At 34.2% G+C, this 115343-nt stretch carries 115 protein-coding genes and 5 pseudogenes (2 of these 120 cut by a window edge); 39 read left to right on the top strand and 81 right to left on the bottom strand.

What is annotated here, in order from left to right; genetic code table 11:
* On the bottom strand, positions 1 to 188 hold the 5' portion of the coding sequence (locus AAFN87_RS15625) for a YozE family protein (RefSeq protein ID WP_347791995.1). 37 nt of this gene lie to the left of the window's left edge; 188 of the gene's 225 nt are visible here — the first part of the coding sequence; it begins with the start codon at positions 186 to 188; its stop codon lies off the left edge, out of view.
* Between the two features lie 182 nt (positions 189 to 370).
* Here AAFN87_RS15625 and AAFN87_RS15620 point away from each other — a divergent pair, with 182 nt between their 5' ends.
* A complete protein-coding gene (locus AAFN87_RS15620) occupies positions 371 to 1489 on the top strand; it encodes a CHASE3 domain-containing protein (protein WP_347791994.1) in 1119 nt (372 codons plus the stop codon).
* A gap of 59 nt (positions 1490 to 1548) precedes the next feature.
* Here the strand turns inward: AAFN87_RS15620 and msrB are convergent, their stop codons facing one another.
* From msrB to AAFN87_RS15595, 5 genes are all read right to left on the bottom strand, one after another.
* Positions 1549 to 1977: a peptide-methionine (R)-S-oxide reductase MsrB gene (gene msrB / locus AAFN87_RS15615; RefSeq protein ID WP_347791993.1), complete on the bottom strand. Its 429-nt coding sequence runs from the start codon at positions 1975 to 1977 to the stop codon at positions 1549 to 1551.
* Positions 1977 to 2504 carry a peptide-methionine (S)-S-oxide reductase MsrA gene (msrA, locus tag AAFN87_RS15610; protein WP_347791992.1) on the bottom strand — a complete coding sequence of 176 codons (528 nt, stop codon included), beginning with the start codon at positions 2502 to 2504 and terminating at the stop codon, positions 1977 to 1979. The genes msrB and msrA overlap by 1 nt, the downstream gene beginning before the upstream one ends.
* 6 nt (positions 2505 to 2510) lie before the next feature.
* Positions 2511 to 3080: a YpmS family protein gene (locus AAFN87_RS15605; protein ID WP_347791991.1), complete on the bottom strand. Its 570-nt coding sequence runs from the start codon at positions 3078 to 3080 to the stop codon at positions 2511 to 2513.
* A 6-nt stretch (positions 3081 to 3086) separates the two neighbouring features.
* Positions 3087 to 3998, bottom strand: a complete 912-nt coding sequence (locus AAFN87_RS15600) for a GDSL-type esterase/lipase family protein (protein WP_347791990.1) — start codon at positions 3996 to 3998, stop codon at positions 3087 to 3089.
* Between the two features lie 142 nt (positions 3999 to 4140).
* Entirely contained in the window at positions 4141 to 4983 is an 843-nt protein-coding gene (locus tag AAFN87_RS15595) for a DegV family protein (RefSeq protein ID WP_347791989.1), read from the bottom strand.
* Positions 4984 to 5211: 228 nt separating this feature from the next.
* Here AAFN87_RS15595 and trhA point away from each other — a divergent pair, with 228 nt between their 5' ends.
* Together trhA and AAFN87_RS15585 are read left to right on the top strand one after the other, a co-directional pair.
* A complete protein-coding gene (gene trhA, locus AAFN87_RS15590) occupies positions 5212 to 5850 on the top strand; it encodes a PAQR family membrane homeostasis protein TrhA (RefSeq protein ID WP_347791988.1) in 639 nt (212 codons plus the stop codon).
* A 76-nt stretch (positions 5851 to 5926) separates the two neighbouring features.
* Complete coding sequence (locus AAFN87_RS15585; protein WP_347791987.1) at positions 5927 to 6775, top strand: DUF6612 family protein; 849 nt, start codon at positions 5927 to 5929, stop codon at positions 6773 to 6775.
* A gap of 550 nt (positions 6776 to 7325) precedes the next feature.
* Here the strand turns inward: AAFN87_RS15585 and AAFN87_RS15580 are convergent.
* Complete coding sequence (locus AAFN87_RS15580; RefSeq protein ID WP_347791986.1) at positions 7326 to 7535, bottom strand: hypothetical protein; 210 nt, start codon at positions 7533 to 7535, stop codon at positions 7326 to 7328.
* A gap of 997 nt (positions 7536 to 8532) precedes the next feature.
* Here AAFN87_RS15580 and AAFN87_RS15575 point away from each other — a divergent pair.
* From AAFN87_RS15575 to AAFN87_RS15565, 3 genes are all read left to right on the top strand, one after another.
* A complete protein-coding gene (locus AAFN87_RS15575; RefSeq protein ID WP_347791985.1) occupies positions 8533 to 9309 on the top strand; it encodes an amino acid ABC transporter substrate-binding protein in 777 nt (258 codons plus the stop codon).
* A gap of 157 nt (positions 9310 to 9466) precedes the next feature.
* Positions 9467 to 10123 carry an amino acid ABC transporter permease gene (locus tag AAFN87_RS15570; RefSeq protein ID WP_347791984.1) on the top strand — a complete coding sequence of 219 codons (657 nt, stop codon included), beginning with the start codon at positions 9467 to 9469 and terminating at the stop codon, positions 10121 to 10123.
* A gap of 14 nt (positions 10124 to 10137) precedes the next feature.
* Positions 10138 to 10884 (top strand): amino acid ABC transporter ATP-binding protein, encoded by a 747-nt coding sequence (locus AAFN87_RS15565; protein WP_347791983.1) that lies wholly within the window; start codon positions 10138 to 10140, stop codon positions 10882 to 10884.
* 114 nt (positions 10885 to 10998) lie between these two features.
* Here AAFN87_RS15565 and AAFN87_RS15560 read toward each other — a convergent pair whose 3' ends face one another.
* The 16 genes and pseudogenes from AAFN87_RS15560 to AAFN87_RS15485 all read right to left on the bottom strand — a co-directional run bounded on the left by AAFN87_RS15560 (position 10999) and on the right by AAFN87_RS15485 (position 27302).
* The gene (locus AAFN87_RS15560; RefSeq protein WP_347791982.1) at positions 10999 to 11469 is read right to left on the bottom strand and encodes a hypothetical protein; all 471 of its coding nucleotides are present in this window, start codon (positions 11467 to 11469) and stop codon (positions 10999 to 11001) included.
* Between the two features lie 176 nt (positions 11470 to 11645).
* Positions 11646 to 12695: an LCP family protein gene (locus AAFN87_RS15555; protein ID WP_347791981.1), complete on the bottom strand. Its 1050-nt coding sequence runs from the start codon at positions 12693 to 12695 to the stop codon at positions 11646 to 11648.
* Positions 12685 to 13212, bottom strand: a complete 528-nt coding sequence (locus AAFN87_RS15550; protein WP_347791980.1) for a sigma-70 family RNA polymerase sigma factor — start codon at positions 13210 to 13212, stop codon at positions 12685 to 12687. Before AAFN87_RS15550 ends, AAFN87_RS15555 begins: the two co-directional genes overlap by 11 nt.
* Before the next feature lie 371 nt (positions 13213 to 13583).
* Positions 13584 to 14561: an HD domain-containing protein gene (locus AAFN87_RS15545; protein WP_347791979.1), complete on the bottom strand. Its 978-nt coding sequence runs from the start codon at positions 14559 to 14561 to the stop codon at positions 13584 to 13586.
* Between the two features lie 534 nt (positions 14562 to 15095).
* Positions 15096 to 17069: a S9 family peptidase gene (locus AAFN87_RS15540; protein WP_347791978.1), complete on the bottom strand. Its 1974-nt coding sequence runs from the start codon at positions 17067 to 17069 to the stop codon at positions 15096 to 15098.
* A 79-nt stretch (positions 17070 to 17148) separates the two neighbouring features.
* Positions 17149 to 17757: a uridine kinase family protein gene (locus AAFN87_RS15535; protein ID WP_347791977.1), complete on the bottom strand. Its 609-nt coding sequence runs from the start codon at positions 17755 to 17757 to the stop codon at positions 17149 to 17151.
* 115 nt (positions 17758 to 17872) lie between these two features.
* Entirely contained in the window at positions 17873 to 18712 is an 840-nt protein-coding gene (locus tag AAFN87_RS15530) for a DUF4037 domain-containing protein (RefSeq protein WP_347791976.1), read from the bottom strand.
* Between the two features lie 127 nt (positions 18713 to 18839).
* The gene (gene pyrE, locus AAFN87_RS15525) at positions 18840 to 19367 is read right to left on the bottom strand and encodes an orotate phosphoribosyltransferase (protein ID WP_347791975.1); all 528 of its coding nucleotides are present in this window, start codon (positions 19365 to 19367) and stop codon (positions 18840 to 18842) included.
* Positions 19368 to 19444: 77 nt separating this feature from the next.
* Entirely contained in the window at positions 19445 to 20284 is an 840-nt protein-coding gene (locus AAFN87_RS15520) for a nucleotidyltransferase family protein (protein ID WP_347791974.1), read from the bottom strand.
* A 171-nt stretch (positions 20285 to 20455) separates the two neighbouring features.
* A complete protein-coding gene (locus tag AAFN87_RS15515; RefSeq protein WP_347791973.1) occupies positions 20456 to 20887 on the bottom strand; it encodes a VOC family protein in 432 nt (143 codons plus the stop codon).
* Between the two features lie 79 nt (positions 20888 to 20966).
* Positions 20967 to 21680, bottom strand: coding sequence for an MraY family glycosyltransferase (locus tag AAFN87_RS15510; RefSeq protein WP_347791972.1), 714 nt, complete (start codon positions 21678 to 21680; stop codon positions 20967 to 20969).
* A 139-nt stretch (positions 21681 to 21819) separates the two neighbouring features.
* Positions 21820 to 22134: a hypothetical protein gene (locus AAFN87_RS15505; RefSeq protein ID WP_347791971.1), complete on the bottom strand. Its 315-nt coding sequence runs from the start codon at positions 22132 to 22134 to the stop codon at positions 21820 to 21822.
* Between the two features lie 248 nt (positions 22135 to 22382).
* Entirely contained in the window at positions 22383 to 22835 is a 453-nt protein-coding gene (locus AAFN87_RS15500; RefSeq protein ID WP_347791970.1) for an SRPBCC family protein, read from the bottom strand.
* Between the two features lie 248 nt (positions 22836 to 23083).
* Positions 23084 to 24337, bottom strand: a pseudogene (locus tag AAFN87_RS15495) (flotillin family protein); the annotation flags it as partial.
* Between the two features lie 104 nt (positions 24338 to 24441).
* On the bottom strand, positions 24442 to 25512 hold the full coding sequence (locus AAFN87_RS15490) for a hypothetical protein (RefSeq protein ID WP_347791969.1): 1071 nt from the start codon (positions 25510 to 25512) through the stop codon (positions 24442 to 24444).
* A 2-nt stretch (positions 25513 to 25514) separates the two neighbouring features.
* A complete protein-coding gene (locus AAFN87_RS15485) occupies positions 25515 to 27302 on the bottom strand; it encodes an AAA family ATPase (RefSeq protein WP_347791968.1) in 1788 nt (595 codons plus the stop codon).
* A 519-nt stretch (positions 27303 to 27821) separates the two neighbouring features.
* On the opposite strand from AAFN87_RS15485, the gene AAFN87_RS15480 reads away from it, so the two are divergent.
* Positions 27822 to 30116 carry an nSTAND3 domain-containing NTPase gene (locus tag AAFN87_RS15480; RefSeq protein ID WP_347791967.1) on the top strand — a complete coding sequence of 765 codons (2295 nt, stop codon included), beginning with the start codon at positions 27822 to 27824 and terminating at the stop codon, positions 30114 to 30116.
* A 212-nt stretch (positions 30117 to 30328) separates the two neighbouring features.
* Here the strand turns inward: AAFN87_RS15480 and AAFN87_RS15475 are convergent, their stop codons facing one another.
* Positions 30329 to 31867, bottom strand: a complete 1539-nt coding sequence (locus tag AAFN87_RS15475; RefSeq protein WP_347791966.1) for a flotillin family protein — start codon at positions 31865 to 31867, stop codon at positions 30329 to 30331.
* A 203-nt stretch (positions 31868 to 32070) separates the two neighbouring features.
* Positions 32071 to 33453: a recombinase family protein gene (locus tag AAFN87_RS15470; protein WP_347791965.1), complete on the bottom strand. Its 1383-nt coding sequence runs from the start codon at positions 33451 to 33453 to the stop codon at positions 32071 to 32073.
* Between the two features lie 248 nt (positions 33454 to 33701).
* On the opposite strand from AAFN87_RS15470, the gene AAFN87_RS15465 reads away from it, so the two are divergent.
* A complete protein-coding gene (locus tag AAFN87_RS15465; RefSeq protein WP_347791964.1) occupies positions 33702 to 36533 on the top strand; it encodes a TrlF family AAA-like ATPase in 2832 nt (943 codons plus the stop codon).
* A gap of 254 nt (positions 36534 to 36787) precedes the next feature.
* Here AAFN87_RS15465 and AAFN87_RS15460 read toward each other — a convergent pair.
* Both AAFN87_RS15460 and AAFN87_RS15455 read right to left on the bottom strand, forming a co-directional pair.
* Positions 36788 to 37090: pseudogene (locus AAFN87_RS15460) on the bottom strand (flotillin family protein); the annotation flags it as partial.
* Between the two features lie 12 nt (positions 37091 to 37102).
* Positions 37103 to 37642, bottom strand: coding sequence for an NfeD family membrane protein (locus AAFN87_RS15455; protein ID WP_347791963.1), 540 nt, complete (start codon positions 37640 to 37642; stop codon positions 37103 to 37105).
* A gap of 297 nt (positions 37643 to 37939) precedes the next feature.
* Between AAFN87_RS15455 and AAFN87_RS15450 the strand changes: the two genes are divergently transcribed.
* Entirely contained in the window at positions 37940 to 38260 is a 321-nt protein-coding gene (locus tag AAFN87_RS15450; RefSeq protein WP_347791962.1) for a hypothetical protein, read from the top strand.
* Between the two features lie 84 nt (positions 38261 to 38344).
* Here AAFN87_RS15450 and abc-f read toward each other — a convergent pair whose 3' ends face one another.
* On the bottom strand, positions 38345 to 39970 hold the full coding sequence (abc-f, locus tag AAFN87_RS15445) for a ribosomal protection-like ABC-F family protein (protein ID WP_347791961.1): 1626 nt from the start codon (positions 39968 to 39970) through the stop codon (positions 38345 to 38347).
* A 298-nt stretch (positions 39971 to 40268) separates the two neighbouring features.
* Between abc-f and AAFN87_RS15440 the strand changes: the two genes are divergently transcribed.
* The 4 genes from AAFN87_RS15440 (at position 40269) to AAFN87_RS15425 (ending at position 43098) form a co-directional block, all read left to right on the top strand.
* Positions 40269 to 41051, top strand: a complete 783-nt coding sequence (locus tag AAFN87_RS15440; RefSeq protein WP_347791960.1) for an AAA family ATPase — start codon at positions 40269 to 40271, stop codon at positions 41049 to 41051.
* A gap of 115 nt (positions 41052 to 41166) precedes the next feature.
* Positions 41167 to 42420: a Y-family DNA polymerase gene (locus tag AAFN87_RS15435; RefSeq protein ID WP_347791959.1), complete on the top strand. Its 1254-nt coding sequence runs from the start codon at positions 41167 to 41169 to the stop codon at positions 42418 to 42420.
* A gap of 14 nt (positions 42421 to 42434) precedes the next feature.
* Complete coding sequence (locus AAFN87_RS15430) at positions 42435 to 42761, top strand: YolD-like family protein (protein WP_347791958.1); 327 nt, start codon at positions 42435 to 42437, stop codon at positions 42759 to 42761.
* Complete coding sequence (locus tag AAFN87_RS15425) at positions 42754 to 43098, top strand: YhjD family protein (protein ID WP_347791957.1); 345 nt, start codon at positions 42754 to 42756, stop codon at positions 43096 to 43098. The genes AAFN87_RS15430 and AAFN87_RS15425 overlap by 8 nt, the downstream gene beginning before the upstream one ends.
* A 571-nt stretch (positions 43099 to 43669) precedes the next feature.
* On the opposite strand, the gene AAFN87_RS15420 is transcribed toward AAFN87_RS15425, so the two are convergent.
* The 10 genes from AAFN87_RS15420 to AAFN87_RS15375 form a co-directional block, all read right to left on the bottom strand.
* Complete coding sequence (locus AAFN87_RS15420; RefSeq protein ID WP_347791956.1) at positions 43670 to 44095, bottom strand: GatB/YqeY domain-containing protein; 426 nt, start codon at positions 44093 to 44095, stop codon at positions 43670 to 43672.
* Positions 44096 to 44159: 64 nt separating this feature from the next.
* Positions 44160 to 45875, bottom strand: a complete 1716-nt coding sequence (locus tag AAFN87_RS15415; RefSeq protein ID WP_347792050.1) for an FTR1 family iron permease — start codon at positions 45873 to 45875, stop codon at positions 44160 to 44162.
* Positions 45850 to 47100, bottom strand: a complete 1251-nt coding sequence (efeB, locus tag AAFN87_RS15410) for an iron uptake transporter deferrochelatase/peroxidase subunit (RefSeq protein ID WP_481886488.1) — start codon at positions 47098 to 47100, stop codon at positions 45850 to 45852. Before efeB ends, AAFN87_RS15415 begins: the two co-directional genes overlap by 26 nt.
* Positions 47101 to 47106: 6 nt before the next feature.
* Positions 47107 to 47985 (bottom strand): iron uptake system protein EfeO, encoded by an 879-nt coding sequence (efeO, locus tag AAFN87_RS15405; RefSeq protein WP_347791954.1) that lies wholly within the window; start codon positions 47983 to 47985, stop codon positions 47107 to 47109.
* 213 nt (positions 47986 to 48198) lie between these two features.
* Entirely contained in the window at positions 48199 to 49827 is a 1629-nt protein-coding gene (locus AAFN87_RS15400; RefSeq protein WP_347791953.1) for a hypothetical protein, read from the bottom strand.
* Entirely contained in the window at positions 49827 to 50612 is a 786-nt protein-coding gene (locus tag AAFN87_RS15395) for an ABC transporter ATP-binding protein (protein WP_347791952.1), read from the bottom strand. The genes AAFN87_RS15400 and AAFN87_RS15395 overlap by 1 nt, the downstream gene beginning before the upstream one ends.
* Before the next feature lie 397 nt (positions 50613 to 51009).
* Positions 51010 to 51165: a hypothetical protein gene (locus AAFN87_RS15390; protein ID WP_347791951.1), complete on the bottom strand. Its 156-nt coding sequence runs from the start codon at positions 51163 to 51165 to the stop codon at positions 51010 to 51012.
* Between the two features lie 180 nt (positions 51166 to 51345).
* Positions 51346 to 51672: a YnfA family protein gene (locus AAFN87_RS15385; RefSeq protein ID WP_347792049.1), complete on the bottom strand. Its 327-nt coding sequence runs from the start codon at positions 51670 to 51672 to the stop codon at positions 51346 to 51348.
* Between the two features lie 392 nt (positions 51673 to 52064).
* On the bottom strand, positions 52065 to 52757 hold the full coding sequence (locus AAFN87_RS15380; RefSeq protein WP_347791950.1) for an AIM24 family protein: 693 nt from the start codon (positions 52755 to 52757) through the stop codon (positions 52065 to 52067).
* A gap of 269 nt (positions 52758 to 53026) precedes the next feature.
* Positions 53027 to 53542 (bottom strand): DinB family protein, encoded by a 516-nt coding sequence (locus AAFN87_RS15375; RefSeq protein ID WP_347791949.1) that lies wholly within the window; start codon positions 53540 to 53542, stop codon positions 53027 to 53029.
* Positions 53543 to 54089: 547 nt separating this feature from the next.
* Here AAFN87_RS15375 and AAFN87_RS15370 point away from each other — a divergent pair.
* Genes AAFN87_RS15370 through AAFN87_RS15360 form a run of 3 tightly spaced genes read left to right on the top strand, consistent with a single transcriptional unit; the run spans position 54090 to position 56433 of the window.
* Entirely contained in the window at positions 54090 to 54725 is a 636-nt protein-coding gene (locus AAFN87_RS15370) for a TetR/AcrR family transcriptional regulator (RefSeq protein ID WP_347791948.1), read from the top strand.
* A 26-nt stretch (positions 54726 to 54751) separates the two neighbouring features.
* Entirely contained in the window at positions 54752 to 55639 is an 888-nt protein-coding gene (locus AAFN87_RS15365) for an ABC transporter ATP-binding protein (RefSeq protein WP_347792048.1), read from the top strand.
* Positions 55636 to 56433: an ABC transporter permease subunit gene (locus AAFN87_RS15360; protein ID WP_347791947.1), complete on the top strand. Its 798-nt coding sequence runs from the start codon at positions 55636 to 55638 to the stop codon at positions 56431 to 56433. The genes AAFN87_RS15365 and AAFN87_RS15360 overlap by 4 nt, the downstream gene beginning before the upstream one ends.
* Before the next feature lie 466 nt (positions 56434 to 56899).
* Here the strand turns inward: AAFN87_RS15360 and AAFN87_RS15355 are convergent, their stop codons facing one another.
* The gene (locus AAFN87_RS15355; RefSeq protein WP_347791946.1) at positions 56900 to 57433 is read right to left on the bottom strand and encodes a GNAT family N-acetyltransferase; all 534 of its coding nucleotides are present in this window, start codon (positions 57431 to 57433) and stop codon (positions 56900 to 56902) included.
* A 213-nt stretch (positions 57434 to 57646) separates the two neighbouring features.
* Here AAFN87_RS15355 and AAFN87_RS15350 point away from each other — a divergent pair, with 213 nt between their 5' ends.
* The 4 genes from AAFN87_RS15350 (at position 57647) to AAFN87_RS15335 (ending at position 61448) form a co-directional block, all read left to right on the top strand.
* Entirely contained in the window at positions 57647 to 58336 is a 690-nt protein-coding gene (locus AAFN87_RS15350) for a GntR family transcriptional regulator (RefSeq protein WP_347791945.1), read from the top strand.
* Positions 58337 to 58515: 179 nt separating this feature from the next.
* Positions 58516 to 59715, top strand: a complete 1200-nt coding sequence (locus tag AAFN87_RS15345; protein WP_347791944.1) for a quaternary amine ABC transporter ATP-binding protein — start codon at positions 58516 to 58518, stop codon at positions 59713 to 59715.
* Positions 59708 to 60559 (top strand): ABC transporter permease, encoded by an 852-nt coding sequence (locus AAFN87_RS15340; protein WP_347791942.1) that lies wholly within the window; start codon positions 59708 to 59710, stop codon positions 60557 to 60559. The genes AAFN87_RS15345 and AAFN87_RS15340 overlap by 8 nt, the downstream gene beginning before the upstream one ends.
* 16 nt (positions 60560 to 60575) lie before the next feature.
* Positions 60576 to 61448, top strand: a complete 873-nt coding sequence (locus tag AAFN87_RS15335; RefSeq protein ID WP_347791940.1) for a glycine betaine ABC transporter substrate-binding protein — start codon at positions 60576 to 60578, stop codon at positions 61446 to 61448.
* 50 nt (positions 61449 to 61498) lie between these two features.
* On the opposite strand, the gene AAFN87_RS15330 is transcribed toward AAFN87_RS15335, so the two are convergent.
* Positions 61499 to 62581, bottom strand: a complete 1083-nt coding sequence (locus AAFN87_RS15330; RefSeq protein ID WP_347791939.1) for a mechanosensitive ion channel family protein — start codon at positions 62579 to 62581, stop codon at positions 61499 to 61501.
* 208 nt (positions 62582 to 62789) lie between these two features.
* Between AAFN87_RS15330 and AAFN87_RS15325 the strand changes: the two genes are divergently transcribed.
* Positions 62790 to 63293: a ferritin gene (locus AAFN87_RS15325; protein WP_347791938.1), complete on the top strand. Its 504-nt coding sequence runs from the start codon at positions 62790 to 62792 to the stop codon at positions 63291 to 63293.
* 115 nt (positions 63294 to 63408) lie between these two features.
* On the opposite strand, the gene AAFN87_RS15320 is transcribed toward AAFN87_RS15325, so the two are convergent.
* The 6 genes from AAFN87_RS15320 to AAFN87_RS15295 form a co-directional block, all read right to left on the bottom strand.
* Positions 63409 to 64467: a tartrate dehydrogenase gene (locus AAFN87_RS15320; RefSeq protein ID WP_347791937.1), complete on the bottom strand. Its 1059-nt coding sequence runs from the start codon at positions 64465 to 64467 to the stop codon at positions 63409 to 63411.
* Positions 64468 to 64553: 86 nt separating this feature from the next.
* Positions 64554 to 65849, bottom strand: a complete 1296-nt coding sequence (locus AAFN87_RS15315) for a DUF4179 domain-containing protein (RefSeq protein ID WP_347791936.1) — start codon at positions 65847 to 65849, stop codon at positions 64554 to 64556.
* Positions 65850 to 66314, bottom strand: coding sequence for a sigma-70 family RNA polymerase sigma factor (locus AAFN87_RS15310; protein ID WP_347791935.1), 465 nt, complete (start codon positions 66312 to 66314; stop codon positions 65850 to 65852).
* Between the two features lie 81 nt (positions 66315 to 66395).
* The gene (locus AAFN87_RS15305; RefSeq protein ID WP_347791934.1) at positions 66396 to 66545 is read right to left on the bottom strand and encodes a hypothetical protein; all 150 of its coding nucleotides are present in this window, start codon (positions 66543 to 66545) and stop codon (positions 66396 to 66398) included.
* A gap of 117 nt (positions 66546 to 66662) precedes the next feature.
* Positions 66663 to 66926, bottom strand: coding sequence for a hypothetical protein (locus tag AAFN87_RS15300; RefSeq protein WP_347791933.1), 264 nt, complete (start codon positions 66924 to 66926; stop codon positions 66663 to 66665).
* 244 nt (positions 66927 to 67170) lie between these two features.
* Positions 67171 to 67653: an NUDIX hydrolase gene (locus AAFN87_RS15295; RefSeq protein ID WP_347791932.1), complete on the bottom strand. Its 483-nt coding sequence runs from the start codon at positions 67651 to 67653 to the stop codon at positions 67171 to 67173.
* A gap of 78 nt (positions 67654 to 67731) precedes the next feature.
* On the opposite strand from AAFN87_RS15295, the gene AAFN87_RS15290 reads away from it, so the two are divergent.
* The 4 genes from AAFN87_RS15290 (at position 67732) to AAFN87_RS15275 (ending at position 70122) form a co-directional block, all read left to right on the top strand.
* Positions 67732 to 68025, top strand: coding sequence for a hypothetical protein (locus tag AAFN87_RS15290; protein ID WP_347791931.1), 294 nt, complete (start codon positions 67732 to 67734; stop codon positions 68023 to 68025).
* Between the two features lie 264 nt (positions 68026 to 68289).
* On the top strand, positions 68290 to 68805 hold the full coding sequence (locus tag AAFN87_RS15285; RefSeq protein ID WP_347791930.1) for an RNA polymerase sigma factor: 516 nt from the start codon (positions 68290 to 68292) through the stop codon (positions 68803 to 68805).
* Complete coding sequence (locus AAFN87_RS15280) at positions 68783 to 69751, top strand: anti sigma factor C-terminal domain-containing protein (RefSeq protein WP_347791929.1); 969 nt, start codon at positions 68783 to 68785, stop codon at positions 69749 to 69751. Before AAFN87_RS15285 ends, AAFN87_RS15280 begins: the two co-directional genes overlap by 23 nt.
* A gap of 11 nt (positions 69752 to 69762) precedes the next feature.
* Positions 69763 to 70122, top strand: coding sequence for a hypothetical protein (locus AAFN87_RS15275; protein WP_347791928.1), 360 nt, complete (start codon positions 69763 to 69765; stop codon positions 70120 to 70122).
* Positions 70123 to 70360: 238 nt separating this feature from the next.
* Here the strand turns inward: AAFN87_RS15275 and AAFN87_RS15270 are convergent, their stop codons facing one another.
* A complete protein-coding gene (locus AAFN87_RS15270) occupies positions 70361 to 70837 on the bottom strand; it encodes a hypothetical protein (RefSeq protein ID WP_347791927.1) in 477 nt (158 codons plus the stop codon).
* Between the two features lie 353 nt (positions 70838 to 71190).
* Positions 71191 to 72178 (bottom strand): annotated as a pseudogene (locus tag AAFN87_RS15265) (S66 family peptidase).
* Between the two features lie 160 nt (positions 72179 to 72338).
* Between AAFN87_RS15265 and AAFN87_RS15260 the strand changes: the two are divergent.
* The 3 genes from AAFN87_RS15260 (at position 72339) to AAFN87_RS15250 (ending at position 73844) form a co-directional block, all read left to right on the top strand.
* Positions 72339 to 72917: a hypothetical protein gene (locus tag AAFN87_RS15260; protein ID WP_347791926.1), complete on the top strand. Its 579-nt coding sequence runs from the start codon at positions 72339 to 72341 to the stop codon at positions 72915 to 72917.
* Between the two features lie 227 nt (positions 72918 to 73144).
* Complete coding sequence (locus tag AAFN87_RS15255; protein WP_347791925.1) at positions 73145 to 73573, top strand: hypothetical protein; 429 nt, start codon at positions 73145 to 73147, stop codon at positions 73571 to 73573.
* A gap of 121 nt (positions 73574 to 73694) precedes the next feature.
* Positions 73695 to 73844, top strand: a complete 150-nt coding sequence (locus AAFN87_RS15250; RefSeq protein ID WP_347791924.1) for a hypothetical protein — start codon at positions 73695 to 73697, stop codon at positions 73842 to 73844.
* 119 nt (positions 73845 to 73963) lie between these two features.
* Here the strand turns inward: AAFN87_RS15250 and AAFN87_RS15245 are convergent, their stop codons facing one another.
* The 3 genes from AAFN87_RS15245 to AAFN87_RS15235 form a co-directional block, all read right to left on the bottom strand.
* A complete protein-coding gene (locus AAFN87_RS15245) occupies positions 73964 to 74215 on the bottom strand; it encodes a hypothetical protein (protein ID WP_347791923.1) in 252 nt (83 codons plus the stop codon).
* Between the two features lie 118 nt (positions 74216 to 74333).
* A complete protein-coding gene (locus AAFN87_RS15240; RefSeq protein WP_347791922.1) occupies positions 74334 to 74882 on the bottom strand; it encodes a histidine phosphatase family protein in 549 nt (182 codons plus the stop codon).
* Between the two features lie 81 nt (positions 74883 to 74963).
* On the bottom strand, positions 74964 to 75740 hold the full coding sequence (locus tag AAFN87_RS15235) for a collagenase (RefSeq protein WP_347791921.1): 777 nt from the start codon (positions 75738 to 75740) through the stop codon (positions 74964 to 74966).
* A 291-nt stretch (positions 75741 to 76031) separates the two neighbouring features.
* Here AAFN87_RS15235 and AAFN87_RS15230 point away from each other — a divergent pair, with 291 nt between their 5' ends.
* Positions 76032 to 77048, top strand: coding sequence for a beta-carotene 15,15'-monooxygenase (locus tag AAFN87_RS15230; RefSeq protein ID WP_347791920.1), 1017 nt, complete (start codon positions 76032 to 76034; stop codon positions 77046 to 77048).
* A gap of 84 nt (positions 77049 to 77132) precedes the next feature.
* Here the strand turns inward: AAFN87_RS15230 and AAFN87_RS15225 are convergent, their stop codons facing one another.
* The gene (locus AAFN87_RS15225; RefSeq protein WP_347791919.1) at positions 77133 to 77564 is read right to left on the bottom strand and encodes a hypothetical protein; all 432 of its coding nucleotides are present in this window, start codon (positions 77562 to 77564) and stop codon (positions 77133 to 77135) included.
* A gap of 163 nt (positions 77565 to 77727) precedes the next feature.
* On the opposite strand from AAFN87_RS15225, the gene hmpA reads away from it, so the two are divergent.
* On the top strand, positions 77728 to 78936 hold the full coding sequence (gene hmpA / locus AAFN87_RS15220) for an NO-inducible flavohemoprotein (protein WP_347791918.1): 1209 nt from the start codon (positions 77728 to 77730) through the stop codon (positions 78934 to 78936).
* Between the two features lie 115 nt (positions 78937 to 79051).
* Here hmpA and AAFN87_RS15215 read toward each other — a convergent pair whose 3' ends face one another.
* From AAFN87_RS15215 to AAFN87_RS15200, 4 genes are all read right to left on the bottom strand, one after another.
* The gene (locus tag AAFN87_RS15215) at positions 79052 to 79609 is read right to left on the bottom strand and encodes a hypothetical protein (protein WP_347791917.1); all 558 of its coding nucleotides are present in this window, start codon (positions 79607 to 79609) and stop codon (positions 79052 to 79054) included.
* Between the two features lie 30 nt (positions 79610 to 79639).
* Positions 79640 to 79945, bottom strand: coding sequence for a hypothetical protein (locus AAFN87_RS15210; protein ID WP_347791916.1), 306 nt, complete (start codon positions 79943 to 79945; stop codon positions 79640 to 79642).
* A gap of 218 nt (positions 79946 to 80163) precedes the next feature.
* Positions 80164 to 80586, bottom strand: a complete 423-nt coding sequence (locus AAFN87_RS15205) for a DUF4362 domain-containing protein (protein WP_347791915.1) — start codon at positions 80584 to 80586, stop codon at positions 80164 to 80166.
* Positions 80587 to 80804: 218 nt separating this feature from the next.
* Positions 80805 to 80927, bottom strand: a complete 123-nt coding sequence (locus AAFN87_RS15200; RefSeq protein ID WP_347791914.1) for a hypothetical protein — start codon at positions 80925 to 80927, stop codon at positions 80805 to 80807.
* A 662-nt stretch (positions 80928 to 81589) separates the two neighbouring features.
* Between AAFN87_RS15200 and AAFN87_RS15195 the strand changes: the two genes are divergently transcribed.
* Together AAFN87_RS15195 and AAFN87_RS15190 are read left to right on the top strand one after the other, a co-directional pair.
* The gene (locus AAFN87_RS15195; protein WP_347791913.1) at positions 81590 to 82240 is read left to right on the top strand and encodes an SIMPL domain-containing protein; all 651 of its coding nucleotides are present in this window, start codon (positions 81590 to 81592) and stop codon (positions 82238 to 82240) included.
* Positions 82241 to 82345: 105 nt separating this feature from the next.
* A complete protein-coding gene (locus AAFN87_RS15190; protein ID WP_347791912.1) occupies positions 82346 to 82978 on the top strand; it encodes a DUF2238 domain-containing protein in 633 nt (210 codons plus the stop codon).
* A gap of 150 nt (positions 82979 to 83128) precedes the next feature.
* On the opposite strand, the pseudogene AAFN87_RS15185 reads toward AAFN87_RS15190, so the two are convergent.
* From AAFN87_RS15185 to AAFN87_RS20070, 4 genes and pseudogenes are all read right to left on the bottom strand, one after another.
* Positions 83129 to 83338, bottom strand: a pseudogene (locus AAFN87_RS15185) (alpha/beta hydrolase family protein); the annotation flags it as partial.
* An 8-nt stretch (positions 83339 to 83346) separates the two neighbouring features.
* The gene (locus tag AAFN87_RS15180) at positions 83347 to 83784 is read right to left on the bottom strand and encodes a replication initiation and membrane attachment family protein (RefSeq protein ID WP_347791911.1); all 438 of its coding nucleotides are present in this window, start codon (positions 83782 to 83784) and stop codon (positions 83347 to 83349) included.
* A gap of 296 nt (positions 83785 to 84080) precedes the next feature.
* Entirely contained in the window at positions 84081 to 85007 is a 927-nt protein-coding gene (locus AAFN87_RS15175) for a serine hydrolase domain-containing protein (RefSeq protein WP_347791910.1), read from the bottom strand.
* A 100-nt stretch (positions 85008 to 85107) separates the two neighbouring features.
* Positions 85108 to 85395, bottom strand: coding sequence for a TIGR04104 family putative zinc finger protein (locus AAFN87_RS20070; RefSeq protein ID WP_481886483.1), 288 nt, complete (start codon positions 85393 to 85395; stop codon positions 85108 to 85110).
* A gap of 331 nt (positions 85396 to 85726) precedes the next feature.
* Here AAFN87_RS20070 and AAFN87_RS15170 point away from each other — a divergent pair, with 331 nt between their 5' ends.
* Together AAFN87_RS15170 and AAFN87_RS15165 are read left to right on the top strand one after the other, a co-directional pair.
* Positions 85727 to 87112, top strand: a complete 1386-nt coding sequence (locus tag AAFN87_RS15170) for a UDP-N-acetylmuramoyl-tripeptide--D-alanyl-D-alanine ligase (RefSeq protein WP_347791909.1) — start codon at positions 85727 to 85729, stop codon at positions 87110 to 87112.
* Positions 87113 to 87857: 745 nt separating this feature from the next.
* Positions 87858 to 89093 (top strand): IS110 family RNA-guided transposase, encoded by a 1236-nt coding sequence (locus tag AAFN87_RS15165; RefSeq protein WP_347791908.1) that lies wholly within the window; start codon positions 87858 to 87860, stop codon positions 89091 to 89093.
* A gap of 184 nt (positions 89094 to 89277) precedes the next feature.
* Here the strand turns inward: AAFN87_RS15165 and fosM are convergent, their stop codons facing one another.
* Positions 89278 to 89712 (bottom strand): FosM family fosfomycin resistance protein, encoded by a 435-nt coding sequence (gene fosM / locus AAFN87_RS15160; RefSeq protein WP_481886487.1) that lies wholly within the window; start codon positions 89710 to 89712, stop codon positions 89278 to 89280.
* 385 nt (positions 89713 to 90097) lie between these two features.
* On the opposite strand from fosM, the gene AAFN87_RS15155 reads away from it, so the two are divergent.
* Positions 90098 to 90517, top strand: a complete 420-nt coding sequence (locus tag AAFN87_RS15155; RefSeq protein WP_347791906.1) for a hypothetical protein — start codon at positions 90098 to 90100, stop codon at positions 90515 to 90517.
* 425 nt (positions 90518 to 90942) lie between these two features.
* On the opposite strand, the gene AAFN87_RS15150 is transcribed toward AAFN87_RS15155, so the two are convergent.
* The 5 genes and pseudogenes from AAFN87_RS15150 to AAFN87_RS15130 all read right to left on the bottom strand — a co-directional run bounded on the left by AAFN87_RS15150 (position 90943) and on the right by AAFN87_RS15130 (position 95441).
* Complete coding sequence (locus AAFN87_RS15150) at positions 90943 to 92016, bottom strand: phosphotransferase enzyme family protein (RefSeq protein ID WP_347791905.1); 1074 nt, start codon at positions 92014 to 92016, stop codon at positions 90943 to 90945.
* A gap of 536 nt (positions 92017 to 92552) precedes the next feature.
* Positions 92553 to 93329, bottom strand: a complete 777-nt coding sequence (locus AAFN87_RS15145) for an SDR family oxidoreductase (RefSeq protein ID WP_347791904.1) — start codon at positions 93327 to 93329, stop codon at positions 92553 to 92555.
* Between the two features lie 411 nt (positions 93330 to 93740).
* Positions 93741 to 94111, bottom strand: a pseudogene (locus AAFN87_RS15140) (VOC family protein).
* A 337-nt stretch (positions 94112 to 94448) separates the two neighbouring features.
* Complete coding sequence (locus tag AAFN87_RS15135; protein WP_347791903.1) at positions 94449 to 94940, bottom strand: GNAT family N-acetyltransferase; 492 nt, start codon at positions 94938 to 94940, stop codon at positions 94449 to 94451.
* A 252-nt stretch (positions 94941 to 95192) separates the two neighbouring features.
* Complete coding sequence (locus tag AAFN87_RS15130; protein ID WP_347791902.1) at positions 95193 to 95441, bottom strand: hypothetical protein; 249 nt, start codon at positions 95439 to 95441, stop codon at positions 95193 to 95195.
* A 331-nt stretch (positions 95442 to 95772) separates the two neighbouring features.
* Here AAFN87_RS15130 and AAFN87_RS15125 point away from each other — a divergent pair, with 331 nt between their 5' ends.
* Together AAFN87_RS15125 and AAFN87_RS15120 are read left to right on the top strand one after the other, a co-directional pair.
* Positions 95773 to 96117, top strand: a complete 345-nt coding sequence (locus AAFN87_RS15125; RefSeq protein WP_347791901.1) for a PadR family transcriptional regulator — start codon at positions 95773 to 95775, stop codon at positions 96115 to 96117.
* Complete coding sequence (locus AAFN87_RS15120) at positions 96108 to 97376, top strand: FtsW/RodA/SpoVE family cell cycle protein (protein ID WP_347791900.1); 1269 nt, start codon at positions 96108 to 96110, stop codon at positions 97374 to 97376. The genes AAFN87_RS15125 and AAFN87_RS15120 overlap by 10 nt, the downstream gene beginning before the upstream one ends.
* Before the next feature lie 442 nt (positions 97377 to 97818).
* Here the strand turns inward: AAFN87_RS15120 and AAFN87_RS15115 are convergent, their stop codons facing one another.
* The 4 genes from AAFN87_RS15115 to AAFN87_RS15100 form a co-directional block, all read right to left on the bottom strand.
* Positions 97819 to 98355 (bottom strand): hypothetical protein, encoded by a 537-nt coding sequence (locus AAFN87_RS15115; protein ID WP_347791899.1) that lies wholly within the window; start codon positions 98353 to 98355, stop codon positions 97819 to 97821.
* 432 nt (positions 98356 to 98787) lie between these two features.
* Positions 98788 to 99129, bottom strand: coding sequence for a hypothetical protein (locus tag AAFN87_RS15110; protein WP_347791898.1), 342 nt, complete (start codon positions 99127 to 99129; stop codon positions 98788 to 98790).
* A 203-nt stretch (positions 99130 to 99332) separates the two neighbouring features.
* Positions 99333 to 100211, bottom strand: coding sequence for a M15 family metallopeptidase (locus AAFN87_RS15105; protein WP_347791897.1), 879 nt, complete (start codon positions 100209 to 100211; stop codon positions 99333 to 99335).
* Positions 100212 to 100356: 145 nt separating this feature from the next.
* Positions 100357 to 101043, bottom strand: a complete 687-nt coding sequence (locus tag AAFN87_RS15100) for a M15 family metallopeptidase (protein ID WP_347791896.1) — start codon at positions 101041 to 101043, stop codon at positions 100357 to 100359.
* A 729-nt stretch (positions 101044 to 101772) separates the two neighbouring features.
* Between AAFN87_RS15100 and AAFN87_RS15095 the strand changes: the two genes are divergently transcribed.
* Positions 101773 to 103620: a serine hydrolase domain-containing protein gene (locus AAFN87_RS15095; protein ID WP_347791895.1), complete on the top strand. Its 1848-nt coding sequence runs from the start codon at positions 101773 to 101775 to the stop codon at positions 103618 to 103620.
* 194 nt (positions 103621 to 103814) lie between these two features.
* On the opposite strand, the gene AAFN87_RS15090 is transcribed toward AAFN87_RS15095, so the two are convergent.
* The 8 genes from AAFN87_RS15090 to splB form a co-directional block, all read right to left on the bottom strand.
* Positions 103815 to 104918, bottom strand: a complete 1104-nt coding sequence (locus tag AAFN87_RS15090; protein ID WP_347791894.1) for a DUF4362 domain-containing protein — start codon at positions 104916 to 104918, stop codon at positions 103815 to 103817.
* A 276-nt stretch (positions 104919 to 105194) separates the two neighbouring features.
* Entirely contained in the window at positions 105195 to 106757 is a 1563-nt protein-coding gene (locus AAFN87_RS15085) for a YndJ family protein (RefSeq protein WP_347791893.1), read from the bottom strand.
* Positions 106729 to 107334, bottom strand: coding sequence for a DUF4166 domain-containing protein (locus tag AAFN87_RS15080; RefSeq protein ID WP_347791892.1), 606 nt, complete (start codon positions 107332 to 107334; stop codon positions 106729 to 106731). The genes AAFN87_RS15085 and AAFN87_RS15080 overlap by 29 nt, the downstream gene beginning before the upstream one ends.
* A complete protein-coding gene (locus AAFN87_RS15075) occupies positions 107335 to 108243 on the bottom strand; it encodes a DoxX-like family protein (RefSeq protein ID WP_347791891.1) in 909 nt (302 codons plus the stop codon). It lies immediately after the preceding gene.
* A 238-nt stretch (positions 108244 to 108481) separates the two neighbouring features.
* Entirely contained in the window at positions 108482 to 108868 is a 387-nt protein-coding gene (locus tag AAFN87_RS15070) for a DUF4440 domain-containing protein (protein ID WP_347791890.1), read from the bottom strand.
* Between the two features lie 87 nt (positions 108869 to 108955).
* A complete protein-coding gene (locus AAFN87_RS15065) occupies positions 108956 to 109345 on the bottom strand; it encodes an NUDIX hydrolase (RefSeq protein ID WP_347791889.1) in 390 nt (129 codons plus the stop codon).
* Between the two features lie 146 nt (positions 109346 to 109491).
* A complete protein-coding gene (locus AAFN87_RS15060) occupies positions 109492 to 109716 on the bottom strand; it encodes a hypothetical protein (RefSeq protein ID WP_347791888.1) in 225 nt (74 codons plus the stop codon).
* Positions 109717 to 109923: 207 nt separating this feature from the next.
* Complete coding sequence (splB, locus tag AAFN87_RS15055) at positions 109924 to 110952, bottom strand: spore photoproduct lyase (RefSeq protein ID WP_347791887.1); 1029 nt, start codon at positions 110950 to 110952, stop codon at positions 109924 to 109926.
* Between the two features lie 250 nt (positions 110953 to 111202).
* Between splB and AAFN87_RS15050 the strand changes: the two genes are divergently transcribed.
* On the top strand, positions 111203 to 111625 hold the full coding sequence (locus tag AAFN87_RS15050; protein WP_347791886.1) for a pyridoxamine 5'-phosphate oxidase family protein: 423 nt from the start codon (positions 111203 to 111205) through the stop codon (positions 111623 to 111625).
* A 104-nt stretch (positions 111626 to 111729) separates the two neighbouring features.
* Here AAFN87_RS15050 and AAFN87_RS15045 read toward each other — a convergent pair whose 3' ends face one another.
* The 3 genes from AAFN87_RS15045 to AAFN87_RS15035 form a co-directional block, all read right to left on the bottom strand.
* A complete protein-coding gene (locus AAFN87_RS15045; RefSeq protein WP_347791885.1) occupies positions 111730 to 112017 on the bottom strand; it encodes a hypothetical protein in 288 nt (95 codons plus the stop codon).
* Positions 112018 to 112259: 242 nt separating this feature from the next.
* On the bottom strand, positions 112260 to 113009 hold the full coding sequence (locus tag AAFN87_RS15040; protein WP_347791884.1) for a hypothetical protein: 750 nt from the start codon (positions 113007 to 113009) through the stop codon (positions 112260 to 112262).
* 142 nt (positions 113010 to 113151) lie between these two features.
* On the bottom strand, positions 113152 to 115343 hold the 3' portion of the coding sequence (locus AAFN87_RS15035) for an ABC transporter permease (protein ID WP_347791883.1). It continues 274 nt past the right edge of the window; the window shows 2192 of its 2466 coding nt (coding positions 275–2466); its start codon lies beyond the right edge, outside the window — the gene reads right to left on this strand; it ends in the stop codon at positions 113152 to 113154.

Here is a 115343-nt window from a genome sequence, read left to right as displayed (position 1 = left end):
TCATCAAATGTTGCAATCGTTAATAAATCATCTCCATGCATTTCTATATACAGTGATAATTCCTCAAAATTAGAGGAGTTTTTTGGAAAACTATGGTCTTCAAAACAGGCTTCAGCAAATCGGGCTTTCGGGTCACTCCATGCGCCTCCACGGTAAGTTAATACATACATATAAAACGTTTTCATCAAATTTATTACTCCTTTCACAAAATTAAACATCTTTAATTGTAGAAAATGATCAGAAAATACAGTAATACGGTAAAAACTGAGTATTCTGAGATATGGTGACAAATTTGTAAATACGAAGGAAAAAGCTACATAACAAAGAAAATCGCCCATCCTTTAATAAAACAAACAGTAACAAGCAACAAATGATGGATATAAAGAAAAAACCAAGATTCTATCATCTAATCCGCGGACGAATTTTGCTTATATTCTCCCTTTTTGTAGCTATTATTATTTTAATGCAATTGCTATCTTACACTAATATTACAAGATTACAAACGAGCTTGCGATCTTTTGCCGACGAAAACTTGCAACATCAAATTCAAATTAATAATTTGGCAAGTGATATTGCTAAATTATCAAGCTATGAGCAAACGTACATTATTAGGGGGAAAGAAGAAATCCTCACAGATTACGTTGCAACGAAAGAAAAAATCGATCTGAACATCGCTGAGCTGCAAACCATTTTAGCAGATCGAGAGGAAGAGCTTAAAACACTTGCTTATATTCAACAATTTTATTCAACATATTTAACATATTCGCAAAAAATGATTGATACACGCACTAAATATGGTTTTGAAAATGCGCAAAAGTTAATGGAGAATGGCAGTGGACAAGCACTAAAAGATTATATTGATAGCTATACAGCAACATTAATTGGTCTACTTGAAACAGATAATGGAGAAACCATTGATGATTTAGAGTCATTTGCGAATTTCTCAAAAATATCATTCTTCTTATTATCCGTTATTGCAATGGTTTTAACGGTATCATTTGGTTTCGTCCTATTTAAATCCATTCGTCGCAATACCTATTCCATTAACACTTCTATTTTAGATATCGCGAGTACAGGTGGCGATTTGACCCGTCGCGTTCGTGTGAAAACAAATGATGAGTTTGCACAAATTGCCGCGCCTACTAACGTCTTAATTGAATCCATTTCTTCACTCGTAAAGCGGGTATCCAGTTTGGCGGATAATGTATCTGGTAGCTCACAAGAATTAATGGCACTAGCGGATGAAATTGCTAGTTCAACACATGATATTGCAGCTGATAGTAATACAATTATTAATCGTATGGGGTTAGCTATTCAAATAATGCAGCAACTTGAACAATCAATGTTCAATTTACATGAAGAAGCTGCTGAAGTTCATCATGCAGCGAACGCAATGAAGCAAGCTGCTTATGAAGGTAGTAAATCAATCACACAGTCGTCTAGTATCCGAGCTTGCTCAGCAGGCAGATGGGTTGCGCAATGTCGTTAGTGAGTTTAAAGTTTAAAAAATGCTGGTTGGCCCATTATATGGAGCCAACCAGCATTTTTTTACTTAAAGAGTGATAAATATTCACTATAACCTTGCTGCTCAAGTTCACTTACTGGAACAAAACGCAGTGCTGCTGAGTTTATACAGTAACGTAATCCTCCAAGCTCTTTGGGCCCGTCAGGAAACACATGTCCAAGATGTGAGTCGGCTGTTTTACTACGTACTTCCACACGGCGCATACCATGAGTTGTATCGAAATGCTCTGTTACTTCTGGTGCGTCAATTGGCTTTGAAAAGCTTGGCCAACCGCAACCTGCATCAAATTTATCAAGTGAAGAGAATAACGGTTTGCCAGATACAATATCGACATATATCCCCTCTTCAAAGTGCTGATCATATTCATTGCGATATGGTGGTTCTGTCCCTTGCTGTTGTGTCACGTAGTATTGCATTTCAGTTAACTCTTTTAAACGCTCGTCTTTATTCATTATTTTTCTTTCCCCCAATGCTGTTTGATAAATCCAGCACGACCTGATCCAACCGAGTACCTGTTATAATGTGTTGGATTTTTTTTATAATAATATTGGTGATATTCTTCTGCTTCGTAAAATGGCTTAGCAGGTAAAATTTTCACAGCAATCGGTGCATTAAATTTCCCTGATGCTTGCAAAGCTTCCTTTGAACGCTCGGCTATTTCTTTTTGTTCATCCGTATGGTAGAAAATCGCTGTCGTATATGATTCACCGCGATCATAAAACTGACCACCTGCATCTGTTGGATCAATAAGCGTCCAATACAGTTCTACTAATTTTTCATACGGGTAAATATTAGGGTCGAATGTAATTTGAACAGCTTCTAAATGCCCTGTTGTTTCGGAACACACTTGTTCATATGTTGGATTTTCCACATGCCCTCCTGTATAACCAGACAATACTGATTCGATGCCTGGCTGTTCATCAAATGGCTTTACCATGCACCAAAAACAACCACCTGCAAATGTAGCTTTTTCAGTCATTTCACATCACCTCTTAGCTGGAATAATAATTTCTAATAGTATTTTATCATTCTTCAAATCGATTTCTTTTGCACGTACTCTTGAACCCGACGCAATGTTTATACGAGATAAATCGACGTAAATTTCTTCTTCATTTGGTCTCACCATCATCCAGCTTGGTAATTCAATCGAATCTTTCATTAATTTAAGAACCGTTGTCGGTGGGATATTTAATTTTCCTACATTTACTGCAGTTTGTTTTAATCGAATATTACCGTTGCTCACTATCGGCTCAAAATCCATCACGATCGGTACAGTTACATTAAATGCGATCAGCTCACTAGACAACTGTATTTGGTCATTTACTTTTATTTCGACTGGTAGCTTTGCCATGTTCAAAGCATCACTTAAATATTGTTTTGCGATCGACTCAAACTCTTTTGTTGTCGTTTCAACAACTAATACATTACCAGTAATTTTCTGCGGTTCTGGTATTGCAACGTCATCCGCTGGGGAAGTCGCCAAATATATAACAAGTATTACAGCAAAAACAATAGCCCCTGCAAGCGTAAAGAAGGCGACTTTCCATTTGTTCATCTATTCTCACTCCTCAAATCCAATCAAACCGTCTGACATTTCTTCAATCCCACATTGTTTCATTGTTATGGCAATACGTTCTGTCATTTTTTCATAACCAGCAGCATTTGGATGGAAAAAGTCTGTATGATATACCATATCCTCATTTGTCTCAAATAAATCACTTACTGGTACAAAACATGCATTTACATCTTCATTCGCTAGCATTTCTATATCTTCATTCCATTCAAAAATAATTGACTCAAATGGCGTTACTTCATCCGTTATGATTGAAAACGGATTATAAAATCCGATAAGAATAAGCGGTACTTCTGCATTTCTTTCCCTTATTGCGTTAATAATTTTTGCATACCTAACATTAAAATCATCACGTTCTGCATCAAACATTTCCTTACGTAGTGAAAAAATATCAGATTTCACGATTTTCATTACGTCATTACCGCCCATTGTTATTGTAATTAGGTCTGCCTGAGCTAATTCTTTGTCGTAATGTCCTTTCTCTAATAATTCGAGCAGTTGGTCACTACGTCTACCACGCTTGCCGCGATTATCTAGCTGAACCTTAGTTATTGCAGGCCACTGTTCTAGCTTTTCTGCTAATCTTACCGTGTAGCCGTACCGATTGTATTCATCACCAATACCTCTCGTTAAGGAGTCACCGAGTGCTAAATAGTGTATTTCACGTGCATCAAGCTCTTTTCGACTGAGCCAATCAAGCTGAAAAAATTCTTCTAGTTTTTCAACAATCTTTTCACGTTTCGTTTGTTCAACATAAATTGCATCATCTAAAGGTAAAGGTACATTGGTCGTGCCAAGCGATTTTTCATATTCTTCTCGCGATGTTTGAGGCTCGTCAACTGTCACCGCACATCCAGTTAAAAATAAACAACTCATTAAAGCAACAAAAAATAGCCTCATACGTACTTCTCCTTTAAATTTCTTTCTTTAAGTATAAGTTCATAGTAGCTGAAATAAAAGGTAGTTGCTCTTAAAATAACCATTTTCTACGAAAAAAACTGTACCAAAAGTAAAAATTATACTTTTGGCACAGCTTCTTATATTATTCCACGTAATACATAAAGCCAAGTGCACCTTCACCTGTATGTGTAGTGATGATTGGTGATGTAAAAGCGATTTCTATATTTGTAAAGCCAGTTTCTTCAACTAACGCTATTAGTTGGTTCCCTAATGTGTCCATACTATTCGCGTGTGAAATGCCCACTGCCTTGACTGTTTTGCCTTCTGTATCTTTTTGGAATTGTTCAAATAAATATTTCACCACTTGTTTATTGCTACGTGGTTTTGCCGCAATTGTCACTTCACCAATATCTAAATGCCCAATAGGTTTAATATTTAATAATGATCCGAACATTGCTTTCCCTTTTCCGATACGACCGCCTTTTACCATATTGTCAAGTGTATCGAGTGTGACGAATAAGCGCGTATTTTTGCGCACCTCATCAAGGCGTGCAACAATCTCTTCCACAGTAGCTCCAGCATCGCGTAATGCAACTGCCTCTCGTAATTGGAAAGCGAGTGCCCATGCAATATAACGCGAGTCAATGACTGTTACATCGGAGTCCGACATATCAGCTGCTTGGCGTGCAGATTGAACTGTTCCACTCATACCGCCTGTCATATGGATTGAAATGATTTGATCGCCGTCTTTACCTAGCTCGTCATATAACTCTTTAAATTTCCCTGGTGCCGGCTGTGAACTTTTTGGTAGCTCGCTTGCCGCTTTCATTTTTTCGATGAATGTATCAGGTGTTACATCTACACCATCCACATATGTATTGCCATCAATTTGAATTGTTAACGGTACAACATGAATATTATTCTTCTTAATCTCTTCTTTTGTTAAATCACATGTTGAATCAGTTACAATATGAATTTGTCCCACTATTGACACATCCTTTACTTTCTTCTTACTAATTATAAATAACTTTATTTATCACTGTAAAGGTGACAAATGTAATTTCTATGTACTTACACCTGTTTTCTTTTCCCGTATGACATATTGTAGTACAACAACGTGACAAATGATAATATCTGCTCCGTTAATATGCCAGTATAATAATAAAGCATATTACGAAAATTTCTAGACAATATTTTAAAAGGAGAGATTATTATGCATAACGAAGCATTTGACTATAAAAACTTGAAAGAGGAGTTATGGAATGCTATTACACACGGTATAGGCTTTCTACTAAGTATTCCCACATGTATATGTCTTATTTTACTAGCAGTTCATAATGGGAGCACTATACAAATTGTATCTTATTCTATTTTTGGTGCTTCACTCGTATTATTATTTTTAAATTCTACACTTTTACATAGTGTGCCAGTGCGCTTCAAAAAATTTTTTGCCATACTGGATCATTCGGCTATATACGTTTTAATAGCGGGTACATACACTCCCTTCTTACTTATTGCATTAGATGGTGCTCTAAGTATCGTTTTGCTTTGTATCGTTTGGACAATTGCCATTTTCGGAATTGTATTTAAATGCCTATTTATTCATCGCTTTGAAACATTTTCACTACTACTTTACATCGCAATGGGCTGGTTAATTGTTTTTGCGATTAAACCGATTTACGCCTTTTTACAGTTTGACGGCTTTACACTGCTTTTAGCTGGAGGCTTATTTTTCACAGTTGGGGCCATTTTTTACGCTTGGCATAAACTTCCCTTTAATCATGCAATTTGGCATCTGTTTGTCCTTGCTGGTTGTACTTGTATGGTCGGCTGCGTTGTAATTTATTTGTAAAAATTTTATATTTTCGAAACCTTTTATGAACTTAAACAGTATATATTAACAGTAAGTGAAAAGGAGATGTTTTTACATGAAGAAAAAGATGTTTATCGCACTTGCAGGGGTAGCCGTTTTAACAGCTGGCTGTGGATCAAGTGCAACTACTACAGAGGGCACAACAAAGGAAAGCAAACTAACACTAGAACAAGTTTTTGACAAAGCCGTAGAAAGACAACAAGAAATCAAAAGCTTAAAAGCTACAACAACGATGACACAAGCAATGGAAATGAACGATGGCACAGAAACGATTAAGATGAACTCGTCTGCCGATATGTCGATGGAAATAGTTATAGATCCTATGCAGTTTTTCATTGATGGCACAATGTCGATGACTGATGATGCAAGTGGCGAAACACTAGATATGCCATTAAAAATGTATATGACAGCTGAAGACGGTTTTTATATGTATGAATCAACTAGTCAAAGCTGGTTAAAGTTACCGAGTGATTTGTATGACACGATGCTTGAGCAAGCTGGTATGCAGGCAGATGCAACTGAACAGCTTAAAATGTTACAAAAGTATGTAACGGACTTTACATTTGAGCAATCAGATTCAGATTATATTTTGACACTTAATGCAGATGGCGAGCAGTTTACACAGCTGATTAAAGATCAACTTGCTTCAACAATGCCTAATTTGGAAGAAGATATATCTTCACAATTTGATCAAATGACTTTCGATGATTCAATGTATAAACTTATTATCGATAAAGAAACATTCGATACGAAAGAAATTGTCATGGATATGATTTTATCAATGGAAGTAGAAGGTGCTGCAGTCAAATTAGATCAAAAATCAACAACTACTTATAAAGAAATTAATACGATTTCTAATATTGAAATCCCACAAGACGTTCTTGATAACGCTATAGAAAACTGATTTTTAATAATTCCCCCTAAAGACATCGCTATATGCGGTGTCTTTGACTGTAGACAAACTCATAGAAATTTGAGTTTGTCTACAGTCTTTTTTCTTTTTAGAATATTAGTATGAAACCGTTGTTGATGGGGAGGAAAATGATAAAAACAATGCAAATGACACTCTAATTAGCATATATTTAAACAGTAAATTCTCTATATTAACGGCGATTAAAAACGTTCAGATTATTTCTGAGCGTTTTTTGATGAAATATTTTACTCTAATTGGGCTCCCTTCAGAAAAGGCAAATTTGAAACGATAAGAATAGGCACGATTTTACAGTAACATTGATGATGTAGCACTATTCCAAATTCACTCAAACCGTTACTACAACTGACTTATAAAAAAGGTATAAAGCACTGTATAAATAATGTTCATAAGAAAAGGTCACAAACACTGATTAAACAATGTTTGTGACCTTTTCTCCCGTTCCAAAACTTTGATTCGGGAACTTTTATTGAGTTTATTTGAATGTTTTATAAATCAGTGTGAACAAAGTAGGAGAGGAATATTACTTACGCTTTTTCTTTTTATACATAATCAAAAAAATCCCTATAAAAAATAATATTAGCACTGTTATTAAAAAGCGTAGGTCTATACTATATCCAAAGTCCCCTTGAAACAGAGGCGTTCTGTAAGATTCAGATTCAAAATTAGGGTTATTTAATCCTAACTTTTTTGCCAAATCAGCCAGTTCTTTTTCTGTAGGCTCATTTACCATATAACCCTCACCCCATTTTGTAAATTTCTTATAGAATATTTCAATAAATTCTCAAACGATAGTTACCGAAGCGTGGTTTGGGGACGTTTTGAAATGTTTGTTGCACTAAGCATCCATTTCTAAATTTCTGTTCCTTTTGAAAGTTTCTTTTTAATAACAAAGTAAGTTACTACACCTAAGCAAACGTATATAATCAACATATTACTTCCCAATAACATTGAGCCCTTAAATACAGTGGTTAGCGAATATATACTTAGTAATATATAGATTATTAAAAATACATATCCCTTCTTTCTACTTTTCACAAAGACGGAAGTAAAAATAGCCAATATTAAACTGACAAATATTAAATGACTTAAAATGAGCAATATATACATCAAAATATTAAACTCCATTAATTATCCCCCAATCATCTACAAATAAAAGTAATTCCCTATTTTCAGGAAACCTGCTACGTTAATTGAAGTATAACCTTCACAAAGCTTCGTTTGGTAAAATTAAGTGCTTAACATTGTAAATTCCATAAATATGATGAAATCTCTATATATTCATTTTAACATAAATTACCTATTATCCTTTAAAAAATAAGTTCGCTTCTATAAAGTGAACTACCTCAATATAAACCGTTACTTCCCGGTACAGGAGGACGTACTTCGCGGGCATGGCCTCAATCTTCGCGTTACTGCAGGATTTCAGCTCATGGGACTGTTGCTACGCTTTCACGCAGAAAAACATTGCAGTTCCCGCAGAATTCCCTCTCCACTCCCCAAACTTCATTATTCCAAAAACACTTTCTTGCTATATGGCGTTGAATAAAGTGCCACATTCAATGTTGATTCTACTAACTTAAAGCTTTTATTAAATAAAAAATATGTATACTAAAATACCATTTCTTGCATTGACAATAATAATCGACGGTGCTATTCTTTATTACATTAGTGATTTAGCATACTAAAGCGATTACTTTTAGTTGTTATATATAGGAGGATTTATGTCCATGAAACGTTTTTTATCATTTCTTCTTACCCTAACTGTAGTTGTAACAGTGTTAGGTGCATGTGGAACAACGGACGAAAAATCATCTGATTCGACAATCATTATCGGCATTGATGACAAATTTGCACCGATGGGATTCCGCGATGAAAAAAATGAAATCACTGGCTTTGATATTGAATTTGCCCGCGCTGCGGTAGAACATATGGGCATGGAAGCAAAATTCCAACCTATCGACTGGAAAATGAAAGAATCAGAGCTTAGTAGTGGTCGTATCGATTTAATTTGGAATGGCTATACAATTACTGATGAGCGTAAAGAAAAGGTATTATTCACAAAGCCTTACTTAGCAAATGCTCAAGTTGTCATGACATTAAAAGATTCTAGCATCACTTCTTTAAAGGATTTAGCTGGTAAAGAAGTTGGTATTCAAGCATTATCTTCTGCACTTGATGCGCTAAATGCACATCCAATTCATAAAGAAGTGAAAAAAACGACTGAGTTTCCTGATAACGTATTAGCCCTTACAGATTTAAAAACTGGCCGTTTAGATGCCGTTGTTATTGATAAAGTTGTTGGCGAATATTACATGAATCAAGATCCAAATACATTTAAAATTCTCGACGAGTCATTAGCACCTGAACAATATGCTGTTGGTGTTAAAAAAGGCAATGAAGAATTATTAGAAAAACTTCAAGCTGCTATCGATAAAATGAGTGAAGACGGTACAGCTGCTGCGATTTCTACTAAATGGTTTGGCGAAGATAAAGTTTTAAAGTAGTTTTCTAGAAAGAGGCCAAATAAACTCTTCTAGCGTGTAGACACATCTCTACTTCGTCTACACGCTTGTATTTATTTTACTAGAAAATCAGGTTGTTCTGACAACGTATACCTATTTAGTTTTACTCATGAAACACAGATTTTTTTAGGAGGAAACAATGATGTCCGATTTTATATCGATGGTTTTGCCAATGCTTGAAGGCGCAAAAATGACAGTTTTATTATTTATCATTGCTATTGTCGTATCAGTCCCGCTTGGCTTCTTACTTACATTAGCTGTAAAAAGTAGCTTCAAGCCGCTTTCTTGGTTTGCACAAACTTATATATATGTAATGCGTGGTACACCGCTCTTACTGCAATTATTATTAATCGTCTTCGGCTTACCGATGATTCCTGGTATTGGTGAATATTTAGTGCTAGACCGTTTTGTTGCTGCATGTTTAGGTTTTATTTTAAATTATGCTGCCTACTTTGCTGAAATTTTCCGTGGTGGATTACTTGCTATTGATAAAGGTCAATACGAAGCAGCACAGGTTTTAGGTTTATCGAAGTGGCAAACAACGACACGCATTATTTTGCCACAAATGTTCCGTGTAGCACTCCCTGCCCTTTCGAATGAGTCTGTCACGCTCATCAAGGACACTGCGCTACTGTACGCGGTTGCTGTTCCAGAGCTATTACACTTTGCGCAAACAGCCGTTAACCGTGACTTTACAATCGTACCGTATTTCATTGCCGGTGCTATTTACTTAATTATGACACTCATTTTAACAATATTGTTTAAATGGCTTGAAAAACGCTTTAAATTTGAATAGTAGAGGTGAACAACATGGCTTTTATTGAAGTAAATAATTTAAAAAAATCTTTCGGTCCGGTAGAAGTATTGAAAGATATAACATTTAACATTGAGAAAAATGATGTTGTCGCCGTAATAGGTCCATCTGGCTCTGGTAAAAGTACAATGCTACGTAGCTTAGTACATTTAGAAACTATTAATGGTGGTAGCATTCGAGTAGCAGATGATTATTTAGTGCAGAACGGTATATACGCGAAACCGCAAGACATTAAACATGTTACAGCGAAAATGGGGATGGTGTTCCAACATTTTAACTTATTTCCTCACTTAACGGTGAAGCAAAACTTAGAAATTTCACCTAGTTTATTAAAAACGGAGTCTGCTGAGGCAATTGCTAAACGCAGTAAAGATTTACTACAAAAAATCGGCTTAGCAAATAAAGCAAATGCCTACCCTGCTAATCTTTCAGGTGGTCAAAAGCAACGTGTGGCGATAGCACGTGCACTAATGATGAATCCACAAATTTTATTATTTGACGAACCAACATCTGCACTTGACCCTGAGCTAACAGGTGAAGTTTTAAAAGTAATGAAGGACTTGGCAGAAGAACATATGACAATGATTGTCGTTACACATGAAATGGGCTTTGCGCGCGAGGTGGCGAATAAAGTGATGTTTATGGATGGTGGCGAAATTATCGAAGCAAATGATCCAGAAAGTTTCTTCTCAAACCCTCAATCGGACCGATCAAAAGCGTTTTTACAAAAAAATTTGAAATAGCAACAAGAATTACCGTGCCCTTTCTGCGGAGTGGCACGGATTTTTCTTTTTCTAAAAAGGGGTATAAAAAATGGAATAAAAGCCTTGTGTAGGAGTCTCTATGTATTTGTTCTATCATTTGTAATCTTTTACTAAAGCCCCTATACTACCTGAAATTTCAAAGGGTATGCTTTCACCTATATAACCTCTTAATTTGAGAGAAGGATTTTTCATATCGACCTTTTGAATATCCAATGATGCTAAGTTTACTGCAAATGTATATGTAATGGATTTGTTTGCATTAAGTTCTACGCTAGTTTCTGAAGGTAAACCGATTACAAAAAAAGTATTTCCTTTGCTGCCGTTGTCTTCAAGAATAGGATAACTAAAATATAAATCTAAATATTTAAGTGGTAATTCATTGTTATTTGTTAATGTTACGGAATATGTTTTAAAATTCATTCCTGCAGTATCCTCTGTAAACTTGCTAAAAATTATTTTCGAGTCATCAAATTTTTCTAATACCTTATCTCTTTCATTTGTTGTACATCCACCTAATAGCACTAGATTTATCATTAAAAAACATACAACTAGCATCTGTTTCATGTTAATCCCCCCTTTATCATACTTCAAAACAAGTCTGCTTTCCGTCTACTGTTTTTACATCAAATGTTAAAAAGTGAGTTAATCTACATCCCATTAACACACCTTCATCTTCTCTTTGGTATAAAATTACATTCACAAGTATTTTAACAAATAACCTTAAATACTCCAATTTCTTTTTAGTTAAATGTAGTTAATTCTTCTGAAACAGAATTTAAAAAATCTTCCTCAAACCTATAGATAAATTTACCTGTTGTACTGCTTAATGGTATGTGGTCTGTTATCATTCCATCACTTAAAGATACCGATTTTATAGAATTAATTTTTATTTGATTCTCTAACAACGAATCAAGTGACACATTGGCTTCTACTTGAGAAAACAGTTCTTTTAATTCTGTTTGTGAGATTTCGTTTTTTGTTTTATTCATAACAGCATTCATTAGATTTAATAGGTCTTCTTCATCTAAGCCGATCCCCTCTTTCACTGTAGCAGCCATCATTAAGGCCACAACTTCCTCGCCATTCAAACGATGCTGCCCTTTTTCGAAGTCAAAGGCCACTTGTGATACCGCTCTTATTCGCATATCTTCCGGCAAATCATAATCGATCCCATTCACCGAATCAATTAGCGTTGAAAAAGTTTCTAAATCGATAACGGCATAATAATCAATAGGTAGATCTAAGAATTTCGAAACGGTTGTTCTTACATTTTCTGCACCGCCAAAATTATAAGCAAATAATAATTTATCGTATACAGTAGTCCCATCATCGTTATCCTCTACCGGCACATACGAGGCATTAGGGAGCGATGCAACTTTCATCATCTTTTTATTTTTACTATAAGTAAGTAAAAGATTTAAATAAATTCGATTATCCATCTCCTTCGACTTCACCGTAATTAAAGTGGTGTAGTATTCAGCTTCTTCAACTATTGGGTCACTTGCAACATTTGTGTTAGATTCTTTATTAATATCGCTCCTGTTAGATTCTTCATTAACGTTTCCAGGAAGTATCGATGGCAGAAACAAAAACATACACAAGCCTACTACCAATAAAGAAACTATAAGGGGAACCAATTTATTAGAAGAAACAAAAGATTTCTTTTTTATTTGAGGATTCTCATCTAGTTCACGAAGTTGTTCAAATACTTTATGACGATCTTCTTTCGTAAATTGTAGTTCTTGATCCGACGTATTTTTAAATTCACCTCTTAATCGTTTATCTTTCATTGAATTTTACCTCCTTTATCATAGGCTCTAACTTTTGTTTTGCTCTTCTTAATCGAGTTTTCACTGTATTAACTGGAATATCTAAAACCTTCGCAATTTCCTCTGTCACTAATGAATCATAGTAATATAGATAAACCACTTCCCGATACACTTTTGGAAGAGAAAAAATAGTATCTTTTATTTCTTCATTATTGTATTTATCGATAACTGTTTTTTCTGTTGATGGTAATATGGACTTTGCTGTTTCACTAATATAACTTTTTACTTGTACCATTTTGTAATTCCAACTTTTTAAATGGTCTTTACATTCGTTAATTGTTATACGATAAAGCCATGTTTTTATTTGTGAGTCATATCGAAACGAATCAAGGTTTTTGTAGCATTTGATAAACGTATTTTGCACCATATCCTTAGCAATCTCTGTATCTTTCACATAAGAAAATGCCAATCGTACTAACTCATTGCCATATTCAATCATCATTTGTTCTAATATGAAATCTTTTTCTTCTCTGTCCAATCTCCTACTCCCCCCTTTCAACCTACTTCAAATTCTGCTATTAGACGATTACCAAATCATAATAGGTTCAATTTTGAAAAAATATTTATTTTTACAAAAAGTTCTCTTGGAATCGACATTTAATATTTAATTTATTTTTATAAATATTCCACAAAAAGCATCTATACAATTATAACTGAAATACAAAACCTGTATCTTAGATTACTAAGTAATCCAAGATACAGGCTTATTGTCCGTTAGTATTATAATGAAGATTGAGTTTCCTTTTGTCTTTTCTACTCGCTCTGATAACTACTAAACAACTACTTAAAGTTAATATACATCATTTCCCCAAAATTAGTTTTATATCTTTTGGCGAATATCCTTGTAATTTAGTTAGAAATTATTTTTACATACATACCTCGTATAGATTTTTCATTAGCTATATTTCCCATATCCCTTACTTTTTCCGATAATAAAGAAGCTTTGATTAATTCATTACGCCAAAATATTGAAGGGTCAATTAGTCGGATTTTGTTTTTACGATGTAATTCGTAATGTGTTCTATCTTCTATTACGTGCACGTTCTGATGGAGTTGATTTAAAAGACCCTGCACTTCACTATCATTTGATGATTTTATCTTGTAGATTACTTCTTCGTCTTCACCAAGTAAATCATCCAAACTGATAAGTTTTTTTTCTAAAGATATTTTTAATGTTTTAGCTAAAATATCGTTTCCGTAAATATTTAGAGGAACCATAAAGAAATCGATAACCTCTTGGTAATAGGTTTTAACAAACCATTCAGCTATTTCAATGCTTTGAAGATACATTTTACCGTCAATTACTATTAAATTGCTTAGAAAATCCTGAACTTCTTCAATTGAAATCTGTCCATATTCAAACATATCCCTTAAAGTATAGTCTACTCTATCAGCACATAACTCAGGGGCTGATTGTTCAAGTAACGTCCATTTTGATTCATCTAACAAAATCTCTTTATAATCGTACCCAAATTTCATTAGGATACTTGGAATCTCAGAATCTTTGATTACACTACTATATATTTTCTCATGATAGTCCTCATCCACATTATCAAAAACAAAGTCAACTACATGAGAGAATGCTGTGTGTGAGACATCATGTAATAATCCTGCAATCTGTTCCTCTACTGAACCACCTAGCTTTTTGATTAAAAGCATTACTCCAATTGAGTGATCAAACCGAGTTACATTCCATTTCTCATTGACTAAGTAACTTGCTCCACCTTGATGTACACCCTTTAACCTTTGCAGGGGTTTACTTAATATTAATTCTTCTAATACTTTATCTATCTCGAACTCTCCGTAGATTTTATCTGATATAATCAATCTATATCCTCCATTCTGCCAGTTTACATACTTGCTGGGTATAAACATGAATGTACCTACACGATTTTTGTTTAACTAAACTGCTGTGTTAGTATAATAATACCTCACATCACACTCATCTGGATAAATTTTACTTTTAATTTTGTTTTTGGAGCAGAGAATTTCATTATTCATAGGTTTTGTGTAATTGGTGCTGTCACGCTATGTATGAAGTTACAGGAGTGATTGAGGAAGCATAACAAAAGGAATTGCATAGAAGATTAATCATACATGCAATTCCTATTTTTTCTTCCAGTCGTATGGTGTATTTACCCAATCTAAAAATTTAATAAAAATGAAACAAAAAATTGATATCCCTATAATTTGTCCCCATTGAATGTCATCATGAGATAACCATTTAAATGTAATAAATGATATGAAAAAAATTAGAGTAGATTGTGTATTTTTCTTTATAATTTTCACTACATTATTCCTCCTTGTGTTGTAAGTCAATGTAGTTGCTAGAGTATGATACAGTGGAAATTCACATACAAATCACAAAACCCCAAAATCCTCCATACTTTCTCCTAGAATATAGTGTGAAAACCACATCAAATTTTGCATCATAATAGCCACATTAATTCCTGGCTGGTCAGAACTATATGCCATACCTTTAAAAATAATTAATTCTGTATCCACTTCCATATCCCTTAATCCTTGATATAGCTCATATGCATTTGCAGTTGGAATTCTTGCATCTTTTTCGCCATGTTGAATTAGAGTAGGTGTACAGGCTGATTTAATATATGTCATAGGTGATGTTTTAGCATATATCTCTGGATCATTCCATGGATCATTTCCTAAATACATCTTTATAAAGTAAGGGATATCTGTATTTGCATAATGGGTACTCCAATTAGTAATTCCACCTCCAACTGAAATAGCTTTAAATCTACTACTAAATGTAGAACAGAAAGCTGAAATATATCCCCCGTTGCTCCATCCCATAACCCCTACTCTATCTTTATCTGCAATCCCTTTATCAACTAGTTTATCCACTCCAGATATAACATCATCGTAGTCAGAAATTCCCAGTTTTCTATAGTTTGCTTTTAAAAATTCATTACCATAACCAGAACTTCCCCTGTAGTTTGGTTCTAAAACTATAAAGCCTTTTTCGATAAACTGTTCAATAGGATATTTTTCATTAAAACAGTCTGAGAATATTGGGAATGAAGCCCAATTCGGTCCACCATGGATAACTACTAATAAGGGATATTTTTTATTTGCGTCAAACTCAACCGGGGTTGATAAAACTCCCTCTATTTCAAGGCCATCACTACTTTGCCATGAGATTATTTCCCTGTGACTTTTAAGCTTTCCTTTGAAAAAGCTATTTTCATTCGTTATTTTTTTATCGTTTAAATAGATTTCAAAGATTTCGTTTGTAATAGCCTTGCTATAGGATAGATGATTTCCATCCATTGTTATAGAAGCATCCATTATAAAGCTATCTACTTTTTCGCTTAACATTTCCAAAGTGCCATTCTCGGATAGCAACCCAATAAGATAATTAGTTTTATGCTGCCATCTAATTAAAATCCCTTTAGCTGTCCACCGTAATGGAATAACTGTACTATCAAAATCTGTTAAAGGATGAATTAGCTCTCCATTATTAATATTATATATCTCTAGTGTACTGTCTTGTATATGGGTCTTATAGTAATCCTTCTCCATTATGCTTGCTGAGTAACATATTTTGCTGCCATCAGGAGAAAAGCAAAGGCTTCCCCCCAACAACTTATCTATATTCAACTTTTGTAGCTCTCCAGCTTTAATATCTAATATGTATAGATTTCCATTAATTGCATCTTCCATATTTGGACTTGGTGTAGCCATAAATACAACCTTTTTCCCATCATTTGAAATATCAAATTCATGGATATGAAAATCCTTACCATCAGTTAGTTGATAAATAACGCTGTTTTCTTGGTCATATTTATCATTTTTTATCACTTTTTCTATTTCAATGTAATATAAACAATTATTCTGGTATTCCTTACCTATATGATGGAAATCTCCATATTGTTCCTTACGTTTCTTTATCGCCTCAGATTCTTTTGACTGTGTAACATAATAAAAACCTTTGCCATTAGGGTCCCATTTGAATTTACTGACCCCTTCTTTCTCATCAGTAATTTGAACCCCACTATTACCATCTATGGACTTAACAAAGATCTGATTTTTCTTATTATCCTCTTCACCAACTGGGCTAATGTATGCGATATGTCTAGAATCTGGAGACCATAATGGATATGTACTATCAATGTCATTAGTTGTTACTGGGTTACACTGCCCCTTATCTTTTTCATATATCCATACATGATTCCTATATTCATTTTCTTTCCAGTTAGCTGTCTTTTTGACAAATGCTACTTTTTTGCCATCATCACTAATGTTTGTACTTGATAAGGTTGGTAATGAAATAATCTCTTCTATACTTAGATATGTTTTTTCATTCATGTTCAAATAAAACCCCCTCGTTAACTTAATAAGAAAGAGGCTCTACTCACTACTGAAGCATAGCCCCCATTGAAAAACTTCTCTTTTACTTAGTTCCATCAGCAACAATATCAGCACTTTCATAAGGCTTATGCTTTTCCACATAAATATCTTCTGAAATCATCCAATTATTTTCCCACATTTCACGGGCTTCCTCTCCGTCTCTATCAAGACCTCTTGAAAGACGTGTTTCTCTTGGACAATCAACCCATATTTTGAAATCATATTTATCTACTAATTCTTTTCGAATAGAATATACGCCTTCGATTATTACAATGCCACCAACAGGAACAGTATGCCATTCTGCTAAGCTATCCGTTTCCCAATCGTACCGTTGATAATATCCCTCTTTTTCTTGGCTTATTGGTTCCAGCACCTGATTTAAAAGACGTTTCCAATCATAATCAGCACCAATAGGTTTATTTGTTGGATGAGTATTTATAATTTGAGAGGAAGGAAGGTAAAAATCATCCTTATGAACAATCGTTACATTAGAAATTTCTTCTTTTATTTTACCAGCAAATGTACTTTTTCCAGATCCTCCACAACCGTCTATCCCGATCAAGAGTGTAGATTGCTTTTTAGAAACTTCATGTATACTATCTACTAATTGTTTGAAAGAACTAAATTGGCCTTTTATTATTTTAAAATCCATCTTAATTCACCACCTTCTGTTATTCACTAATTTTGTTAGTTCTCTATCCGTCATTTAAAAACCTTTACTTATCCAACAATACTGCTGCTTAGTACAGTTAGCTTAACAAGGTTTACTATAATATTTCATTTTTCGGTCTCAAAAATAACGACTTATCAACAACAAAAGATAAATCTATTTGCGGAATTTCGCGTTGCACTAGTTCGTACATCTCCTCAATTATTACTTCTAATTCTCTTATAGAAGCTTTTGGGTCAGCAAGGAAAATAGACTCTAAGCGATTTGATATATTTTCAGGAGTGATTTTCATTGAACTAAGTGTATGTTTTTGCCACTTAAAGGCTGGATGATGTACGAATTTCCGGTTTAAACCGAATAATACGCCCATTAAATTGGTTTGAACGGATACCATCACTCTATAAAGCATTAACCAATCTTTACGCTCAAGTAAAGCCTCACGATTAGTCCATCTGTTCCCTAAAAAAATATTCTCCTTTACCATAGCCACACTTAATTCATAAGGGTATGTACTAACTTTCTCTTTCAGATTATTAATAACTAAATCACCTATAAGGGTAACTCCGTAATAAACTGTAGCTACAATGCATTGCTTATCTAAATCTGTATCATAAGAATTAATGACATCACTTATAACTTTGTTGATTGTGTCTGTTAGAAAATTGCTTATTTCTAATTTTACACCTTGAGTTATGTAAGTTTCTGACCATTCCTCATCTTCATATGGGTGAAAGTCAATAATACTACCATTAAATTTTCCGATTGGAGCCATTCGATCCTCGTCAGTAGGAGCTTTTTTCCAAAAAACAAATAGTTCAATATCCGAATATTCATCGTACCAATTTCGTGATACCGATCCTCCTAATAAAACGGCTTCAACCTTTGGATTTTGTTCATAGATATTTGCTATTGCTGATGCTAATACTTTTAAATCCATATAACCTCTCCCTTTCGGTAACCTTCTTTACTTCTTCCACTAACCTGGCCCTGTATAAAAATAGCGTTAATCCCTTCTTGGATCAACGCCTCTATTACCTACATAAGAAAAACTATTTTATACTTTTTTATTTTGTAACTGCGAGTAAATCTTCCATTGTAAGCAGCGAGTGTAATAGCAATTCTGCTTCGAATAAGTTTTCTTTACCTGACTGATTTCTGTCGATTACACATAACACATTTTTTACCTTTGCACCAACGTTTTTTAAATCTTTGGCACTTAGCAGAATTTGTCCACCAGTAGTTACAACATCCTCGATAATACAAACATTTTTATTTTGAATATCAATACCTTCAGCCAGTTTACATGTACCATAGGATTTTGCTTCTTTTCTAACAAATACAACTGGAATTCCTGTTTTTAATGATAATGCTGTCGCAATTGGAATGCCCCCCATTTCTAAACCAGCCAAAACTTCAGTACCCTCTGGTATTAATTTAGAAAGTTGGTTTGCTATCTCTTTCAAAAGTGTTGGATGCGATTCAAATAAATATTTATCAAAATACTCGTTTGATATTAGTCCTGATCTTAACTTAAATTCACCATTTAGATGTGATACATTATAAATTTCTTGAGCTAATTGGTTTTTGTCCACTATTAATCCCCCTTAAATTTCAAATCTAATATATTTTACCATAATTGTTAATTATTTTAATATTTATCCTTCTTCAACTACTCTGCCCTGTTCGTTTTATAAGGAATTTTTGCTTCATTTGAAAAGTTTGCACTTGCCCATTCACCCTCACTCTTAAACAACTCAAACACTACTTCTCGGTCCGTTGGCGGTTCATCTATCCAATTTTGCAAAGTACGAATAATTGATTCTTTTTCTGGGAAGTGGTGAATAAATATTTCAGACTGTTCATGAAGTCGTGTCGTCCAAATCTGAGAACGTACCATTACCATTGAATAGTATGTTCGGATGAGTTTTCGAGCGAAGCCTTGAGTAAATGTTTTAAAATCTTCCTTAGATGCTGTTTCTAACTTTTTTAACGTCCGATTAAGAGCTTCATAAATATCACCATTAAAACCGATTGCTATGTCTGATGTAAGTTTATACGGACCAAATCGTTCTCTTAAATCCTCTCCATACACACAAACACAGAGTTCCTTAAGAAATGCATTTTCGTAATAATTTGAAGGGTCAACTGTATAGTCATAATATGCTACTGCTATACCAACATCCCGAACTAGGGAACGATAATTTTGTGACAGTTCTCCAGCAAGTTTCTTTAATTCAGACAACTTAACGGAACTTAGTTTGGTATCAAACATAGCCATAAGATCTAAATCTGATTTTTTTCCAATCGCTTCTCCTCTTGCTACACTGCCGTACACATAAACACTATGTAATTGTTGATGAAATAAACTTTTAAGACTCTCGACAGATTCTCGAATGCAAGTCATATAGACATCATCAATTTTTTCTTTGCTCACATCACTTACAATAATTCCATTATGATCTAGACCAAATCCTGTAGCTAATTTCCCTATTTTAATTTCAATCAACACCTTTTTATCAGCATTCTCCTAATTATCTCACCAAGAAAACGTGGCAAACCATTTCTCTACAGGGTACAAGGCAAAATCTTATGTTCTTTGTACCAAGTGTTATAATATTTAATCTACTCAACTTATTCCTCTTAATTGTGAAATTATTTTGCTTGCATTTATTATTTTTATCTAAATGGTAAGCATAGCTCCTCTTTCATCAAAAGTAGAATCTGGGTTATATGCAACTTCCCAAATATTATTTTCAGGGTCAGCAAAAGACGCAGAAAGAAAACCACTACTAGCATCATTTGGTTCACTTAATATTTTTCCCCCAAGGCTCCTAACCACTTCAATTGTTTCACCAACCTGACTTGGGTTATCAACATTTATTGCAAATGTAACACCTTTAAAATAAGTGTTTGAGTTCTGAATTTTTAACCCTGTACCCTGTGCCAATTTTTCCACAGAATAAAGAGATAATAAAACACCTGCTGTTTTGAATACCGCATAATCTACATATCCATGGTCTGTTTCTTCCCAACCTAAATTATTATAAAATTTACGAAGAAGAGGTAAATCAAAACAACCAATAGTTACCAAACTTAATCGTTGAAGTACCACACAATCACCCTTTTTTATTATTTTTTCATTAGTTATTTGTTCAATTAATCCACCATTCGTATTACAAGAACTGTAGTTTCTAAATAAAGCGATATTTACGTGAAAATTGCGTGATAACCAAAATAATTGTTAATCCAACAACGAGATACCACAATGTATTTAAAGGAACTATGAACATTAATACACTAAATAATATAGCTGTTAAAGTGCTAACTATAATTGATTGTACACTCGTAAATTTATCTTTAATAAAATAATAAATAGTGAACGGTAGTGCTAAAGTAAATATCGGAATATAAATTGTTACAATAGATGCTTTAATGAGGGATATTGAAATTACTGCTATTATGAAACCTATTGAAGTAGTAAGCGCTCTTCCTACAAATACTTTACCTGAAATATAGCCGTATAGCAGAATAAACATAATCGTTAAACTGGCACAAATTCCCGTTATTAAAACAAATGAATTGCCTATGAAGAAAGCTACCATTGAGAAACAAACTAAAGAAACGAATGGCAACAGCAATATTGAAGGATTTTGATCTTTTTCTATATTCATTACATTTGCAAAACCTACAAGAACTAATAAAGTAAATGGAATCGTCAAATATCCTAATTCGAAGTAATTACCTAGATTAATATGACTAACTTCAAGTTTGCCGATCATTATTATTACAAGTGATGCACAAATTTGAACAATCAAACCCCAAATGCTTGATAATCTAAAAGCTTGAGTCAGCTTTTCCATAATTACAATTGAAACGATGCCAATTAATAAAGCTAAATATATCAAATTTGCCCCTCCCAAAATAATTCATTAGAATTTCTAAAAGTTAAATATTACCACATAAAATTATACAGTATATATGAAAACTAAGCGATATTTCTTATTCTTAGATACATTTCCTCCATACAAACTGGAATTTAGCATCCTATTTTGCTGTTCTATCACGATATACAATCAGAGTAATTGCATTTAGTACGATGGTGACAATGAGCAGTGCTGCTGAGGCAAACGCCACGGCATACATTGTGTCCATAAGACCACTCCAATCCTCAACTGTCACCTTGTGATAGATATATAAAATCTGGAAACATAATGAAAGAGAACAAACACTGATGCTCATAACAGAAAGAGTAATCCAATTTTTATTGTTATGTGTTTCATATCTCATTAAATTTACAACAGGAAGTATCCAAGCAATTAGCCCAAGCACAAGGCTGCCAAGATTAAGTAAACCGAACATCTCAAATCCCCCTTTGTATGGCTCATTCTTCATTCTTGTCTAATAACACATAACGATCAATCATGGTATAAGTTCCATATTAACCCACGATCTTCTCGTTAGTCATAAATGAAAATAGCCCCGCTGGATACGGAGCTATTTGAGTATATGATGTCTTATATATAAGTAATTCAAACGGAATAGCTTAACGAAAGCAGTCTTCTTTTTGAAAATTTCACCTAAAGCCCACGTTACTTTAAGTGTACATGCTAACTATTATTTTGTTTTTCAGCGCACTGTTTCAATGCCTTCATTTGTTTCTCTAAACCTTTTTTCATAAATACACGAAAAAGGATAATTAATACCTTTCCTGATACAGTCTTAGCTGCCACTTCTTCTGTAATATATAGAATACTTGAATTAGGACCGTTTTCTTGAAGGTTATATGAAACATTGATTAAGAAAGAAGGATGATTCATTTGTATACTTATACTATTATTTTTATTGAATTCAGTAACTTGTCCTTCATACTCTTGAATACGGTTTCCTTCTCTTAACCTTTGTTTAAACTTAACACCAACCGGATTACTAATATCAAACTTCGTTAAATACTCAGTTTCTTCTATTCCTGTCATCCATTCTTTTTGTTTTTCATTATCTTCTAAGTAAGAGAATACTACCTCAATAGGGGCTTTAATCTCCGTTTGACTTGTTATTAACAATATTTTGTACCTCCAATTATCAACAATTGTCATTATAATTTCTTAACTTTTATCGCAGGTTAACGGGAAGTAAGGTCCCCACTTCTGATAAATCAATATTTTTTAATAGCTATTTTAAGCTCTTTCCTTCATTAATTTAAAGTGTTAGGGAGAATTTAATTTTTTATAAGCTATAATCTCACTTTCAATAATAAATTAAACCTCCAATAGCGCCGCTTTTACGCGCACTATTGGAGGTTCAGTTTTAATTACTTATTTACTTCTTCTAATTCACGGGAAACGTTTACTTCTTCTAACTCACGAGATACAATTTTTCGTTGCGGAGCTTGTGTTGTCACATCTTTCCCAACATACGTTTCGATTAATTCCTTTATATCAATACCTGATGACGCTTTTAACGTTTCTTGTAATGAACTCATTAAGTTCGTCGCATAAGACGTTACTTTATTGGCGCCGCCGCCTTCACCACCGCCTGTATCAACAACAGTAATTTTATCGATATTTGATAGCGGGCTCGCTACTTGTTTCGCATATTCTGGCATCATTTTCACGACCATATCTAGAATTGCTGCTTGACCATATTGCTCGAATGCTTCTGCGATTTTTTGCTTCGCTTCCGCTAAACCGCGCAGACGAATAATTTCTGCTTCAGTCGTACCTTGTGCACGCTCAGCATCCGCTTTTGCTAAACCGTCTAAACGAATACGCTCCGCCTCTGCTTGTGCTTGTGTTTCAATACGATATTTTTCAGCATCTGCCTGCGCAAGCTGCCTCATTTTATCAGCAGCTGCTTGTTGCTCAATTGCATAACGTTCTGCATCCGCCTTTTTCTTTACTTCAGAATCATATTGCTTTTCACGACGTAAAATTTCACGTTCTTCTAGCTCAATTTGCTTTTGACGTTCAATAATTTGAATTTGCATTTCTTGCTCTGTTACTTCTTGCTTTGCACGCGCTGTTTCTAACTCATAGGCTTGGTCAGCACGGGCTTTTGCAATATCTTGCTCGCGGCGATATTCAGCTACTTTTAATTGATTATCTTTTTCTGCTTCTGCGATTTCTGTTGCTCTTGCTAGCTCAGCTTTTTGTGCTTCTTGGTCGGCTTGAGCACGTTTAATACGTGTTTCTTTGTCAGCTTCAGCTGTCGCAATATCTGCATCCCGCTTTACTTGTGCGATTCTCGGTTTACCTAGTGACTCTAAATAGCCGTTTTTATCGCGCACATCTTTAATCGTGAACGATACAATAATAAGCCCCATTTTCGCTAAATCTTGTGAAGCAACACGTTGTACTTCTTGTGAGAATTTATCACGGTTTTTGTAAATTTCTTCAACTGTCATTGATCCTAAAATGGAGCGTAAATGTCCTTCTAATACTTCTCGTGCTTCCATTTCACGATCAAGCTTATCTTTACCTAAAAATTGCTCAGCAGCTGTGGCAATTTCTGAAATGGAACTGCCGATTTTAATTATCGCTGTGCCGTCAGCCATTACTGGAACACCTTACATATCAGTGTAGAAAATTTGTCATTATAAGGATAAAAAAACTATTCTAAATTGGACAGTTATAATACGATACCTATTAGCTTAAATAAGCAGCAGCTATTCTACATTTTTCCATATGTAAGACCTAGTTCATTCTCAACGTCCTTCATCAACTTCGACAATATTCTTTCATCAGATACAATTGATTTTCCAGTATGTATATTTACTTTACCTGTTAAAATCATTCTAATTTCTTCTTCACCACTGAAAATTGATAATCCCGCTAATTGTTCGATATATTTTTCATTGTAAATAAAGTGTTGATTTATTAATTCATCTATATGAGTTTTGACCTCTTTGTATAGTTCTCTTATATGAAATATAGTAAGGCTGTTCTCAACTCTTTTATCAATAACATCTCCAACTCCTTTGAACTCAAAACTATATTCACAGGTTAATAATTTTGCTATATCAAATTTTCCATTGTCAGAATTCACCAGTGTAAATTTCCCCTTTCCCTCTATATCATCCAAATAAGGGTGTAAATGCGTCTCAATGGAAAAGTCTCTTGATCCTTTAAATGAAGAATTACATGTATAGCAAGATGGAATTAAATTAAATAATGAGACAGCAAAGTATGGGTGTTTAGCTTTGTCGTAAAAATGATCTAAAGTAGGTCTAGTTTTTCCATTCTCATCTTTATATAGCAATATATAATTTATTTCACAGTATGGACAAACCTTCATTCCTATTTCATCAATTAAAGCATATGCATTCCATCCCGATTTATTATGTCTATCTAGACGACTTCTATTTCTATATAAATCTATTTTGTTTATGTTTTTACAAAAACCATCATAGTTGAAAACTTTAAGTAGTTTGTTTCGTAAATCTTTATCTATAATTTCAGAGTTTTCTTTCTCTGATAAGCCCTCTATTCCAAATAGTTTTATAAATATTTCTGGAAATTTTATTTTTATTTTATCTCTAAATCTATGAAGATCATTAGGTGATCCTATCGCAATCAATTTATAATGACTTTTAAGATAGGATAGAAAATTTTTAAACTCCTGATTATCTTTTTCTTTTGTATATATATCTACCAACAAAGGATATATATAAGTTTCAAAGTAAATTAAATGTCGTTTTTTTAAATTATCTTCTTGAATTTCACTTAAAGTGATTCTCTTCAATTTTATTCACCTTTTTCCAAGATAGCAATGCGTTTTTTTAACTCTTCTATTTCATCATAAACATTTAATTTCATTTTAGAACTCCAAACAGATAGTATCTTATTTCGTATAAGTGGTTCACTTATTATATATATTAATTTTTCAATATCTTCTTTATATTTTTTTAAAGTAGAAATATCTTCATTTAATATAAAATTATATAATCCGTTAATTTTACCTCTCGCAAACTCACCTAAAACACCATCTTTCAAGAAAAAGTTATGTGCAAGTATTGTATGGATGTTTGCTGCAAAAGTTAGTTCTAAATCCTCTATATGATTTTGAATTACACTTTTACTATTCATTTTTTCTAATAAAACTACATTATTATGTGGCAATTCAGAAATAACAAAAGGTGAATGTGAAGTAATAATAAGATGAACACTTTTACTTGAGAATCCTTCTTCTATTAAACTTAACAAGGCCTTTAATATATGTTTTTGCCAGAATGGGTGGAGATTACTTTCTAGCTCATCTATAATCAAAACTATACTATCCCCCCACATCCTTGATTTTACCTTTTTACTTATTTGATAAATTCTGGAGAAAATATCGATAATTGTTTCTTCTCCTGTACTTAATCTTCGCCAACTAAAATTAAAATATTCTCCATTTATTATTGATCTGTTATATTTATTCAAAAATTCAAATATTTCATTCGATTTTTTTAACACTATTGATTCCTCAGTTAAAAGGTTGTCCTCTGTCACATGATTAAATAAAAATTCAAGTACATTTTTTATGTCTTTAAGCTTGCGAACAAAATTCTTGTATCCCTTAAATGATTTTATTATATCTGAAAATGCCTCGTTTATTTCTTGAATATCATCCACACTTTTAATTCTTCTTAAAGGATTAATAATATTTATGTACTCCTGCATTTGAAAAGCACGCGCATTCTTTGGACCTCTGAGCTCTTTCCAATTCTTTGCATTTTCTAAAATGTACATACTAATATCCATTAATAAATTTTTTTTAAATAAAGTTAATTCATTAGAAGCAACTATTTTTCTTAATTGATCTTCAAACGGTGTTACATCAGGATTTAGATGCGTTCGGTTTTCGATTTCCTCATTGTTATATATCCAAGAAGTATCTCTTAAATTGATTTCTAACCCTTCACTTCCTAATGCTACTTCGTTATTTATGAATACACTATTTTTATCGTTAACAAATTTAAGATTTTTTGCAATTAAAAAGGTTAAATTCCTTCTAATTTTGTCTGTTTCATATGAGCCTCTATTTAAATTATTTAGTAAATAATTTGTACTTAAATTTAATTCTCTGTGATTTCCATGTTCTATCTTACGATCAAAAATTGTGGAAACAAAGGCACTTTTCATTTTTATAAGAAAATAGTAATAAGGTAATAATTTATAGTCAAATTTATCAATTATTATTTCTTCTGATTTATTATGTACTAATGTGTATTCATCATTTTCTAAAAAAACTAAGATAAATTCTATACCTTGTACATCTCCTTTTAAGATGCCCCTTATACAATCCAATAATGTCGTCTTCCCTGAACCATTTTCTCCAACTATAGCAGTCACATTTATTTTACAATTGCTTTGAGTTGGTTGATTTTTAAACGCCTCACTTAATAAGAAAAAGTTTTCTATGTAATTTTTATTTAATCTTGGGTACAATACTTTCTCAGTTTCATTATATTCAAAAAAATATTTCCCTCCAAAATTAACATTCTGCTTATTAAACATTGAATTATCATTTATCCAACAATATTCAAGCATAATTTCCCCTCACTTCAAATTCTTTATATATTTTTATTTACTAATAAAATATTTAATTTCTAATTATATTAGTTAATCCATTCTAACAATGTTCGCATCGTAATGTATATTTTTGCTTATGTAAGCATGTACGACTTTTGCTCAGATTTCACTTTTCTATACGTGTGAATGAATAATTACAACTTGACATGGAGAACTCTACTTTCATGATTCGGCAGCCAAAAGCCAGTTATTACAAGGGCTGGCTAACCGAATCTATCATGCTCGCCCCTCCAAGTAAAGTGGTAATATACAGTTGGGATCAAAATTGAACCTGGTTAAATGAGCGTTTTTTATACGTACTCTTTTATATTCCATAATAACTCTCTATTTTAACATATTTTATAATATAAAATTAATTGAATACGCTATAATAGTTGTAACGTAAAATTTCCATATAATTATTTACTTATTTATTTTTTATACCTAAAAATTAGTTTGTTTATCAAAGAGATATTAACAGAAAGAGAGCTGGAAATAATGTACGACTATTCAAATCTTAGCGATCATGAATTTGAAAAACTATGTAGCGATATTTTAAGCCGAGAACTTAATACTCATTTACGGTATTTTGGACCGGGAAGGGATGGCGGGATTGACTTAGTAGATAATATTAAAACAAAAAATATTGTAATACAAATTAAACATTACTCAAAGAGTAGTTTTAGTTCTTTAAAAACTTCATTAAAAAAAGAGATAGAAAAGATTAAGAATATGACCCCAATACCAAAAAATTACTATATTTGTACTTCTCAAGAACTTACGGCTGCAAATATTCTTGAAATTTATGAGATGTTTTCAGAGTATATGGAAAGTGATAAAAATATTTTCACTAAACTTGAAATTGACCAATTTTTAAATAAACCTAACAATCAGGATATATTAAGGAAAAACTTTAAATTATGGTTAGTTGCTGATCAACTATTAACGCAAGTAATAAACAGAAGTGTTTTTATTGATGGCGAAGTTCTATTAGAAGATTTAACCCAAGATTTTAAATTCTTTGTTCAAACGAAATTATTTAATGAGTGTATAGATATACTTGAAAAAACTAGAAGAGTAATGCTTATAGGGGAACCAGGGGTTGGAAAAACTATAACTTCAAAAATGTTAACATTTTATTTTGTTAAAAAGGGATACCAAATTAGATACACAACAAATGGTGATATTTCTAACTTAAAGTCATCTTTTAATGAAAATAAGAACGTAAAAGAAATTATTTTAATTGATGATTGTTTTGGACAATATTACTTTAAATTGAAAGCATGGCAAGATTCCGAACTAATAAGTTTGATGAAATATATCAGCATGAACGAAAATAAAATACTAATTTTAAATTCGAGGATAACTGTTTTAAACGAAGCTCAAGGAATTTCTAGACAACTTAGAGATTATTTCGAAAATGGTAAACTTAATTTAAAAGTAATTAATATGAACGAAATAAATAAGGAAGAAAAATCAGAGATTTTTTACAATCATTTAGTAAAGAATGAAATACCAAAAGAATATTATTTATCTATAAAAAACAATCGAAACTACAAGAAAATAATTTTTCATAATAATTACAATCCTCGAATTATAGAATATGTAACTCATAAACAACGATATTTTAAAGTAAAACCGGAAGAGTTTTTTTCTTATATAAATCAAACTTTAGACAGACCTGAAGAAGTATGGGCAGAAGAATTTAAATATGGCCTATCAGTAGAAGACAGAATTTTCATGTATACTCTTTTTTCTCTAACTGACACTTATATAGATATTAATATTCTAGAAGAATGTTTTTTAAATACTATTAAAAAACAGCCTAATATAGATTATACAGTAAACCACTTTGTGGAGTGTAAAAGGAGACTATCAAACTCTTTAATTAAAATTATTGATGATTATAGTAATGAGGTAATTGGCGTGCTAAATCCTTCTATAAATGATTATATTAAGCATGTTTTTACAACTACTCCTGTGTTAAAAGATATGATTATTAAACATGCTCTCTATATTGAGCAGATAGAAAATTTGGTTGAAAATTCAAAAAGTTACATCCAGAATTTAGTGCGACAAGGAGAGATTATTAATTATAAAAGCATAGATTACAAAATTTCTGTTTACATTGCTTGGATTGTAACCCAAGAAGATTTACTAATAGAAAATTATAAAAATATATTAGTTCCGGCTATAAATTTTATGGAATCGACTGAAGAATTCTTTAATACAAGAATTAAAAAGATAACTATTCTTACAAATGCACTTGAAAATAAACAAATTCTTGATTTTTATGGAATTAAAAAAGCATTAAGCGATGATGATTTTATACATTTATTTATCTCCAGTTTAAAATTAGATGATGTTGTAAAATTTATGTCCGAATTAAAAAACTATGGAAAAGAATATGAATATTTATATGAAGAACTTAAGGATATTTTACTAGATAAAATCAATGATTATTTAGAGGATTATAATTTTTTTCAGTGTATTGCCGATAAATCATATCTCATTGATAATTATTATTTAGAAGATTTTCCCTCAATGATAATTGAAAGTATATATGAAGATGTTTGGGATGAATTATCTCTAATAAATGTTGAAGATATTGAATATGAAATAAACGATGCAATAAATTATAATCTAGAATTTCATGATATAGATTCCTTAGTAAGCGATTATTTCAAACAAGGTCATCTTGACTATGAAAGTGAATATTTTAATAAAGGAGGGTATGATTCTGCATCTATAGATATGGTTGATATTATCTTTGACAGAGAAATTAAAATTTAAACTAGTCGAATAGCTACTTAATACATTCTTTTATATTTCGTTACAATTCATTTTCCCACAAAAAGGAGACCCGTTCTAAGGTCTCCTTTTTATAAATCATGAAAATTCCATTCTTTTTTTAATGACTCTTGCAATGTATTAACAACTTAACATGATTTGCTACCTCATCCCCCACCGCCATGTGACACCGAAGCATCAGGTAGCTATTTTGATTATTGTTCAACTGTTTCTTTTTCTTTTTCAATCTCGTGCTTTTTCTCTAGCCTAGTAGCAATTTGCTCTAGTTCCGGGCGTAGTGTATGTTTGCCTGCATAACTTTCAATCAGCTCTTTCACATCAATCCCAGATGTCTCTTTCAGCGTTTCTTGTAATGTTGACATCAGGTTTGTCGCATAAGACGTCACTTTGTTAGCTCCGCCGCCTTCCCCGCCACCTGTATCGATAACAGTAATTTTATCGATATTGCCAAGTGGACTTGCAAGTTCTTTAGCGTATTCAGGTAACATACGAATAACCATATCTAAGATTGCTGCTTGACCAAATTGTTCGAATGCTTCTGCGATTTTTTCTTTCGCTTCCGCTTCAGCCAAACCTTTTAGACGGATAATTTCTGCTTCTGCTTCTCCTTTTGCTCGATCTGAATCGGCTTTTGCTAATCCATCTAAACGAACTTTTTCTGCTTCTGCTTTAGCAAGCGCTTCAATACGATATTTTTCCGCATCTGCATGAGCAAGTTCTTTACGTTTTTGAGCTTCTGCATTTTGCTCAATTGCATACCGATCTGCATCTGCCTTTTTCTTAACTTCAGAGTCATATTGTTTCTCACGACGTAATATTTCTTTTTCTTCTAATTCAATTTGTTTTTGTCGTTCAATAATTTTTACTTGCATTTCTTGTTCTGTTACTTCTTGTTTTGCTTTCGCAGCTTCCAATTCATATGCTTGGTCGGCTCGAGCTTTAGCCATTTCTTGTTCTCGACGATATTCCGCTACTTTTAATTGATTATCTTTTTCTGCCTCCGCAATTTCTGTTGCACGCGCTAACTCTGCTTTTTGTGCCTCTTGATCTGCTTGAGCACGTCTAATGCGGGTTTCCTTTTCAGCTTCTGCCGTCGCAATATCTGCATCACGCCTAACTTGTGCAATACGCGGTTTACCTAAAGAATCTAAATAACCATTTTTGTCTTGTACATCTTTTATCGTGAATGACACAATCACAAGTCCCATTTTCGCTAAATCTTGTGAAGCAACACGTTGTACTTCCTGTGAGAATTTATCTCTGTTTTTGTAAATTTCTTCAACTGTCATCGACCCTAAAATAGAACGTAAATGACCTTCCAAAACTTCTCGAGCTTCACCTTCACGTTCATGTTTTTCTTTTCCTAAGTATTGTTCTGCAGCTGTCGCAATTTCAGTTATAGAACCACCAATTTTAATAATCGCAGTTCCACTGGCAATAACTGGAACACCCTGTTCGGTATACACTTCTGGTGTTGTTACTTCTAATTTACTTGATAACAAACTAAGCGGTTCAGATTGTTGAAAGACAGGATATACGAATGCACCGCCGCCACGTATAATTTTTATACGGTTTCCAGATTCATCTGTATGCACATTTTTAGTACCTAGGTAACTACCAGTTACAATTAACGCCTCATCTGGACCCGCTGTACGATATTTTGTTACATATACAACTACTAACGCTAATAAAATAAATACTGCAATACCAATTGGAATTAAAATCTCCAACATTTTTTCTCCCCCTTTTATCGTGATAGTAAATATACGATTAACACTTGTTAAAGTTTCAAAAATATTCATAAAAATAAAATTATGTATTATATTTACTTACTTAGTTCATTCAGTAAATACTTCTTAACTTTTCAGATTAAGTAAAATACCAACTTGCAACTCTTTTAAAAAAGGAAAAAACGTGTGAATAAGTTATTTCTAGTTCACACGTTCGTTTCTAATTTGAATTTTATCTTTATATCATTATTAGTAATTAATATGATATCAATGAGTGAATTCAAATGATCATCTTCTAAGTTTGATAAGTTAGTTAACTTATCATAATTAATTCGACTAACTACATTCTTAAGATAACGATACTTTATAATTTTCGTTTCAAATTCATCTCTTACCTTTGTCAGCTCATCAATCTGATAAGCTACTGGTTTAATAATTTCTCGATATCTATCATCAGATAATTTCCCCTCAATGTATTTATCAGTAAAAACAAATGATTTGGAATTAAGTTGATCAATTTTCTTCTTTAATGCTGAAAATTCCGATTGCATTTCTCCAAACTTATCAAAGGATTTAAGATACTTCTTAATCATTAAAAAAACCTTTCTTTCTAATACATCAGCCTTAATCTTATGTGAAGAACAAAATGATTTACCATTCTTTATATAGCCGGAACAATAATAATAGTATTCACCTGTATAATGATATTTTCTTAATGTCATTGACGAATTACAGGATTCACACTTTATTAACCCCATTAATCGTGATCTTTTGTTCTTACTTCCCCTTGCTTTAGAATCTAATAAAACTTGAATCTTGTTAAATATGTCTTTATCAATTATTGGTTCGTGGGCATTTTCAATAATACTGCCACTGTAAAGAATATTGCCCACATACGTTTGATTTCTTAAAATATATCTTATAGTATCTTCACGCCACTTTTTACTTCTTGGGGGTTTTAAATTAAATTTTTCTAAATAAGCGATTATATCCGATACAGAATTACCTTCTTCATACATTTTGAATATGATTTCTACTGTCCTTGCAGCATTAGAATCAATTTCTAATTTTTTTGTTTTATTATTATACTTGTATCCATATGGAACTCTATTAGGATTATTCCACATTCCCCTTTTTGCTTTTTCAACCTGGGTCCATTTTACTCTTTCACTAATCTTATTCGATTCCATTTCAGCCATAATTAAATACATAGTTAATTTTGATGTATCTAATATTCCGTTACTTGCAGTATTTTGAGAAGTATCAAAAGATTCTTCAATTGAAATTACTCTAATACCATTCATGTGCAATTTTTTGATAAGTTTAAGTCCTTCTTCTACATTTCTATATATTCTGGAAATCCCTTTTATGATTACACATTGGTATTTACCTTTAACTCCATCTTGAATTAAGCTCTTTACTTCTGGACGATTAAAATCATTTCTCCCTGTACCAACATCAATTTTAGTATCTACTACCTCTAATTCCATTTGCTTAGCATATCGTTGACAGATTTTTATCTGATTTTCTATGGTGTTACTTTGATTTATTTTATTTGTTGATTTTCTTGCATATATACAAACTCGCATTAATATCACCTATTTAAATATTAATAGATAATAATTAATTAATCATCGGTAATTAATAGAAAAAAAGTGGTGGAATTGTTTACATTAAGAAACTCAATAAGGAATTTGGTGGAATACGTGATTTGGGAATACATCATCCACTTACCTTTTCATTGTTATTTTTAGGTATATTTACCGATTATGCACTTTTATAACTAGTATTATGTTATTATAATCTATGATTAAATATTTTATTAAGAGGTGGAGTTATGCAATTAGAAACAGGTTCATATTGGCGAAAATGGGATTTACATATTCATACCCGTTCTTCCTACGATTATCAAATAAGCGTCGGTGAATATTCTGATGAATTGCTTGTTCAAAAATGGGTAGAATTAGAATTTGCTGCTGTTGCTATCACAGATCACTTTGTAATTGATAAAGAGCGAATTAAAAAACTACAAGCTCTCTGTAAACAACATGATATTACATTATTCCCAGGCGTAGAACTTAGAACTCACCAGGGAGCTAATAATATACATATAATTGGAATATTCCCTGAAGACTCAAATATAGATGATTTATGTGGGGTTTTTGAATACGATTTCATGAAAAAAGCACATAATAAAGAATCTAACGAAACCATTTATTGGAATACCGATGATATCGAAGAATTTATTAAAACAAATAATGGTATAATTACTGTTCATGCAGGTAATAAAGCAAGTGGAATTGACAAGAATATGAACAATGATGAGTTCTATACAGGAATAAAAAAAGAATATGCAAAATTTATAGATATATTTGAAGTTAATAATGAAAACAGTTATAAAAAATATAAGTCAACAGTTATTAAATTCTTAAAAAAAGAGTCTGACAAAAGTTATCCTGTTATTATTAGCTCTGATAATCACAATTATACTGATTATGAATTATCATCTTATCTTTGGATTAAAGCGGACCCTAATTTTAAAGGTCTTATGCAAGCTCTTTTGCACCCTGAAGAACGCATCTTTGTTGGTAACAAACCGCCTAAATTGATTTCATTGGAGAGTAATCCAAAAGTTATTATTGAATCAATAGAAATTAATATGAAAAGTTCATCCACTGACATTCCCGATTGGTTTAATCAAAAAATCCCTTTAAACCCTTCTTTAGTCGCGATAATAGGTAACAAAGGTAGCGGAAAAAGTGCGATGACAGATATTATTGGTACTCTAACAAACTCAATTCAAATCGAGAATCTATCATTTCTAACAAAAGATAGATTTAATAAATCTCCACATCAATATGGAAAAGATTTCGAAGCAAAATTAAAATGGCATGATGGAAAAGAAGAATATGTAGAGAGTTTACTGTTAGATAATCATTCTTATAGTAGTCATTTATCTAATGCTCAATATCTTCCCCAAACATATATTGAAAATACATGTAGTGATTTAGAAAATAAATTTTTCCAAAATGAAATTAATAAAGTTATTTTCTCCTATATACCAACAGAAGAAAGATTAGGGTCCCAATCTTTTGAGAAATTTATTTCTAAAAAAACTAAACCCATCCAGTTAGATATAGAGAAACTAATTGCTGATTTGAAAGAAATCAATTTAAAGATTATAAATTTAGAACAAAAGAAATGTAAAACTTATTATCAAGAAGTTATTGATAAATTAGCTCAAAAAAATTCTGAACACGAAAGACATCTAAATTTAAAACCTTCTGAAATTCTAAAGCCTACAGATCAAGATAGTTTAGTACATGATGCTGAAATTGAAGAATTTAGAAATCAATTAACTCAAATAAAAGTAGCAATCGACAAACATAAAGAAGAGTTATCAGAGAAATCTGTTTACCATCAAAATTTACTAAATATTCAAAGTAAAATTAACAAAATAGGACAAGATATTTCACATGTTAACCAAGAAGCAACCCAATTGCTTAAATTAGACAGCGAAAAGGGGTTAATTAAATATAGTATTCCAAATGAATTCTATTTAGAAAGAATTTCAACTATGGCAGAAGAAATGAGTTTGAATACTGTAAATATTGCGAAATTACAAGAAAAATCCCAAGAAATAAATAATAAAATTAATGATTTGACAGAAACAACCTCATTAAAAAATAGACAGTATCAAGAATACTTAAATCAATTAAACAATTGGGAGAATAATCTTAAGATTATAGTAGGTAATGACGATATTATTGATTCTTTAACTAATCTAAAAAAAGAAAAAAACTATCTTGATGTAAATTTAGATACAGAATATAACTTATCATTAAACACAAGAAAAGAGATTTTAAAATCAATTATCAATAAAAAAGAACAAATATCAGCAATCTATGACGAAATTTATTATCCAATTGATCAGCAATTATCATTATTATTAGGTGATATAAAAAACGACATTAAATTCCAAACAAAATTTGTTCCTGATTCTAAAACCTTACTAATGTCTCTACAATCCATTAATAAGAGGCCACAAAGCCTTTTCCAAGGGGTTACTGAATCTGAAAAAGCTTTATTAACAATAATTGAAGATACTGAATGGAATGATTTTGAAAATATCTATAGTTCCTTAATAAAAATAATAAAATGTGGTATCGAAAATGATTTTGATAAATTAGATAAAGTTATCAATGATAAAGTAAGTTTTTATCATAGTATTTTGAGCATGGAGTATCTAAATATTGATTTCCAATTAACATATCAGAATAATGATTTATCAGAATTATCACCAGGCGAACGAGGTCTTGTTTTACTAACATTTTATTTAGCATTAAGTAAAGATAATGTTCCAATTATTATAGACCAGCCTGAAGACAATTTGGATAATCAATCAGTCTATAGTAAACTCGTTCCTTGTATCTTAAAAGCTAAGCAAAATAGACAAGTTATAATAGTAACACATAACCCTAACATAGCCATTGCTTGTGACGCGGAACAAATTATTGTAGCTAACATGGATAAATCTTCAAAAGAAATTAGGTATTCTTCGGGTAGTATTGAAAATGCAAAAATAAACTCAAAAATAGTCGAAATTCTTGAAGGAACGCGACCAGCGTTTACTTTAAGAGAATCAAAATATCTAAGTACTATACAATAATCTTTTTTGGAACAGTTAATAATATCAATTGTTAACTGTTCCTTTTTGTTAAGTCTTTTAAAAAATGCTCTGTATCTCGAACCAATAGGCTAAGACTTTCAGTTTGTTGTCTTATTAAAAAACGTAAAGTTGGGAAATTCTTTATGCTATAGGAGATCGATCGGTGCTTTAGTTTCATATGGATTAATAGGGAATAGTTTAAGGAATTTTATATAATGAAAAGTACAGTGCAATTTATTTTTTTAACTCGGGTTAGGAACGCCTTGCTCTGTGTATACTTCTGGTGTCGTTACATCTAATTTACTTGATAATAAACTAAGTGGTCGTGCTTGTTGGAATACTGGGAAGATGAAAGCACCTCCACCGCGAATAATTTTAATACGGTTGCCAGTTTCATCGGTATGCACATTTTTAGAACCAAGGTAACTACCTGTTACAATTAACGCCTCATCTGGACCTGCCGTGCGATATTTCGTTATATATACTAAAACAATAGCAATGATTAAAAACAATACAACTCCAATTGCAATCAAAACTCCTAAATCTATCCCAAACATAATATTTCCCCCTTAATTTGTTTGTTCAGAAAAACCTTTGTTATAGGCGCTAACAAATGCTGTTCCTTCTTTTACTTCGATAATTAATACTGGTGTGTTATAAGGAATTTCTTCGCCTTGATAACTTGTTGCTCGCTTTGCAATGATGCCGTTTACCGATTCGATTACAATTTCACCAAAGCCGTCAAGTGGAATCGGTACAATCACCTTACCAACTTGCCCTTCAAGCGATGCATCCGTATAAACGAGTGATACTTCTGCTGATCGTAGAGGAATAAGTAAGAAAAAATAAAGAAGCCCTGTGAAAATAGCAGATAAAATAAGGGCTAGTACAAAAATGAGAACGCTAGACAAATTCGTGAATTGCTCCAAAATATAACCACTCGCTGCTGTTATCGAAATAAACGCAAGAATAACGGCTGGATCTACAAACGGAATTCCTTCTGCGGCACCATCTACCATATCCCCAAATAACAAAAATAGTACAGTAATACTTCCAATAACGATGAGCACTGTTAAATAAATCGTGGTGAGCGGAAATCCGAATAACATATGAAACACCCCCTTGTTATGTACTACCTTTATTTACGAGTGAAATTTCAAAAAGTTTCAAAAGATTGTATTTTTTTAAACAATGAAGTTGAAGCCTTTGCAATCTTTTCTCGTAAGTGTAAACAAACATAATTGCTGTTTTGTACAATTTTTAAAAAAGCTTTTAATATTAACGTTAATGATACGCTAGAATTTCCGGAAGATTTAATATAAAATATTCTTATATAAGAATACAGCAATTTTAAAAAATAGTAAAAAATAGTATTACGAATTTTATTTGAGGTGATGATCTTGGTCTTGAGAAAAAGTAAGTTGTTTGTAATTTGTTTAGGCATTCTTTTGGTAGGTTTATTTGCAACAGGTTTTTATTCAATTAATAATGTACATACACAAGGTACCTATATAATTAGTGAACAAAATATTGTAGAAAAAAACGGCGAGCACTTTCTTTTAATTGATGAACGTGAGTTATCTTTATCAGAGGATTTTTATGAAAATATTGAATTAGAAAAATACACTGAATACAAAATCAACTATTCTTATAATCAGTTAACAAAAAATGATGGTGAAGTCGTAATGCTTAAAAGATATGGTGAACAGCCGTGGGGTAATAAATAAGCGTACGTTAAAACTTATTGCCTTCAAAAAATATATGAGGGGCTAGAAAGTAACTACTTTTCGGCCCCTCATACTAATTGTCCCCTACTTATTTTTCATAGTATTAATTTTTTTCGTTAGTTCATTAAACTGTTGATCAAGTGTAGCATACTCCAGGGAACTTGCATTTACCGTACTGAGCTTTCCTAGTACTGCTTGACGTTCTGTTTCAAGTGCCAGTAATAGATACTTATCCTGTGCTGGCTCTTCTTTTAACTCGAAATGCTTTTGTAATTTACCATTTTTAAATACGAGCTGCTCCTTCGTTACTTGCTGTAAAAAGTACTCATCATGCGACACAACAATAAGTGTTCCTTTGTATTCCGCTAATGTTGCTTCTAGCTGTTCACGCGATTCAATATCTAAATGATTGGTCGGCTCATCAAGTAGTAATACGTCCCTTTCTTGTAATATGAAGTGCATTAATTTACATTTCACTCGCTCCCCCATACTCATTGTCTGAATCGCCTTTTGCCAATGGAATGACGTAAATCCGAGCTGCTTCATTAAATGCTGAACTTTACTCCGCGCTTCAAAGCTTTCACGATAAAACAACTGTGCCGGTGTTTGCTCTAACGGTAAATCAAACACATCCTGCGACAAATAGCCAATTGTTGCAGTCGGTGATAGCCAGAGCTTCCCTTCATAATCCATTTCACCTACGATCATTTTTAGGAAGGTCGTTTTCCCACAACCGTTAGGGCCGATGAGTGCTATTTTTTCACCGTGTTGAATTGTAAAATGACTTTTTTCAAACAGCCTTTTGTTCCCGATTTGTTTCGTTAAATTAGTCGCTTCTAAAAATCGTTTTCCTCGTTTTTGTGTTGGTGCAATGTCAAATTGAACCGTATAGTCTTTCTCTACTTGCTCTACCTTTGTAGTCGCAAGTTCTTGTTCTAATCTTTTTCTTTTGGACTTTACTTGTGCGTCCATTCGCTTCGCCTTCACACGGTAATATTCTTTAACCCCTTCTTTTTTTGTTGATTGCGCATGCGCTTTATTTGACCAGCTTGTTAATTCTTTTATTTGACCTTCGATACGTTCAATTTTCTTTTGCTGCTGCTCGTATGCATGTTGCTGTGCCTTTCTTTTTTCCGCACGCACTGTTTTATAATGGCTATAGTTCCCTTTGTACTCAGTTATTTGTCCATTTTCAATCGCCCAAATTTTTGTAGCCACTTGATCTAAAAACGCTCGGTCATGTGAAGCTACAATAATAGTGCCATCGTATGCCCGTATTTGTTCAAGTAACAAAGCAATGCTTTCCGTATCTAAATGGTTCGTCGGTTCATCTAACAGGAGTACTTCACTTGCTTGCGTGAAGCCACGTGCTAACCGCAGCTTTAACTTTTCCCCACCACTTAATGTATTGTAATTTCCTTGTGGCACACGCCATTTTGCGAGTAGTTCGTCATTTACCGCTAAATGGGCATCATATGCTTGCTCCTCTTGTACAATATAAAGTGCTTTGACAGGACGCTGCCATTTTATCTCCCCACTACTTAACTTCTGTGTTCCATTAATTGCATGCAACAAGGTGGATTTACCGGCACCATTTTTACCGATGACACCAATTACCTCCCCTTCTATTACAGAAAGATTTACGTTTTCAAATAATGTTTGTTCACCAAACTCGATTGTTAATTGATTCATTTTTAATAATTCTCTCATTTTGCTCACCCTTTAAAGACGGGAGAATAAAAAAATCCTCCCCAAATTGGAAGGATTAGTCGTCGCTAAAAAAGCCATGTTTAATAAGCATGGTGTTTTTATCACGTTTGGAAAATGGGCAGACTAATCCTGTTTTTTTGTTTGATTGATTTTATAATCAATGTGTAAAAAACCAGGTTAGTTAATCATCGGCCACCCATCGTCCCTTCATTGTATAATAGGTTTATCATATCATATTTGACATTTTTGTACACCGCTTATTGTGTTTTGTTATACTGAAAACTAAGAGGTGAACGCCATGATTTTAAAACAATTACAAATGAAGCAGCAAAGGCAGCGTGACACGTATCCTTTTAATTTACCACTTTTCCAAACACTCGAGACGATTGATTTCAAATCTCCTGTCACGATTTTCGTCGGTGAAAATGGTAGTGGCAAAACGACATTACTTGAAGCAATTGCAGCTGCACAAGAAAGCATTTTAATTAGTGGTGAGCAAATGAATGAACGCCACTTCCCCGCCAGCTATGCACTGAGTGAGGCAATGAAATTTACGTGGACGACCCGAACGAACAAAGGATTTTTCTTTCGCGCATCGGATTTTATTACATTTATTCAACAAGTGACAGCAACTCGGCTGGAAGCACAGTTTAATATTGCTGAAATTACAAAGAAGGACCCACATAGCTATGCGATTATGCCACATGCACGTACTTTATACGATTTGCAAAATTTATATGGGGAAGGACTTGAATTCCGTTCACATGGGGAAAGCTTTTTAGAATTGTTTGAAGCACGCTTTCGTCCTGATGGCTTATATTTATTGGATGAGCCTGAAGCGCCTTTATCACCGAATAAGCAGTTAACACTTATTGCTATGATGGGCGACATGGTGAAGCAAGGTGCACAATTCATTATTTCCACACATTCGCCTATATTAATGGCATTCCCAGGCGCTACATTGCTTGAAATAAAGGAGGATCGCTTGAGTGAAACGGCTTTTAATGAGTTAGAACATGTGCAATTAACACGTGATTTTTTAAATGATCCAGCCCGGTATTTACGCTATTTACTTGATTAATGAAAGGTGTTTCTCATTTTTTTGAGAGAACGCCTTTTTTTTATTTGTTTTCGCTTGAAAATAAGAACACTTGTTTGTATAATGGGAACAAACGTTCTTAAGAGGGGTCATTATTATGTACGAAAACATGCCAAATCGCAACATTATATGTATTGATATGAAAAGTTTTTACGCAAGTTGCATTGCTATGATTGAAGGGTTAGATATCGAACAAGTACCTCTTGCAATAATCGCTAACTTTAACCAACCAGGCAGTGTTGTACTTGCAGCAAGCCCCGCAATGAAAAGACGCTTTCGTATTAAAACAGGTAATCGTCGTTTTGAAATTCCTAATCATCCAGACATTCGCCTATTTGAGCCAAAAATGAGCTTCTTTTTAAAGATGTCGATGGCTATTACACAACTCATAGCAAAGTATGTGCCACCTGAAGCCATTCATGTGTACAGCGTTGATGAAAGTTTTATCGATTTAACAGGAACTGAAAAATTATTAGGGAGTCCTGAAGAAGCAGCAAAGAAGATTCAATATTATATTTTGCAGCAATTTAATATTGCCAGCTCTGTTGGATTGGGACCTAATATGCTGATGGCTAAACTAGCGCTTGATTTAGAAGCAAAGAAAACAGGCTTTGCAAGGTGGACATATGAAGATATCCCGAAAAAACTATGGCCAATTAAAAACTTATCTGACGTATGGGGAATCGGTCGACGGACAGAGGCAAATTTAAATGATAGTGGTATTTTCTCAATGTACGATTTGGCACATACAAATTTAGCAACGCTTGAAAAACGCTTTGGTATTCTTGGCAATCAGCTATATTATCACGCCTGGGGAATTGATTTATCGACACTTGGAGAACCTATGGTAAGTGGTCAGATTAGTTTCGGCAAAGGTCAAATGTTAATGCGTGATTATAAAACACGAACTGAAATTGCGGTCGTTATACTAGAGATGTGTGAAGATGTGATGCGACGTACACGTGAGGCAGGCTTTATAGGACGTACAGTTTCTCTAGGTCTGTCTTATAGTGAAAAAGCTGATACAAAAGGCTTTCTCCGCTCACTGACACTTAACGAACCAACAAACGAAACGATGACAATGTATAAAGCATGTTTGCAACTATTCGATATGCACTTTGCTGAACGTCCGGCTCGTCAAGTGACGGTACGTATTAGCAATTTAGAGCCAACGACTAGTGTTCAACTTGATTTATTCGATTCGAAAAAAGAACAACGCCATATGCTAGGACATACGATGGACGCCATTCGACATAAGTTTGGCTCTACATCTTTATTACGTGCGGTCTCTTATACAGCGAGCGGTACTGCAAGATCAAGGGAACAATTAGTTGGTGGGCATTTAAGATAAGGAAGTGATGACAAATGTTAAAAGATCGCGGCACTATAAAATGGAATGCGCTTATGCTACCCGAGCATGTTAAGCTACTACGTGATTGGAAGAATAATGATGAATTTTCTCCTGCACCCGATTTATCTGAGTGGGAGTTAGAGCATATAGAACGAATGATTTCACATGCCTTTTGGCAAAAATGTTCGGTACAAATTTTCACGCATGAAGGAAGTGATCGGCACTGTTATGAAGGAGTTATTACAAAGCTCGATACTAATCACCGTTCCCTTGTATTAAATGGTGAGCAGCGTATTTCCTTTTCACATATTTATTGTGTAGAAGCTGAGGCCTGTGATTGATCTTGAAAATCGGAAAATACTACATCAATTTATACTACTTGACTTAGCATTACGCTCCGTGCAACATGATTATCCACTAATTGAAGCATTACCATTAAAAATGCATAAAATATATTTTATAAAACTTGATGCGCTATTAAAAAGCTTGCAGCAAGAACATTTCACATTAAAAAAGATATTACAAAAACAACACATCCGCATTATACGCTGGCAACGAATTGACGATTATTTTAGTGATTTATATGTAACAACGGTAGGCAATGATGAGGTAATCCGCTATGCGAATCACCATTTAAAACAAAGCGTTGAGGAGCTATTAGTTTCACGAATACAGTAAGGTTGCTAGAAAATCTAGCAGCCTCCTCCCCCTGTTCCCCCAAGCGAGCGAAAATACGTGTATCACTGGCTAAAAACGAGAAGCCCTGAGAAAAAAGTGGTCCCCCAGCGAAAAACGATCCAGAAAAAAGCGGTACCCCGATGCAATCGATGTCCCACGGGCGAAATGCGTGTTCCCACGGGCGAAAAACGGCTTCCCACGAGCGAAAACAAGTGTCCCACGGGCGAAAATTAACCTCCCACGGGCGAATTATTACTTTTGTCAGAGTACATAATAAGTATTTGCGCAGAAATTCCATCATAATGTGTATCGCGCGTGTTTAAAAATAACCAATTTAGATAGATAGTAATCTTTTTGCTGCATCGCGTAATGAAATATTGCATAGTATGCGAAATTGCTCGTTTGAGATCTTAGAGTCAACTAAATAAATGATCATCTTCTAGTGCATAGAAGTGTTTGATTAGTAGTGCAAAGTAAGGCCTGATTGTTCTCTAACCCGTGGTAAAATATGCCACAGAAAATCCACCTCAAATAAAAAAGGAGAGCAACAAATAGTCACTCCCCTCAAAAATTAAATTAAGCTTTTAACGACTTTTGACATAACAGCGCCATCTGCTTTACCAGCAAGTAATGGCTTCGCGATTTTCATAGCGTCTCCCATATTCATGCCTTTTACAACGCCTGCAGCCGTCAGCATTTCAACAATTTTCTCTTCTGATAATTGTTCAGGTAAAAATTGCTTTAAAAGTGCTAGCTTTGCTTGTTCTTTTTCGATTAAATCTGCACGTCCAGCATTTTGTGCACCTTCTAATGCTTGATTTGTTTGTTTAATTTCACGATTGACAATCGCAATTTCTTCTTCGCTAGTAAGGGCTGTACCTTTTTCCTTTTCTGCATTATCAAGTGCAGATTTCAATAATGTTAAGACGCCCTTTGCTAGTACATCTTTTTCTTTCATTGCGGTTTTTAATTGTTCAAATACAGCTGTTTTTAACACTGCAAGTCACTCCTTTGTATTCAAATATCTCATATTGTACCACGGATTGAATAAATACAGTGGGTTAGCGCTGTTGAAGGCGTTTATAGACAATTGTTATTATAACAACGACAACTAAAACCGCCTGTCCAATAATTGTTTCTACAGTTGGATAGAAGCCGATACTGTTAATCACCGGCAACCCATCAACAATAGTCGTGGACAGCTTATTCGTTAATTGTAATGTATGAATACTCACACCAATAATTTTAAAGGCAAGTACATAAATCATCACCGTTGCAACTGCAAATAATTTATGAATCGGTAGCTTGCCACTTAATTTAAATAAAACAACTCCAATAACAACTAAAATAGCAAGTGCTACAGCAATCCCGAAGACAAATTGAGATGTTTCCATTTTGGGAGCAATCCCAGCATAAAATACAAGTGTTTCCGCCCCTTCACGAAATACGGATAAAAAGCTAACAGATGCCATAGCAAATATAGAGCCGCTTGAAATCGCATTATTCATTTGTTTTGAAATATAACGGTTCCAGCTCGCAACACTCGATTTATTATGTAGCCATATACCTACACCAATCATCAGTGCGGCAGCGGCAAGACCGACATAGCCTTCCATTACTTCACGATTCGTATCAATTGTTGCGGTATTCCAAAGAGTTGACATTAATATGGCTACTAAAGCCGATACCGCCATTCCAGCAATTGCACCAACAAAAATCCATTTACGTAAATGAGCATAACCAGATTTATTTAAAGCCGATACGAGCGCTAAAATAATAAGAAGCGCCTCAAGCCCTTCACGTAATAAAATTAGTGCAGAATCCCAGAATGAATACCCTGTTTGACCTTGAATAAGTTCAATTTCTGTTCGGTATTTAGTCAGTTTGTCGTTAATTGTAGCAGTATCAACATCTGATTTTAATAAAGAACTTACTAAAATAGGTATATCACTTTCAAGTTTTTTATAAAGACTACCGTTGTGTGTTGAAATTTCCATTTCCACACTTGGCCACACAACGATAAATTCTCGAAGTGCATCCGATGCAACTTGGAATTCACCTGCATCAATGGCGGCTTGTGCTTCATCTATTAATGTAATTAATGTCGATAATGAATAGTCACCTACCACAGTAGACGTTTCTTCACCTGCAATAAAGCTTTCTATAGATGTTTTAAATTCATTGTACTGGCTTTCAATAAGTGCTAAATCGACTTCTTCAGCAGCTAATGAAATCCGAATAAATGCTAACTGAGTTTCAATTTGACCGTACATTGCGATGTTTTGTTCACGAATAGGTCTTTCGTATTTATTCCAGCGACTGTTCATTGATTTATAAGCTAAATCAATTGTTTCAATATTTGCTGTAGCAAGCGCTGCTTCAAAATCTTTCATCACTGGACGAAATTTTTCAGCAAAATTGGCACGCTCTCCCTCTTCATCGACAGGATTTTCAAGCTTCTCAAGTGCAACAAGTGCATGGGATAGCGACGTTAAAGCAGATAGACGCTCTTCTTTTGACGCTGCTTGTACAACCCCATTAATGGCGGCATCTACTTTCTCCTTAGCTGCTGTTTCGGTAGAAGTAACCATTGCCCATTGTGCCTGTAAATCCGCAATTGCTTGCTGAGCCTCAGTTTCTTTATCCTGTTTCGTACTCATCATAATATCGCTAATCGTAATATAAACCGAGCTATAAGAATTCGCTGCTTGTACAGGATGAATAAATAAACAGCAAATCAAAAAAATCAAACTACAACGCGTTAAAAAATGCTTCACCAATATAACTCCCCTTTTGTACACCAGGGAAGCAGGCAAATAACGCACTGCCTCGGTGGGTAACATACTCATTCAATTTATCCATACGACCTAAGCTATTTTGTACTTTAATGAATTGCGACGGATGTTTTTGGAACGAAATAAATAATAATCCTGCATCGTGAGCACCTGTCTTAGTCATGACGCCAGACGCATAAGAATAGGAACGTCTAAGCATTTGTGCACCAGACTTTCGTGCAAGATGCACATGTGATGTATCAGGAATTATATAATTGCTATTTACATCTTTTTCTTCAACATCAAAATCATCAAACTCGCCTTTTTTTCCAAACACAGCACCACTATCACGATAACGACCAAATGTTGCTTCTTGATCTTTTAATGAGGTACGATCCCAAGTTTCAAGATGCATTTGAATTTTTCGAGCAACTAAATAAGTACCTCCAGTGAGCCAGCTTTTCGATTCACCTGGCTGTATCCAAATAACATCATTTTCTTCTTTCTTTGATGGATTAACAGAGCCGTCTTTAAAGGCAAATAAATTACGCGGTGTACTCCCATCTGCTGGAAACGATGTAAATCCGGCTTGTGACCATTTAATCTCAACTTTCCCAGAACCAGCACGTACTAAATTGCGGACCGCATGAAAAGCTACTTGCGGATCATCGGCACATGCTTGAATACACAAGTCGCCACCTGTCCATTCTTCAACTAACTGATCTTTCGGAAAATGCGGTAAATCAACAAGCTCTGAAGGCTTTAAATGACTAATATGGAACTTGTCAAAAAGTGAAGGTCCCACGCCGAACGTAATCGTTAAATTCGACGCATCAAGTCCTACTGATTCACCTGTATCCGATGTTGGTATACGTGTATTTGTTGATGGATCTGCCATTAATTCACCGTTCGTTAAACGCACAACAAGTGGTGTCCATTTTTTAAACAACTCTCGTAAATCTTCTTTTGACGACACAACTGTTAATGCCGCAAAGAAAACGTGTTTTTGAACGGGTGTCGTAATGCCCGCCTGATGTTTACCATAGAACTCTACTTTATTCGATGCATCCCCTACGACAGACTCGAAAACATCGTAGCCCATCGCGTTCATGACACCGCCAAAACCTGATGCGCCAATGGCAACACCGGCTGCACCGGCGCCAGTTAGTTTCAACATATCTCGTCTTGAGATCTTCTTATTCCACCATTTTCCGTCTTGGTTAGACATCATTCATCACTCCAAAATAATCCCCATTTGACTTAATGGTTCACCAAGTTGGTTCACTGCTGTTGCGAGTGCTTTCGTATCTTCTGCAGTTAATTCCTCATAAGATTTATAGCCACCATCAGTTGTTGCGTGAAGAGCTAATAAATCATCGACAGCTTTGAATTTTTCATCTAGTGTTGCTACTAAATTAGCATCTTTTGCTGCAATCTTTTCTCGTAAAATAGCGAAGATTTTTTCTGCGCCTTCGATATTTGCTTTAAAGTCATAAAGGTCTGTATGCGAGTAGATTTCCTCTTCACCAGTAATTTTTGAAGTCGATACTTCGTTTAATAAATCCACTGCACCTGTAATCATTAAATCAGGTGTAACTTCAACAGTTGTCACAAGTGCATGAAGTTCTTTAACATCTGCAAGTAGTTGGTCAGCAACTGCTTCGTAGCCTTCTGTCGTACCTTCAACCCAAAGTGCATATTCAAGCTTATGGTAGCCAGTCCATTCTTCTTTGCCATGCCCTTCTTCCTCAATATCAGCTAAGCGTCCATCGATACGAGGGTCAAGATCGCCAAAGCTTTCTGCTATTGGCTCAGATCGTTCAAAGTACATGCGCGCAGGTGCATATGCAGCTTTTGCGCCTTCTACATCGCCCACTTTAAATAAATTCACAAAGTTTTCTGTCTCAATTAAAAATTGGTCCATTTGCTCTAAAGCAAAGGCTTTGTATTGTTCTAATTGTATTGATAAATCTACACTAGTTGTTTCTATCTGTTGTTGCTCACCTTGCGTTTGTTGCTGTTTAGCATCGTCGCTACTGCAAGCACCTAATAATAAGCTTCCTGTTAAAATAATCGCTGATAACGATTTAAACTTTAATGAATTAAATTTCAAAATAACCCCTACTTTCTAATTAACATTCTCAATGATAATCATTGTCGTTTAAAATTGCAATTACATTTTTTTAGAAACTATATTAATTTAGAAATATTTTTATAAAATGAGTTTTAATCAAGTATTTTCGAGTAATTTTCAAAAAAAGAGCTTTAAAAAGGCAAATAGCATCCTTTTTAAAGCTCTCCTTAATAATAAACTATTATTAAAATGTTATTTAGCACGTTGAAAGACAAGTTTCCAAACTATCAAATTCACGAATACAAGCGTGGCTAAATAAATGATTGTGCCATAGGAAATATTTGTTGCCATGAAATAATGTATACCAGCAAGTAAAGCTAAAGGTATAAAAAGCACAAAAGATTTCCAGCCCTGCGCATTGACTGTTTCATTATTAGGCTTCGTAAAAGGAATGGTGCTTCCGTAGCCGATGTAACAAATTACGGTGTACAAACAGCTTGCTACTAAAACAGCCAATAAATCTGGGATAATTCTTGTTCCATAAATAAAGCAAAAGACAATGCTTAAAACAACATATAATGGAATATACAACTTAATCAGAAATGCTTTTAAGCTTCCTTTTTTTAATTCGGTGTAGTTTTTAATTGGAAGTACTTTATATATCCAAGCCGCTTTATACTTTTCTGAATGACCTAGCATAAGCACCGCAGCAGGAATAATGAGCATGCTGAAATAGATATTTAAATAGCTCATGCTAACAGAATAATTAACGTTTTCTGCTCTGACGACGTTTAACATAAAAATGAATGGAATAACAAAAGAAAAGCCTAAAGATGGGTATATTTTCAATTTGAATTCTCGCTCTTGTTTCATCATGAGCGAGGCAAAACGATAAATAGCTCTTTCCTCACTTGTTCGGCAAATGAACTTGATTGAAAATTCCTTCAGTCTATTTGTCTTTTCCTTTTTCGACTTGCTAATGCTTAATAGTTTTTGCAAGTTGCGTTCAAAGGCAGGAATTAGCTTTATGTAAAGCCATATGGATACGATTGGGATGACGATGGAGAATATGCTGAATACTACTGTTAATAAAGACTGATCTCCATTCAGCAGTAACTCATATGGAGCAGCGAACCACATCGGGATAAGGAAAATACTCCACCAATGAATATCCACTGCAATATTAATATTAACAAGTTCAAAAGACCTCACGAGGAATTGATAGCCAATCATCATTACTAATGACAAGCCAATTTGTACATAATTGATCATATCCTTCAGTCTTTCGCCATCGAAGAATCTCAAAATTGCAATATATAACATCGCAGTAAGAACAACGATAAAAATGTTGATTAACACGAGTTCAAATACAGTTAAGAGGAAGAACAAAATCCCTTGTTTAAAAAGTCCGACTAAAAGCGGTATCGCTGTCAAAGCTATTGTTAAATACGTTAAATAGATCAAGATATGCATAAATTTAGCTGCATTTACTGTTTTGGCACTAATCGGCTTCGTTGTGAGAATAGTTCTGTCTCGTACGTCCAATAGTACGGAAGAAAAATCAGAAATCATCGAAGTCATAATCATAAAAATAAGGATTGCATACGTAATAGTCATCTGGAATAGAAAATTCTCTCCAAATCCGATAAAAGGAATAAGCACAAGACTGATTAACACATAAATCCATAAAGACTTGATGTACCCATATTTTTGATCTTCGCTTTTTTTATTTGCTGATTGGTTAAATAATGTCGGAACTCTACGCTCATCCATTGTCAGCTTTATATGGAGGATTTGTCTCATAACCGCATAATCAATACCTAAGTTAATAAATATAAACCGTACCTTATCAAGCAGCTGTAATGATTTAAAATCTTTCATCACTTCACCTCTTGCACAACAGAAACAAATTGTTCGCCAATTTCTTTATAGTTATGGAAGCCAGTTAATTGGTTGAAAATCCCCTCTAGCGTTCCTGCGGTATTGTCTGCTTGTAGTTGCGCAAATGTCCCATCGGCAGCCACTTTGCCATCATACAACAGTATAATGCGGCTACTGATTTTTTCGACAACATCCATGAGATGGGAAGAATAAAATATTGTCTTTCCTTGGGCAGCCAGTTGAGACAAAATTTCTTTAAAAATCATCACACTATTAGCATCCAATCCATTTATCGGTTCATCCAAAAACAGTAAATCAGGATTATGTAAGAGGCTCGAAATAATTAACAGCTTTTGCCGCATCCCTTTCGAATAAGAAGAAATTCTTGCATGATACGCCTCTCCAACCCCAAATAGTTCCATTAATGTTTTAGATTTATTAGCAGCCATAAGTAAATCTAGTCCATAAAGCTGGCCGATGAAGGTCAAATATTCATAACCTGTTAAATTATCATAAACATCAGCTATTTCCGGTACATAGCCAATTCTTCGTTTGTATTGAATAGGATTTTGCTCGATATTCTCACCAAAAAGTTTAATTTCTCCGGTATATTCACCTTCAATCCCCATAATGATTTTTATCGTTGTACTTTTTCCAGCGCCGTTCGGACCGATGTAGCCAATTATTTCACCACCAGAGATATGCAAATCAATTCCTTTTAATATTTCCTTGTTACCGTAGCTCTTTGACAAATTCGTAATCGTCAAAATGTCCTGTTGAGTCATTTTGTATCTCCTTTTTATATAAAGACCTATTTTGTTTTAGTTCCCTAAATACAAATAATTTGTAGTATCAAACAGATAAGCATCAAAAAAGAATTTTAGTTAATTTTACCATATATTACAATTGTTTAGCGGGACTAACCTAATAAATTAGTGCGAAAAAGGAAAAAATCACATTCATCCTTCTTTCTATAACTTGAATGGCTAATCAAAAACGCCCAAAACCCCTATTCATTAAGGGTTTTAGGCGTTTCAGATAATGGTTGCTTTAATTATGATATTATGCGAGCGCTTGGGGGTAAGCAGTTAAATGCTACCGAAAAAAAGACAATAGCAAGTATCGCTCATAGCTGAACCTCAGAATTATTTGCCACGCTTAAGGGAACAACATTGATCATTACTAACGTTTATTATGATTTTGATTTTGATTACGATCGAAGTCTACTTCCGTAGCGAACTCTTCTCTGTTTGCACGCTCTCTGTTAGCATTTTGATTTTGATTTTGTTGTTTTTTGTTATCTTGTGTTTTGTTGTTTTTATGTTTATTGTTACCCATTTTCCTATCACCTCCACTATTAATGTGAGCGATAAATGATATTTTATCCGCATATCTTACTACCAGCAAAATTTAACTGACTTAATAAAATGCGCGGTTATGGACATGAGCTAGAATAATAAAAATGTATCTTTGTATTGCACTAAATCACCAATACTTGAATAAGTGACGTGTTCCCTATTATTGACGTGGCGCTAATAACATAACTGCAACACCTACTAAGCATATTCCTGCACCTACCCAATCGTATAAATCAGGTGTTTTTTTATCAATTCCCCATCCCCATAGTACTGAAAGAACGATAAATACTCCTCCGTAGGCAGCATAAACTCTTCCGAACGATGGAAATGATTGAAATGTAGCAATAACACCATATAAGGCTAAGGCTATTCCTCCACCTATTCCCCAATAATAGGGTTTACCTTCTCGTAACCACAGCCAAATCAAATAACCTCCGCCAATCTCAGCTAATCCCGCAAGTATAAACAAAACAATTGCGTAAATAATTTAGACCACTTCCTAAAACAGTATAGTATAAAAAAATTATACCTTATTCTTATTGAATTAATCTGCAAAGTTTGCGAATTAGAAAAGGCTCTACTCCTTTCTGAAGTAGAGCACCTCGTTTATTTTAGTTGGTCTCACAATAGGCGGTTAATCAAAAACATCACAAACTATTAGAGGTCTAATAAAATAGCAAAATACTTTTGATTTCCAAAACAATAAAAAAACGTTAACCCTTCTTGGATTAACGCTTCCATTATCTGAAAATCAATTTATGAAAATATTATAACTTGAGGTATTCATTCAGAAAAACACCTCATATAGAGCATTTTCATATAACCAAATGAATGCCTCTTAAAGTACATTTATCCATCATGTAGTTGCACTAATAGAAATTAGTCCTGTGCTTGCATATACACTTCTTCATACGGCTGCACAATGACAAAACCGTCTCCTTCAAATCTCATTTGAATTGATTCTCCACTGCCTCTTCCAATGAAAGTTTTTAGTGAAATATCCGTTTGAAATTCAGGTTGAAGATTTCCTGACCAAGCTACCGTTGCATTTGGATCAGTAATAATTGGTTTTCCTGGTGTTACACGTAATGTCAGTGGTTCATAATGTGCTGTAATAGCAATCATACCAGTCCCTTCGCACCGAACATTAAACAAACCACCTGCTACCATACTTGATACTTTCCTCATAAGTTTAATATTGTGTTTAATAGATGGTTCGAATGCAAGTAGGTCATTTCCATTTACATAAATCGCTTCATTCTGTAAATGGAGAATAATAATTTTTTTCCCGCTGTCAGCAAGATACAATTTCCCTTGCCCATTTGCTTTCATCAGGGCCGACCCTTCACCTGTCAAAGCCTTTTTGAACAAAGCCCCAATTCCATGCTCTAAAACACCTTCTCGTTCAAACTTAATCCTTCCATTATAGGAGATCATTGATCCAGCCTTGGCCCAAACGAGACCATTAAGATTCACCTCCAGCAAACGCGGTGTCTCTAATTCAAAAAATCCTTCCCCTTTATCAACTTGCTCTGTATTTTTAATAAATTCAGCAATCGAATATTTACTCATGCAACACACCTCCACTTTTTAACATATACGTACAAGTTCGCAACAATGTTTCAAAATAATCCAATTTAGTTGAATGAAAGGAAAATTCAATTAAATACTTCAAAAATCCACAGAATTCTATAATACGTTCACAACCGTGTAAAATACCCTTCATAATTGTCTAATCTCAACAAAAAAGCGTTAATAGTTCTTCCTCTATTAACGCCACAGTTACTTTAAGTATTAAATTTCTATTTCAGCTTTACGTTTAAGTCCGTATAAAACCCTTATTAAGGCATTGCCACTAAAAGTAATTTTATTTCTTTTATTTGTTCAATGTGTCGTTGTTCATGTAAATATAATTGTTCAATCCATTGACCAAGAAATAGTTCACCTAAAGCAGGATGTTCCACTGATTTTTCTGCCAGTATAGATTTATCTTCTATAGTACTAAGAAAAGTCATCAATTTTTTTCTCGAATCGTTTAACAAATCAATTATTTGATGAATTTCAAATGGTTTTTCATCAGGCTCAACAATTTTTGGCGCGTTAAGCTTTTTCGTTCTATCTAATAATATAATGTCAATTTGTATACGTTCTTGTTGAGTACTATTATTCCCTTTTAATCCCCATGCAATAGCCTTTAAAGTTGCCTCTTCCACTAAAACTAAGTGATGGCAAACTTGTGCTATACTCCACATATTCAGACCCGGCTTACTATTAAATTGGGCATCACTTAATACAGTAATCTCCTTTAATAGTGTATTTCTCGTTTCAGACAGATAGTCATTTACTAATTGGTTCATGAAATTTATCCCCCCACATGCAAATACGTACGTTGATTCCTATCTTGTATATATTCTCTACGATGAAAATGTATTCTCCTAAACTTTCCTTTCCATCGAACAAATAAGGAAATAGTGGAATAGCAATCACCGTGTGCTAAATTATACCCCACTTTGCGCATTACAAAACAACGCGATATGTGTGCTAAAAAAGTAAACACCGCTTATCCTTTCACATTATTCTAGCCTGAAAATGCATAATAATATTATTAAAACAATGTTTTAAACAACTAGAATAATTTTACATATACACATTGACCACAGTGGTCAATGTGTATATAATTACCATAAATAATAAACAAAGGGTTTATCGCCGAAAGTTAGGGTGGCATTTTAATAAAGCATTTATTGATTGTAGTGGAGCCAGCGTGACTCCTTGGGGATTAGCGTCACAGATTAGACCCCGCAACGTAGTGAGGAGGCTCATCGGACGCCCCCAGGAAAGCACGCTGGCGCAACGGAAATCACCCCAAAATTATGGTGAAGAGCAAAAGAAAGGAGAATTATTTTGTACTCTTTATTTTTAAATTTAGAAGAAGAAAAACGTCGAACTATTATCAATGCAGCATTAAAAGAATTTTCTACGAATACTTACGACCTCGCTTCAACAAATAAGATTGTTAAGCAAGCGGTAATTTCAAAAGGTATTTTGTTTCATTACTTTGGAAGTAAAAAAAATCTCTACCTATTTTTAAATGAATATGTAACTGAAATATTTGCCGATGCCCTAAATACACGGCTGAATTGGCAGGAACCTGATATTTTTAAACGTTATGAACAAATAGTAGAAATCAAATTTCAGCTTATGAAGCAATATCACAATTTATTTGATTTCTTAAAAATGGTTTATGCCGAAACGAGCACGGATGTAAGGCAAGAGCTCAATGAATACAATTTAACATTACAAAAAAAATCATATGAGACTGTTTTTGAAGGCATTGATTTCACCCTCTTTAAAGAACATATAGACGTAAAAAAAGCGATAGACACTATTCAGTGGGTAACCGATGGGATTAATCAACGGTATGATCAACAGTTAAAAGCACATGTAAATGATGAAAATGCTTTTAATAACCTACTAGAACAATGTGCAGCAGAGGCCAATTCTTATTTTCTCTTTTTAAAGCAACTACTATATAAATAAAACAAAGGGGTAGATTGTTCATGAAAATGATTGAGGTTCATAGTTTAACTAAAAAATTCGGGGATTTTTATAGTATTCAGAATGTAAATTTAGAAATAGAAAAAGGAGAGGTATTTGGTTTTTTAGGTCCTAATGGCGCTGGAAAATCAACAACTATTCGACATTTAATGGGCTTTTTACAAGCGACAGAAGGTCATTGCTCTATTAAAGGTCTTGACTGTCGTCAATCAACGGCAACCATCCAAAAATTCGTAGGCTATTTACCTGGTGAAATTGCATTTATAGATAAAATGACAGGAAAGCAGTTTATCCGTTTTATTGCTCAGTTGCGAGGATTGAATGATTTGAAAAGAGCTGATGAATTAATAGAATACTTCGAATTAAATGCAACAGGCCTCATTAAAAAAATGTCAAAAGGAATGAAGCAAAAGATTGGCTTAGTTTGTGCCTTTATGCACGACCCTGAGATTGTCATTCTTGATGAGCCGACAAGTGGGTTAGACCCGCTCATGCAAACAAAATTTATTGAATTTATATTAGCTGAAAAACAAAAAGGAACGACAATATTAATGTCCTCTCATATGATTGAAGAAGTTGAAAAGACTTGCGACCGAGTGGCGATTATTAATGCTGGAAAAATTGTAGCGACAGAAAAGGTAGCAGACTTAAAAAAACGTAAATCCAAAAAATATATGATTGAATTTCAGAATGAGAGTGAACTATCCCGTTTCATGGATGAATCGTATGTCGCTGAACAATTAAGTCCTACAAAAGCAATAATTATAGTACAAGGTGAAATTCAAGTAATGCTTCAAACATTAGCACACTATCATATTGTTGACCTAGATATTATTTCTCAATCACTCGAAGATATATTTATGCATTATTACGAAACTGGAGGCCAAGAATCATGAACATTACTTTACTGAAACATGAATTTCTAGCATCTATAAAATTATTTAGTATTATTATAGCTGTGTTAATGCTTTATATTATTAGTATTGTATATATGTATAATCCAGAAATGAGCAATACGCTTAATCAACTTACCGAATCAATGCCTGAATTGATGGCGGCATTTGGAATGAGTAATTTTGGTGACACCATAATTGAATTTTTATCTACTTATTTGTATGGATTTTTATTACTCATTTTGCCATTAGTGTTCGTCATTATGTTATCTAATAAACTAATAATTGGTTATATTGATAATGGTTCCATGGGATATATCATTACAACTCCCAATACGCGTTTAAAAATTGTCGTGACACAAGCATTCTTCTTAATTATTAGTCTCTTTGCCCTGCTTTCCATCACTACTACAGTAACCGTTATTTTTTGTGAACTGCTTTTTCCAAATGAATTGAATATAGCTGCTTTTATCACATTAAATTTCGGTCTTTTCCTTCTACACTTTGCAATAAGTGGCTTTTGTTTTCTTATTTCTTGCAGTAGCAAGGATTTAAAAACGTCTTATGCATATTGTGTAGGTATTCCTATTATGTTTTATTTAATTGAAGCACTTAGTAACCTAGGTGGTGCACTAGAAAAGCTTCAATATGTAACTATTTTTTCTTTATTTGATCCCCAAAAATTAATTGCGCAAGATACTTTAGCATTGTGGATGTTACTTTCTCTATTTATAATAGGAGCGGTTTGTTATACTTTGGCGGTTCGTATATTTGTTAAACGTGATTTGTATTTATAATACTTGTGGATCTATTGTTAATACCCGTAACTTGGGGTTGATTTCCGTTCCAGTTGGGGCGCTTTCCGGGGGGCGTCCGATGAGCCGCTTCCCTCGCAAGCTCAGTCCAGGGTCTCATCTTGGACGCTAATCCCCCAGGAAGCTTTGCTCTGTAGCGAAAGGTTTACCGACAGCTACACTCGCCCAACCTCCACTCTAATCAACACGCACTTTAAATATTTTGTTGTTATCCCCCGCCTTTTGATGATGAACCTCTATTGTGCATCTTCTGAAAATTCTTCACAGTCAAACGAATAATAGTGCGCTCTTCTAATGTAATGGGAAACAATTAGAAGAGCGCCCGTACTCGCTTAGTTTTCTTCATTTTAGCCAATTGGATTATAATGTATGCCATAAGAACCGCTGGATCAGGATAGATTCCTTCAGCAATAGCCGCGTCACCATTCATTTCAATTATTACATAGGACTAAAAAAACACACTTGGATATTCCACAACGCCATAAACATCATCTAGCGCATGCGGTACTAGCTCCAATGCCATAAATGCTTCATCAGGTACTTCGAAAGGTGCTTTTATCCCCCATAAACTTGCCTTCTTAAATCCAAATTTCGGATAATACTCCGGATGCCCTAAGACAACAACAGATTGATAATTAAGCTCTGTTGCTTTTTTTAATGCAGTAGTAATTAGTAGCTTCCCTATCCCCTGATTTTGATACGCTGGTAAAACCGAGATAGGTGCCAAAGCTAGCGAAGGTGAAATTTTATTATCATTCACAATATTTATTTTCGATAATAAAATATGGCCAACAATTTTATCGTGCTCTGCATCCACTGCAATTAAAGATAATTCGGGTACAAAAAAATCCGATCTTCTAATTCGCGCTACTAATTCATGCTCCGTTTGATCGCTCATCTCCATATTTGCAAATGCTTCTTGAACTACATTTTCAGTAGTTACATAATCTTCAAATCGCTCTTGTCTAATTGTTATTTTCATAATAAATACTCCATTCCTATTCCAAATTATTCATGCTGTTATGTTGTATCATTGCATTAATTTGATTTTTTGCACGTTTACAATATACCCCTATTGAACACTATTAATAGCAAACAGTATAAAGAAACAATAACTATTCTGTCCATTGCGAGAAGGTCCGAGTGTAAATTCCTCCAAAAATATTATAGATTCTAAAATCAAAGTATGTTTCTTATGAAATATATTGTACGATATGAAGGAACATTAGAAGAAAGAGGTTCAGGAACAATGGAGTCAAAAAAACTAGAAATTAAACAGCCGAAATATCAAACAATCGCAGAAGATATTGCGTCAAAAATTGTGGAAAAGAAATATATTGTTGGGGAAAAAATTTATGCTCGTTCGTCACTAGCCTCACAATATGGCGTATCAGCGGAAACTGCTCGTCGTGCTATTGCAGTATTGCAAGATTTAGAAATTGTAGAAGCAACTAAAGGTAGTGGCGTCATTATTACCTCTTATGAGAACGCAGCAAAGTTTGTACACCGACTAGAGGGTGTACAATCGATAAAATCATTACAAACAACACTTCAACAAAGTATTAAAAAGCAAATGATCGAATTAACAACTTTACAAGAAACAACAGAAGAACTAATTAATCGAACAAATCGATTTCGTTCTATTAACCCATTTGTTCCTTTTCAGTTAGAAATCACATTAAATTGTCCTTACTTATCAAAAAGTATAAGTGAAATGAATTTTTGGCAAAACACAAGAGCAACAATTGTCGGTATACGCAAAAATGATCACTTAATACTATCCCCCGGTCCGTATGCAACACTTGATATTGGTGATGTTATTTACTTTATAGGTGATGAACAATCTTTAGTAAATGCACAACAGTTTTTACAAGTACAATTATAATAAACAGTCAAAACAAAGGAAATTCCCTACTTTGTTTTGGCTTTTTTATTTTTGTAAAAAATCTGAAAACGTGCCTATTCATTTGACAAAAGTAACAACTTACATTTAACATTAAGTTGTTACTTTATTATTTACACTAGTAACAAAATCATATTTTACAAGAAAGTAGAAGTGATCCAATGGAGAAATTAAGAGTAGAGCATGTCACCAAAGTCTTCGGGAAGCAATCTGCAAATGCATTGAAGCTTGTCGAACAACAAAAAAGCAAGACAGAAATATTACAGAAAACAGGCGCAACAGTCGGTGTTTATGACGCAAACTTCACTGTTCAAGAAGGTGAAATTTTTGTCATTATGGGGTTATCTGGTAGTGGGAAGTCAACACTTATTCGCCTTTTGAATCGGCTGATAGACCCCACCAGTGGCGAGATTTTCATTGATGGCGAAAAAATTACAAGTCTAAAGAAAAACCAATTACAACATATGCGTCGCGAAAAAATGAGTATGGTTTTTCAAAATTTCGGTTTATTCCCTCACCGAACAATTCTAGAAAATACAGAGTACGGCTTAGAAATTAGAGGAATTGCCAAGGAAGATAGAAGATTGAAAGCAGAAAAGGCTTTACAAAATGCAGGCTTACTTGCATATAAAGATCAGTACCCACATCAGTTATCAGGTGGGATGCAGCAACGTGTTGGCTTAGCTAGAGCACTTGCGAATGATCCAGAAATATTGCTAATGGATGAAGCTTTTTCTGCACTCGATCCGTTAATTCGAAAAGATATGCAAGACGAATTATTAGAACTTCAAGCAAACGTACAAAAAACAATCATTTTTATTACGCACGATTTAAATGAAGCACTACGAATAGGTGATCGTATCGCCATCATGAAAGACGGAAAAATTATTCAAATAGGTACAGGCGAAGAAATCTTAACAAATCCAGCCAATGGTTATGTCCGGTCATTTTTAGAGGACGTTGATCGCTCAAAAGTGTTAACTGCTGAAAATGTAATGGTCCGTCCGATGACTGTAAACATCGAAAATGACGGTCCTAAAGTTGCACTACAACGGATGCGCGAGGAAGAAATAAGTGTACTCATTGCGGTAAATAAACAACGTCAGTTTAAAGGCTATATCACAGCAAATGACGCACTTGAAGCAATAAGAAAAGGTGAAAAAACAGTACAATCATTTATTAAAACAGATATGCCTACTGTCGTACCAACAACACTTATCCAAGATGTGTTGCCGATTATTTCCGATAGCCCAACTCCTGTTGCCGTAGTCGATGAAGGAAAACTGCGTGGCATATTAATACGCGGTGTAATTATTGAGTCGCTTGCCTCTTCTACTCAGGAGGTGGCTAACCATGAGTAATTTACTAAACCAAATACCTAAAATACCAGTGAGTAATACAGTTGAATTAGCAATGGATTGGTTCACAGATACATTTGCCGGAGTATTTAAGTTCATTCAAACAGGCGGCTCATCCTTAATGGATAGCGTGACCAATTTACTAATAGCTATCCCCCCTATCCTTTTCATTTTGCTAGTTGTTATACTCGCCTTTTTCGCTACAGGAAAAAAATTCGGATTGCCACTATTTTCATTATTAGGATTACTCTTTATTTACAATCAAGATTTATGGAACGAATTAATGAACACTTTTACACTCGTCTTGTTTGCTAGTGTTATTGCTATCATTTTAGGGGTTCCTATCGGGATTTTAATGTCCAAAAGTAAAGTTGCAGAAAATATTATTCAACCAATACTTGACTTTATGCAAACGATGCCTGGCTTTGTTTATTTAATACCTGCAGTTGCATTTTTCGGAATAGGTGTCGTACCGGGTGTTTTCGCATCCGTAATATTCGCCTTACCCCCTACCGTTCGTTTTACGAATTTAGGGATTCGCCAAGTACCAAAAGAATTAGTAGAAGCTGCAGATTCTTTTGGTAGTACAAGTACACAAAAGCTATTTAAAGTGGAGCTTCCATTAGCAAAACCAACAATCATGGCAGGAATCAATCAAACTGTACTATTATCTTTATCTATGGTCGTTATTGCTTCTATGATTGGTGCCCCTGGCTTAGGAAGAGAAGTATTATCGGCATTACAAAGAGCGCAAGTTGGGAACGGCTTTGTTGCTGGCTTAAGCCTAGTTATTTTTGCGATTATCGTCGACCGATTAACGCAAAGTTTAAATAAAAAAACGAATTGATAAAGGAGTTTTTATTATGAGAAAAAGTAAATTAACATTAGGTCTTGTTGCTATTGGTGCTAGCTTATTACTAGCAGCTTGTGGTGGAGATTCTTCCACAAAAGATGCAGATTCACTAGGGAAAATAAATTTAGCATATGTTGAGTGGGATACAGAAGTTGCCTCTACACATGTTGTCGGTCAAGTGTTAGAAGACATTGGCTATGACGTAACTTTAACACCGCTCGATAATGCCATTATGTGGGAAGCTGTTTCAAAAAAAGAAGCTGATGCGATGGTCGCTGGATGGCTACCTGCTACCCATGCTGCACAGCTTGAAAAATACGGAGATAAATTAGTTAACTTAGGCGAAAATTTAACAGGCGCGAAAGTAGGCTTAGTTGTACCAAGTTATATGGATGTCAACTCCATTGCAGATTTAAAAGCGGAGGCTGGTGCAACAATTACAGGAATTGAACCAGGGGCAGGTATTATGAGTGCTACGGAAAATGCGATTAAAACATATCCTAACTTAAAATCATGGACGTTGCTCCCTTCTTCTTCAGGTGCTATGACTGTCGCTCTAGATCAAGCTATTTCTAATAATGAAGAAATTATTGTAACAGGCTGGTCGCCTCACTGGAAATTCGCATCGTACGATTTAAAATATTTAGATGATCCTGAAGGCATTTATGGTGGCGAAGAAACAATTAATACGTTTGTACGTCAAGGGCTAGAAAAAGATAAGCCTGAAGCGTATAAAGTATTAGATGCATTTAATTGGACTGCGGAAGATATCGAAGAAGTTATGCTAGCGATTAACGGTGGTAAAAATCCAAAAGATGCCGCTGCAGATTGGATTAAAGCCAATGCAGATGTAGTAGAAAAATGGACTGCGGATGTGAAATAAAAATTATAAAGCTTGTGAAAATCACTTTGATTTTTCACAAGCTTTTTCGTTTACTTAACAATTTCTTGATGTACCCAGGAATCATCCTGTGCGTACTCGATTTGTGCCTTCTCAAAAATATGCTTCAGCGCAAACAATATGTCCTGGCGCACAGCCATCATTTCTCCACTATCATTCGTTGTCACAAAAAAGCGAATTAAAATGCGATACGCAGTAGGTCTAAAATCATCGATATAAACAAAAATGATGTCCTTCTCAGTTTTAGCGTGCAAATAAATTTGTTCGCGTACATTATCACACGCATCACGCAGCGTCTGTTCATCATTATTCGTTGACACATAGACATAGTGTTCGCATTTGCGCTTTTCCCGCTTCGTTAAATTATAAATCGGACGGTTCACAAAATAAGCATTTGGGACATATACTAAACCTTTATCCCCTGTTTGAATAAGCGTACTACGCAGATTAATATCTTCAATTATACCTTCTATTTTATTGTCCTCCGTGGCCACCCAGTCCCCGATTTGGAAAGGATTATCAAGCGCAACCGCCATCCCGCCAAACACATGACCGAGCGTATCTCGAATTCCAAATGCAATAGCCACACCAGTAAGACCAATTCCGGTTAAAAAGCCATTTAAATTAAAATCCCAAAGCGACGCTATTGTGAAAAGCGCAAAAATCATAACTAGAACTTTTCCAATTCGCAGAAAAAATGGGGCGAGTAAATTATGATCTTGATTTTTACTTAGTAAATCAAAGGATTTTGGATTATCGATATAGTAAGTGAAAACGTCAGCTACCCCTTTAAATATGAAGAAAAGCATCAACGACCAAAATAGGTTTTTAGTAGAAGGATGTACGACAAGCCATACTTCAAATAAATAAGAAACGGATAAAAAAATGACAAATGTCAAGAACGCAAAACGAATAGAGCGGCTAAATTGCTCCAATACTCTTGCTTCAAAAGGTTTATTACGTTTATCAAAAAAAGCGACTAACCTTTTGATAAATACTTTTATAATGAATTGCTGTAACAGCCAACCGACCGCAAGAATAATTAAGGAAATACAAACATCTTGTATCGTTGGCTCTACAGCAGATGGCAGAAGCCAGCGAATGGAATCCAACATATTAAATCGTCCTTTCTATGTATAGCGTTTGAATAATAGCATTAATTATTATAGTATTGCAAACAATTTCGCATACAGTAGCTTTTTAATATAAAGCATTTGCATCCATTTGGATAGGAAGAGTATAGTGGATTTAATTCAGTTTATATAATTTAAACCGATAAAGTACATAATGGAGTGAACTAATCACTTTTTAGGAGGTAATAGGATGTTATCAGAAAAACTACACAAAGCATTAAATGATCAAATGAACTTTGAATTTTATTCAGCACATGCCTACTTAGCAATGGCGGCTTACTGCACAAATGAAGCATACGACGGCTTTGCAAACTTCTTTTTAGTACAAGCTGAAGAAGAGCGATTCCATGCAATGAAGTTTTATACTTTTTTAAGTGATATGGGCTATCGCGCTACAATCGACGGCTTTCCAAACCCTGGAAATGAGTTTTCATCTATATTAGAAGCATTTAAAACAGCGCTAGAGCATGAAAAAGAAGTAACACGCCGCATATACAACTTATCTGATATCGCACTAGATGAGCGCGAGCATGCAACAATGGGATTCCTTAAATGGTTCATCGACGAGCAAGTGGAGGAAGAAGCTACTTTCGATACTTTAATCGCTAAAATTAGCCGCATCGAAAAGGACTCAAACGCTATCTTCATGCTAGATGCAGAGCTTGCAGGGCGTACATTTACTCCTGAGGGTTAAGGATTTGTAGTTTTACAGATGAAAATTTATTGTTATCGGCGACTTTAGCATATTTACCGGCGACTTTCTAAAAATTACAAAGAGCTACTGAATAATTTCAGTAGCTCTTCCCTTTTCAAGCTTCCTCTATATAAGTCAAAATACTATTCTTCACATCTTCTAAATTCGATGAGCCACCAATATCTCGTGTTTTCACACCCGCTTCTAATGTCGATTCAATAGCATCCAACACAAGCTGCCCTGCATCCGTGTAACCTAAGAAATCAAGCATCATTTTGCCTGTCCAAATTTGTCCAATCGGATTTGCTACGCCAAGTCCTGCAATATCTGGTGCAGAACCGTGTACTGGCTCAAACATTGAAGGAAATTCACGTTCAATATTCAAATTAGCTGCTGGTGCAATACCGATACTTCCCATAATGGCGCCACCTAAGTCCGTTAAGATATCCCCAAATAAATTGGATGCTACAATCACATCAAATGCTTCTGGTTTCATGACAAAAAAGGCAGCAAGTGCATCAATATGATTAACAGCAGTAGCAATTTCAGGATAATCTTGTTTCACTTCAGCAAATACTTCATCCCAAAATGGCATGGAATATGTAAGGCCATTTGATTTTGTAGCACTTGTAACATGTCCGCGCGACTTTTTTGCGAGTTCAAATGCATAACGCATCGCACGTTCTGTCGCTTTACGTGTAAAGACCGCATTTTGAATCGCAATTTCATCATCTCCATGGTGCATGCGCCCACCGCTTTCAGAATATTCCCCTTCTGAATTTTCCCGAACAACTGTTATGTCAAAGTTATTTGGATGCTTTAACGGTGACTCAAGTCCTTTTAATAATTTAGCAGGACGCACGTTAATGGATTGCTTCATTTCCCGGCGAATTTTTATGAGTAGCCCCCATAACGAAACGTGATCAGGGACTAAATCTGGCATGCCCACTGCCCCTAAAAAAATGTGATCAAACTGCTTTAAAGTTTCAATACCGTCCTTAGGCATCATTTCACCGTGTTCTAAATAATAATCGCAGCCCCACGGAAAATACGTCCAATCAAATTGGAATGTACCATATTTTTCCGCCACTGCATTAAGTACCTCAATCGCAGCAGGTACAACTTCTTTTCCAATACCATCTCCAGGAATAACAGCAATTTTATATGTATGCATTATCTATACCCCCCTAAAAAATAGCGAGAAAATTCCCGCTATTTTAACTATAACTTACTATTTCGGAAATGGAACAATAATTTCCATTAATTAAGAGGTATCTTCACTTCAATATGACCATCTAAAAATTGTGGATAGTTTGCAATATACAATTTTACTGGGTTTACAAAGCCTTTTTCAAATGTATAGCTTCCGCTCACTTGATAACTTTCCTCGCTGGATTTATTTGTAGAAGTCGATCTCGATACCTCTTCCCCATTAGCATCAATTAAATAGGTGAATAAATCTTTAACGTGGTTCTCTTGGGCTACATTATAAGTCGCACTTATTGTATAATCTGTCCAAATTTCTAACTGGACATCAAGCTCTTTCGGTACAGACAGCACTTTCCTTTTTTCAAAATCTACTTCAATAAAATCCTTCCCTTTTTCAAGTGCTTCAATTTTATCAATAATTAGAGTTAGAGACTTTGGTTCTCGGAAATAATTGCTTTCAATAAACATTGTATAATGATTATCACGTAATGATCCTAAAGCACTTATGCCACTTCTACCTCTACCCCATTCCTCTCCTTTTTCATCGATTAATTTCACCGTATTAAAATCTAAAATACGCATTGAATTTGTTTCAGGTATAGTAAATTCAATTTCAGCTCTTAAAGGAGAAATCGTTACTTGATTAACAATTATTAGCTGTCCATCAACTTCCACTTGTTCATTCAACGTATAATGTTTACTTTTTGCTAATGGTTTTGATAACTTAAATGGTATTGTAAATTCTGTTTGATCTGCGTCATTTAGCTGTATAAACAACTCAAATTCATCACCATTTAAAGTAGCATCCTCTAAAAAAATAAAATCAAAATTTCCTTCTATTACATTTTCATTACTAGGAGAATCCGAATAGGCAATAGATGCAGGTAAAGTTTCCCCTAGTTGTTGTAACTGAATCTCCTCGAAACGAATTGTTGATACATCAAAAGGTGCTTCTAAACGATAAGTAAGCAATAACCCACTTTCATCTGCTACTGCACTTAATATAGTAATAGTTAGATTATTTACATTTTGCGTAATTCCTATTTCCTCTGCATAGTCATTCTGAATAATGTCTTCCATTCCTTTGTCGAACGCAATCATTTCAACGAGTGGTGCAAACCCCGGAATTTTTGCGATCGTTTGTGCAAAGGCTGGAGACAACCGCACGCTTACTGTAAATATGAGTGAAAATAATGCAGCAATCATTACGACTTGAACGACTTTTTTTCTTCGACGTCGCTGTATACGATATTTTTGAACAGCATGCGAATGTGCTTGTTCAAGCTGCTCTTTTGGCACAGCTATTTTCGAAAGCTCTTGCTCTAACTGCTGTAGTTTCTCATCCATTTACATATCCCCCTTTAATAAAATACGAAGCCTCTTCAAAGTCGCATGGAGCCTAGATTTCACAGTACCTTCTGGAATATTTTGACGTAGCGCAATATCTTTATTTTTAAGATCCTGAAAATATTTTAAGTAAATGAGCTCTTGTTCTTCAATTGGAAGCTGCGCAATCACATCACTCATTTCAAATGTGTGGTTATCAACTGTCGCTTGCTCGGTTAAGTTGTCAGACACAACTATATTTCTTTGCTTCTTTTTCATATCTAAGCAAATATTAATCAATACCCTCACAAGCCATGTACCGATATAATCAGGCTCCCTTAATTTATGTAGATTTTTTAAGACACGGTACGTTAGCTCTTGGTAAGCATCTAGTGCATCTTGTTCATTGCGCAAATACGAATAGGCAATTCTATACAAACGTTCTTCATTCTGTTTAAGTAGTTGCAATATTTCCTGTTCATCCATAAAAAGCACCTCCTCATTTATTAGACTGTGTATAACAGGAAATCGTTCAATTAAAATAAAAAAAGTCCGCAGCTGCGAACTTTATTTGGAAAACTTAGCTACTACTAAATGAACAAGCTCAAAATCGGAAAAATCCTCGATAAAATCTGCACGGCGTTCACCTATACTTGTCGACATACTATGCGTATTGCCGTACACAAATGAAGCAATAACCATTTCTTCTTCTGTCATTGTCATTTCCCCAGAAAATTGAGGGCCCCACATAGAAAGTTGAGCACCATTTAATAATTCGCCACTACCTGTAACAGAACCAGATTCAGAAGTAATAATTCCTTTGATGTGCTTATTTTAATGTGTATCATCATTACTAAACATTGTAATTGCTATATATCCTTCACCAGCTGCCACGCCACCAATGCTAAAAACAGGATTTTCAGCACGTTGACCGTAGCGATATTCTTTTGTTTCGTATTTAATAAAAATAGATTCCTCAGTTAATGCACTAATTAATTTATATTCTGGCGATGATGGTTCTACTGGAAAAATAATATTCGCTCGCTCTGAACAACCCGAAATTAACAGTAAAATCAATAAACCTACTAATTTTTTCACTACACCACCTCACTTATATTTTATATCAAATTGGATATTAACACCCATTTTATAGTATAACAGTTCAAATTAACCACCATTATAAACCTACCCTTTACTTAAATATGTATTTAATATTCTAATTAGCAAAAAAGTGATAATAGCAAAAATCACATAGATTCCAGTAAACATTTTTAAATTTATATAAATCAATAAGAGACAAGCTAAGAACAGTTCATCAGTACTTAGCTCGCTTTACAAAACCTTAAAATAGTACCATCTCTCTCTTCTCATATCGCACTAATTCACCTTTTTCATAAGTATAAACATGTTCAACTGGTGATGTTTCATGTAGCGCTATAGGTAAAAATTGTTGCAGCATTTCACTCACTCCGCGGTTCCGAGGGTGCATTAGCCAATCGATTTTTTTCCAGTCTAATATACCTTCAGCCGTTTTTTGTGGTGTTTCATATGTAAAGTTTTGTGCTACTTCTATTAAAAACAAATCCATCCCTGTAGTTTGATGCTCTTCTATCCATGTGACTGCACCTTTGTTTTGCGTGTTTGAAGTAAGAACTTGAATACCCGTTTCTTCCATAATTTCACGGATAGCGCATTGAATAGCCGTCTCCCCATGTTCCGTCTTCCCTCCGACACCATTCCACATACCTAAGTTCGGGGTTTTTTCACGATTTAACATAAGTAGTTCTTCTGAGCGTTTTATAAAACATAGTGTTTGATTGTACATTATACGATTCCCTCCACCTATAAATTTACTATAAATTCGGAAAAAATGTTGATATAATTTTAAAGGGGGTGTAAATAAATGTCATATTTCAAATTTGAAGTAGATGGAGAAAGTAAAAACACATTAACTGAGCGTGAAGAAAAAATTATCCAAAATGCGATTTTAAATTTAGCGGCGATGACCAATGCCTTACTCATAGGCAAAGGCGTTATGCTAAACCCGCCAGATGAAGGGAAACTTGGCATTACTTTTGCTTATCCTGAAGCGATTTCTGCGGAGCAAGAACTGGAAATTCAAGAAGCTCTCATAAAAAAATTAGATACATTTTTCCAAATGAGTGAGCTTACTTTAGCAACTACATTGAAAAACTAAGGTTTCTAACAGTGGTAATATTATTATTGCCACTGTTAGTTAGTGAAGTAGTAACTATATTCATCAGCGCTCCCCCTACCCTTCCTGTAACCTCAATTTCTACATAATTTCACCTCACTCAATTCCTCTACTTCTTGTCCATTAACTTGTAAAACGGATCTCCTAAGGTCATTTGGAAATTTCATCGTCGATTACCGAAAACAAAAATTGTAAAATCTGTTTACCTTTTCAGCAGTCAATCGTTATACATGTAGGAGGGTTGGTATGAATGAACAAATTAGCAAGCAATTACAAGTAAAGCTACTCGCTGTTTATAAAACGTTGTTGAAAATGGGTGCTCGAAAAGAAGATGCGGAAGATATAGTACAAGAAACTGCGATCCAGTTTATTCAATATATCGACGGCATTACTCCTAACGATGCGAGCGCTTGGCTATATAAAGTAGCAATACATAAATACTATGACTCGTTAAAAAAAGAAAAATCTCAGCAAGCCTATTTAATTACGTTTCGCTTAGACGATTTACTTGATTGCGATACACCCGAGAAAATTATGCTGCAGCAAGAGCTACAGCATGACATTGTGAAGCAACTTAGGCGCATGTCTGAAAAAGAAGCGAGGCTACTTATACTGAAATATAGCGCCGATTTGTCTTTAAAGGACATCGCAAAGTTAACGGGCACAACGGATAAAACAGTGAAAACGCAGCTAGCACGTGCAAAAGAGAAATTAAAACAATTATTAAAGGAGGCGCAAAATGGAGGAAAAATCGATTTTTGAACAGGATGAGCAGTTTTCAAGCTTAGTAAAATCTGCAAAACGAAAATCATTAAAACGAACAATTGTCGTTTCAGTAATCGTAACGGCTATCACCCTTTTTCTTTTATGGGCTTTACTCTATATTAGTATCTATTTTATGTATGAAAGAATGGAAGCACAAATTGAAGAGTCCTATGAATCTAACTACTTTTTAGGAGCAAATGTTGAAACACTTGGAACGAGCTATGACCATTTTTTCGTAGCTGGCACAACAACGACATCATTTTATAAGCAAGTCGGACCCCACCTAATTGATTGGAATACATCGAAACACTTTTATACGATTTTAGGAACGAAAACAATAATGCAAACGGGCAATGCATTCGGTGTAAATAATCAAATGTATCAAAATAATCAACAATTAATGTCTTTCCATATTCCGGAAGAAGAAACGAGTAAAAATGATTTAGATTATATTAAAGCGTTACCGGATTATTATAATATTGAAGTGGCCGTATCGTTTAAGGAAGAATTATCTTTGGAAGAAATGTGGGAACACTTCCCTACCGCGCAATGGGCTTGGATCATTCAAAACGGCTTGCGTAACAATATAGCCGAAGAAAAAAAACGCGATGAAGAAATGAAAAAAGAGTCTGGTAATAATTTCCCACCCTTTTTAGAAACAGATTACAGCGAGATTTATGAGTTTAACGCGTATGGGCTCCCTATTATCCGTAATGATTTTATTACTAATAATCCATACGAATCCGCGCAAATTTACAAAGATCAAGCAAATTTCATAAAAGGCTATGAAGCAGAGATTATGCGACAAACTATTGGCGACATTTCTGTTGAAGATTGGAAGGTTGCTGGAGTTGTATTAACAGGGAAACAAGCAGATATTCTACCTTATTTACAGCAAAACGATGTACGCACAGTACGAATCGGCGTTGTCGTACCATACTAAGGGGCGTTATTATGCGAATCATGGTTTCTTTTTTGCTTACCGGGCTAGCTATTTTCGGAACTTTCGGCTTACGATTTAATGAATTCCCAAACAAATTCTTAATTATTGCGGCGCTTGTTTTAGGGCTACATCTTGCAGGGGTGGTGTTGATTCAATTGACACAAAAGCAAGCTGCCACGCAAATTATTAGCTATTTAACACTATTTTTATTAATACTGTTGGTCCCATGTTTTGCCACGTTGATTGAGTTTACAAAACCAATGTCTGTGACAAAATGGACTCGCTATTTGATTACATTTCCAGCCGCATATATTATTCTATTTATTACTGTAGTTGCGTCATATCGGTATTACTTTATAGAAAAAGCATAGGGAATAGACACATTTGCTACGTGTGAATGTGTCTTATTTTTTGTTGAGATAAATACTTTTTCGGATTAGATAAATAATGGCCTAGAAATAATAAATAACTTACGAAATTGGAAAAATAACTTCAAGCATTCGATAAATCCCTTGGAAAAGAAAATAAAAATTCTTCCCTTTCATCCGTTATGTAATGACGTTTGCGCCTTACACTCATAAAAGGGAATAATCGAATAAAAATAACAACCTACTTATTAATTTTTTTATATATTTTTTCTATTAATTCTGAAAATATTTTATTATTTTCTGCTGAATCATCAGAGAAACATTCTTCTTTATCATTAAAATGTATTTCCGTAAAATCATGTTCTACATCATCGACTGTAACAGCGCCTGTAACGCTTGTCGGGATTTCTTCTTCTGCTATTTTTGTACCTTCACTATTGTAATAATTATAAGTTTTAATTCCAGCCGATTCTTTTGATTCCCATCCAAAATCAAGCGGAGAACTTGTTGTGATGATGTTTTGGTCGTCGAAACGGAAATTCAGATTACGGTCTTCTAGCTCTAGTGCTGGCGCTCCCTCTACTTCATAGAAAACATATGCACAGGCTTTAGGTTCTGCTGAAAAATGGTAGTTAACCTGTTTTGCAACATCGTCTGACTCCCTATCGCTGCAACCAAACAAACAAAGTGCTGATAATAAAATAAGTGATTTTTTCATATGTATTTTCTCCATTCTTAGATGTACTATTATTTTACCACGTTTTACTTACTGCTAATAATAAAATTGGGAACAAAGGAATCCTTCTTAATTAATTTTAATATGCTTAAAGAAGTCTGTTGTGAATGGATATTCAGTCATTATGTTGGCGCTAGTTTCTTGTATTGTATCAGAGGCACTTATGTTTATTGGAGGATAAAAAGGACCTACTTTGTTAAGTCGGTCCTTTTTTCTGTGATTATGAATTTAATAGTGATTACTTTTGCGTTTTAGTAAAAAATATTATATGAGATTTCACTGTTTGCACCTCACAAGTAAACCCGAGCAGTATTATCGCTGCTCGGGTTTTTTCACTATAGTTTAAAATATTGCGTAATAGTCCCCTTACAATCCTTAACGACAACTTCAGCAAATGCACCATTAATAAAAGTCAATTGTGGTGGCATATGTCCACAGTCAATATCGTAAATAATGGGTATGTTTAATGCCTGTGCTAACTCGCCATAAACATCCTCAGCCGTATAGCCATCTACTGCCTGATTTGCAGCACTCCTGCCAAACATAATAGCACTACAATTTGTGAACCATCCCGCATATTGCATTTGCACTAAGCTTCTGCGTAATTCCGTCACTGATAGCTCACAATTTTCAAAGTACCAAAGGATTGGCTCATTCTTAATGATTTCCTGCTGAAATTGCGCCACATTTCCATAAGGTGTTCCAATTAAATGCCTTATGACATCAACACACCCACCTAGTAATCGGCCAGATACGTTTTCAGCTTGACCGGATACTGTTTTCCAAATCGTCGGCTCTATTAAATGAAAAACACATGGAGATGGTGTATCATGCTTCCATTGACTTTGAAATTTCTCTGACGATTTCTGAACAATTTGCTCTCCTTTTTTTACGCGAATCAGAATAGTCGCCACGTAAATCAATTAAATTCGTACCATGAGCAGTTGCTATTCCAGTTGTTAATGTTGTAGCTAGAAGCATTGTACTCATATCTGAATAGCCAAGTATCCATTTTTCTCGCATAGCATCGAAATTAACAAACTGCAACATTTCAATTAATAGCTCTCCGCCCCACGGAGGAATAATGCAATCAATTTCATCACTTGCAATCATGTCATTCCATTCTTTAGCGCGGACTTGTGCTGGAGCAGACTTCGCTTTATGTTGCATCCAAGACGATTCACCGATAACTGTTACATACCCTTTCTCTGACATTCTCGTACATGCAGTATTAAGCAGTGGATGGAATACTTCTTCAACGCCTGAAGAAGGTGCAGTTACGCCAATAACCGCTTTCTGTTTTAAATAAGGATAACGGATCAACTTCAACACTCCCTTTACATGTAAAAATATTGTAATTAAGTTATAATAGCACAAATACAAAGTGCTCACTACGGGTATTCAAAATTTCGTGAATATACTTGTATTAGTCATATTAATTACAAGATGCAAACATCATTTTTAGAAGGAGTGATTTTGAAATATGAATAATATTTTGAAGAGATTTGGGTTATTGCTACTATTAAGCGTTATTTTTCTTGCGGGCTGCCAAGAAGATGATAAAAGCAATACCGATAGTGACATTATGAGTTTTGATTCAGATTCATTCACAGTTGAAAACGAAAAGTTTTATCTATACGGTATAACATTAGATGACTCGAAGGCCAAAGTTATCGAACACTTAGGAAGTAATTATGAGGACGTTATGAATCTCGAGTTATCAACATCTGAAGCTACAGATTCAGCAATTCAATATAATAATGGGAGTGTAATAATCTTATTTAATAAAGACGAAGTAGTTAGAGGCATTTATATAGATAATATCCAACAATCTGATTTTGACAAAATATATAATTCTTATGATGGATTTAAATACGAAGAATTTACTAAACAAGAGGATAAATACGATCCAAACAACATAGGTTTTATTTACTCAGAAAAAGCCGATCATTTATTGACAGCTAAATATGATAATAAACGAATTTTGATGGTGCGATTAAAATCTCCTGACCCAAATTTCAATGAATTGTTGGAATATATAAATAATCAGCAAAAACAATAATTCAATTTCAATGAACACCCTATTACTCATTTTGGGGAACAACTAAAATTTTTTATAGTGGCAATGTGACATTATCTAAAAATCCCAAAACAACAACAAAAACCATATTATGGTATAATTTTAATTAGTTTACATCTAATTATGTTCTGCGTTAACGTGTTGGGAATGACCATTCATTCCCCTGCTGACGACTGTCGAAATCGAGTTTTTTTTGGAGGGATGTTCTTATGAAAAAGATAATTGGATTAAGTTTTATTCTATTTTCGGGTATCACGTTATACGGATGTTCCGATATAATAGAAAATTCTTTAGATTCAAGTGATAAAGCTTATTATGAAATTGCTACTCAACAAGAAACTGGAAACGGAAGTATTGAATTATTAACACCAACAATTACAACAAAAGATAATCAATTAGAATTTATAACTGAGGGAATTGATGAAAATAAAATGACCTTTATTTTTATTGCCAATAAAAAAGTATTTGAACAAAAAATAAAAAATGATAAATCCTACAAACTTAACATTAAGGGTATCAAAGATGCTCATTTGACTGACTACAAGCCAAAAGTTCAACTTATACAAACTAAAGATGATACTGAAAATGGAGACATAGTAACCTTTAAACAAGTTAGATATACAGTTAAAAAAGATTAGTTTTATAGTTATTTAATTCCCACCACTTCTATCAATCGCTTGTAACTATGGTTTCACAACATTAGCTTGGGCATAGGGCACTTCAACTTTAAATAAAATTATAAAATGAGGGGGCTATAATTTGGTAGATAAATATTTAGCAAGGTATATAAGCTTTGGTGGAATTGTAGGCTTATTTTTCGGTGGTATGTGGGAAGGAATTAGTGCAATGGTTTTAATTTATATCGCTCAAAAGCTAGAGTATCTTACACGACATTCTAAAGTCAGTTAATGATATAAAGTACATCGGCTTAGAATTAAGAAATTATTAAGAAGATACTTCAATAACTGAAGTATCTTCACATTCCATTCCTCAAATGGGTTCGTCCTTAAAGACTTACATAAATCGGTTTAATATTCTTCATCAATAAAATTGCATTTAATATTTAGGTCATCCATATCATCTTCACTTGCTACCATCGCAAAAATTTTACAGTTACCACAAGTTTTACATTCAAATAAATACCTTACTTGCTCTTGAATTGGATAATCTTCTATTTCAATTTTCATTGTTTGAAAATACCATTGTCCGTTTTCACAAACATCACACTTTAATTGTTTATCCCAAATTTTCACTTCACAAAGTTTAAAAACGATAATCACTCTCCCATGTTAATTATAGATTTAATAAACACGCCATAGAACTTTTTTATCGCTAAATAATATTTAAAATTTACAAAGATACACAACATTTAACTTTTCAAAAAGTGTTCTAGTTATTTCACCAAAGCCTTTCAACTTGTACGAGCTGATTTTCTTCAAAAGTACATTTATAAATATCCGGCATTTTTAGTTGCTGCCAAAAAGCAATGTTATATTTTGTATCATAATAATTCATCATTAATACAAAAATATTGCCATGTGTACCGATGACGATATTTTCATCTTTATGGTCAGAAAGTATTTGTTGAAGTACTTGGACCGCTCTTTTTTGAGCAGTAACATTCGACTCCCCGCCTTCAAAAGAGAAATTGGGATTTTCCCAAACTTTTAATATTGCATCATTGAAATTCTCAACTGGTACAGCACTTAAAATACGCTCTTTTAAATTATCATGTAGAAAAATTTTCTTATTAAAGTGCGTTGCTATTCCTTCTACCGTTTGGATTGCTCGCTTATAAGGACTCGAAAATACGATATCCACTTCCTCAGATTTCATTAATTCTGTCACTCTTTTCGTATCTTGCCAGCCTTGCTCTGATAACGGCCGATTTAATTCATCTGGGGAGTATGTAGAATGCGCATGTCTTATAAAATATACAATCGTCAACAGAACCCACCTCTTTCCAAAGTATCGAAATATCGTTTTTTTACTTGATTCAATCTCTTTTATAAATGATCAGACTTTGTTTTAAAACCACATTTTGTTATGTAACTCACTTAATTCAATATTAGTATTTTTATAAAACGAATCTGGAAATCCTATTTGGTTACTTTCATCTATAATTTTTTTCACTACAGTCTGGCCGCTTTGCTGAATTATATAATTAATAGCGAAATGTGATTGGATATATAATTGTGAAGATTTTTTTCTATACTTTGCCCATTCTCTTCTTGTATTTAAAACAGTAAAATCTATTATTTTCTCTGTCGGGACTATTGGTGATCCCCCCTCCATAGTAATTGCTACATAATCCGCTATCCCCTCATCAAACCATTTAGGAACTGATGATAAACTATTATATTTTATATAACTTGTTAAGTAATAATGGGTATATTCATGCCGTAAATATCTAATGAAATTTCCCTTATTAAATTCAGGAAAAAAATCTTCTGTTAAGGATAATGCAATTGTATTTGATTTAGGATCGAAGAATGCACCGATATTTTCTAGATTTGTGTGTTTTCTTAAATCTTTTATATCCTTAAATATGATTATATTTAATTCAGCTTTTGTTACAGAACCGAGTAAATTATATAATTGGGTATCTAATGTATTTATCTCTTCCAGAAGAAATTCATATAAATCTGTATTTGTTAAATTAAATATTTTAGTATGATCAACAATCGTATACGCATTATTTGCTAAAATCTTCTCTATTGAAGCGGAGTTTTTCAACATGAAAACACTACCAATAAGAAAAGTAATACTAACACTTGCGAGAAAAACTCTTCTGTTAATTTTCATTTGTAAACTCCTTCTAGTAAGTTAATCAATTTAATAATTAACTCTCACACAAATATTTTCGTTCTGCTTGGGGAGACACTCCTTTTTGTGCCTCAAAACCCTTGTGGAAGTATATTGATGAAATTGACTCGAATATAATAATTCGGACAACTAGTTATAGCATAACCCTTTTACTTTTCATAAAAAGACCACCCAAATTTGACACATTATCCCAACAATTATACAGTAAAAAATTGTATTACGAGGAGTATAATAAAAGAAATAGAAAAAACAGATTGTGAGGAGATTTCTATGACTATAAGTAAACGTAAGGAAACTTTGTGGCTGTTATTATTCACGTTAATACTTTCAAGCAATTTTGCCATTTATAATACAACGTTTGGACGCAGCATTCTACCTGCAGAAACTAATGGAGTTGTACTCGGCTCGTTAATTGATTTAATCATTGTTGCACCAATCGTTTTCATAATTGCGAAAAAGAAATATAACATTAAATGGTTGATAGGGCTAAGTGCAATTGGTTGTATACTTGCCCGATTCATAATTCCACAACAACTTTTAGAACCTTATATTGCTTTTACATGGATTGGTATTGCAGTTGAACTATGTATTGTTGGTTTTGAATTAATCCTTATTTTTTCATTTATTCGGTATATGCCAAAAATCATTCAAGCTGTTCGTGTCAGTAATGCACCGCTGCTCTTTGCATTCCCACAAGCTGTCGATACGCATGTACAGAAAAATCCGATTATCCATGTGTTATGTTCAGAGTTATTAATGTTTTACTACGGGCTATTTAGCTGGCGAAAAACGGCACCAAAAGGCTTTACTTTGCATACAAAAACGAGCTATGTGGCATTTCAAATAATGATGATTCACGCAATTGTTATTGAAACTCTTGGTATACATTGGTGGTTGCATAGCAAATATCCAATCGTATCATTAGTTCTACTAGTCCTGAATATTTACTCAGTTCTTTTCTTCATAGCTGATATTCAAGCAGTACGTTTAAACCCAGCAAAAATTCAGAACGGCACGCTTTTCCTATCTATGGGATTAATGAAACGAACTGAAATTCAGCTCGATCAAATTGCTGAAATTATTGTTGACCAAAATGTTTTACAACAAAAGCTATCAAAGCATACAGCACAATTTATAGCGAAGGATTTTGAAACACCGAAACCGAGTATGCTATTAAAAATGAAAACACCGATTACGGTTTTTCATCCATTCGGAATGGAAAAACAATATTCGGAAGTTGCCATTTTAGTCGATGAACCAACAGCCTTTATCCAAGCAATTTCATAAGAACGGAGCTGCTCTTAGTTTAATTCGTTGTAATAGACCGCTAATTCTAGTTTGAATTAGCGGTCTTATTACATCATCGATCTCTTATTCAATTAGATTTTTTATATAATCAGCAGCCGCCTGATTTATACTTCTATATTCAACGTTTTCCCAACTCTCACTAGCACGATTACCAATTATTGCGCCTTCATCGGTAAACCATACTTTCGAATCAATTAATCCAGTCGATTGCTTTGGACTACTCATTTCAATAAATAAATCAGGACGGTTCATATTAATCTCAGTATTTTCAGTAGGAATACTCTGCAAATAAATCATCATTATATTATCTATAATTACTTGATTTTGTGCATCTGTAATAATCTTTTTATAGTCGACTTGCCCACTATTCTCACCGTTTTCAACGCCTATTTTAATTTCCCTCGTTATTGTTTCAGATGTCATTTTGCCGATTAAAAATCCACCCGAAAAAAATAGCAATGCGGTAATAATTATATATAGGATGTTTTTTTTCATATTCTAATCCCTCCTAATATTCGGTGTACAAGGATTGTAAATTGATTTTCAATTAAAGAAGTATTACATATACATGTTTGTGTCCATTTTGTTAAAGATGTATTTTACATATTGCTTTAATTGATGATTAGGCATATATTTATCACGAAAGGACGTGTTCAACATGTTAGATCAACATACAATCAACGTTATTAAATCAACAGTACCAGTTTTAGAAGTACACGGAGTAGCCATTACAAAAACTTTTTATAGTAATTTATTTAGAGATAATCCATCATTATTAAATATTTTTAACCATACAAACCAATCAAAAGGTCGTCAACAAACTGCTTTAGCGAACACAGTTTATGCGGCAGCTAAGCATATCGACAACTTAGAGCCAATCGTACCGGTAGTCGTACAAATTGCACACAAACACGTGAGTCTTGGCGTTTTACCAGAGCATTACCCAATTGTAGGTCAATATTTACTTGGCGCTATTAAAGAAGTTTTAGGTGATGCTGCAACAGACGAAATCATTGATGCATGGGCGAAAGCATATGGAGTAATCGCAGACATCTTCATTTCAGTGGAAGAGGATTTATATAAAGCGGCTGAGCAAAACGGTGGCTGGCGTGCATTTAAGCAATTTAAAGTTGCTCGCAAAGTACAAGAAAGTGCGGATGTAACATCATTCTACTTAACACCAGTAGACGGCTCAAAAGTACCTGCATATAAACCAGGTCAATACGTATCGATCCGTGTAACAGCACCTGGTGAAGAGTATATGTTAAATCGTCAATATACATTATCTCAGCCAAGTAATGCACAGGAATTCCGCATTTCTGTAAAACGTGAAAGCGAGAATAATCCAAAAGGTAAAGTATCAAACTTTTTACACGATGCTAAAGAAGGCACTGTTATTGACGTAAGTGCTCCAGCTGGTGTATTCACATACGAACCAACAAACGCACCTGTATTATTCATTAGTGGTGGTATTGGTGTAACACCGTTAAATGCGATGTTCCAAACAATTGAAAACAAAGAAAACGTGACATTCATTCAATGTGCACGTAACGAAAATGTCCTTGCTTTCCACGAAGCAATCCAAAATAAAATGAACTCACTAAATGGTCCAACTGGTTTACGTAAGCTATTCAGTTCGTTCAAAAAAGACAGCAATCCGCATCACAAAGTGCTATACTCTGACAACAACGAGTATATCAGCTCTAACGTGTTGCGCCCTATCTTAACAACAGATACGCAAGTGTACATTTGCGGACCAATAGCATTTATGGAAGCAGCGATTAACGCTTTACATGAATGCAATATTCCAGACAGCCAAATTCATTTTGAATTCTTCGGCCCTGCAATGCAGTTGAATACTAAGTAAGAATGGACTAGCCCAGCGTAAAGTATGGGCTAGTTTTTTTGGGGGGTTTTTGTCTTTATACAATGGGATTTACCAAACTAAAGCAGCCATTAGCACAATAAAAATAAAATAGCAGTTATTTTACTGTAAAGCCTAGTATTGAAATCAATTGTTTTTCAGGTTCATAATAATCTTTTTGATTATTTAGTTCGTCCAATAGTATAAATGCGCTTAAAATATATTCTCCGCTATTAGCTGCCACAATTTCTCTACTTTCTTGGTTCAATAATTCTTTATTCCAACGAAACTCTTGTTCAATTGTTTCATTTGCACCTAATTGCACGAGAACATAATCATAGAATGATCGTTCTTTTATATTTGGGATATCTTGAGTATTTTGTGGATTTAGTAATTGCCATAACGTTTGATTTTTTCTTTCAACCATTACAGCAGTAATCCCTTCTTCTGTATCTTTCGGGATTGGTACAAAGATTTCCTTTTGGGCATTATTATGATTTGTTAAAATTACTTTCGCAACGACTTCATCATCAGGAGATATGTCTTGTTTATTAATTATTAATTTCAATTCTATTCCTTCCATTTCGTTAGTTGCTCTGTTTTCTGCTGGAGAACAAGCTGACAAGATTAGTGATAATATAAAAATATATAATATTACATACTTTTTCAAATTCATTATTATTATATCCCCCCTCTATATTGGGAATTATACTTTACTTGGTTTAACAAAATATAATCGTATAGCAGACAATAATACAAAAATGCCATTTAAAATGTACAATCCAGTAAAAAAGACCGTTAAGATCCCAGCTCCCCAGCCGCCCTCATCGAAAATTAAGACAAATGATAGTGTCCCAAAGTAAATAAGCGGAGTGAATAAGAGAAAAATAATACCCGCCAAAATCCTTTTTTTAATATTATGTCGAGAAAATTTGAATGTATAAAAGTTGATTATGCCAAAAATAATAATTTCTAAAATAGTGGTTACTAACAAAACAACTGTATCAGACATTTAGCATCACCTTTCACAACATGTTATTTTGTTAATTTTACAATATGCATTTATGATTAAATTTTTTAGTTTAGAACAGGCATCCTTCAGTCGCTATTTACTTACTGTAGTACTTTAGTGATTTATACTACAGAGGAATTGAGACAACCTCAAAAGTGTTCGAGTTATTTTGTAACTAGCTCTCTATCCGACTAAAAAAGTAATAAATATCTTTAAAATTAATAATCAGAAAATAGTATGTAGCTTTCATTATCTTCGCAGTCGTTCAGTAAATAATCAGTTCGACTACCCACTTCTACCGCATTTAACTGTCGACAACTAGTCTTTAGCAAATCTTCTGCCGTGTAAGGATCTTCGGTACTATCGACTGTCAATGCGATTTTATCATCTGCATAAGCGACATCAACATAAATCGGTGCACCTTCAATTGTATGTTCAATAATTCTCACTTGGTCGCGCTTTTCTATTTCTACATTATCGTAAAACGCGTAAAATCGCTCAATATTATCAATGCCATTTGCATTTTTAGTTATAATATCCTCGGCAAATAGCGCATATGTATGATTATTTGTAGTCGACAGTTGTTCCGAACATGCTGCCAATATAAAACTGCACGCCGCTAAAGCCCATAAACGTTTCATCAGAACGCCCCCTTTACTATATAGACGGGCGACTAAGTAAAAAAGTTACAAAAATGGTATAAATCTAATTTGCGTATATTTTCCGTTTCGGCTTGACGCTTTTCCAAGGGCGTTTGATGAATCATAATACATTTGAGCTGTATTTTTACTATATGAAAGGGAAGCAATAGGAAAAGGGGGCGTCCTAAATTTCGGACACCCCCTTCACTACTCAACGATTATTTTGTGTACGTTAATACGGCGTTTTTGTTAAAACGTTTTAAAGCTTGTGTTGCTTCACCTTTAGTAGTGTACTCAAAAATGCGAATATCCTTTTGCTCAAATACAGTAATGACCCACATAATTCATTCTCCTTTATAATCACTTTTGTAATATAACAGTTTCTGAAAACTAAACGACACTCTTTAATTGTCCTATAACAACGCCTTACTAAAATCTATTCTACTCAGTATATATAAAAAAGAAAGCGATTTGTGAAACACTTCACACACTGTTCATATTCAAAACGCTTTCATTGAACAAATTGTGAAAACACATATTTTACTGGTCTAAAACCCAATGCTCTGCATAGTTCAGTTAATCAATAAGCATGTGCAAATCCCCTTTTCCTCTGCTTGGCAATTAAAAAATGTATTTATCCAATTTTGCTTTCCGACTTAACAATGATTTAGCATTCTGTTAATTTATTTGTCAAAGCAATCGCGCTAGCGCACGAGACGCACAAGCCAGTGGTACTGTCTTGTACGACTCGTTTTTGCGCTTCATGCAAGGCGAGATTGATACTAGGTTTTCCTTCTGCATCTATTGATATATAGCATCTCATAAAGTAGTAGCCGTATTTTCGATAGGAAAATTTTTTTATTCGTCGGGCTATGCGTGCGGTACAAACGCGTGGAATGAGACTAATATGCATTATACGGAATGTCACGCCATCCTATTTCTGTAGAGCATTTTTAAATAAAGCATAGTATTAGAGTAGGAACAATAATAAGGGGGTATTTCATTGTATTATTTGAACAATAACCCACATCCACTCCCATCACCACGAGAACTAACCGTTACAGGTAATGGCAAGGTGAATGCAAAAGCAAGTTATGTCCAAGTGCAATTAGAAGTTATTACTAAAGGAGAAGACGTGAGTAAACCGCAGCAGGAAAATGCCATTATTATGAATCGTGTCATACAATCCATTTTAGAACTCAATATTCCAAGAGAAGATATTCAAACAGTTGCGTATAATATAGCTCCGATTTATGAATACATTGAAGGTAAGCAAATATTTAAGGGATATGAAGTTTCGAATGCAATTAATGTAAAAATAAAAGATATTAGTCAAGTTGGAACGGTTATCGATACAGCAGTAGAAAATGGTACGAATCGAGTTTCTGCCATTCAATTTCAAATTGAAAATGCGGATTTATATTATCAACAAGCACTTAGTGTGGCTCTTCAAAATGCACAAATGAAAGCAGCGACAATAGCAAAAACTATGCAATTAAATTTGCATCCTCAACCAATTGAAATTGTAGAAGAAAACGCGGGAGGACCTGTGTTGTACAAATCGGTCGCAATGGCAGAGCAAAATATTTCAACACCAATAGAACAAGGGCAAATGACTATTCATGCTACTGTCCGAGTGAAATATCAATATTAAATAAATTAAATAGAATTCATAATGCCCGCAAAATAGTTAACCTGGACGTACTGTATAAGCATTTCTTTCTTACCCTATACTGTTGGTGAAAAGGAGTGACTACAGGTGAATTCCGATAAACAAAGAAAGATACATGTATTGCTACTGAGCATTGTTACGATTGTTTTCATATGGTCAATAATTAAACCTAAATCATATTTGGATTGGCTCGCAGAAGTAAGTCCAGCCGTTGTTATTATTATAATTATGATTGCAACATATAAAAAATTTAGGTTTACTACTCTCTCTTATATTATTATCGCCTTATTGGCCATCCTCACCTTTATAGGTGGTCATTACACTTACTCTGAGGTCCCTCTTTTTAATTGGATAAAAGATGAATTTGATTTACAAAGAAATAACTATGATCGATTAGGTCATTTCCTAAAAGGCTTAGGGGCTATTGTCGTAAGAGAAATATTATTGAGTTTTACCCCATTGAAAAAAGGCGCTTGGCTATCTAGTATTACGATAAGTATCATGCTAGCCATCGCCGCGCTGTATGAAATTATCGAATGGCTAAGTACGAAAGTTTCGAAAGGTGGGCAAGGATCTAAAGATTTTTTAGGTATGCAAGGAGATATATGGGATGCGCAATGGGACATGTTCTTAGAGTTAGTAGGATCCATTCTGACAATCATTATTTTTACAAAACTGCATGATAAACTGTTACGAAAGAAATCTGATCAAACGAAATAAGGTTACATCGCTAAAACCCGTTTTTGCATAAAATAGTTGCTGGTAGGTTTTTCAGTTTTTTGCTCAAAATACTAAAAAGTCGTTCTTGGGACAGTTTCACTATCACGCCAAGAACGACTTTTCATGTCTTCCAGTTGCTTATATCCGTTATTAACTCTGGTGTTTTTCCAAAAATTCTAACATTAGGCTATATACTTTGATTTCATTTTCTTTCTTAGAGAAACCGTGACCTTCGTCTTCCAATACAAGGTATTCAACGTCGCGTCCTTTTTCTTTTAACTTTGCCACGATTTGATCGGACTCTTCCCTAACGACACGCGGATCTTTTGCACCTTGAATGACTAACATTGGTTTCACCATTGGGGACTCTAGTTCTTCCATTCTTCCCTAACAAAGGCTATTGCACTTTCAATAGTTATGACGTTTTTCTTGAGCCAACTTTCACCCATTTCTCTTACCAACGAGTGAATAAAGCCAATTCTACTAACAATATTCACATAATCCAGTAATACAATAATAACACCATCATTTAACCCTAAATTTTGTAAATCCTTTACCAATTCTATGTCATCCTGAGAAACAACATCATTGCGATTTTTAAGATAATCAATTGGTGTTAAAGAATTAACTTGTTTTATATACCATTCGACGTAACTCATTCCTGTTTTAGTTATAAACTCTTCTTCTTTTTTTGCATTCCATTCCTCAATTGTTATTCCGTGAATTTCTTTAAAACGTTCTTCAGCAGTCGTGCCGTGTATTACTTTTCCATTTATCCCCTTATACCGATTTTTATCTTTACTCAATCCATTTCCCCCCCTTTTCGAACTTATTTCTTATTGAACTAATCTGCCCTGTTAGCTTAAGTACATTGTTTCACAAACTCACATCAAGATTAACATAAAATCCCGTCTTTAATTTAGAAGTGTTATTCAATTAAATTGCCCAATTGCTGAAATAGGCACAATTCATCTTTAAGAATTGCGCCCGTTTGTGGAATATCAAGATAGCGATTTCTGACTTTTGCTTGTTAAACTAAAGCTCCCGTTAGTAGAAGAAATTAGTATGATATCAGAAGAGGAGGAACCAAAGTTTGGCTTGCTCATATGTCTCCCGCATCCTGCCAATTACCTAATAGCTCTTCGAAAAAAAGTCGCGGTGCAGATTGCTGGTCACTTCGTAGCTGGCTTTTTGCCACAGCCATAATATTTAACTTCGGAACAATAAAAATATATTGTCCATAAATTCCATTAGCATAATAATAATCAATCGAGGTGTTAGTATTAGTATTTTCATAAGTCCATAGCTGATATCCATATCCATATATTCCTTCTTTTGTGATTGTAGTTTGTTTATATGGTCTTTTTGCCTGAATGAGCCAGTTGGATGAAATCACCTGATTTGAATTAAATCGCCCTTCGTTTAAAAATAATAATCCAATCTTCACCATATCCTCTAGATTTAATGAAATACTGAAACCACCCTCGTAAATTCCTTGTGGGTCCTTTTGCCAAGTGTATTTATTTATCCCTAATGGACGGAATAGATATTTTTCAGCAAATGAAGCGGTAGACATTCCAGAAACTTTTTGTATTATCGCACTGAGTAAATGAGAGTCTCCTGAATTATACTGAAAAGTTGAACCAGGTTTATGTATAATTGGTTGTCCTAGTATAAATTTAACCCAATTTTTTGATCCTTGGTATTTCCCAACTTTTAACCCCGAAGTCATGGTCAGCAAATGAAATATTGTAATTTCTTTCTTTTGCGGATCGTTAAACTCTAAGTTTTCTGGAAAATAGTTTTGAATTGGTTCGTGAATATTTTTTATTAATCCTTTATCAACCATAATTCCAATTAATATAGAAACAATGCTCTTTGTAATGGAATAAACCTTTGACGGCTTTTCTATAACCTTTTTATTCTTTAAATATTCGAATATCCGTGTATTCCCTTTATAAATGACAAATGCTTCAATTCTAATACTTTTAAGTTTCTTTTCTAACTCATTAAAAGATATTTTACTCATATCTCTAACCCCTTCCAAAAACAATACTAAATATTCTCCTTTTATAACTTATTTCCTGCTTAATTATGCTAACCTGCCCCGATTGCTTAAGGACATTAGTTTACAAAGACTTCTTATATGTAACAAGAAAAGGTGCCAACAAAGAACCAATTATGCAAATAAAAATAGCTATGCCAAGTGTCACAACAACATTGCTAAAAGGGGACAGGAAATAACCGAAAATGAGCATTGGAAGAATAGTTAAAGAGACAAAAATTAATCTACTTGGTACTGTTATCTTATGTGTTGTATCGCATTCGTTACATTTAATCGGTTTATAATTCAGCCAAAAGGATTTATAGATTTCACTCCAACTAAAATGTGCATTGCATTTCTCGCATTTTTGCAAAGCTAATCACCTCCATTATAATTTCTAAATCTTCTAAGGCGTTGATTTATTAACCTGCTGCATTAGTAAAAACACTCCTTATGTCTAGAATTCTATTAAGTTGGCAATAATCCCTTTTATATTACTATTTTAGGGGGAATGGAATTGTTACTGTCAAAAGCATTGTTGGTAACAAACGCACTTTGTATTAATGCTTGGAGAACCTTTATGACTTATTCGAAAGAGAATATCTTGAGAATATGATTATTGATAGCTACCTATTCTTAATAAGGGTATTATTGTATAAATAATGGTAAATAGCGTCTTATAAAAACGTATTGGGGGATTACCTTTGATAAAAAGAAAATTAAATGAAATTCAAAAAATGGTTTCGGGGAGTGGTTTAAAATCTAGCTTTGAAAAAATTCAAATAGACGGTGTATCTATTGACTCCAGAGCTGTAAATGAGGGAAACTTATTTATCCCAATTGTTCGTATCAAAGATGGTCACAATTACGTGAAAGATGCAATTGATAATGGAGCGGCTGCAAGCTTATGGGAGAAAGACTATCCAAATCCCCCAAAAGACATTCCTCTTATCTTTGTTGACAATACACTGCTCGCATTACAGAAATTGGCTACAAATTATCGAAAACAACTTTCTGCAAAAGTAATTGGTGTTACAGGGAGTAATGGAAAAACAACTACTAAAGATATGATTTATTCTATATTAAGCACACGGTTTAAGGTTCACAAAACAAAAGGAAATCTAAATAGCGAATATGGGTTACCTCTAACTCTTTTGGCGGTATCAGAAGATGATGAAGTAGCAGTTTTGGAGATGGGGATGAGCAACAGAGGAGAAATTGAAACATTGTCTATGATAGCTCAACCTGACATTGCAATTATCACGATGATCGGGTCATCCCACATTGCTACACTCGGTTCTAGGGAAGAGATAGCTAATGCCAAACTAGAAATTATAGCTGGAATAAAAGATAATGGATTGCTTATTTTTTATGGTGATGAACCTCTCTTGAAGAAAGTAAATAAGAACGGAGACAAAAAATTAAGATACACCTCATTTGGTATTTCAGAAAAAAACGATATTTATCAAACGAACGTTCAAGTTAATTCGGAAAAAATTCAGTTTAAAATTAATTCTAAGGAGTCACCCACTTATTCACTTAATTTGATTGGTAAACACAATATTAATAATGCTTTAGCCGCTATATCAGTAGCAAAAGAGCTTGAAATAACAGATGAAGAAATCATAATTGGACTAGAAGAACTTGCATTATCAGGTATGAGAATGCAACAAATAAAATCAGACCATGGGTATACAATTATTAATGATGCTTGGAATGCTAGTCCTAACTCTGTTCAAGCAGCTATCGAAACTTTCCACGAACTTTCAGGATATAACAGAAAAATTTTAATACTTAGCGATATGTTGGAACTTGGTGAAAATGAAATTGATTATCATAAAGAAATAGGCAAGTTAATTGTTCAGCATAATATTGATTTCTTGTTTACTTATGGCGAACTAGCTAAGTTCATTTCAATAGAAGCACAAAAAGTGTTTGGAATGGAAAGAGTAATATCATATGTAGATAAGAAATCCTTAATTGATAAAGTTAAGGGTTTTGTGAAACCAAACGACGCTATTTTGGTCAAAGGTTCGAGAGGTATGGCTTTAGAAGATGTTGTTAATGCATTACTCGATGTAACTCAATGATCTTCAAATAAAGCACCCCGTAAATTAAATAAGAAAAGAGAGATGCTTATTCCACAATCGCGTCCGATTGTTGAACATCACAAGATATAAAAAGTGACGACTGCATACATACGTTGTAATGAAATAAACTAAACTAATAAAGTACAAATGACTTTGTGCTTTATTAGTTTAGTTTGACTCTTCAATAGGAGTTGGATAATTACCGAATATAAGGTAAGAATTATTAAGAAAAGAAGGAGAGATACGATGTTCGATCAAGTTGCGTATTTTATTTTCCAAGCCCTGTTAGTTCTAACGGTTGTGGTTGTTGTATTTGGAATCCCTCTTGGGGATAAACTGCTTAGAAAAAAATAAGACTGCATCCAATAGGATGCAGTCTTTTTATTTTATATCTTGCTTCGTTTCTATAATAGATTTAGAGATTGATGGAAAATAGTGAAGCATATTGAAGTAAAGCGCCCGTTTGTTGAAGATCGTTATTGTACTAAAGCACCCGTTCGTATTATAAGGTCAACCAGAGAAATCTGGTTGACTATTTTTTATTCAATTTATAGATTGATAGTAGCCGGGGTAGAACGGAAGCACCCGTGGGACTTGAACCCGACAACTAAACTGTTCGCCCTCTACTTGTTAACACATGATTAGGCTGGTTGGGACATTACGATCTCGTATAACAAGCGAAGATATGAATAACAAGCTAGATAGAGGTTACCGGTCAATCCACTACCTAAGGAGGAGATAATTTATGAATCCAGTTGTTGGCCTGGATATCGCAAAAGGTGAAAGTCAGGTTCAAATGTTCTTGGATAAAAAAATGCCCTATAAAAACAGTGTGAAAGTTGATCATACAGTGGAGGGATTAGAAGAGTTACACTCTTATTTACTAGATTTAGAGCGTCAAACAGGTATGAAACCACCTATTGTTTTAGAAGCGACAGGTCACTATCATGCCCCAGTAGTACAGTTTTTAGAGGCAAGAGAGTACATTGTCATAATCGTAAATCCTCTAATATCTTATCGAGCAAAAAGCTCTAATTTACGAAAGACTAAAACAGATGCAATTGATGCCTATCACTTAGGTGAATTGTATTACAAAGAGGATTTAGAGCCTCAGAAAAAGCGTGGTATTCAGCTTTTAAACCTTCGGCATCTGACAAGGCAACACGAAAATATGACGGGAATTATGGTTCAAACAAAGCTACAATTTCAAGCTGTATTAGATCAAGTTTTCCCTGAGTATAAAGGAGTTTTTGGTGATTTGTACGCCGAGATTTCTTTAATGACTTTACAGTCCTACCCTACATCTGAATCAGCACTAGACGCAGGTGTAGAAGAGATTGCACAATTTATTGATAAGCATTGTAAAGCACTTTCATTTAATTGGGCGCATGAAAGAGCTGAGGTATTAATCGCAGCTGCAGAACGCAACCCATTTCAGACAACGCTTTATCAAAGCCTTCTCGTTAGTCTGAATATGTATATTGATTTACTTCAAGCGTACCGCCAACAACTTTCTACGTTAGAGCGTGAGATTGATCAATTGGCGGCACAACTCGAAGAATATGAATTAATCCAGTCACTTCCAGGTGTTGGTGAAAAAATCGCTGCCACGATACTTTCAGAAATTGGAGAAATTGACCGGTTTAATCATCCCAAAAAGTTAGTAGCTTTTGCGGGACTAGATCCCAGTGTATTTGAATCCGGACGCTTTAAAGGCACGAACAATCACATTACCAAACGAGGCTCAGCTAGACTTCGGCATATGCTTTATACAGCAGTTCGCTGTTCGATTCGAGATAGCCGTAAAAAGAAAACAACCGAAGAAACTATTGCACGAAACAAACGATTACGAGCCTTCTACGATTTAAAACGTGAGGAAGGTAAGCCGTATAAAGTAGCCATTATAGCTTGTGCTAATAAGCTTTTACACTGGATTTATGCGATTTTAAAAACGAAAACGCCGTTCCAAGAAACCATCTAGTAGCAGCATTTTCATATAGAACAAAAACCTTCCACATTGAATGAGGAGGGTTATTTGTGTTGCGCATTTTTAGTATAACATGAAGTGTTTTTTGATTAAAAATGTTTTTCTTGACTTTCTATTAGCTGGTTTAATTAAAGTACATTTATTCACAAACTATTTAAGGCATATGTTAATTAGTTTTCTAATCATAAAACTCCATATGCAGTTTTTCCTCTTTATAATAGTCTAGTCTATCTTGTAAAGTCCCTGAATGAAATTCAAACTTATGACCATCTGGGTCTATAAAATTGATAGACTTTTTATCTCTTTCATCTCTTGGTCGCCCAGAAAGAATTTTTACATTTAAACTCACTAATTTCTGATACATCTTATCGATTTCTGTTTCGTCTATTGAAAAAGCTATATGTGTGTATGATTGGCTAATTTCATTACGAGGTATATCTTTTTCTTCATTAAGAGCAAGCCATATACCATTTAAATCAAGATAAGCAGTGCTTCTTCCTTTAACTAATAACTTCGCATCAAAAACATTTTGATAAAATTGTATCGAATCATTTAAATTAGAAACTGAAAATAACAAATGATTAAGCCCTTTAATTACCACAAAATCCCCCATAAATAATCCTGTATTATTCACATATTACCATAAAACCCAAGCTCTTATTACACTAAACTGTTTCGTTAGCTTAAGTACATTGTTTCACAAACTCACATCAAGATTAACATAAACCCCATTTTTAATTTAGAAGTGTTATTCAATTAAATGGCCCTATTGCTGAAAAAGGCACAATTCATCTTCAAGAATTGCGCCCGATTATGGAACAAGTACCCAGATTGTAATATGGACGTACCTACAATAGATAATTGCTATCTATATATAAGGGTGAAAACTTTTCTGTTCTGGGTTCACAAATAATTGTAATTAATCCAATTATATAAAACATCTTTTCTTCGTGGTTTTTGAGAAGTTGTGCTATATTCTAAGTGTCAGGAGTGAGTTGATGAAAAAGTTTTTAACAATTACCGCAATAATTCTTGTTTTACTCGGAGCAGCTGGCTATGCTGTGTGGCATTTGGGGACAAATATCGCTTCCGAAAAAATAATAGAAAAAGTGGAATCTACTTTAAATGATGAAAATCTAGAAGAAGTAAAATCCTATATCGAGAACGATTCGAAGGTTCAAGAAATTGTAAGCGAGGCAGCATCTACAAATCCAGATACTCTTCCCTTCCAAACTAAGGAAGAAGCGACACGTGTGTTAATAAAAAAAGTGGGCGTTAATCGTTTACTTGATATTCAGGAACAAGCGCAAAACGGCTCAATTAGTAAGGATGAAGTATTATCCGAAATTGAAGGTAAACTGTCTGAAAATGAAATTTCTGCTTTAAAATATGTTTTATATAAGGAATTGAATAAATAAAACTAGCCATTTAAAAGTTTAAATTAAAAAAGCAGAGAGGCTTAGATTCACATAAGGATTTTCAACACAACTATTTTTTATTTACTAACACTAACTCCAAACACTCGACAGCCTCCCAATGTGTCGAGTGTATGTGGCAACACATTGGTGCTGGTGGGTTTAAATATAAAGGCTCGATTCCCATTTAGTGGAATCGAGCCCTTTTTTTCTTAACATTCTTCTACTGTTGCTTATTAAACTAGAGCGCCCGAATGTTTAATACCCTAGCTAGCCAAACAAGAATAGAAACTTGAAGATGACGATACACAGTCGTCACCTTCGCCAATTGGTGAACATTTCCTATCCAACGGACATCATGTTCTGAACGAGGCACAATGAAAAACTGTAGGCTATCATCTACACATAGTGATTAAATTGTGACTAAATCATATAATTCGTGCCTCATACTCAAATGGTTCTTCACTTGAGAAAACTTCATGGAAAAACCCCAAATACGGGATATCATCTTCAAGGCATTTTATGCAATATGCCAACCTCTCATCGCACTTCGTCTCTTCACCGTTGTTCCGCATTACCTCGAATGCATCTACAATATTTTCTATGAGGGTTATTTGGATGAATAAAGACAATTTATCCAACATCGAATCTTCGATTTTTGTCTCGGATGTGTATCCCTCGAGTACTGTTCTGAAATAATCATCCATAAATTTTTTTCGTTTACCGGCGTCTTGCTCAAATTGTATCCAACCCATTCCGAGTGTCCAGAGATTTGCCAAGTCATACATATACCAACAGAAACATGAATTATCGAAATCAAATATAGTGATTTGTCCGGTATCAAAGTTAATCATATAATTACCATCAGTATAATCAAAATGTACCATCCCGAAAGACTCAGTGTTCTTGTCCAATCGTTCTAAAGTTTTAAGGAGCTCTACCATCTTCTCCTTAAGCAGAGATAAGGAGTCGGGTATCAGTTTATCGATATAATCGGCATTGAATTTATCAAAAAAACTATACCGACGATGGATAGGAGCATAGCCTTTCGACAATTGGTGCAGCTTACCCAGAACTTTACCGCAGTTATAATAGTATTCCGTAATAGGAACTCCTTCGCGATATTGATAATGATTTTCCACCAGCCTTTTTCCCCTAGCCTTTTCGAACAGGCAGACAAAAAAGGTGTGATTATTATGAGTGATCTCTTCCATTAGATTTCCCTTCCGGGAGCTGATCACATTCGAAACATTACCACCATGCTCGAATAAATATTGGATATATTCAACTTCGCCTAACAGATCCTCTCGACTCCTGTCATTTAAATAGGCGATTCTGAGTATTTTTGCACTAGCGCCCTCTTTCTCACAGTTATAAACAACATTCCGCCCTCCGGCATGAGCATTAATTAGACTTGTTTCATAGCCTTCCAACTCATACAACTCTGATACTAGTGGACTTAAATAAGCTTCGTATATTTCAGCAACTTCATTATGTGTCATAAATCTTCTCCCTTAGCTACTATAGTAGTTATAACCTCTGTTAGTAATGATTTGAATGATCTGCAATCTTCGTGCATAAGAATTAACTTCTGATTACACAATTTTATAAGATGGTTAAAAGTAATCTATAAATTCCAACATACCCCTTTATTCAATTGAAATAATTGTTCGATAAATAATTGCTTATTGTACAATCTGTACTTTACTTTAAGTACATTTCTCGACAATCCCTCTTAACATTAACATAAATACCCATTTTTCACAAAATGTGTTGTTTAACGATCTGGCCCTTTAATGAAACCGAGCGCTGATCCTTGTAATCGCGCCCTTTTGTGGAATATCGTTTATCAACTAAAGCCCCTGTAGTTAAAATATAGGAACGATTAAAAAATGCAGATATACAAAAGGACGCCTTATTACTAAAGAAAGGCGCAATATTCTGGAATTATTCAGGCCGTTGAAAAGAGTTCATACTTATTGAACATTAGACATCCGTTGAAGAACAAATAAAAGTTGGCGAACACTAATACGTTAAATCACCAGAAGCCCCCATCTGAATGGATAATTTGTCCCGTAATCCATTCAGATTCTTCACTTGCTAAAAAGACGATTAACTTTGCAGCATCTCTAGGTTCACCGATTCGACCCATTGGGAATTTCGGTAATAAGGATTCCTTCAACTCACTGTTCATCCATCCACTGTCAGTTGGTCCAGGATCTACGGCATTAACCGTGATTTTAAGTGGTGCTAATTCAAGAGCGACTGATTTAGTAAAAGTAGAAACAGCACCTTTTGTTGCAACATAAGCCAAATTGCCAGGCTCAGGTGATTTGTCTTGACCTGACACCATGTTAATAATTCGACCACCATGTTTTCCTTCAATTTGACGAGCAAACTCAACAGTTAAAAGACACGTTCCTCTAATATTAACGCCATAATGAGAATCGAGGATATTTGCATTTATAGAACGAAAATCTACGTCAACGGAATATGTTGCATTATTTACAAGAATTGATGGAGAGCCTAGTCTCTCATTAACTTCCTCAAGCAGTTTCCTCGGTGCGTCTGGTTGCGAAAGATCCAATTCCATTGATTCGCATCGTACTCCAAAGCTGCGGATCTCCTCCATAAGATGTTGCGACCAAACGGAATCATCATCAATAAAATATTTCATCTGACGATCATAATTTGACCAATGAGTGAAAAAAATGTCTGCGCCTTCTCTGGCTAATTCTCGACATATTGCAGTACCTATGCCCATTACTCGACTTGCGCCAGTAACAATCGCTATCTTATTCATTAATCGTTTCATATAAGCATCTCCTCACGGACACGCTAAACATAGTGCTATTGGAGATGTATGCTCACCAAACAAAAAAACGAATACCTAAAATAGGTATTCGCTCGGTGTGTTTATAGCACATGAACCCAGCGATCCTATAATGGTTTAAATAAAAATGAAAAATTGACCCTTCAATAAAAAGGGAATCAACAAATCCATTCAATTACTTAGCTATTAAAGGATATCTCCCATTAAGATCCATGCTCCTTCCGTACATCTCCACTCTTATATGGTATCGCAATTACCAATTCTAGTAAATTGTTCAAAAAGAACTATCTTGTAAATAACTTCCCGTTTGCTCTATAAGCCTTCCTCCATTAAATGGCCCGATTGTGAAAGATCATTATTAAAGTAAAGCAAGGTAATTTATTTAATATTATCTTACCAGTGTACTTGAAGCTTATTACCATTTGGGTCGTAAAAGTGGAAAAAGGCATGACCATTATCTTCTTTTATATCCTCGACCTTAACTTGATTATCAATTAAGTGTTGATGAAATTTAGATAATTCTGGACTTGTAAAGCCAATACTAAATTCTTGTTCATTATCAATTGTAAAATGTGCAAATGTGTCATCTTTGGTATGAACTAAGATAAGTAAGAAGGGTCCTTCATTTACTTTTATAATCGCAAGTTCCTCAGTAATGTTTAATAACTGGAGCCCTAATACATCTCTATACCATTGTGCAGACAGTTCTAAATCTTTTACAGGAATTCTAATTAATGTACTTGTTCAATAAATGATTTACTCATAGCCTTCTCTCCTTTATTTAATCTGGTATATCAAATAGTTCCCTTTCTATATAGCTCTTTCCTTCTGATTATTGAATTAAAATGCCACTTTGGTTTAAGTACATTTCTTCACAAACTTCTATAAGTTATTCAACAATATGGTCCTTTCCATGAAGAAAGACGCTTTCCTTATTACGGAAAAGCGCCCGATTGCGGTATAAATATTATATTTTTGCTAGAATAGAGCTAACAAAATCAGTGTTTCTTTTGGATATTTGTGTTTTATAGGTCAAGCCGTGATAGCTTACATTTCTTTCTGAGAGATCCTATTCTACAATGTCTTCTGTTATTTTCCCATCTAGATTTCTAATTTCGCATGCACCGAATTTTCCTGAATGATGCCTGTTTCTACAAAACCAAATGAAGCGTATAATTCTTTAGCTATGACATTACTTTTATGATAAAAGAGGTCTACATATTGTGCTTCCCCATTTGGCATAGTTTCAATATCCGCCAACATTTTTTCAAAGGCAAGCTTGCCATATCCTTTTCCCTGATAACTCTTATCAATCATAAAATGCCAAATGAAATAGGTCTTCTTCCCGTAATAAACTTCATTTTGAAATGATTCATGATCCGTCGTATCATAAATATACATCAAAAATCCAACCATAGTGCCATCATCATAAATGGCTAGTGGAGTCGCTGGTATCCCGTCTGCGTTCAATATATGAGCATCTGCAAAGCTTCTGAGGTTAGTAGTTTCTATTAAGTCTTCCTGGTTTTCTTCAACCTCAAGTGCTATTACTTCCTCTATGTTATCCCCGTCTATTTTTCGTAATTCAATCATCTTTTTATTTCCTCTCCTAAGACAAGCTACTTCCACACCTAGTCTAAAACATTATAACTATAATTTCCACAATTATCAAAACGAGGCATATAAATATTCACCCATGTTAACTCTTTTTCCCCTGTGATTTCTAACCCTTGTTCCGCAAAATGGCTCTTTAATGAAAACAAACGCTGATCCTTGTTACAGAATCGCGCCCGATTGCTGAAGATCGTTATTGAACTAAAGCTCTCCTTTAGCTTAATAAGGAGATTATTCAAGATCCTCCAAAATCAACTTTTTAGCAGTCTCATTCCATCCATTTAGATTTGTTTCGTTGTATAAACATACGGTAATCTCACGTTTATAATTTTCATCGTTTATATGCGTATGGTCCGCATCGTTTTTAAAGTTTTTTAAAAGACCTCCTAAAGAGTCCAACAATTCTTTTGCTTCATCAATTGTTAGGAATAAGGAGATATTATTTAACGATTTTTCATTATCTTCATCGAATAAACGCATTCTATCCCTCCGTTGTAGTTAGGCAACTAAAGCCCCCGTTCGTAAAACAGTACTTATTTAATAATACAAATAAATTTAATATCAATTTCATCATATTCTCTTTAGTACTTAAGATACTTAAATATAAATATGATACAAGTGGTGTTTACCGATCTGGGAGAATGATTTTTGATAAAGCGGTTAATTTCCTTGTGATTAGAGTAGAGTCTACTAAATTACCTTGTTAGAATCAAAAAGCTGTATCAAAAGAATTGACACACATAAATATATAATATAACATACACCTATGATTACTATGCATAGAAATAGTATGTATTGGAGGGAGACTGTTATGAAGATTAGTAAGGAGTTGCTAAAAGGTAGTACCACTACTCTTATTTTAAGCCTACTTAATTCAAAACCAATGTATGGCTATGAAATTATTAAAGAGTTGGAAATGAAGTCTAAGGGAATTTTTAGTCTTAAAGAAGGAACGATTTATCCCATCCTGCACACCCTTGAAGATAAAGGACTGATTATTTCTTATTGGGAAGAAGGCCACGGGAAGAGAAAGAGAAAATATTATAATATCAACGATAAAGGTAAGGAATTTATAAAGGAAAAAAAAGAAGAATGGTCAATCTTTAAGACTGCAGTGGACGAAGTGTTGAAAGGAGAGAAAATCGTATGGGATTAGAAAACGATTTTGAAGTATATATTAAAGAATTGTGTAAACAAATAAGAAATAAAGATGTACACGCTAGTATAAAACTTGAAATAAGTGATCATCTTCAGACACTTAAAGAGGAAGCCTTGCTTGCTGGACTCTCAAAAGAAGAGGCAATCGATCAAGCATTGGCTCGTATGGGAGATGTAAAGTTGCTTGGAAAGCAGCTTAACGAGACACATAAAGCCCCAATGGATATCAAAACCATACTTCCAGTAATGATAGTTTCACTGTTTGGATTACTAGTAATGTATTATTTACAATTTCATTCTACTTTTACAGAGATTCAGGATATGAAAGTATTTAATAAAAGTCTTATCTTTTACTTGTTAGGAATTCTGCTGATGCTAAGCTTGTCTACGTTTGATTATAGAAAGTTATTAAAGTTCTCCAAACACCTATATGCGGGAACGGTCCTAATTCTATTAATAACTGTTCTTTTTGGTATTAGAGTAGATGGTGTTCCTTTTTTAATCTTAGGTTTTGCTAATATTAATTTTACCGAGATTACTCCTTTTCTCCTGGTTATGTCCTTTGCTGGAATCTTTCATTCTTGGAATTGGAATGATTCTCGAAAATCTTGGCTTGGAGTAGGTATTCTGGCATTCCCTATCTTATTGTTATTAACAACAAGTGCCATAGCAACTTCTATCATTTGTATTATTGGCTGCACAGCCATTATGTTTGGTTCTAGAGCCAGTCTTAAACAAGCAATAACATTCGCAGCAGCTGCCTCTATATGGCCAATCTTCAACCTGTTGGTTCTATCTCAAAATTATACATCGATCGATACCAAGGATATTAAAAAATTAGGCGCAGCTGATTTTATTGGAAATAGTCTTAATCTAACCCCAAATTTAATTTCTGAAGTACATACAGATTTCATATTCACGTACATCATCTATTCATTTGGCTGGTTAGCCGCGATTATTGCTTTCGTATTGGTTGTGTTTTTTATTTGGAGAATATTGAGTGCTGCGAAAAGCGTTAATTTCATTTATGGTAAAATGCTGGTTATAGGGTTGGCAGTAACCTTTGCAAGCCAATTTATACTAAGCATCCTGACAAACCTGGGCTTATCACCTTTACCTGGTGTAGCCATGCCATTCATGAGCTTTGGAGGCTCACATATATTGTTGGAGATGATTGCATTAGGTCTGATTTTAAGCATATTCAGAAGACGAAAAGCAGCTGATATACTCTGGTTGGACGTAAAAAATAATACCTAAACTATTATAGTGATATTCCCTTAATTCCCCTCTTCGTAATCATATAAAAGGGGAATTATTTTTTTCATTTTAGGATACGTAAATTAGTTTAAGTGTAAGAACTTCAAAATATCAAAAAATAACAGATGACTATGCCATTCATTGTTGACTCAGTATAAGTCTACTATGCATTAAAGAATGACAACTTTTTTATTACACATTCCTGCTTCGTTAGCTTAAGTGCATTGTTTCACAAACTCACATCAAGATTAACATAAAATCCTATTTTTAATTTAGAAGTGTTATTCAATTAAATGGCCCGATTGTTGAACAAAGCTAAATACGATTATTAAACTAAACAGCCTACGTTAGCTTAATAAGAAAAAAGAGCAGCATATGTAGCTCTTTTTTCTTCAAGTAAATCACCTGGTAGTTCAAAAGACGATTGATTACTAAAGAATATTTAATGATTCAGCCCTTCAATTATTTCAAAAATCCTCGAATATATATTTTTTATGTTTTCATCAGTTTTTTCATCATTATATAAACCAAACCCCCAACTACTCATACTATCATCTACTGGTGATATAACAATGCCAACAGCATAGCTACTACCGGGTCTCCAATTCCAATCATTGCCGTATTCCATATTTTCCACAGTAAAAGGAATAAAACTTTCAGTACCCATAAAGAAAAGTGGAATGGATGAATTTAAGTAAATATTAGCATATTTACTTTCAGCAGCTTCAAAAAGATTATCTTCTGAAATAAAGACAGCATCATAAAACTTCAGATTTTCATTTGTCATTTCATCAAATAGAACTTTTGTAAATTTTACTTGTTCCTCATTAACTTCTGGAGATTCTCCAATAACTGCTATGCTTAAAGGATTTCCCTTGTACAACTCGAATTTAGGGTTTGGTGTGCAAGCTGATAGAGCAAATAATAATAAAATTAACAATGTAAGTTTTAAGTACTTTTTTCCCCTTATTCTTTTCATACGGATCTCCCCTCTCCAATTACATTTTAACATAATATTCCATTGTACATTTTTTATAGAATCCTTCTTCACAATATTAGAGTTTAATAATTATCCAACAAAAAAAATCTCACCTCTAAAAATATATAGTGGTGAGACCATTTTTAATCAAACTTTATTAAAATTTTCAATATATATAAATAATCAAACATTTTAATAAAGTTACATCTAAACCCCAAAATAAAAAGCACCGCTATAAGCGATACTTAATCTCTCTTCATTATCCAACCATAAAATTTCCAAAAGTAAAATAAAGCATAAATATTACAAACAGAAAATTTATGCTTTACGTCACATTGATATGCCCGCATTTGTTTGAGGAGAGGATAAAAAAATCAATAAATATCAAAAAGCATAAGCTTTTTACGCCTACTCTTTATCGAAAAATTAAAATTAAGACATCGTTATTCTTTTACACGCTATTTTTGCTGCTGGAATTCCAACACCAGCTTCAAGTGCTGCATCTACTGAGTCTCCCCAAGAACCACTGCTAGTCTTTATTTCCTTCACTGCTGTAAAAACTCCCTTTGCGACAATTTCAACGCAATCATAATAGTCTGGATTAGGATTACTTTCAAGATACTGTGCAGCTAATTCGTCTGCTTTCTTTTGTATTGAAAGTCGACCTGGTTCAGCCAAAGAGCTAAAAACACTCTCAGCTTGCCCACCAAAATGTACTATTGCGTCGTTAATGTCTCGACCAGTACGATGTATATCTCCCATTTCAGATGACATATTTTGTCCTCCCAATCATTGAAATTTGAACATGTTTTTAAGTTCACAAATATTTTCTCCAACTGAGATTAATCTTATCCGTCAACAACTGTCCTAAATAATCTATATTAAAGCATACACATCCAAAGCAAATAGTGCCTGTACCATCATACCGCCCATCAATTTCGTTCAGTTTATTCTGCACCCTCATCTTCCTTGAATTTCTACACGTTATCAGGAAATACTGTCACAATCACACCATCCACATTATTACCCGATACCTCATAGCGAAGATTGGCTGGCACATTAATAGTGATATTTTCAGTAACAGGATAATAAAAGACCTCATATTTTTGACCATTTACAGTAGCAGAAATATATTTTTGTTCTTTTAGATACACTAAATACTCCTCTAAAACAAAATTCTTTTCTTTCATAATCGCACTATGCGGTAAACCGACATAACGGATATGCCATGGTTCATTCATAATTCCCGTTATGTTCGTTTTATCCGCTGGATAACGTAGAGTAAATCCGTATTGCCAAGCGTTCTCTGCAATCCACTTTCCCTCAGGTGCTACTTCCATCATCCCTTGGGTACTTCCCACATCAAGTGATAAACCTAAATTGTGTTCGCTGTAACCTGCTGGCAAGGCACGATTGGGACCCATTTCTTGATAAAGTTTAGTTTGCTCGTCTAATGTTCGAAAACCACTTGTAATTAAAAAACTAGAAACTCCATCTTTTTCTGCATCAAGAACCATATCAGAAAATTTACTTTCTATATCTTCTGATAAATATGTCACGCCATTATACAATCCGTATCCTTTTATCAATCCTTGGCGAGCATCTATTAAATTGATGATATCTGATTTTATACCTTCATCGTGAACTGGATGATTACTGTTGACCAAAAGTAAATTTCCTTGATAAATTTGTTCTACTGGAATTTCTACTTTTTTTATATTTCCAGAAGACAACTGACCATCCACTATTCCATTCTCATCTATTACAACTTTTTCACCTTGAAAGAACGGTACTATCTTTAAGGCTGTTACACCCAAACATATTGCAAAAATTAATAAAAAGACCCACTTTTTCATTCTTAACTTCTCCCTTATTCTTCTTTATATATAAGATTAAAAAGAGCCCCCATTCTCTAATAGGGGCCCACTAAATTAAATTCTCCCACACATATTGGAGGAATTTTACTTTTTCAAGATACTCATTGATATTTTCACTCACTGCTCACAAGTGCTTCTCATAATATTCTTCTAATGTTAACCCTTTATTGTATAACTCAGTGGCTAAATTTACACCAACATAACGAATATGCCATGGTTCATATTGGTAACCGGTAATATTTTCTTTATCCTTTGGAAAGCGAATTATATATCCATATTTATGGGCGTTCTCTTCAAGCCACGCTGCCTCTACTGTATTCGCGAAACAGTCATCTACTGCACAAGAACCATCGGATCCACTAACGTCAATTGCTAATCCTGATTGATGTTCGCTTGTTCCAGGAACAGCACTATATGTTTTTGCTTTTTCGATTCCATCTCTTTCAACATAATTATTAAATAGGACTGTTTGAGTTTGAGCAGAACGATAGGCTGAAACACCTGCTAGATGAATATTTTGCTCCTTCGCCGCATGGAACATTTTTTCGAGGTACTTCGCTGCTTCTTCTCTCATCATTCTTTTTTCTATTTTTTCATTAAATAAAAACGGAACATTTGGATAAACGAGATCTTTCGGTTCATAGCCTTCCGGAAAAGCATATTGTTTGTTGACAAGAACGGTAATACTTTCAGGATCATCGACAGTGAGTACTCCCTCTTGTATTTGTTGTTTGTTTTGTTCATTTCCGAAACAGCCAGAAACAATTAATATCATCATGAGTAATGCAATTGTGAATATTTTTTTTATCATTCTTATATAACTCCTCGTATATTAGTAGTAAGATTTCTTTCCCATAGAAATTTCCTGTTGATCCGGACAACTGGGGTACCTGTTGGATTTCCTATAGGAGATAGTTGCCTTTTGACTCCCTCACTTTTTTTATGTTGTCCTGGTTTACACGAGGTACCAAAAGGAAACTTACATTTTAACTATTCAAAAAAGTATAGCTAACAGGTGCTTGCATACCTGCTTATTTTTGTTATCAAATTTTAATTTTTTCGTATCTTTCTTTCATCAAGATAATACTAATTATAATGAAAAGTTATTAATAAAAACTTAGGGGATTTCTTAAGATTTAATGAAGTTAGGGAGATAATTTATAACAAGGTTAATGAGAAGGATGACTTGATTTTTGATAGAAATTTTCTCGACAGCAGAAGGGAATTTACCAAACATTATTTCCTAATAACATGGAAATAATGCACGAAAATAAAAACATATACAAACTAATTACTCCTCTTTAAAGTAACGTACCCTAAATGTTCTTTAACTATTCTACCGTTCGTATTATAAGGTCAGCCAGAGAAATATGGTTGACTATTTTTTATTTATTAATAGGTTGATAGTGCTAGATCCTTGTTATCTGGTATCTAGCCTACTAGTTAATTTCTCTATTCTTAATTAGAATATAAGCATATATATTAAAAATGGGTAATTTAAACATTTGTGGTGTATCAGTGTTAAAGAAGGAGAGGAATAATGAGGAAAATAATTTTAATGGTATTTGTACTGGTGCTTTGTTCTGTAACAGTTGCTTCAGCAAAAGAGAGCAGGTTGACACCTTCAGGGATTCCTTATACTGAACTAAAGGATCGTGTGGATGAATATGCTTCTAAATACATTGGGACGTCTACAGCTGGAGCGAATGTGTTAATTGTAAAGGACGGAGAAATTTTCTTGAATACGTCCTATGGCTATGCAGATGTTGAAAATCAGGTAAAAGTCACACCAAATACTGTTTTTGAGTGGGGTTCTGTTACGAAGCTTCTTGTGTGGACCAGTGTAATGCAGCTTGTAGAACAGGGAAAGTTGGAGTTAGATGAAGATATTCGCGCGTATTTGCCGGACGGGTTTTTGACAAAACTGCAATATGATGACCCTATCACAATGTTGAATCTTATGCACCATAATGCTGGGTGGGAGGAGAAATTTACAGATTTATTTTATAAGTCAACATATGAAGTAAAGACTTTAGAAGATATGCTTCACATTACTGAGCCTTATCAAGTGCATGAGCCAGGAAGTGTAGTTGCCTATTCAAACTATGGTGTAACTCTCGCCGGCTTTATTGTAGAGCAGCTCACAGCACAGCCATTTTATGAATATGTAAATGAACATATATTTTCTATTTTGGATATGAAGGACACAACGATTCATCCTATACAGGGAGATAACTTAAATGTAGCAAAAAAAAGAGATGCAGTTTATGGATATAGTGTTAGTAGCGACGGTGAATTAAGTATGTCAAAAAATGAACGGATTTATATCGGTTTGTATCCAGCTGGCAGTACAATTGGTACGATAACGGATGCAGCTAAATTTATGATGGCGCTTATGCCAGCAGATGGCGAGAATAGCCCATTATTTCAAAACAATCGTACATTAGATGAAATGCTGACGACTAGTGATTTCTATGACGATGGCTTCCCACGAAATGCGCACGGTTTTTGGGAAGGCCTTTATGCAGTAGATGTATTGGAACATGCAGGAAATACGGATAGTTTTTCTAGTAATTTCACCTTTTCTAAAGAAGAACAGTTGGGTGTAATTGTCATGACCAATCAGATGGGTGAAGCAGGGCTGAGTTATGGCTTACCAACACTCGTGTACGGCGAATATTCTGCAGCAAATGGCAATCAAGCAATGCCTAATGTACAGGTGCTTGAAGGAAGTTACTATATGGCTAGGCAAGCTTATAAAGGTTTCACCAAGCTGTACGGTGCACTAATTATTGGTGATATTGAAACGACAGAACCGAACAGATTTAATGCTTTTGGGATGACGTTTGAACAAATTGCTCCGTATCTTTATAAATCTACAAATGATTATAATGTTAATCTTCATGTGACGTTGAACAATGGTCAAGTGGAAAAAATCTCAATGCCGACAAGTGATATGATACCACTCTCTCAAAGTACGAAAATCTTTAATCTGTTCAGTATTTTGGCAGTGGCTTTCAGTGTCCTATATACCTTCATCACTTTACTAATCAGATTGATTCAAGCAGTAAAGAATAGAAAAAAAGCAATTCGATTTAAAGTTTCGAAAAAATGGGAAACACTACTGCTTTTAGCGAATATTGTCCCGGTTATAAATGTAATTATTTTAGCTTACAGAACATTTAATTACACTTCATACACTTCCGTACGTATTCATTTTTGGATAAATTATGCGTATATCGTCATGGTAGCAATTTGTCTAGTGGCGCTATTAATCGAGTGGAGGAAAAAGACGACAACACGTGGCCAAAAAATTCGATATACAATTTCTTGTGTTTCTGCGCTATTACTTGTCGTCTTAATTTTTGGATGGGAGCTTTATTATTGAACTAGCCCTATCATTTCTTACTTTTGTAGTTTTCGCTTCAAGTTTAGGAGTTCCAGGGAAGCACGCGTTACTTGCTTCCCTCTTTACAAAAAATGAATTTTCGAACTTTATGAATTATCGGTCGTTATATTCCCTTTTTAGTTGACCTGAAGACTGTTTAAGTATTAGAACTAGACTCCATAATAAATAATTAATTAATATTTTTCTATTTTCTTAATTTCCTTCACTTTTGCTCTACCCGGTTTGGAACCAACTATGCTTCCTTTTATAGTTGCTAGGATTTTATCACCTAGGTTGAATACTTTTGTATCAACACCTTCTAAGATGGTAAAGTTATAACTATAGTTCTCAAAATTCATATGCTGTAATTCATCTTTCATCCACTCGTAATCCAGCATCGTAAGGTCTTCGCCGATCAACATTTCGTTGTTATTAATTTTTAACACATAGCCTTGAACGATGACTTCTGGTTGTACATTTTGCTTCTTAGTGGATTGTTCGATAATGTAGTTTGCAATATTAGTAAACTTCACGCCATCCGTACTTTTATCACAAGCATTCCATTGAAATTCACGTTGACCATTATTAATGTGTACTTTTAGATAATAATTCGTAGTACCTTCAGTATCACAAGTAGTAGTTAAATCTTTTTCAGCTAGGTAATTTGCAAAAACTAGTCTTTTATACACCTCTTGCTTTACATCCGGTGTTATATTCTTTTTTATTTTCACCTTGTTTGTAAGTGTATTAATTTCGTTCTCCTGCTTTAATCCATATTTTAATTCGAACTCAAAAAAATCTTGCTGGCTCATGTTGTAGTTAATGTTCAATATTTCTTGCATTCCGTAATTCTCATCGGCACAGTTGACCGCTATATATGTAGTATTGGTAGGATTAACTTCCTCAATCAGATTGCCACACTTAACTTTTGTAATTGCACCACTCCCAAATTTGTCACGAGTGGTGTCATATTTCACTTCAAGAAATTCTCCTACATAACTTAAATCTGATATGATTGGATCCCCTTCAATTGTATAGTGCACAATTCGCAAATCAGAAGGAACACCATTTTGTAAGTTGTCATAAAAACGAATCATTCTTTCCAATCCTTCAATACTTCCATGTGAATTCAGGACATCGACGTTTTTCAAGCCCTTTACCTTAATTTCAGAGTTATCTTCAACCGTTGACTGAGGTTCTCCGCTTGTACTAAGACTATTTATTTCGTTTTGGCTATTACAAGCAGATAGAATAACACCGAAAAACAAAAGGAAAATAATGTATGGTGTTTTTTTCATTAGATTCGTACCCCCATTCTGATCATGAATATAAAGAAAGCAAGTGTTATCCTACGAATAAATATCCTTTATAAAATAGACGGTTATAGGAAAAATATGTAACAATTAGTTCAATAATTATCCTGACCGTTTGTGAAAAATATATTATTCTAAAAAGAGTTCATCAATTCTATTGTCGTATTGCTTCATTAGTTCAAATTTTTTCAATTGTTTGCTTTCTAAGCATTCTATCTGGAGATGAAACAAACGGCACTAGTTCAATATGAGTAACAGCCACTACGATTCAAATGTTGTCACCTTTTGAATGTCATACTCTATTTTTAGAAACTTCAGTCCGAAAATTTTCATTTCATGTAAAGCGGTTAACTCTGTTTCGGTAGTTGCTTGAATTGTAAAATGTTCAGTAAGAGGAAGTTTAAAAAGATATTTACTAAAAGCTAAATAAATTCCCGAATCACCTGCAGCTTGAGTAGTTAAATGAAGCTTGTCATCTTCCACATGCAAATAAAGAATACCAATCATCGTGGAAAAAGGAAGTGGTAATGCGATGTTCATGTATGTATGATCAGCAGTATGCTTCGAATAAATTGCTGTGAAAACCGTTTTCTCATCAATTGTTCGGATCCATGCTCTCGGCTTTTCTCTCCCATCTATTGTCGCATCTACTGTTACAATTTTGCCAGTCATCTCAGTCTTTTGATTTGATAATGGTAAATTAATTTGCTGAGTAAGCCTGCTTATTCCTTTATAAAAAAAAGCAAATGGCCAAAACCATAGCTGCCACCGTACCCTCGCAAATAGTCGATATTCATTCGTATGCTCATAAAAATGAGTGATTGCTTTATGCAATTGGTCAGTGCTCACAAATTCACTCATATCATCCACTAAACCAGGATACGGTTCATTTTTTGTTTTTAGTTGCCCCCTAATTTGACTTATCGGAAACGTAAATGAATTCTGATTTGTCGCTGGTGTATATATTAGCCAGCCTACAATTGTGAATCCACCAAAAAACAGGCAATTCGTAAAGCCATGGAACGCAAGCATATCGGGAATATCGACAATTGATTGCCTTGTAAAATTTCCGTACGCATAAAGAAACGACCAAAGTATAGAAAAACAAACAGCTGCAATCGAAAGTCGAATCATTACCCCTTGCAAACGATAATATTTCGTTCGTAATGTGACAAAAAATAAAATGTAAATCGCAATAATATATAAAATGGCAGATATTATTTCAATAGCAGTGGATAACGTAATTCCAATCGCCATTAAAATCGGCCCTGATGCAATTACAACAACAATCGGTTTGTACAGTTTGCTTGTTGTAACTCGACCAATTAACCCGAGAGAAATACAAAATAAAAATGCAGAATAGTGAAAATGGATGGATGTTAACCAAGTAATAAGTGGTGTAAATCCAGTATCAATTCCTGCAATATACGCAAAAAACCATACACCTCCAATTACTAAATACATTAATCCAATATCAATTACTATTTCAGCTGTATTAGTAAACCCTCGTTGTAAAAAGCGGCGCATTCCAATCCAGCTAATCATTGCTGTTGCTACTAAATATAGCCCTGCTCCAGTAATTGATAGTACCTCGTTTATGTTAAACGCGACTACTGTGACCCCTAGCATTCCAATGGCCAATATTACTTTCTCAAATGTTTTTAGCTCGACAATACATTGAAGTAGTAGTGGTACAAATAAAAGTTGTGCGGCTGTTAAATAAATAAAAAAATCAACTTGCTTATTCGTTATCATAGTTATTACAAAAAGACTGATTCCGAATAATGATAACGGACTACATAGCCTTTTTAAATTGTCCTGCATACATCATGAGCCTCCCTAGCAATGGATTATGAATCGATACATGAATGGTGTATACATCACGTTTATCATCATAACCTTCCTCTACAAGCACTCGCCCTTCCAAAAATTTAGGCATAGGTATTTCTAGCTTGCCTACTACAAATCGTTGTACACCTGACCGAATTATTAAACGCCCTTCCTTGGACACTGAAAAATGCAAATCGGAATAAAACAATGACGGTGACCCTAAATAATCTTTCACTATTTGCTTCTCTGTATCAATCGTCATTTTTGCATCAAATCGACGTACGATATCTCCAAAATAAAACGCTCTCTCCCATTCAACCTCATACTCATTATTCGGTAAAACAGTACATGTGTTACGAATCGAAAAAGGAATTTGTTCACCAGACTCAGGAAATAAAAAATTCACTTTTGATGCCAGTGTATAAAAAGGAGATAAAATTTTTGCGCCAGATTGGATTTTTTGCATAATACCTGTAGCTACAAAAGGTTCATCTAAAGGCAGTAAATAGCGCTCTTGCAATTTAGGATGAAGCTTTTGAAAATCATCACCTAATAATATTTGATAAATCATTTACTCACCGCGCTTTCTTTTACAGCTCTTGGCTGTCGGAATGTTTTGATGTAATGAGAGACCAATAATCGATAAAACAAATAAAGTCATATTTAATGTCAATACATTAAACGGACCTACTAACGTTTCACTACTTGCTAAAACTGCACTGATCGTTAATATTGGAAATAGAAAGATTTGAAGAATAAATAATGGACGTTTATTTATGGGCATGAGCCAAAATAAACTATACAGAATTTCAGCAAGCCCAATTCCTTGTACAGCTAATTGTGCGGCAGTACCTTCCATACTACTAAGTGCTGTTAATAAGGCGACTTCTTCAGGATGAACAACTAATAATTTTGGAACGAGTCCTTGATAAAACCAAATAAAGAAAAATAATACCGAAATAAGAATCGATAAAAAGAAGCGACGATATTGAACAGCTGGGGGCTCTCCCGTATCAATCCATCTTTTTAGCACATCGAAGCTAAGTGCTGTAGCCCATCCCATAAGTGGTCTAAAAACAATGTCGAAAGCCTGCCCTACTTTGCCATATCGAACATTGTAGTCATATTGCGTCAGAAAAGTTAATTGATTTTCATTGAGTACATACTGCCAATATCCTTTTCCCTGTGTGATGGGCGATATTTTTTGCTCGGTTCCAAAGTGCAATGATGACGTTTTAGAGCCATTATCTTTATGATGCGTGCCCTTACTTTCACCCCAGCCCTCGACAGAAATGAATGGTAGTACGTTTGTTTTATATGTAAAAGTTTGAGGTGAGTCCTCCGTTTCTTTAGGAATATAGTTAATTTCTGAGAAACGCAAATCCCACTGTTCGTGTAATTTTGGATTTTGTGTATATTCCCAAACCGTATCAATTGAAGTATTCATATTTATTTCAACGTATATAGGTTTTTGTTTCATTTTAATACCTCATTTCTTAAAACAAACTAATAAATTGATATTTATTAGAGCCAATATCAACGGTAACGCCTATTGAATCTGGCTGTTGCAAATGCGTCCCTTTTACTCAATTACAACAAATTCAAGAAAAAAAAAGCGAATCTGTAAATGAAGAATCGCTGCCATTTGTTTATGTCTATTTTTACAATTGACTATTTTCTTTTTGGTTGACCCGCAAAAATCGGATTTTTTCAATTTATTAATCTGAATATTTCTCCATATGTTGCCTATAAAGTTTCCAACCATCCTGTTCTTTCCTGAATACTTCCATTGCTAGCACAGATGCAACTTTTTGTCCTTTTAAATAAAAATCAACTTTTGAGCTATTAATTAATTCATTTGGTGTACGAAGATTACTAGTAAAATCATAATATTCCCAATAAGCTTCTTGATTCTGATAGCCATTAATTGTGTCAATATTATCCTTTCTATATTCTTTTCCCGTATAAACAATGTAGTCAACATCGGAATAATATCCAAAATAACCGAGAAAATCATCTGATACCCAAGCATTAATTTTTTCTACATCACATTTATTCAAGTCATCACGATAATTTTTAACCGCTAAAAGTGCTTCATTCTTCACTTCCACAACTCCCATCAACTGCAATCATTCGCTAAAAGCTTCTCCTTCAACAGTTCTTTATTTAAGTGCAAACTAGTTTCGAAATAACTATTTAGAAGTAATGATTTTAACAACTTCTATAGGACGAACATCGAGTAAGGATAATTGTTTACTAGCTACCCATACCGGCTCATACGTCCCTGAATATGCAACCGAATTTGTATATTCCTCTCCTACACCTGTGCCGACTACACCACCGATTATGTTTGCTTCAAAATAATATTGCAATCCATTAAACGGTACTTCACAAAGTAAACCTGTTAATTCCACATGTACCCCTACTTCCTCAAAAGCCTCTCGAATAGCTGCCTGTTCAATTGTTTCTCCTTGTTCTACTCCGCCCCCAGGAAATACGTAATATGTTTTACTATCTTTGACACGCTTAATTAGTAAAACTTTGTCGTTTTCAACTATTACAACTGTACTTCGAATACGCATTTCCTCAGTCCTTTCTATATTATATATAACAATAACTTACTCTAAAATTAACCAACTGAAAAGGACTTGTCTTAAAAGTTATTAAATATACGTTTCAGCAACAATACAATGCAAAGAATTTGTCCAAAAACGACAAATCCACACTTTTACGTATAATTATTTTGCTTATAGTAAGCTATTAATGCCATTAACCATAGGGCAATGACAATATAAAACATTGCTAGAAAAATGATCTTGCTATCAAGGAATTGCGCTGTTATACCTGAATACACTATTGCTAGCAGAATACATGGAATTGGCTTCCCTATTCTAGAATACTTCCACTGGAAATGTAAAAAGAAAATTGAAAAAATCAATACGAAATATAACAATAGCTAACCCCCTGTTCATTAATCAAATAATAACTACCAATACAAAATATATTTACCATATTATAACACGGATTGAGTTTTAATTTTCAGAAAAGTTTAAATTCACAAATATGTAATGCTACAATTTTTAGAGCATCGACGCTAAAGATTCAGTAGGGGTGTCTAACTCAGACACGCCCACATAAATCTAAAACCGATCGTTTCTCCTTATGTGAAATATTCCAATTTTGCTTTCGGAAAGAATTTCTCCATATAGCTAGAAAGATGATTTTTTATATCCTCTTCCTCTTCTTTTTGATAAATGTACTTACCAATTCCGTATTTACCCCATTTATACCTTCGCTTCTCTTCATCCAACTCTAATTTGGTCTTCGGATAGTTTTTCTCAATTACTTTTTTAGCTGGTTTCGTAAATCGATGTTGAATAAATTCAAACGTAATATCTTCCCTTGCATCAGGGGGCAACTCGGCATTGAGTCGTTCGAACATATTGTAGTAGCCATCTTGCCAGCCTTCATGCAGATAAATAGGAGCCACAATGAAACCAAGTGGATATCCTGCTCTTGCTACTTTGCCTGCTGCCTCTATTCGTTTAGCTAAAGGTGATGTGCCCGGCTCAAAATTTTTAATAATATAATCCGCGTTAATACTAAATCGAAACCTAGTTTTCCCGTTATGTTTTGCATCCAATAAGTGGTCTACATGGTGGAATTTTGTCACAAATCTCAATTTCCCATATTCTGATTGCCCAAAATGTTCGATTGCTCGCTTTAAAGAGTGTGTTAAATGATCAATTCCTACAATATCAGATGTACAGGCAGCTTCAAATCGTGTTATTTCAGGTGCACGTTCTGCAATATAGTTGTCAGCAGCTTCTAAAATTTCTTCTACATTGACATAGGTGCGGATATACGGCTTACTTCCCATCGTTGTTTGTAAATAACAGTAATGACAATGACCCATACAGCCAGTAGCCAAGGGAATTGCATACTCTGCGGAAGGCTTAGACGTATCAAACTTTAATGTTTTTCTAACTCCAACAACTAGTGTGGACTTAGCAATACGATATTTTTGAAAGTCATTTTCTCCTGGAAGGTCCCTAACTTGGTTGTGAGAGGTAGTGAACTTAATTTCTACATTCATTTTTTTAAACTTCTCATAAAGTTGTTTTCCTAGTGGGTAATCTAATGATTTTGGTTCAAAATAAACAATTTTCGGTATAAATGGCTCATTCATTTCAACACCCCTCCTGATGTATTCCCATCATAGAAATTGTTGGCTTCATTTACGGATAACGGATCATAAGTTGTGTCAACAATTTCGAGAAAAGCTCTAAACGCCATTTTAGTTTTTACATAATTGCTTCACATTATGTTTTCTTCATAGTGAATTTACTAAATCGTCACAACTAAAGTATGTATATTTTTTCACAGTATAATTGCATTAATTATGAGAGACATTAACTTTAAAAAGAGGAGGAAAAACAGTGAGTAATAACAATTTGAAGGAACAGGTTTTAAACATTATTTCTGAACATAGAATGGGTGTTCTTGCAACCGTTGAAAATAATAAGCCACATTTACGTTATATGACATTTTACAATGATGGATTAACATTATATACACCAACAAAAATGGATACAGAAAAGGTGGAAGAAATTAGAAAAAATCCAGCATCATCTATCTTATTAGGATTTGAAGATAAAGGTCAAAGCGATGCTTACGTTGAAATTTCGGGGAAAACGACTATTAACGAATCACTGGAGCTGAAAATAAAATTTTGGGACGAATCATTTACTCAATGGTTTGACGGCCCTGAAGATCCGAACTATGTATTTCTCCAAATACAACCAGAAATAGTTCGAATTTTAAATGTAAACGGTGAACTACCACAAGAACTCATTTTGTGAATTGTATGTAATTTTACATTACAGGCACTAATAATTAATCTTTTACATTGCTCTTCTTTTCATTACTATTAATGAAAAGAAGAGCTACCTTGTATAGACGAATATTACTGAATGAAACGTTCGCCATTTTTTCTTATTTCATTAGATTTTTGGTCACGAATAAAAAAATGCTCGATCGACTTACTTTTACTGAAGATAACCCCCGCTTCAAAGCCCTCTTTCGAACGAATAACACGAATTTGTGTAATTTCTTTTTGATCATAGCCAGAAGATATTAAATAGCGTTCGACATCATGTTCTAGCTCACTTTTACTATTAAAATCGAATAAAAAAAATGAAGCAATCGCTAAAGATACTGAAATCAGCATTGTTGTGATTGCTTTTCTCTTCATCACCATCATTCCTTTAACAATGAATATTTTATTTATTAGCTGGCCGCCTTTTGATTAATAAACTTGCTTACTTACCTTATATAGTTTAGTCAATTTTTTGGATGATTATGTAATATTTGAATATGTTCTAAATCTGCAATTAGAAAATAATTAACAATAATTTCGGTAGCTGCTCCCATTAATGGATATTCGCCCTAAATAGCACATCTCTAAGTATGTAGCCTGTTTTTCTCATAATGAAATTACTTATTAAGTGCCTTCTCAATTGTCCATGTCACAGTAAAGCTACCTGCTAGTTTGTCACCTGTGAGGACAATATTGTATGTGCCTGCTTTTTCTATTTCAACTTGTAATGTATAGTCGTCTAATAGTGTTTGACCCATTAGATTTCTTTGCTCACTTTGAAAGCTATTTCCGTAGCCGCCTCCATTGTTACTATAAAAATTAACCGTATAAGTAAGAACATCACCACGGTCAAGCTCAAAAGGAATTTTATGTTCCCCGTTAAAATGTTTAAAAGTCGCCCTATATTCTTCGTCATTTCGTGTTTCCTGCCAGCCTTTCTTCACAGTAAAATCAAACTGTATGAGCACAAGGAAAAAAAGCGGCATTATTATAAAAACTGTCGTAAACTTTTTCGAGTGCTTAGCTAACCATACGCCACTCAAAAAAATAACTGCAACAATAGCGCCGACAATTCCTGCAATTACTGCAAATATTGAAATGCCAAAAATAAAAAAGAATAAAAACCCCGCTAAAATATATGCAACAATTTTATTAGAATTGATAATTGACCATTTTTTCGATAGCCAATCAATGATTGAGGAAGAAATAATACCATAGACAAAAATGATCCCCCAAATCCACCAATTACTAATGGTCTCTACAAAATTATAAAGATTGAAATTCTCAACAAAAAGTAAATACATAAAAAAAACTGTTAACGCAAAGCCCGCCCCAGCTAGTTTTGTTGAAAGATAACGTAATGTCATCAATAACGCCCCCTTACTAATTACTTCTATTTTAAACTATATTCAATATGATACTAATAAAATTTCCAAAAGAGTTTAAATTTTTCACATAGACATAACAAAAACAGGGTATTCCAAACTCAATTGAAACACCCTGCTCACTTTATTCAACTAATTCATTCGCTAATGTTTTTCTACTAATCCAATAACCTTGCACGCTAAAAATAATAACTACCGCAAGTAAAAAGAATGTACTCACGCCCAGCAGGATTCTAAAATCGAAAATGATGGCTGAGCCTGGATCAACGAGCGCTAATAATTTCGTAAATGCCGTTCCAATAAGTGTGCCGACAGCGAGTCCGTATAAGACGAATGACAGCACTTGCGATAAAATAAGCTTAACGAGTCCATTTGGTGTTAGCCCGATTAAACGCTGTATTGCATAATCTGTGCGCTTGCCATAAATCGTATGGAGCAATGTTTGAATAACCCCTAAACAAGTGGCTACTACTAGCACAATTAATACCCCGATAAATAAGCTCCAGCGTTGATAATACATCCGATCATTTTCCGCCATATACGTGTCATAATCTGAGAACGTTAATGCCGGCCATCGCTCATGTAAAAAGCTTAGCTCACTTAAAGTTTGCTTAATATCTGCTGTTTCTATCATTATATCTTCAACGTAAGTATACGGGGATAATTGAACAATTTCAGAAGACCAGTCAAAATACACATCACTGCGCATATGTTTCGGTTCAACAATCGCCACTACTTTTGCTGGTGCAATTTCTTCAACTTGTTGCAGTTCAAAATTATACATGCCCAATCGGATTTCATCGCCAATAGCTAATCCTTCCGATTTTGCAAAATCCGTTGTGACAATAATACCCTCATCTACTGCCCCCGTTATTTCAGGTATTTCCCTATGTTCGATTAACTGTTCAATGTCAACTGCTTGGGAAGTAACCGCATCCCAGCCGCCGTTCAAATACAATTCTGTAGATGTATAACTGCTTCTCGCATAGGCATAGTCAACAGAAGGTAAAGCTTCAATTTCCTTTACAATATCATTTGTAAATGTTTGATCTGATAAATCATTTTTGATAGCTACCGGTGCTTCGTATAAGAAACCAATATAATCTTTCTCTGTCTCTTTTACACTTTTAAATAATGTTGTACCAAAAATAAGAATAACCATTAATCCAATTATGCTTAAAACGATTGGCATATTTTTCCGAACTTGTGGCATTAATTGCTGACATGCTAAATAGGCTTCTTTTCCAAGTAGCATCCTTGCTGGCTGTAACGTGAATTTTAGTAGCATACTAAATAAATAGGGCATCATATATAAAATAATTAACGTTATTAGTAAGCTACTTATTAATATTTGCAGTGCACTTTTCCCGGAATTCCCCTCGACCATAGCCGAGAAAAAACAAAGTAATGCGCTAACCGCGACGATTCCAATTGCGTAAAGCTTGCCCTTTGTGAAGCGCAGTGCGGTTTCATGATTGTCCGTAACAATTTGCAATGGCAATAGGCGCATGCTTTTTTGCACTTGCCACTGGATAAGCGCGAAAAGAACAACAAAAAGTGCAGCCGCAATCACAAGTGCTAGCCAAATCGGAAATTCCGTACGTGCTGCTGGTAATTGCATCTTATCCACAAGAAATGGCAACCATAATTTGATGACAGCTAAACTAAACAGTACGCCGAATGCTAAGCCAATTGATAATATCGCTATTAGCTGTGCTTGCACGATTTGACCAACTTGTTTTGCCGTTGCACCGAGCGCACGTAATACCGTTAGCTGTTCCTTCAATTTAAATAATACTAGCTGGAATGTCGACATTAATAATACTGTCGTAATCAATAAAACAAAGACTGATAACACAATCATAAAAATAGCTAGTGCTTGAAAATTCAATTTTACAAAATCGTATTCATTAACGATATCAATTCGTAGCTCGTCATCTAATTCAGTTAAAAGCTGTGTAATATATTCAGGTGAAGCGTTTTTATGAAGATCGATGAGCGCATACTTACCGACATCATGTTCATTTACCGGCAACCATTTTTTTACTGTATTATTTGTAAGGATGGCCATTTCTACATCCGAGCCACCAGGTAAAGGTGTTAATATTTCTTTTACTACATACGGCTCGAATTCAATGTCAATTGTGTCACCTACTTCTTTCTTGAAAAGCTTGGCGATTTTTTGGGAAATGACCACTTCATTTGCCTTTATACTCTCCTCGAAATTATAACGACTTTTCACGAGTGCATCATTTTCAACACCGACAGTATAAACACCCGACAATTGCCCCTCCACATTCGTATGTGCTAAGAGTA

It is taken from the genome of Solibacillus sp. CAU 1738 (assembly GCF_039888725.1).
Classification (GTDB): Bacteria; Bacillota; Bacilli; order Bacillales_A; family Planococcaceae; genus Metasolibacillus.
This window is presented reverse-complemented; position numbering and strand designations above follow the sequence as displayed.

Excerpts from the sequence above, each read along its gene's own strand:
- AAFN87_RS15120 (WP_347791900.1), top strand. The coding sequence starts at position 96,108 with ATGGGATTAGAAAACGATTTTGAAGTATATATTAAAGAATTGTGTAAA.
- fosM (WP_481886487.1), bottom strand. The coding sequence starts at position 89,712 with ATGGGGGATTTTGTGGTAATTAAAGGGCTTAATCATTTGTTATTTTCA.
- AAFN87_RS15110 (WP_347791898.1), bottom strand. The coding sequence starts at position 99,129 with ATGTCATCTGAAATGGGAGATATACATCGTACTGGTCGAGACATTAAC.
- AAFN87_RS15045 (WP_347791885.1), bottom strand. The coding sequence starts at position 112,017 with ATGAAGAGAAAAGCAATCACAACAATGCTGATTTCAGTATCTTTAGCG.
- AAFN87_RS15440 (WP_347791960.1), top strand. The coding sequence starts at position 40,269 with ATGATTTTAAAACAATTACAAATGAAGCAGCAAAGGCAGCGTGACACG.
- AAFN87_RS15080 (WP_347791892.1), bottom strand. The coding sequence starts at position 107,334 with ATGATTTATCAAATATTATTAGGTGATGATTTTCAAAAGCTTCATCCT.
- AAFN87_RS15325 (WP_347791938.1), top strand. The coding sequence starts at position 62,790 with ATGTTATCAGAAAAACTACACAAAGCATTAAATGATCAAATGAACTTT.
- AAFN87_RS15605 (WP_347791991.1), bottom strand. The coding sequence starts at position 3,080 with ATGAACAAATGGAAAGTCGCCTTCTTTACGCTTGCAGGGGCTATTGTT.
- AAFN87_RS15335 (WP_347791940.1), top strand. The coding sequence starts at position 60,576 with ATGAGAAAAAGTAAATTAACATTAGGTCTTGTTGCTATTGGTGCTAGC.
- AAFN87_RS15290 (WP_347791931.1), top strand. The coding sequence starts at position 67,732 with ATGTCATATTTCAAATTTGAAGTAGATGGAGAAAGTAAAAACACATTA.
- AAFN87_RS15255 (WP_347791925.1), top strand. The coding sequence starts at position 73,145 with ATGAAAAAGATAATTGGATTAAGTTTTATTCTATTTTCGGGTATCACG.
- AAFN87_RS15155 (WP_347791906.1), top strand. The coding sequence starts at position 90,098 with ATGAAAAAGTTTTTAACAATTACCGCAATAATTCTTGTTTTACTCGGA.
- AAFN87_RS15175 (WP_347791910.1), bottom strand. The coding sequence starts at position 85,007 with ATGAGTAAAATATCTTTTAATGAGTTAGAAAAGAAACTTAAAAGTATT.
- AAFN87_RS15355 (WP_347791946.1), bottom strand. The coding sequence starts at position 57,433 with ATGAAAATAACAATTAGACAAGAGCGATTTGAAGATTATGTAACTACT.
- AAFN87_RS15205 (WP_347791915.1), bottom strand. The coding sequence starts at position 80,586 with ATGAAACGTTTATGGGCTTTAGCGGCGTGCAGTTTTATATTGGCAGCA.
- AAFN87_RS15230 (WP_347791920.1), top strand. The coding sequence starts at position 76,032 with ATGACTATAAGTAAACGTAAGGAAACTTTGTGGCTGTTATTATTCACG.
- AAFN87_RS15320 (WP_347791937.1), bottom strand. The coding sequence starts at position 64,467 with ATGCATACATATAAAATTGCTGTTATTCCTGGAGATGGTATTGGAAAA.
- msrB (WP_347791993.1), bottom strand. The coding sequence starts at position 1,977 with ATGAATAAAGACGAGCGTTTAAAAGAGTTAACTGAAATGCAATACTAC.
- AAFN87_RS15090 (WP_347791894.1), bottom strand. The coding sequence starts at position 104,918 with ATGAAAAAAACACCATACATTATTTTCCTTTTGTTTTTCGGTGTTATT.
- AAFN87_RS15345 (WP_347791944.1), top strand. The coding sequence starts at position 58,516 with ATGGAGAAATTAAGAGTAGAGCATGTCACCAAAGTCTTCGGGAAGCAA.
- AAFN87_RS15280 (WP_347791929.1), top strand. The coding sequence starts at position 68,783 with ATGGAGGAAAAATCGATTTTTGAACAGGATGAGCAGTTTTCAAGCTTA.
- AAFN87_RS15235 (WP_347791921.1), bottom strand. The coding sequence starts at position 75,740 with ATGAAAATTAACAGAAGAGTTTTTCTCGCAAGTGTTAGTATTACTTTT.
- AAFN87_RS15165 (WP_347791908.1), top strand. The coding sequence starts at position 87,858 with ATGAATCCAGTTGTTGGCCTGGATATCGCAAAAGGTGAAAGTCAGGTT.
- AAFN87_RS15215 (WP_347791917.1), bottom strand. The coding sequence starts at position 79,609 with ATGAATTTGAAAAAGTATGTAATATTATATATTTTTATATTATCACTA.
- AAFN87_RS15390 (WP_347791951.1), bottom strand. The coding sequence starts at position 51,165 with ATGGGTAACAATAAACATAAAAACAACAAAACACAAGATAACAAAAAA.
- AAFN87_RS15260 (WP_347791926.1), top strand. The coding sequence starts at position 72,339 with ATGAATAATATTTTGAAGAGATTTGGGTTATTGCTACTATTAAGCGTT.
- AAFN87_RS15505 (WP_347791971.1), bottom strand. The coding sequence starts at position 22,134 with ATGTTCGGTTTACTTAATCTTGGCAGCCTTGTGCTTGGGCTAATTGCT.
- AAFN87_RS15130 (WP_347791902.1), bottom strand. The coding sequence starts at position 95,441 with ATGCGTTTATTCGATGAAGATAATGAAAAATCGTTAAATAATATCTCC.
- AAFN87_RS15340 (WP_347791942.1), top strand. The coding sequence starts at position 59,708 with ATGAGTAATTTACTAAACCAAATACCTAAAATACCAGTGAGTAATACA.
- AAFN87_RS15360 (WP_347791947.1), top strand. The coding sequence starts at position 55,636 with ATGAACATTACTTTACTGAAACATGAATTTCTAGCATCTATAAAATTA.
- AAFN87_RS15435 (WP_347791959.1), top strand. The coding sequence starts at position 41,167 with ATGTACGAAAACATGCCAAATCGCAACATTATATGTATTGATATGAAA.
- AAFN87_RS15585 (WP_347791987.1), top strand. The coding sequence starts at position 5,927 with ATGAAGAAAAAGATGTTTATCGCACTTGCAGGGGTAGCCGTTTTAACA.
- AAFN87_RS15275 (WP_347791928.1), top strand. The coding sequence starts at position 69,763 with ATGCGAATCATGGTTTCTTTTTTGCTTACCGGGCTAGCTATTTTCGGA.
- AAFN87_RS15040 (WP_347791884.1), bottom strand. The coding sequence starts at position 113,009 with ATGACATTACGTTATCTTTCAACAAAACTAGCTGGGGCGGGCTTTGCG.
- AAFN87_RS15065 (WP_347791889.1), bottom strand. The coding sequence starts at position 109,345 with ATGCGTATTCGAAGTACAGTTGTAATAGTTGAAAACGACAAAGTTTTA.
- AAFN87_RS15330 (WP_347791939.1), bottom strand. The coding sequence starts at position 62,581 with ATGTTGGATTCCATTCGCTGGCTTCTGCCATCTGCTGTAGAGCCAACG.
- AAFN87_RS15210 (WP_347791916.1), bottom strand. The coding sequence starts at position 79,945 with ATGTCTGATACAGTTGTTTTGTTAGTAACCACTATTTTAGAAATTATT.
- AAFN87_RS15305 (WP_347791934.1), bottom strand. The coding sequence starts at position 66,545 with ATGACAGAAGAAGAAATGGTTATTGCTTCATTTGTGTACGGCAATACG.
- AAFN87_RS15135 (WP_347791903.1), bottom strand. The coding sequence starts at position 94,940 with ATGATTGAATTACGAAAAATAGACGGGGATAACATAGAGGAAGTAATA.
- AAFN87_RS15580 (WP_347791986.1), bottom strand. The coding sequence starts at position 7,535 with ATGGTAAATGAGCCTACAGAAAAAGAACTGGCTGATTTGGCAAAAAAG.
- AAFN87_RS15285 (WP_347791930.1), top strand. The coding sequence starts at position 68,290 with ATGAATGAACAAATTAGCAAGCAATTACAAGTAAAGCTACTCGCTGTT.
- AAFN87_RS15570 (WP_347791984.1), top strand. The coding sequence starts at position 9,467 with ATGATGTCCGATTTTATATCGATGGTTTTGCCAATGCTTGAAGGCGCA.
- hmpA (WP_347791918.1), top strand. The coding sequence starts at position 77,728 with ATGTTAGATCAACATACAATCAACGTTATTAAATCAACAGTACCAGTT.
- trhA (WP_347791988.1), top strand. The coding sequence starts at position 5,212 with ATGCATAACGAAGCATTTGACTATAAAAACTTGAAAGAGGAGTTATGG.
- efeB (WP_481886488.1), bottom strand. The coding sequence starts at position 47,100 with ATGTCTAACCAAGACGGAAAATGGTGGAATAAGAAGATCTCAAGACGA.
- AAFN87_RS15315 (WP_347791936.1), bottom strand. The coding sequence starts at position 65,849 with ATGGATGAGAAACTACAGCAGTTAGAGCAAGAGCTTTCGAAAATAGCT.
- AAFN87_RS15085 (WP_347791893.1), bottom strand. The coding sequence starts at position 106,757 with ATGCAGGACAATTTAAAAAGGCTATGTAGTCCGTTATCATTATTCGGA.
- AAFN87_RS15270 (WP_347791927.1), bottom strand. The coding sequence starts at position 70,837 with ATGAAAAAATCACTTATTTTATTATCAGCACTTTGTTTGTTTGGTTGC.
- AAFN87_RS15575 (WP_347791985.1), top strand. The coding sequence starts at position 8,533 with ATGAAACGTTTTTTATCATTTCTTCTTACCCTAACTGTAGTTGTAACA.
- AAFN87_RS15100 (WP_347791896.1), bottom strand. The coding sequence starts at position 101,043 with ATGATAAAAAAAATATTCACAATTGCATTACTCATGATGATATTAATT.
- AAFN87_RS15470 (WP_347791965.1), bottom strand. The coding sequence starts at position 33,453 with ATGCGAGTTTGTATATATGCAAGAAAATCAACAAATAAAATAAATCAA.
- AAFN87_RS15395 (WP_347791952.1), bottom strand. The coding sequence starts at position 50,612 with ATGACTCAACAGGACATTTTGACGATTACGAATTTGTCAAAGAGCTAC.
- AAFN87_RS15095 (WP_347791895.1), top strand. The coding sequence starts at position 101,773 with ATGAGGAAAATAATTTTAATGGTATTTGTACTGGTGCTTTGTTCTGTA.
- AAFN87_RS15225 (WP_347791919.1), bottom strand. The coding sequence starts at position 77,564 with ATGAAAAAAAACATCCTATATATAATTATTACCGCATTGCTATTTTTT.
- AAFN87_RS15535 (WP_347791977.1), bottom strand. The coding sequence starts at position 17,757 with ATGGATTTTAAAATAATAAAAGGCCAATTTAGTTCTTTCAAACAATTA.
- msrA (WP_347791992.1), bottom strand. The coding sequence starts at position 2,504 with ATGACTGAAAAAGCTACATTTGCAGGTGGTTGTTTTTGGTGCATGGTA.
- AAFN87_RS15620 (WP_347791994.1), top strand. The coding sequence starts at position 371 with ATGATGGATATAAAGAAAAAACCAAGATTCTATCATCTAATCCGCGGA.
- AAFN87_RS15555 (WP_347791981.1), bottom strand. The coding sequence starts at position 12,695 with ATGAAAGATAAACGATTAAGAGGTGAATTTAAAAATACGTCGGATCAA.
- AAFN87_RS15400 (WP_347791953.1), bottom strand. The coding sequence starts at position 49,827 with ATGAAAGATTTTAAATCATTACAGCTGCTTGATAAGGTACGGTTTATA.
- AAFN87_RS15310 (WP_347791935.1), bottom strand. The coding sequence starts at position 66,314 with ATGGATGAACAGGAAATATTGCAACTACTTAAACAGAATGAAGAACGT.
- AAFN87_RS15145 (WP_347791904.1), bottom strand. The coding sequence starts at position 93,329 with ATGAAACGATTAATGAATAAGATAGCGATTGTTACTGGCGCAAGTCGA.
- AAFN87_RS15430 (WP_347791958.1), top strand. The coding sequence starts at position 42,435 with ATGTTAAAAGATCGCGGCACTATAAAATGGAATGCGCTTATGCTACCC.
- AAFN87_RS15075 (WP_347791891.1), bottom strand. The coding sequence starts at position 108,243 with ATGAAACAAAAACCTATATACGTTGAAATAAATATGAATACTTCAATT.
- AAFN87_RS15565 (WP_347791983.1), top strand. The coding sequence starts at position 10,138 with ATGGCTTTTATTGAAGTAAATAATTTAAAAAAATCTTTCGGTCCGGTA.
- AAFN87_RS15455 (WP_347791963.1), bottom strand. The coding sequence starts at position 37,642 with ATGTTATTCGGATTTCCGCTCACCACGATTTATTTAACAGTGCTCATC.
- AAFN87_RS15150 (WP_347791905.1), bottom strand. The coding sequence starts at position 92,016 with ATGACACATAATGAAGTTGCTGAAATATACGAAGCTTATTTAAGTCCA.
- AAFN87_RS15200 (WP_347791914.1), bottom strand. The coding sequence starts at position 80,927 with ATGTGGGTCATTACTGTATTTGAGCAAAAGGATATTCGCATTTTTGAG.
- AAFN87_RS15350 (WP_347791945.1), top strand. The coding sequence starts at position 57,647 with ATGAAATATATTGTACGATATGAAGGAACATTAGAAGAAAGAGGTTCA.
- AAFN87_RS15560 (WP_347791982.1), bottom strand. The coding sequence starts at position 11,469 with ATGAAACAGATGCTAGTTGTATGTTTTTTAATGATAAATCTAGTGCTA.
- AAFN87_RS15465 (WP_347791964.1), top strand. The coding sequence starts at position 33,702 with ATGCAATTAGAAACAGGTTCATATTGGCGAAAATGGGATTTACATATT.
- AAFN87_RS15375 (WP_347791949.1), bottom strand. The coding sequence starts at position 53,542 with ATGAACCAATTAGTAAATGACTATCTGTCTGAAACGAGAAATACACTA.
- AAFN87_RS15365 (WP_347792048.1), top strand. The coding sequence starts at position 54,752 with ATGATTGAGGTTCATAGTTTAACTAAAAAATTCGGGGATTTTTATAGT.
- AAFN87_RS15600 (WP_347791990.1), bottom strand. The coding sequence starts at position 3,998 with ATGAGGCTATTTTTTGTTGCTTTAATGAGTTGTTTATTTTTAACTGGA.
- AAFN87_RS15105 (WP_347791897.1), bottom strand. The coding sequence starts at position 100,211 with ATGAAAAAGTGGGTCTTTTTATTAATTTTTGCAATATGTTTGGGTGTA.
- AAFN87_RS15125 (WP_347791901.1), top strand. The coding sequence starts at position 95,773 with ATGAAGATTAGTAAGGAGTTGCTAAAAGGTAGTACCACTACTCTTATT.
- AAFN87_RS15115 (WP_347791899.1), bottom strand. The coding sequence starts at position 98,355 with ATGAAAAGAATAAGGGGAAAAAAGTACTTAAAACTTACATTGTTAATT.
- AAFN87_RS15530 (WP_347791976.1), bottom strand. The coding sequence starts at position 18,712 with ATGGATTTAAAAGTATTAGCATCAGCAATAGCAAATATCTATGAACAA.
- abc-f (WP_347791961.1), bottom strand. The coding sequence starts at position 39,970 with ATGAGAGAATTATTAAAAATGAATCAATTAACAATCGAGTTTGGTGAA.
- AAFN87_RS15480 (WP_347791967.1), top strand. The coding sequence starts at position 27,822 with ATGTACGACTATTCAAATCTTAGCGATCATGAATTTGAAAAACTATGT.
- splB (WP_347791887.1), bottom strand. The coding sequence starts at position 110,952 with ATGAATGAGCCATTTATACCGAAAATTGTTTATTTTGAACCAAAATCA.
- AAFN87_RS15295 (WP_347791932.1), bottom strand. The coding sequence starts at position 67,653 with ATGTACAATCAAACACTATGTTTTATAAAACGCTCAGAAGAACTACTT.
- AAFN87_RS15485 (WP_347791968.1), bottom strand. The coding sequence starts at position 27,302 with ATGCTTGAATATTGTTGGATAAATGATAATTCAATGTTTAATAAGCAG.
- AAFN87_RS15380 (WP_347791950.1), bottom strand. The coding sequence starts at position 52,757 with ATGAGTAAATATTCGATTGCTGAATTTATTAAAAATACAGAGCAAGTT.
- AAFN87_RS15475 (WP_347791966.1), bottom strand. The coding sequence starts at position 31,867 with ATGTTGGAGATTTTAATTCCAATTGGTATTGCAGTATTTATTTTATTA.